This window comes from Streptomyces sp. NPDC048331, from assembly GCF_043201215.1.
Lineage (GTDB): Bacteria > Actinomycetota > Actinomycetes > Streptomycetales > Streptomycetaceae > Streptomyces.
This window is the reverse complement of record NZ_JBICYT010000001.1, coordinates 450,003-561,400: the sequence shown is the minus strand read 5'-3', so window position 1 is coordinate 561,400 and position 111,398 is coordinate 450,003. Positions and strand designations below refer to the sequence as shown.

Below are 111,398 nucleotides of genomic sequence, written 5' to 3'. Positions count from 1 at the left end.
GTTTCGAGAACGGCAGGCAGGCGAAGGCGTACGCCCGTAACCAGTTCGTCGACGCCTGGGCCCGGTACTGCCCCGACCCCGCCCCACCGGTGCCCACCGCCGAGGAGGCCGTGCCCGCACGTCGAGCCCCGGGCAAGCCACCGGCCCCTCCGTCCGGAACGCTGCCCGTCGGTCCGCCTGGCGGGCCTGCCGGCCCCAGGCTCACTCGCTGACACCAGCTCCGTATCAATCCGTCGCATCCGTCCCCGCGCAGGTCAGCGCGGGGACGGAGTTTCTTGCCGATACGGATCAGTCCGTACCTGCGACCGTCTCCGTACCTGTCCTGACCAGCTACGGGACGGATGCAACGGACGTGACGAAGCCCCACCCCACACGACTACCGGAGCATCACCATGCCCGAATCGACCACCGACAACGCCCCCACCCGCCGCCGTAAGGCGTTCTTCCGCCTGCCCCGCCGATCAGCAGCAAGCTGGAGCGAACGAGCCTCTAACGAGGCTTCGTCCGCGCTTGCCCCCGCCCCAGGGGTGGCGGAGGAGAAGGCCGAGCGCCAGGGGGCGCCCGAGCCGGAGGAGGGCATAGCCGAGACCAGCTGTCCGCCCGCACCCGACTCCGTCGACCCGAGCACTCAGCCGCCGACCGATGTCCAACCGCCCGTCGAGCAGCCGTCCTGGCGGGACCTCGATGCCCCCGTCCTGCCCGCGCTGATGAACCGCAAGCGCACGGTGGAGAAGCGCGACCAGGAGAAGACCATCCGCTTCACGAGGACTGCGGTCCGCGTGATCAGCGTCGCCGCCCACCAGCGCGGTCAGAAGTTCGCCGGATTCGTCGGGGACGCCGCCCTGGCCGTCGCCCTGGGCAAGGCAGGACTGGTCGGCAGCCCGGAGGACGATCCTCTCCGCCCGCTGATCGAGGCCGTCGAGGCACACACGGTCGCGCTGAACCGCATCGGAGGCAACCTCAACCAGATCACCGCAGCCATCCACCGAGGAACAGTGCCTGAGCGTGCCGAGGCGGTGCTGGACCGCGTCGAGCAAGCGGTCGAGAGCAGCTACCGACTGATCGACCAGCTCCTGGCGGAAGGCACTGCGCATGGTTCCTGACGTCTCCACCGGCTCCAACACCCGCGGACTGATCGTCTACCTCTTCGGCGCCGGCCGCCGCGACGAACACACCGACCCGCACATCGTCGCCGCCTGGGACATGACCGGCGCCCCCGACCCTGGCCGCGACCCAGAGGCCACCTACACCCAGCTCGCCAAGCGCCTCGACCACCACGTCGACCTGCGCACCCGCGAGCTGGGCGGCAAGAAGCCGCCTCGGCACGTCTGGCACTGCCCGGTCCGTACCGCGCCCGGCGACCGCTACCTCACCGACGCCGAGTGGGCCGAGGTCGCCCGCCGCATCGTTCACGCCACCGGCATCGCCCCCGACGGCGACGAGAAGGCATGCCGGTGGATCGCGGTGCGCCACGCCGACGACCACATCCACATCATGGCCACCACCGTCCGCGCCGACGGACGCCGTCCCCGCACCCACCGCGACGGACAGCGGGCCCAAGCCGAGTGCCGCAAGATCGAAGCCGAGTTCGGTCTGCGCCGCCTGAAGTCCGGCGATCTCACCGCGCCCCGCACTCCCACCAGCGCCGAACGCGCCAAGGCCGAGCGGCAGGGCCAGACGGTCACGGCACGGCAGTGGCTGCGCGAGCAGGCGTACGCGGTCGCCGCCGCCGTACGCACCGAAGCCGACTACTTCACCGTGCTGGAGTCCCTCGGCATCAAGGTCAAAACACGCCTCGGCCCCGAGACCGGTGACGTGGTCGGCTATAGCCTCGCAGCCCCCGGCGACACCAACGCGGCCGGCGATCCCGTCTGGTACGGCGGCTCGAAACTCGCCCCCGACCTCTCCATCAACCGCCTACGCGAACGCCTCCCCGACCAGGAGGTAGCCGACCGCCCGCGGTATGCGGCGGACCCCGCCGACCCATGGCGTCACACCACCACCGCCATACAGGCGGCACGCACCGTCCTCGACTCCGGTGACGATGCCGCCGCCCAGGGCCACCTGGCCGTCTTCGGCGACGCCCTGTACAACATCGCAAGCGCCACGACCGGCCCACACCGGGCGGAACTACGAGCGGCGGCAGTGGCGTTCAACCGCGCCCGCCGCTCCGCCACCCGCGCCGACCACCAGGCCGCCACCGCCCTGCGCAAGGCCGCCAAGGAACTCGCCTACGCCTCCAGCGAGCCGGGCGGGCTCGCCATCGCCCTGCTCTTCGCCACCGTGCACCTGGCCCGCGCCGCCGCCAAGTGGCACGAGCAGCGCGGCCACGAACAACAGGCCGCTGCGGCCGAAGAAGCCCTCCGCCACCTCCAGGCGGGCTACCAGCAGGCCGCCACACCCGTCTTGGCTGACCTGACCCGCCGCGCACCACGAGCCGCAACTGCCCGTCGCTTCGAGCAGGACGTTCGCGCGACTCTCCCCGACCACGCCGACCGGATCCTCGCCGACCCCGCTTGGACCGCCCTGACCACAACCCTCGCCCATGCCGAGACCGCCGGCCACAACGCCCGACGTCTCCTGACCGAGGTGGGCGCCCAACGAGAGCTCGACAGCGCCGAGCACCCCGCCGAGGTCCTCAACTGGCGCATCACTGCTCAGCCGAACCGGCGGGCCCAAGCCGCTCGCAAGCAAAGCCCCATAAGCGGCACATCGGCCAGGTCTGCCACGCCGCATCCTCCGGTCACACCAGTGGCCACGAGACCCGAAGAGCGCAGTCGACACCGCTGACGCCATGGCCCGATGCCCCGCCACGCGTCGTGGCAGGGGCGTCCGGTCGGTGCAACGGCCGACTGCTTGCCAGCCACAAAACTGCTTGCGTTGATGTCCTCGCTGCTCGTGGCAGCGAGGACATCAGTCGTCAGGCGGCGCGGGCTGCGGGTAACTGCGAGACCCACGTCGTGAGCTCGTTCAGGTGCCCTGGCTGCAGCCCGTGGTGTGAGTCGGGCTGAACGAGGAGAGTCGGCATTCCCATGGCGGTCCGCTCTGCCGCCCAGGCGTGGTCGAGGTCGGTGAAGTCGTCGTCGACCCAGGCGACCGCCGACCCGCCGAGCCACGGTTCGACGTGGTCGCGCTTCCAGAGGTAGCCGTTGGGGTGGCTGGTGGTGATCTCGGGGCGGGGGAGATCGAGGTACGGGAACTCCGGCAGTCCGAGGAGCGGCCCGACGATGGTGGTGGCGTCCTTGCGCCAGCTCGTGCACCACACGGGGGCGACGAGAGTGCGGGCAAGGAAGCCGGCGAGCAACGGGCCGTGGGCGGGGTTGAGCCAGATCGGTACCGGGTTGTCGGGGTCGCGGCCCGCGGGCAGGACGGTGTGGCGAACGTGGGTGGGTGGGGTACTGCCGTCGGACGCCGGGAACGGTATGAGGACGCCGTCGATGTCGAGCAGGAGGTAGGGCAGGGGCATCGTTGTCTCCGTCGGTCAGCGTTTCCGGGCGGTGATCAGGAGAGTGGTGGGCCACGGGTCGAGACGCGGGTGCCGCAGCTCGATGGCCGAGGTGATCCGCAGGCCGGTCCGGGAGAGATGGGCGGCCCAGCGGTGGGCGTCGTACTCCCAGCGGGCGATGGGCAGCCGGGTGCGGTCGGGCATGGTGACGTAGTCCTCGCGGGGACGGTCGTCCGTCGAAGGATGTCTTCCGGCCCGTGCCGGGTGGGGTACGGAGAAGGCCAGTACGCCGCCGGGCACGAGGTGGCGGGAGATTGCGGCGAGCAGAAGCTCCGGAGCGACCAGGCCGACGGCGCCGAATACCGAGTAGATCGCGTCGAAGGCCTGGCCGGTGGCCTGGAGGTAGTGCAGTGCATGGCCGGCGGTAAAGGTGGCGCCCTCGATGTGGCCGTAGTGCGAGCGCGCTCGCCGCACCTGGAGGCCCACCAGGTCGATTCCGGTGACGCGGGCCTGGTGGTGCCGGGCAAGGTGAGCCACATTGTGGCCGGGACCGCACCCGAGCTCCAGGAGGCGCTTGCCGCGCAGGTCCCGGCTGAGGATCTCCGCGCCAGGGCCCAGGCCGGGGTGGGTGCTCCACTCCATCCGTGTCGGAGGAGTGAGGGCGTGGGTTGGGGCGTTGGTGAGACGCTGGGCGGCGTGGGCGTACCAGGGGGAGACCTGGGCGAGCACCTAGACCTCCAGGAGTTGGACCACGTCGTTCAGGTGGCGGCGGACGACGGGGATGTAGGCGAAGTCCCTGGTCGGGTCGTTGATCCAGCGGATCGCCTGCTCCATGAACCATTCGACGGCCCACATGCGGTGCCAGCCCAGGGCCCACGCCTCGGCGGTCAGGCCGCCTCGGGCGGCGAGGGTGTCCTCGTGCCCACCGGCGACGACGTACTGCTCCAGGAACACACGCAGCCGGACAGGGCTGGGCGCCTCGGTGGTGCCGTGGTACGAGGCGAGATCGATCAGGCCGGGGCCGGTGAAGGCGCGGGCGAAGTCGAGGAGGTGCCAGCCCTCCTCCCCGATGTGGACGCTCGTGGGGTGGAACTCGGAGTGCACCCAGCCGAACGGTTCGAGCGTCGCCCCCTGGACGCGAGCATCGGCCGCCGCCGAGATCTTCCCCAGAGCGGTCTCGATGTCGTCGCAGTCCGACCACCGCTCGGCCTTCCGAAGCCGCTGGAGGTGATCGAGGGCCCGCCCGGGCAAGGCCGCGAGTCCCGCACCGTCGAGGAAGGGCAGACCGCTGGCCGGGCGGGCGGCGTGGAGCATCACGGCGGCGGTGACGCCGTCGAGGTCGTCGGCGTCCCGTACCGGGGTGCCGAGGTCGTCCATGAGCATGCCGAGCCACTTGTCCTGCATGGCGGTGGCGTGAAGCTCAGGGACCGGCAGCCCGCGTTGGTGGGCGATCCGCAGGGCCTGGGCCTCGCGGTCGAAGGGCTCCTTGGCGTACTTGAAGACGGCTGTGGTGCCGTCGGGGAAGGTGATGCGTTCGACTCCGGACATGCCCCAGACGCGGATCTCCGTGCGTTCGGGGAGGGGCTTGCGGATGAGGGCGCACAGGTCGTCCAGCAGGGCGGCGGTCAGGCTCTGGTCCATGGGGTGTCTCCAGGGGCTGGTGGGCTTCGGGGCGGGGGAACGTGCCTGCCCGCCCCGAAGCCGTACTGGGGGTGGGGGGCTACTCGGCCGCGGTCACGCGGTGGGCGTAGACCTGCTTGATCCAGCCCGCCTTGAACGCGGCGAGGTCGTCACGGAAGTTGGCCATCGAGGCACCGTAGGGTGCGACGACGCCGCCGGACTGGTCCGGCACGGACTGGCAGCCGTGCACGAGCCGGCCGCCGAGAGCGGCGTGGGCCTTGATGGACTCGATCCGGCGGTGCTCGTTGAACCAGCCGCCGTGGTAGACCTCGTCGAGCATCCCGCCCGTCTCGTCGTCCAGGTCGAAGACGACGGAGGTGGCGGCGGGGAAGAACCAGCACGGGCCGACGTTGGAGATGTGCCCGTCCAGCTCGACCTTGTTGAGCGCCATGAGCGTGGCGGCCTCGCGGAGCATCCGCAGGTGGTCGGCGGTGATCTGCGGGAGTCCGAGGCCGGCGAGGTGCTCGTCGCGGAAGAGGTACGCGTACACCTCGTACGCGGTGGCCAGGACGCGGGCGGCGTCGGAGGTGGACTCGCCGTGGTTCTTGATGAAGTCGAGCGCCAGCTGCTCGACCGCGCTCTCGGTCGTCTCGTCCACGTCCAGGAGCTGGGTCTTGACCAGCTCCCAGTCGGCGACGAGCCAGGTGTTGGACTCGAAGCGGAAGAAGTACTCGGCCGGGTCGATGGTGATGCGCCGGCCCTCGACCTGGATGCCGGGCAGGCGGCTCCAGCGCGGATCGAAGGCGTCGGGCAGCTCGACCGTGATGGTCGCGGTGTCGATGGTGGTCACCGTGTCTCCGTCTCTGATCGTCCGGGTCAGGGCATAGGAATGCCCGAGCCCGGTAGGGGCGTACGGAACTTGGGGGCCGCCCGGCCCGAGAGTGGGCGGCTGTCGATAAGTGAACCGCCCGCTACGCAGAGTGGGTACGGTGTGACCGAGCCCAAGCGGTATACGCGGTTTACAGCTCCGGGACGGAGGAACGTGCCAGCGCCGACCCACGCCAACTCGCGCCTGCGCGAGACGATCCACGCAGCCGGATGCACCTACGAAGCCCTCGCCAAGGACGTCCGCCGCATCGCCGCCGAGAACGGCGAACTGCTCCAGACCAACAAGTCCGCCATCTCCCACTGGGCCAACGGCACCCGCGCGCCCTCGGGCCAGGCTGGCCAGTACCTCGCCGAAGCCCTCTCCCGCCGCCTCGGCCGCATCGTCACCCCGACCCAGCTCGGCCTCCACTCCGGCGACGCCGAAGCCACCTCGAACGGCGACCCGGTCGAGGCAGTCACCGACCTCGGCCGTGCCGACGTCGAACGCCGCCGCTTCCTCGCCATCGCCGCCTTCACCACAGCCGGCGTCGCCATGCCGCTGCTCCACGACCACGAAGCCACCTCCCGGATGCTCCGCGCCCGCACCGGCCGCTCCCTCGTCGGAGCCGAGGACATCGACGTCGTACGCCAGATCACCGCGGCCTTCAGCGCCGCCGACGAACGCCTCGGCGGTGGCCACGGCCTGACCACCGTCACCGCCTACCTCGCAGACACCGCCGCCCCGCTGCTCCGCGGACGCTTCCCCTCGGAGCCGTTACGCCAGGCCGCCTTCGGAGCCGTCGCCGAACTCGCCTACCTCGCCGGGTGGAAACACCACGACCTGGGGCACGAAGGCGCGGCCCAGCGCTACTACCAGGTCGGCTACCAGCTCGCCTGCGAAGCCGACCCCCACGGCCACGCCGCCTGGATGATGCGCGCCCTCGCTCACCAGGCCCTGAGTCTCAAGCAGCCTCACCACTGCGTCGACCTCGTTGAAGGCGCCCTGCGACGCGGCCTCGGCCACGTCGACGGCCAGACCGAGGCACTCCTCCACATCACCCACGCCCGCGCCTACGCAGCCACCGACGAGAACCCGTCGGCCGCACGTGCCCTCCTGGCCGCCGAAGACGCCCTCCTACGGGACGACGGCCCCCAGCCCAGCTACTCCCGCGTCAGCGGCCCCGCCGCCGGCACCGTGGCCAGCCACACCGCCCGCACCCTGACCGACCTTGCGGACCACATCGGCACCGAACAGCAGCACCGCGACGCCCTCACCCGCTGGGACCCCGAGAAGTACAAGCGCGTGCACGCCCTCACCTATGCGGACCTCGGCGACAGCCTCGCCGCCCAGGCCCGCGCCGACGAGGCTGTCGCCGCCTGGACCCAGGCCCTGGTCCTCATGGAAGGCATGACCTCCGACCGCACCCGGAAGGCGATCACTTCGATCCGCTCCACGCTCGCGGTCTACCAGCGCCGCCGCGTTCCCGGCGCCGCCGATCTCGCCCGCCGCGCACGCGAAGCCCTCGCCTAACATGCCCAACAACCCGCCTGACGAAGGGAACACCGTGGCCCAGCAGACCGACGACCGCTCCCAAGCCCTTAAGCCGGCGCTCGAATCGATGACGCTGCTCGTCGCGGCCGTCATCGTCCACGACAAGGCCGCCAACCGCGTCGTCCTCCTCCAGCGCAGCGAGAACGCCAAGTTCGCCCAGGGCCTGTGGGACCTCCCCGTCGGCAAGAGCGAACCGGGCGAGCCCATCACGGAGACCGCAGTCCGCGAGCTCTACGAGGAGACGGGCCTCACCGTGAAGCCCGAGTCCCTCAAGGTCGCCCACATCATCCATGGCGCCTGGGGCGTCGAAGCCCCCAACGGCTTTCTCACGGTGGTCTTCGCCGCCCACGACTGGACCGGCGAACCCGAGAACCGCGAACCCCGCAAGCACTCCCAGGTCCGCTGGGTCGACGCCAACGCCATCCCCGACGCCTTCGTGGACACCACATCGAGCGCTCTCCGCCAATATTTGAATGCTGGGTCGGATGTCTCGCTGAACGGGTGGTGAATTGACTGGGGCGTAAGCGGTGCGTCCTTATTTGTTCCCTGGGCGGAAGAGTGAGATAACCCCGGAAGGGAGGGTGTCTCCGGGGTCAGGTTCCGCGGATTGGGGGCTGTCCCAGGTGGGGAACCGTGATGTGACCACCCGGAATAGATCCAAGGGAACTCTGGCTTCGCTAGCCAGAACATCTTCTCCTATCCCAACCTGACCCAGAATTTCCACGGCTCTCGGGAAAAGAGACGGTTGTTCAGTCACCGGCATTACGCCCGGCTCGCGTCGGCGCCATCCTTTTGAGGAGAGGTACAGGACTGCATTCCTGTAGGTCACGTCACTCATTGCACCAAGTTGCCGAGACCTGTAAAGCAGGGCCTGGAGGCTCACATTCCAGTCGGCCTTCAGGGTGCCGAGGGTTCTCCAGTCCGCTTTCAGGGGGAGCAGGTCTCGCATCTCGTCGGCAGGCATCAGAAATTCTGCGGCAAATCGATTGGCCTGGTTTTCCGTGATGCGATCTCCTGGCTCTGAGTCTACGTGCATGACCAAATGCCCGAGCTCGTGCGCGACATCGAAACGCTGACGGAAGTAGTCGTTCTTGGTCGGATTCAGCACAACCGTTGGCCGACTGTCTGTTTCAAAGGAATACGCATCAACCGCAGCCGTCTGACTGGGACTGTAGACAACAAGGACACCGCGATTCTCGGCCATCCTGACTAGGTGGCCGATCGGTCCGGTTGGGATGTCCCAGTGCTTACGGAGGAGTCTCGCAGCTTGCTCGGGGAGATCGGTCTGTTCGTCTTCGACGTCGACGCTCAGGCGCGGGATGTCAGGATTGGGAAACTCGACATGCCTCTCCAGGGCGGAACCTACATCGGTGGCGACGAGCCCGTAAGCGAATGCTTGGTCGCGAACCAGCTGTGATGTGGACCGCAGCGACCTGAAGTGCGGAACTGAAGATCCGGTTTCAGGTCGCTGCGCCCCAGGCAGAAAGAACGAAGGGTCGACGCCGAGGGTCAAACACAACTGGGCCACGGTGGCCGGAGCCGGCCGCTTGGAGTTGCTTTCGTAGGCTGCTACGGCGGTTGGGCTCTTTTCGATTTGAGCTGCCAGCGCATTCTTACGAAGCCCCGCGAGTTGGCGAGCCAGCGTTAGTCGACGCCCGTCGAAAAGTCGCGAGGCGTCGCTTACGCGAACCTCCGCAGGACGACTATGCTCCATGACCATCCGCTCATTCCATGATTACTTTCCGTCGCCCTCCAGTACGTGACGGCGGAGTCGAACGGCCGCGTCAGGTACGGCGTCAAAGCCGCCTGACGGCTTGGGTGCGACCGGCTGCGCACCCCTGCCGTAATCCCCGAAGGGCGGCTTCAGTAGATCATGCTTCCAGTGCCACGCGGCGCCGCCCCCCTTGTTCAAACGAGAGCGCCCCACGAAGAGTTCTCTCACGCCAAGCTCCTTCTGAACTGCGTGCGCGAGAACCAGTGTCGTAAGGCCGTCGGCGCTTTCATCAAGAGCTAGCAGGGTCGCCGCCATGACGTCCTGGAAGAGGTGGGCTTCATCCTCGTCCACGGGAAGCATCGGCTGATCCGCAGGGCCCGGAAGGTGTTGGGCCGCGACGCGCCGCTTGGTGGGACTCTTCTGGGACCACGGGATTGCGTTGCTCTCGCCGAAGGGGAAAGCCGCCTGGAGCCACCTCCAGTCGCGGAAGCGCCAGCCGGGAGAACCATTCAGGTTGGCTCGCCGAACCGCACCCGGAAGAATTCGGGGCATTCGCTCGAACTCTCCCGGAAGGAGGCCTGCTGCGACCGTATCCAGACCTGACAGCGCGTCGGCCGGCGAGCTGACGGCGTACTTGCCGCACGAGAAGACTCGATCCTGGCGGTCACGCAGAAACCCGTGGGCGGTGTATCCCACCCAACCTTGATCGTGCCCGGCGTCCGGGTCGTAGTCGCGCATGGTGCGCGCGTACGCAGACTCCGCTGCCCAGCTCATCGCTGCTAATACGCCAGCCTCTTCAAGGTCTTCCAGCGCATCCTGCTGCTCACTCATGAGGCAACCCTACACGACTCCAGTATCTAGCGCGGAAAAATGAACCGCTGACGCCGTGTTGTGTCGCCAGGTGAATCGATCATATGTTCTAAGTGATGGCCTGGCCAGAGGCGTCGAGACCAGAGTTTGGGGTAAGTCGGCTGTACCGCAGGGCGGTTGCGAGGCGGTGTCGACGCTTTCACCAGAGGGCTGGGGGCGGGGGTCTGCCGTGAGCTAGGAATGTCCTCATGAGTGCTGGTGAGATCGTTGACATTGATGACCCCGGCGGCTGGCCGGAAGACGTGAGGGAGTTCGTCGCTTCGCTTGCGGGCACAGTGCCTGCTCGCGTCCGCGACGGGGGCGACCTTCCTTACGAAGTGGACCTTGCCACGCGGGATGCGGAGCTTCGGACGTTGCTCGCTGGTCGCTGGCTGCGATCGTTCCATGCCACACGGCTGCTGGCGCACGAAGTGGAAGGCGTACGAGCTTCGGGGCTTCGACGTTTGACGGAGGCTCTCGTTGAAGGCCGCCAGGACGAGGCTCTGCGGCATGGTGCGATCACCCCGGAGGAGCATGCCGCGCTCCGCAACTCGAGCGTGTTCAAGTGGGGCAAGCGGGTGGGGCTGAGAACAGGCAAGGTCTGTCTCGTCGCCAACGCCCAGCCGCTGCACGAGATGGCTGGCAACTTCGCCCCGCTGCTGAAGAACTGGGGTGGAGAGGCGCAGTACATGACTAACGCCTGGGAACAGCTTGATTGTGAGCGAGTGAAGAAGTTGGGCACGCCATCGCTAGTTGTCGCCTGGCTTGACGTTGCTGATCCAGGGGTGGCAGTCGGTGTCGGCCATGAGCTGATCTATGCCTTCGTTGCCAGCCACCTTGGCATGGCCAACGTCCGCTCCAGGATTGACTTCGAATCTGACATCCCGAGTGGCTGCATCGAAGGCGTGTGGCAGCCGGGTAGCTGCGGATACGACCAGTTCACGGGACTTCCTCGCAGTTAGGCGGGTGCACGACGCCGTAGCCAGGGGCCGCTGTTCCCGACTACGTGCGGGTCCAGCCGTTGGCGAAGTCGCATTGGAGGTCCGTCCAGCGGCGACGCTCGGCGGGGGTGTAGGCGGGGTGGTCGCGGAGGTGGGCCAGGGCATTGACCCACTGCTCCCAGAGACCCTCAGGCTGGGTGAAGCGGTCCGCATGGTGGGTGCCGAGGCGGGCGTCGAGGCGGAGGAGGGCGCCAAGGGCGGCGGGTTGGTCGTAGCGGAGGTCGGTGCGGGGGAGGTAGTGGTCGAGGTAGGCGGTGAGGATCTCGGCGTCCGCGTGAGTGCCGAAGCGGGCCAGGGCGAAGCAGTAGGCGCTGCCGGAGAAGCAGAACTCGCTGGCCAGGAGCAGGTCGCCGATGCGTTCGCGGAACGTGGCGCGTCGGCCTACGCCGATCAGCCAGGCGGCGGTGAGGCGTGAGCGCCACTCATAGCCGAGGAGGGCTTCCAGCTCGGCATCGGTGATCGTGGCCGAGTCGTCGATGAGGTGATGGGCGAAACGCTCGGCGTGAGCCCACTCGGGCCGCAGGAATCGACCGCTTTTCAGGACGAGGTAGCGTGCGTGGCCTGACTCCTTCCTCGCGGCGTAGCGCTCGATCACGTAGCCGTAGCCGATCTCCTTGGGGTGCTGGGACGGCATCGGTCACCTCTCCGGGTACAGGTCAGTACGGTCGATCCAGGCGGGGGCGACGAAGACGTTGTCGCCGACGGGGGCTTCGGAGGCTTCCAGCAGGGACCAGGTGCGGGATTCTTCGACCAGGTGCTCCCAGGGCGAAGTCCAGTCGAGTTCCCAGTCCAGGCGGGCGCCGGAGACGCTGTACGTGCGGCCGGCATCCACCCGCCAGAACTGGGAGTAGAGGATCACCTGGGCGTGGTCGGTCAGGTCGTTGATGATCTCGGCGAAGTGGGCCGAGGGCCAGCCGGGGGCGTCATCCGCAGTGGTGGTGCGTAGGCGCGCGGTGAGCGGCGGGACGACAGGGGCGCGGGCGCCGAGTTCGGTCAGGGCCCAGCGGATGCCGTCAGGCTCGGTCCAGTCCGGTGGGGTCTGCCGTTCCAGGCAGGCTAGGTAGGCGCGGCGTAGCGGATCTACCGCGCTGTCGATCTCCAGGCTCGCCAGGGCTATGGCCGCCCATTCACGGACCGTCGGGTTGTCGCTGCCCAGCAGGCCGATGAGTGCGGGGCCGCAGCGGGGGTCGGCGACCTCCTCGAAGACCTCGATGGCGGTCAGTTGTCCGAAGCCCCCGAGGGAGGGGAGGGCGTCGAGGATGGCGGGGGTGGCCGCGGATCCGATGTCGATCAGTTCCGCGCGGGCGTCGTAGGACTCGCCGGACTCACCGTCGAGCTGCTGGACGAGTTTCTCGATGTGGGTGGTCATGACGCCACGTGGTCTCGGCGCCAGAAGGTGGGGAGCCACCAGCAGAGCACCGAGCGGTCGTCGGGCCACGGGGTGCGTTCGTCCGCGTCCCAGTCCTCGAAGGAGTCGCGCGTCGGGTCGATGGGGCGCCAGGCGGAGTCGAGCGGCTCGTTCGCGGCCGGCGGGCGGACGTACTGGCGGCCGTGCTGGTCGCAGGCGCCGAAGTCCTGGTAGTTCCGCTGGGCCTCGATCAGGGAGACCTTGTTCGCGCCGCCGTCCATGGTCGGCCAGCGGAACTGGACCCCGTCGTCCTCCCAGAAGCAGACGGGGCAGATCTCGAAGGAGCCGGGCATGGCGTCGAGCACGCGGTGCCCGCAGCAGGGACAGGGGTAGCGGTCGCTCACCTGCGCAGTCTCGTTGCAGGTCCGGCCGGTGCGCCATGGATTTCTCGGCCTCTGCACGCCCGGCCAGTCCGCAGCCAGTCCGCAGGACACTCGTAAATGGCTGTCGGAAGCCAACGCACGCCAACGAGGAAATTGCAGGTCAGAGCCCTGGAGGAGGCTCCGCCGCAGGTCAGGATCTGGCCACAGACATTCCGCTTCAACGTGTGATCGCATCCCTAAAGCGGCCTGACCTGCGAGAACGTGGGTCAGGCCGTTGTGCTGTCCGCAACGGTCCGCAGAACGGTTTGAACCGGGGAGACCTCCTCGACGATCATTCGACTCTAGGCGCAATCTCGCGCAGACGTTGCTGTATTCGTGCGTGAGCTTGATCGTTCACGTCTGCAGTGGGGAGGGCGTCATGAGCGGGCTTGCGCCTGAATTGGAGTTCATCGCGGAGGGCATGATCCGCGGATCCATGGGGCTGATCGAGTCGATGCGTGGGGCTCGGGATACCGCCATCGCGCTGGGCCACGAGCTGGCGCGGCAGCATGGGATGGCCGGAGATGACGATGCGGGCCGCTCGTTCGCGAAGGTCTACGTGCCCGCGGCGTCCACGGCGCTGGACAAGATGGGTTCAGCTCTTACATCTTCGGGGCCACGAGTCGTGGTCTGATGCGCAATGCCCGTGAATTCATGGCCGCGGAGAGCCGGCAGGTGTCGGCGTTCCTGGGCAAGCAGGTCGACCTCGCCGTGGGCATGGGTGACCCGGGTGCCGACTGCACGGAGACCTATCTCGGCCTCGGGCAGGGGCTCCCCGAAGTGGTGGGCGAAACTGCTTGGTACGACCAGTACGCGCCGGCGGGGCGTAGTGACCGGTTCCGGGGCTCACCGGAGAAGATCCGCGACGTCGCCAAGTCCTGGCAGCACGCGGGCTCCCTCCTGCAGCGCTTCCTGGAAGACGCCCAGAACCTATGCATCGACTGCCGGCAAAGCGCACTCCGGGGAGGCGGCAGATGCCTTCCAGTCGTACTTCAAGCACTCTGTCGGTCTTACCTGCCCGCCGGCAAGGGCGCAGCAAGACGAACCCCTGGTGACGAACCTGGTCGCCGCCTGCTCCCAGCTGGCAAAGGCATGCCATCGGTACGCCGATCACGTGGAAGCCGCCAAGGCGAGGATCCGGGAACACAAGAGCGACCTGTTCGAAGTGGACATGCCCTGGGACACTCCCATGTTCGGAGCCAACGGCTAGGAGCAGCAGCAATTTCGCACGTGGATGAACTCGCTCACGCCTGGCGGCTTCGCCGGCGGCGGAGGCCCGAGCGATCCGGACAACGCGTACCAGCTGCGCACTTCCGGGTACCCGGAGCGGAAGGTGCCACTGGCCGGCAAGAACCGTGGACTAATGGTGGACGGCATACGGCCCGTTGACGGGTACCTCGTCGAGGCGAAGCACGTTCGCGATCCCGACTGCAAGAAGAAGAGCTTCCGATCGCTTGACCGCTTGGAAGAGACTTCGACCAAACCGGTCAAGGTGGACTCGCAGGGAAAGATCGCTTGGGATCCCGTCATCGACTCCATGTACGCCGGTGACGAGAAGGAGCTCGTTCGGTACAAGCAAGCCATGGAGAACCCCGCGAACAGCGAGATACGGGGACTGGAGATCGTCACGAACGGCAAGGACAACGCTGCCTACTGGCAGTCCATGATGGCGATGTCGGGTACGCCGGGCTCGACGCGATACGTGCCGTGAGACAGAGGAAGACCGTGCCCACTGAACGGAATATCCGCACCAATTTCGCCTTCTACCCGCCCCAGGGTGACGGCGGAGCATGGCGTGCCACTGCCGAGTCCCTGGAGAGGGCTCTGAGGGAGGCATTCCCCGAGCCCACCGTGGAGTATCGGGTCTCAGGGATCCACAGCGTCCCCGTACTCGACTTCGAGATCGAGCTGGCGCCGGACGTGTGGATCGATGGGACGGCGTCAATGCCGAAGCCCGACTATGCCTACATCACCCTGACCGACGTGACCGCCGGTGAGGCCGCTGTCTTCGCCCGGTGGCTCCGGGACTCCTTCGCTCCCGCACCGCACCTCGTCTGGTTCGCGAGCAGCCTCGCCGTGGCGAACGGCGAGCAGGACCCGTGGCCACTGCCGGCCGAGGGCGGAGACGAAGACATCACTGCGGAGCTCCGCAGGCACCTCGACTCCATCGAGGGCCTGTAGGCCAGTACGCAGCGAGTCCGCAGGAGACCCGTACATGGCCGTCGAGAGCCAACGCATGCCAACGGGGAAATCCCAGGTCAGGGCCCTGCGTGGGACTCCGCCGCAGGTCAGGATCGGGCCGCAGACATTCCGCTTCACCGTGTAATACGTTCGACGAAGGCCGTCCGACCTGCGACGGAGCGGGTTGGGTGGCCTTGCGGTCCACGCAGGGTCCGCAGCGTGCTGGGCGGGTCCGCCGCGTGGGGGGAGCGGTTGCACCGCTGATCGCCGTTGTGGGCCGCCGTTCGCTGTGGTGCCGACGAGCAGAGCCGATGAGACGAGTGGTGTCGGTGCGGCCGGGGCCGCGCCCGGCCATCACGGCCCGGCGCGGCCCTTCGGCCCGATCAAGATGCCGGTAGGAGGTAGCTCAGGATCAGCATTCCGAGGCCGCTGACGCCGAGGAAGGCGCCACCGCCGCTACCTATCGCCGCGAGCTTCGTCGCCCCGAGAGCGAGGAGCACGTTCCCGCAGATCAGGGCGGCAAGGGAGGCGAGCAGCAGAACGACGGCCACGCAGAGAATCTTGACGGTCAAGGAGTCCGTTTCCCTTCCATAGGAAGGGGTGGCCAGTCCGATGCCATCGAGGCAGCCGAGCCCGACCACCCCTGTTGGCATGACAACAGCAGTGATCAACTCGGGTGCGGCCGACTCGCACCCGATTGACGATGGCTGCCTGCTGTCGTTGCTCCGCACGGATGTGTACGGCTGCCTCGGACCCACAGGGAAACGCTTGCCCAACTCTCCGTTTGTCGGCGGAGAACCGATGCGAGAGTAGCACGGCCGCTCTCAAGAAGCGGGGGTAATTTCCGCGTGCGGAGGGGGTGTTGGGCTTCCCGCGTCAGGGGTTCCCCGACGGCGCCGCCAGGGGGCCTACTGAAGTAGGCCTCGGCGAGGGGCGAGTCAGCCGGCCGAACGGATGCCCGCGAGTTGTTCCGCGTGCGCCTTGGCGACCGCGGCCCGGGTTCGCACCTCGGAATCGGGCCACGGTGGGTGTAGATGTTCGGCGTCATGGCCGCATCGGTGTGGCCGAGGCGCTCGGAGGCGGTCTTCACCGACTCGCCGTGCTTGGTCGTCTGCCGGATCTGCTGCTCGACCGAGACGGTCGCGTGCAGCAGGTCCACGTGCCGGAGCTGGAGGCCGAAGAGCTCGCCGGGGCGGAGCCCTGTAGAAGCGCCCAGCGGGAGTTGTCCGAAGCTCCCGAGGGACGGGAGGGCGTCGAGGATGGCGGGGGTGGCGGCGGATCCGATGTGGATCAGTTCCGCGTGGGCGTGTAGGAGTCGCCGTCGAGCTGCTGGACGAGTCTCTCGATGCGACGTCCTCCTGGTTGGTTCACCCTGCGCGAGAGGCGTGGGCAGTGGTACGTTATCAGGTACCACTTGAGGGGAGAGGTCAGACCATGTCCATCACCGCGAGCGAAGCCCGCAAGGCGCTCTTTCCGCTGATCAAGAAGGTCAACGAGAACCACGAGGCCATCGAGATCGTCTCGAAGCACGGCAACGCTGTACTCGTCTCGGCTGAGGACTACGCGGCGCTGCGCGAGGGCTCGTACCTGCTGCGCTCTCCGGCGAACGCCCGCCGGCTGCTCAAGGCGTATGAGAACGCCCTGGCCCACATCGACGTGTCGGAGCGCGAGCTGATCGATCCGGACTCGGCGGACGCGGGTGCGGGTGCCGCGTGAGGCTTGTCTTCGAGGATCAGGGCTGGGAGGACTACACCTCCTGGCTCAAGAACGACCGCAAGATGCTCGCCCGGATCAACAAGCTCATCGAGGACGTCAGGCGTGATCCGTTCTCAGGGATCGGCAAGCCCGAACCATTGAAGTTCCACCTGCCTGGCGCGTGGTCGCGGCGGATCGACGACGAGCACCGCCTCGTCTACTTGGTGACGGACGAGGAGATCGTCATCCTCGCGGCTCGATACCACTACTGACCACTCAGGCGGTGCTGGGTGCTGCTCCCGTGCTGCGATGGTGCTGGGAGAGACCGCTCCGAGATGACGGAAGGGGTCGGATTCCGTGGAGTCCGACCCCTTCCGCGTTCCGCTGCTGACCTTTCGGTCACCCCTCGGGGCCGCGATCCCCCGGACGACCGAAGGGCGCGGGCCGGGGGATCCCCTAGCCTGGGCGGCCTCGGGTGCGAAGGGTGGAGGGCGGACGGGTGGACGTGGGGTCGGACGCGCGGTGGCAGTGGCCGGGGCGGAGTCTGCTCGGGGTGCTGTCCGCTCCCGCGCGGACGGAATTACTCGGGCTCGGGCCGGAGCTGACGCTGGACTCCGGTGGTGTGCTGCTCACCGAGGGCGCCACCGATCGGCATCTGTACGTGATCCTCAGCGGCTTCGCCAAGGTCACCGCGACCGTCGAGAACGGGCAGGAGTCGCTGCTCGCCGTTCGGGTCGGCGGAGACAGCGTGGGCGAGATGGCCGCGCTCGACGGGGCGCCGCGGTCGGCCGGTGTGGTGGCCTGCGGACCGCTACGGGCGCGCGTCATCGGACCCGGGGCCCTGCACGGGCTCATGGTGCGGCGGCCCGAGGTGGCGATGGCGCTGACCCGGATCGTCGCCGACCGGCTGCGCTGGGCCAACCGGCGGCGGCTCGAGTTCCGTGGTTATCCGGTCAAGGTGCGCCTCGCGCGGCTCCTGGTGGAGCTCGCCATGGCCTACGGGCGTCCCGAGGCGGGCGGGGGTCATGTGATCGGCTTCCAACTCACCCAGCCCGAACTCGCCGCGCTCACCGGCGCCGCGGAGACCACCGTGCACAAGGGGTTGCGCGAGCTGCGGGACGAGGGGCTGCTGGGCACCGGCTACCGCACCACCACCGTGCACGACCTCGCCCGGCTCGCCCGGGTCGCCGAACTCGCCGAGCCCGTGGTGCCGCCCGCCCCGCGCCGGCCCCGGGGATCAGCCGAGCAGCGGCCGTAGCAGCAGGCAGAGACCGGCGGTGGCCCCCATCACCGCGGTGCACACCACGGCGGCCGTCACGCAGCGGTACTTGCGCAGGGCCACGTCGGAGAGGAAACGGACCACCGCGGCCAACTGCCGCTCGTCCTCGGCGGTGGCCGCGCCCGCGGTGATGCCGGTGGCCGACGGTGACGGATCCGAGGCGGCGGCGAGCCGGACGAAGCTGTAGCCGTTGGTGCCGGTCGGCCGCCACACGCGCGGCCGGAGCGCCAGCGCGAGCGAGGCCGCGCCGCCGAAGAGGCCGCAGGCGAAGAGGGTCAGCAGTACCCCCGCCAGAACGCCGAGCGGGCCGCCGCGCCGCCAGCCGTCGAACGCCGCCTCGCTCCACGTGCCCGCCGTCCCCACGAGCGCCGCCTGCACGGCGGAGAGGATGCCGGCCTTGGCGTCGGCGTGCTGATGCGTCGTCTGCAGGACGGTCAGCATCGTGCGCGAGGTGGGCCCGGGCCCACCCCCGGCCGGCGTGGGCGCCGCCATGGGCGCGGCGGGCGGGGTGGTCGTCACGGTACCTCCAACAGGGCTCGTCCGAACTTCCATTGAGCCGCGGGCCCGCCGGGCGGACCAGGCACTTCTACGGGATCGGCCGACTTCGCGAGAACCCGTATTTCCACGGGGTGCGGGTGGCCGGATCCGGTGTACGACTGGCAGGGCGACCGGCGCTCCACGGTGGTCAACGGTCCGGGAGCGGCATGCCGCATCGCTTTGCACCTCGTAACTCTGCTGATTCGCGAGTGAGTTGGAGGTGCGGCATGCTGTGCCTCCCGATGGCACGGACGAGGAGGACGGGATGTCCGTAGGTGCGATGGGCGTGTTCGACAGGCGGCTGCTGCTCGCCGTCGACGCGCGTGGTTACGGCAGCGCGGACACCGCGCGACAGCGCGATATCCAGACAGTGTTGCCCCGGCTGCTCGCCGACGCCGCGGAGGCGGCCGGGCTCGACCGGGCCTCGTGGATGCGGCAGGTCGCCGGGGACTCCGAGTTCGCCGTACTCCCGGCCGGTTCCGGCGAGCAGGCGCTGGTCGAGCCGTTCATGCGCCGACTGGACGCCGGGCTACGGGCGTACAACCGCGACCGGGTACCCGCCGCGCGGCTCGCGCTGCGCGCCGCCGTGCACTTCGGTCCGGCCTCCGAGGGCCCCAACGGGTTCGTGGGCCCCGGCCCCGTCGAGGTCTCCCGCATCCTGGAGAGCGACCCCCTGCGCCGGGCCCTCGCCGCGGCCCCGGAGGCCGCGCTCGCCGTCGCGTTGACCGCGCCGATCTTCACGGAACTCGTCGCCCAGGGGTACACCAACTTCCGGCCGGAGGAGTTCCGCGAGGTCGTCGTCGAGAAGAAGGAGTACCGGGGTCGGGCCTGGTTGTGGGTGTCGGGGTACGACGTCCACACACTCGACCTCAGCGATTCCGCTTCCGATTCCGTATCCGGTTCCGCATCTGGTTCCGAAGTCGATTCGATCTCTGAGCACACCCCCGGTGGCAGGTCCGACACCCCCTCTGCTCCAGGATCTGCCTCGAACTCCGGTTCAGATTCCGATTCAGGTTCCGGTTCGGCGTCGGGCGGCGCGGGTGGGGGCGACTCCGTCACCAACAATCTGCACGGAACCGTCTTCAACGGGAACGTCGTCTTCGGCATCTCCAAGTGAGTTGAACGGACGGGGAGACGGGGTGCACACGTGAGATCCACGGATCGGCCCACGGAGGATCACGCAAGTGGTGGGGAAGGGAACGGCGTGTCCGGCGAACCCCGGCAGTCAGGCGAGGAGGCGAACGGCATCGCCGGTCCCCGTCCCGCCCCCGAGCCGCCCACGACCGCGGACCCGACTCCCTCCCCGGACCCGTCGACACCCACGCCCCCGTCACCCTCACGAGTGAATTCCGGAGCGAATTCCGGAGCGAATCCCGGGGCCGAGGCCGGCGCCGATTCCACCGACGGCGACTACCGCGTCTACAACAACTTCTACGGCCCGCAGTACCACGGCCGCGCCCACTTCGGCATCGCCACCGCCGAGCGGCCCGGGCGGGCCCGCGCCACCGGCCTCCTCGACGGCGACGAGATCGACACGCTGCTGCGCTCCTACATCCGCCCCGACTGCTTCGACGACGCGGCCCGTGAACTGACCCGTACCGGCATCGTCGTCCTGACCGGCCCCCAGGGCACGGGCAAGCGCTCCGGCGCGGTCGCCCTGCTCCGGGAGACGGTGGGACCCTCCGCCGACTACGTGGTGCTCTCGCCCGACATCGGCCTCGACCAGCTCGCGGAGCGCACCTTCGACGAGGGCGTGGGCTACGTCGTCCTCGACCGCACCGGAACCGCAGGCACCGCGGGAGGCGCCGGAGGCACAGGGTCCGCCGGGGCCGCCGGGGCCGCCGCGGACGCCGCCGGTCCGTCCTCCGACTTCGACTGGCGCCGCGTACGCGACCAGCTGCGCCGCCACCGCGCCCACCTGGTGATCACCACCGTGCACGGCGTGGTCGGGCGCGCGCCCGAGGCCGTACGCCATCTGCCGTGGCGGCCCCCGGTCCTGGACAAGGTGGTCCGGGCCCGGCTGGTCCAGGCCCGCCTGCCGCGGGAGATCGTCGACCGGGCCGTCTCCGGCATCCCGCCCCGCTGCCCCATCGCCGTCGTCGCCGAGGCGGCGCAGCGGATCGCGGCGGGCGCCGACCCCGACCAGGCGTGGAAGGAGCACAGCGGCAGGGCGCCGCAGGCGGTCCAGGAGTGGTTCGGTGCCGAGGAGGAGCGGAGCCTGCGCGAGATCGCCGAGGTCACCACCCTCGCGTTCGCCCCCGGCATCGGACGGCGCGCCTTCGAGTCGCTGCAGGACCTCCTCGAACGGCTCCTCCAACCCGTCTACTTCACGCCCGAGGCCGATCCCGCCGACGGCGCCGCGGCCCTCGACGCCACGGGGCAGGCCGGCGCCGCCCCCGACGGCCAGGACCCGCGGCAGCGCCGCCGCGCCCGCCCGGTGGACCGGCGCCGCTCGCTCTCCCGCAACGCCCTGATCACCACCGAGATGCAGGTCTACGGAGCGACCACCCGCGAGGTCATGGTCTTCGCCGACGCCGAGCTGCGCCGGTGGGTGCTGCAGGCACTGTGGCGCGATCACCCCACCGAGTACTGGGACGCGGTCCGGCACTGGCTGGACGCGCTCGTCGACGCCGACCCCGACCCGGCCCTCCAGCTCTCCATCGCCTCCGGCCTCACCCTGCTCGGGCACATCGCCTTCGACGAGGTCGTGCAGAGCTACCTCGACCCGTGGGCGCGCGGGGAGAGCGGCGAGACCGGGCAGACCCTCGCGGTGTACGTGCTCTGGTACATGTGCCTGGAGGAGACCCAGGCGGCCGCCGCGCTCACGCTGGCCCGCACCTGGGCCCAGTCCCTCCACCCCACCCTGCGGGGCACCGCGCTGATCGCCTTCAGCGGCCAACTCGGCGTCACCTTCCCCACCGACGCGGTGAAATGGCTCTGGGCGGTGCTGCGCAGCGGCGCCCTGGAGAAGCGGGCCGAACGCGAACACGGTCTGCGGGCCTGGGCGCAGCTGTTCCTGACGCTCGTCGACTGCCAGGAGGACGCCGGCATCGTCCTCGACGCCCTGGCGTTCCGGATCCGGAAGGAACGGCGCACCCGGTCCGCCGCCTACTCGGCGACCGGCCTGCTGGTCCTCGAAACCACCCACTGGGTCTTCACCGCCACCGAGCGGCTCTCGGGCCGCCCCGCCGTCGCGCGCCACCTCGCCGACCGGCCCGAAGACACCGACATCGTCGCCGAGTTGTGGGCGGCGATCCTCTGCTACCGGCCGCTGCGCCGCAACGCCCTGTCCGCCCTCCTCGTCGCGGCCCGTGGCCTGCCCGCCGTGACCTCCGACCCCACCGCTGCGGCCGCGCGACTCGGTCACGCCCTCGCCGCCGCGCTTCCGCAGGTCGAGCACCCCTTGCTGAAAAGCGAGTTGGGCCGACTCGCGGTCTCCCGTCCCACTCGCGCCACGGGTCCCGACTGTGTCGCGACCCTGCTCGGCGCCTTGAACAGTGCGAAGGACACCCACCCACGATGACCACGATCCGCAAGAGCTATCCCTTGGTCGAGGAGCGCGTGCTGGCCCCCGCGCCCCGCACCGGTCGCCGCTTCTGGAACCAGCCGACCCGCTCGTACGACGAGCTGCCCCGCGTCGCCGCCCACGAGGTCCTCGTGTACCGCACCGGCGACCAGTACCTCACCGACCACGGCGTCCGCGGGCCCGGCGACGAGACCGTCCTGAACGCCGGCTCGGTCACCGTCGTCAACTGCGGTACCGCCGTGCCCGTCACCGTCAGCACCGAGGTGCCGTCCGCCGAGACCGACGGCTTCACCCTCCAGGTCGCCTTCCACTGCACCGTCACCGATCCCGTGGCCGTCGTCCGTGAGGGCGTCGTCGATGTGGAGTCGCGGCTGCTCGGCTATCTCCGGTCGCTGCCCGGGCTCACCGACGTCACCCAGGAATGGCCGCTGGAGGACGGAAAGGAGGTGTCCCGACGGCTGACCGCGCGCCTGATCTCCTACCTGGAGATGGAACCGCCGCGGATCACCGGGCTCTCCGTCGGCGACCCCTACCTGACGGTCCTCACCCCGCAGGAGTTCGCCGACCAGCGGCGCCGTGCCGACGAGGAGCGGCGCGAACGCGAGCACGACCGCGTGAAGGAGGCCGTGCGTCGCGAGCGCGAGCAGATGGAGCACGAGCGCGAGAAGGAACGCAAGGCGATGCAGGCCGAGCGCACGTCGCTCGAAATGCGGCACCAGCAGGAGTTGGACGACCTCCGGCGCTCGTACACCCGGCGGACCGACGCCGAGGACCAGCACTACACCCACAACCTCAAGCGCAAGGACTACGAGTTCGAGCGGGTCGAGGCGCTCAAGGACCTGGAGGACTTCGGCACCGACCCGGCCAACACCGACATCCTCGCCCAGCGCCGGGGCGAGATCGGCTACTCCGAGCTGGCCGAACGCCAGCGTGAGAGCGACCGGCTGCGGCGCGAGCGGCAGCGCGAGGACGAGGAGCGCCACTGGGAGAACGCCGAACGGCGGCGCCAGGCCGAGCGGGAGGACCTGCGCTACAGCCTGGAGCGCGAGGACCGGCATCGCGAGGTCGACCGCCAGGACCAGCGCGCCGCGCTCGACGCCGCCCGAGAGGAGCAGCGCGAGCAGCGGGCCGCGGATCGCGACGACCGGCTGCGGCAGCGCGGGGAGCAGCGCGAGGACGCGCTGGCCGACCGGGCCGAGCGGCGGCACCGGGCCGACCGGCGCGACAGCATCAACCAGGAGCTGGGCCGCCAGATGATCAACCGTGGCCTCCTCGACAACGCGCCGATCGACGCCCGTGCCTTCGTGGAGCGCCTCAGCACCGGGCAGAGCCTGCTCGACCAGGACCCGTCCGCCGCCGCGCAGGTGGCCGGCGCCGCCGACACTCCGCAGCTGAAGGAGGGCGACGGCGCCGCGTCCCGGGACCGTGCCGACGGGCGCCGGCGCCGTTCGTACGACGCGGAGGCCCCGTACGGGAAGGACGGGTACGGGCGGGAGTACGACCCGGGCGACGGCCGACGTGACGACCCCTACGGGAACGACCGGTACGGGAACGACCGGTACGCGAACGACCGGTACGGCGAGGGCGGCAGGGCTACCGATCGGGCCGGCCGAGACGCCGGCGCCGACCGGGACCGCGACGGCGCGGGCGACGACGACGGAGCCGGTTCCGCGCGCCGTCCCCTGATCGCCGACGACGACCTCGGTGAAGCGGGGAGGGAGGAGCGTGGCCGCTGACACCCCCGTCCGCCCGCCCGAGGAGGAGTACGAAGCCTGGGCGGCCGACACACGTACCGCCCACCGCTCGTACCGCCCCTGGGGCGGCTGCGGCCCCGCCGTGTTCCTGCGCCGGCTGATCGGCGTCCGCGAGGAGATCCTCGACCGCGAGCGCGCCGAGCGCGCCCGCTACACGTGGTACGGGGCCATCGTCCTCAACACGGCGCTGCTCGCCGGTGCCTCCATGGCCATGGCGATCTCCACGATCCGCGAGGGCACGCCGGGGGCGGTGGCGATCCTCGTCGGCGTGGTGTGGGCGTGGATCGTGCTGGCCCTGGACAGCTGGCTGGTGTCCAGCACCCACGGCTACACCGGCGGTCGGGCGGCACGCATGCTGGTGCCCCGGCTGTTCCTCTCCTTGGTCCTCGGCCTCACCATCGCCGAGCCCCTGACGCTCCAGGTCTTCGACCGGGAGATACGTCAGGAGATGGCGGTCGACCGGGAGCGCGACCTCGCCGACTTCCGGGGCGACCTCACCGCCTGCAATCCTCTCGACGGCCAGGACACGACCGGCCGCGGCGAGTGCGACGACTTCCACCTGACGGTGCCGGGCGCGCCGGCCTCGATCAAGGCGGACATCGCCGACAACACCGCAGCCACCGGCCGACTCGACGAGCAGATCAACGCCTACAACGGCACCCTCGGCCAGAAACTGGCGGACGAGCGCCGCGAGTGCGCCAAGGACCGCTGGATCCGGCGCGGCAACGGCTGGGACACCACCGAGACCTGTGAGCGCGCCCGCGCCGACACCAGCGCGTACAAGGCGACGAGCAAGATCGCCGAGTACGAGGCGAAGCGCGCCGAACTCGTCGCCAAGGGCAACGTCCTGTCCGAGGCGTTGATCGACACCGGCACCGCCTACCGCGTGGACGTCAAGAAGGCGATCGACGCCAAGGTCGCCGAGCGGCAGACGTCGCAGCAGCACGACGGGCTGATGATGCGCGCCGATGCCCTGTCCACGGTGGCCTGGTCCGACGGCTTCGCGCTCTTCATGATGTTCCTGCTGCACGCCGTGCTGCTGCTGGTCGACGCCATGCCGGTGCTCGCCAAGCTGATGAGCGGCCCGTCCGAGTACGACCGCCGGCTGGCCGAGCGGCGCGAGGCCAACAAGCGGACCCACCTGGAGGACCTGGAGGCGCAGCGCCGGGTCGACGCCATCGACCACGAGGTCCGGCGGTACGCGGCCGAGGTGTGGGCCGAGGAGGACAAGGCCCGGCTGGGGTACGACCACTACAAGGCGCGCACCGAGCACGCCCGCATGGTGCGCGAGGAGCTCGACGCCCGCACCGCCCGACTCCTGGGCGAATGACGCACGACGGTGACCGGTCGCCCCGCCCGCCCCGGCGGTCGCGGGGGACCGGTCATCGTCGCGTCGACGGGCCGGTCATGGGGCGAGCGTTGCGTCGGACCGGTGAACGCGCAGGTCAGCGGGGTATCGGCCCGGACGGGGTCCGGCCCGCGCGGCGTCGCCTTCGGGGCTGCGGTGGCAGTATGCGGGGGGACACGAAGAGAGGGGCCGGGGCCGGATGGGGCGCAGGGAGCGGGAGACGGTCGCCCGGGGTGAACGGCTGTACGAGGCCGCGCGGGCTGTGGTCGGTGACCACCGGCAGGCCGTCGACGCGGTGCGGGCGGCTCTGCGGCCGATCCACGACGAAGCGGCGGAGCAGGCACTGGAGGCCATCCCCGTGGCCCGGCTGAAGGAGGTCACCGAGGGCCGGCTGAGGCTCGGGGAGGTCGAGCGCAGCGGGCTGCGCTCGGTCGGGCAGGTGCTCGACGCCGGGTCCTACCGGCTGCGGCAGATCCCCGGTGTCGGGCAGCGGACCGCCGACCAGGTCGTCGCCGCGGCACGCCAGATCTCCGACGCCGTCCGGGAGGCCGTCGCCGTCCACATCGACGTGGACCGGCCGGAGCCCCGTACCACCGCGCTCGTCCTGGCGCTGCACGTACTGGTGGAGGCCGGCCCCGACGCGCAGCGCGCCCTGGACGCGGCCGTGGTGCTCGCGGAGCGCCTCGGTCCGCCGCTCGCCGAGGCCGGACCGGCAGCCGGTCGGCTGCGGATGCTGCTGGCGGGCCGGGCCAAGCGGGACCGGGCCCTCGGGGCCGTCGCCGAGGTCCGCGCCCTGACCGAGGAAGCGGCGCAGGGCGGGGTGCCTCAGCTGCTCGCACAGGCTTCGGTGGACCTGCTGCGCGGCCCGTCGACCGAGGTGGCGGCCTGGGTCGACTTCGAACTGCGGTCCGCCGAGTACTACAGCCTCCTCGCGGAGATCTCCGGCCGCGGCCCCGACGCGGCCGCCGCCGAAGGCTTCCTGCCCGACGAGGTCGCCGAGCGGGTCCGCCGCCAACAGCTCGACGACACCCACCGCAGGGTGTCGTTGCGCGGCTACCAGTCCTTCGGGGCGCGTTTCGCGCTGGCCCAGCGCAAGGTGATCCTCGGGGACGAGATGGGGCTCGGCAAGACCATCCAGGCCATCGCCGCCCTGTCCCACCTCGCCGCCGAAGGCCAGAGCCACTTCGTGGTCGTCTGCCCGGCCGGCGTCCTGATCAACTGGACGCGGGAGATCGAGGCCCGCAGCACGCTGCGCGTGATGTGCCTGCACGGCCCCGACCGGCAGGAGGCGTTCGCCGACTGGAAGGGCCGGGGCGGGGTCGCGGTCACCACCTTCGACGCCCTGCGCGGATTCCCCACGCCCGGCGGCGGCGAGATCGGGATGCTGGTCGTCGACGAGGCGCACTACGTGAAGAACCCGCTGACCCGGCGAGCCCAGGCCGTCACCGAATGGTCCGGACGCTGCGACCGCGTCCTGTTCATGACCGGGACGCCCATGGAGAACCGCGTGTGCGAGTTCCGCAGCCTCGTACAGATCCTCCGACCCGAGCTGGCCGCGGCCGTCGGGGACCGGGACGGCGTGGCCGGCTCCCCGGCCTTCCGGAAGGCCGTCGCCCCGGTCTACCTGCGCCGCAACCAGCAGGACGTGCTGACCGAACTGCCCGCGCTCCAGCACACGGACGAGTGGGAGGAGCTGAGCCCCTCCGACGAGGCCGCCTACCGCGAGGCCGTGCGCTCCGGCAACTTCATGGCGATGCGCCGGGCGGCGTACGCCCACCCCGAGAGGTCGGCGAAGCTGGACCGGCTGCGCGAGATCGTCGAGGACGCCGCCGAGAACGGGCTGAAGGTGGTGGTGTTCTCCGCCTTCCGGGACGTCCTGGCGGTGGTGAAGGACTCACTGGAGGCCGGCCCGGGACCCGGCCCGGGTCCCGGCGGGGGCCGGGTGTTCGGGCCCCTCTCGGGGAGCGTGCCGCCCGCCCGCCGTCAGCAGGTGGTGGACGCGTTCGCCGCCGCGCCCGGACACGCCGTGCTGGTGGCGCAGATCGAGGCGGCCGGCGTGGGGCTCAACATGCAGGCCGCCTCCGTCGTGATCATCTGCGAGCCCCAGGTCAAGCCGACCGTCGAGAACCAGGCGGTGGCACGGGCCCACCGGATGGGGCAGGTGCGTCCGGTCCGGGTGCACCGGCTGCTGGCCACCCGCGGGGTGGACGAGCGGATGGTGCGGATGCTGAAGAACAAGACCCGCCTCTTCGACGCGTACGCGCGGCGCAGCGCCGTCGCCGAGTCCACGCCGGACGCGGTCGACGTGTCGGACGTCGCGATGGCCCGCCGGATCGTCGAGGAGGAGCAGGCCCGCCTGGGAACGGCCTGCGGGCGGTCCTGATGGAGGCGGCGGAGGCGGGCGCGGCGTGCGGTGAGCGCCGGGAGCGGGGGCTCGGGCGGCGGTTCGGGAGGGTGTGGGCGGCGTACGCCGTCAGCGCTTTCGGCAGCTCGCTCGGCTTCGGCGCGTTCCCGTTGATGGCGATCCTCGTCCTGGACTCCGGACCGGCCCAGGTGGCGGCGCTGGCCGCGGCGGGGCGGGTGCTGGGGGCCGTGCTGGCGGTGCCGCTCGGGCCGTGGGTGGAGCCGCGCCGCAAGGGGCCGGTCATGGTGGGGGCGGACCTGACCCGGTTCGCCGCGCTGCTCAGCGTCCCCGTCGCGTTCGCGCTGGGGTGGCTCGGGTTCGCCCAGCTCCTGCTCGTGTCGGTCGTCGTCGCCGCGGCCGACATCGCCTTCAAGGCGGCCGCCGGCGCCTATCTGAAGACGCTCGTGCCGGCGGCGGACCTGCTCGTCGCGAACAGCCGGTTCGAGTCGACGACATGGACCGCGACCATGGTCGGGCCACCGCTCGGCGGGGCCCTGATCGGGATGTTCGGCCCGGTGGTGACCGTCGTCGCCGACGCGGTCAGCTACCTGCTCTCGGCGCTGGGCATCCGGTCCGTGGGCGGGACGGAACCGAGCCCCGAGCGGGCGGCCGGGCCGCCGCGGCTGCGCGCGGGCGACCTGCTCGAAGGGTGGCGCCACATCCTCGCCCACCCGGTGCTGCGCCCGCTGTTCCTCAACGCGATCGCCGTCAACGGCCTGATCATGGCCTCCGAGCCGCTGCTCGCCCTGCTCCTGCTGCGCGGTCTCGGGTTCGCGCCCTGGCAGTACGGTCTGGTCTTCGCGCTGCCCTGTGTCGGCGGCCTCGTCGGCTCACGCCTCGCACCCCGGCTCGTGGACCGGTACGGGCGGCACCGGGTGCTCCGCACCGCCGGAGCGCTGCGCGCGTGCTGGCCGCTCGGGCTGGCGTTCGTCCCGGCCGGCATCCCCGGGATGGCGCTCGTCATCACCGTCCAGTTCGGCCTGGTGGCCTGCTGCGGCCTGTTCAATCCGGTGCTCGCCACCTACCGGCTCACCCATGTCGCCTCCGACCGGCTCGCCCGTACCCAGGCCGCCTGGGCGATCAGCAGCAGCGTCACCATCGCGGCCCTGACCGCCGGGTGGGGCCTGCTGGCCGTCGTCACCGGTCCCCGCACCGCGATCGCGGCCGCCGGAGTCCTGCTCCTGGCCACCCCGCTGCTGCTGCCGCGCACAAGGCAACTGTCTTGTGACGCAAGGCAGTAGATGGCTATCTTGTACCGCATGACAAAGGAGCCGGCCGCGACCGCCGACCAACGGCGCAGCCAGCTCCTGCGCGGAGTGCTCGACCTCTGCCTGCTGTCCCTGATCGCCGAACAGCCCAGGTACGGCTTCGAGTTCGCCCAGGCGCTCGCCGACGGCGGGCTCGACCTCGTCAGCGACGGCAGTGTCTATCCGCTGCTCGCGCGGATGGAGCGGGCGGGGCTCATCTCCTCGTACCGTGCCCCGTCCCCCAGCGGCGGCGCCCCGCGCAAGTACTACCGACTGACCGACGCCGGGCGCGCCGAGCTGGCCGGGGGGCGGGCCGGCTGGCAGTCCTTCGCCGGGCCCGTCGGCCGGATCCTGAACGCCGGTACGTGATCCACGGGGGAACCGCACCATGACGAACGAGCAGATACTCGCGGCCTGCCGCAGCAACTGGGCGTACCGCGGCGTCGCCGAGGCGGACATGCGGGAGATGCTCGACGAGCTCTCCGCGCACCTGGAGGACGCGGAGGCCGCCGGGCGCACCGGGCGGGACGTCGTCGGCCCGGACGTACGGGCCTTCGCCGCGGCCTGGGCGCGCGAGCGCGCGCCCTTCGCCCACCGGGCCCTGCGCACGACGGCCATGGCCTGCTACGTCCTCGGCTGCCTGACGCTCCTCACGTTCCTGTTCCACCGGACCACCGCGATGGACGTGCGGGCCGATCACCTCGCCTTCTGGGTGGCCATCGGCGCGGTCACCATCGCCTGGGAGCTGCGCCGAGGCGCCCTGCGCATGTACCAGCAGTCGCTGATCTCCCTCGTCGTCGGCCTGCCCGTGCTGCTCCTCGTCAAGTGGCTGACCGGCGAGGGGGTGCTGTTCAGGCTCCCGCTGTGGGCCGTACCGATCCTGGTGCTGCCCGCGCTGCCGTACATCCACGCCGACGTGCGGGCCCGCCGGAACGCCCGGCGTGACTCCCCGCGACCTGCGTGAAGACGCCCGGCCGGGCGGCGGCCCGGGGTGATGTTGCTCGCTCCGGGAACTCCGCGGGGGTTTCGTACATCAGAACCAGGGGGTGCCTTGTCGGTGGTCGGGCCGGATCGCCTCCAGGGGATGTACAGCCGTTCTGCCCTCGGGGCAGTCATGACCGTTCGGAGCGAAGTCCGTGCACCAGTACCCGCAGCGCCCGCGGCCCGATGACCAGCCGTCGTACCAGGAGTACCCGCCCGAGGAGCAGTACCAGGGCCCCCAGGACTTCCCCGGCTACCCGGGCCCGCCGCAGCAGCCCCGGTACCGGCCGTCGTACGGGGAGCGGCCCGCCACCGCCCGGATACCTGAGCCGAGGCGCTCCCGGCGCCGCGTAGGGGTCGGCGCGGGCGTCGCCCTCGCGCTCCTGCTCGGCGGCGGTGGGTTCGCCACCTGGAAGCTCGACCTGTTCTCCGGCAACGGCGAGGACGTGAGCTTCGGGAAGAGCACCCCGCCCCCGGCCACGGGCACGGCGGACCCGAGCGCCCCGGCGACCGCCGCCACGCCCTCCGGCGACCCGGATGTGCTCATGCCGGCCGGGCCCAGGTCCGGCTTCAAACAGACCACCAAGCTCGACGACGGCACGATCATCGCCAAGACCCGCCTCGCCGGCGCGAAGTCCGGCTTCGAGGGCGACGTATGGGTGTGGGCGCCCAAGGAGTACGACGACCCGAAGTACGCCAGGAGCGGCTTCCCGGTCCTCATCGCGCTCCCCGGCGGCAACGGCTTCCCGGACAACTACTGGGCCGACCGCAGCCTCGGCCTCCAGAAGGCCGTCAGCGACGGGGTCAAGGCCGGCACCAGCCTGCCGTTCGTCGTGATCATGCCGGTGCTCAACCCGGACGCCAAGTACTACTACGACGGCTCCGACATCCCCGGCCAGGCCAAGATGGGCACGTGGATCGCCGAGGACGTCCCGGACTTCGCCCGGGCCAACTTCCGTACCTACAAGTCCCGTGACGGCTGGGCCTTCATGGGCTCCTCCTCCGGCGCCTTCGTCGGCATGAAGACCGTCCTGCAGTACCCGGACCGGTTCAAGGCCGTGATCGCCAGCGGCGGCGAGATCGTTCCGGACTCCCCGCTGTGGAAGGGCCACCAGGCGGAGATGGACGCGAACAACCCGGAGAAGCTCGCCCAGAAGTTGATCGACACCAAGGGACCCGAGGTCTACATCAACTTCCAGATCGGCACCAAGGAGAGCGGGAAGGAGCGGATGACGAGGTTCCAGCAGCAGTACGGCAAGGGACCGGTCAAGACGACCATCCGCGACATCCAGAACGGTGAGCACAACGGCTGGCACTACGTCCGGGGCATGAAGGAAGGCTCCCTGGAGTGGGTCAGCAAGGTCCTGAAGGGGCCGAAGCCCGAAGCCGGCTGACCGGCCCGGACCCGCGTCCCGACCGACCGCGTGGCGCTCGCCACGTCACCCCCGTCCCAGGCAACCCATCCCGTCGTTCATACCTCTGTAAAGGGTGTAAGGGGGACCGATCGGTCCGACCCGCGCCTCTGACCGGGCGCCGGAGAAGGAACGGGACAACAACCGTGCAGCAAGACCAGCAAGGCGACGGCGGCCCTGTGACCGAGGGCCGCCGCCGCCCCCATCGCCTGCGCATGATCCTCATCAGCGGCGGGCTCGCGCTCACCCTCGCCGGGGCCGGAGCGGCGGCGTATCAATTCGGGCTCTTCTCGGACATAGGGGATCCGGTCGCCTTCGGCAAGACCCATGAGAAGGCCGGCGCCGTCGCGGACGTGCCGCCCGAGGTGCGGATGCCGACCGGGCCGAAGGCCTCGTTCATCCGTACGTCCCGGCTGCCGGACGGCACCCAGATCGGCCGCACCACCCTCACCGGCAAGAAGTCCGGCTTCACGGGTGACGTGTGGGTGTGGGTGCCCAAGGAGTACGACGACCCGCGGTACGCCAAGAGCGGCTTCCCGGTCCTGATCTCCCTGCCCGGCGGCCGCGGCTACCCGACCAACTACTGGGGTACGGGTCCCGGCCTCGGCCTCCAGAAGGCCGTGAGCGACGGGGTCAAGGCCGGCACCAGCCTGCCCTTCATCCTGATCATGCCGGTGCACAACGCCGACACCAAGCACCACTTCGACGCCTCGGACATCCCCGGCCAGCCCAAGATGGGCACCTGGATGGTCGAAGACATCCCGGATTTCACGAAGGCCAATTTCCGCACCTTCACCTCCCGTGACGGCTGGGCCTACATGGGCTCCTCCGCGGGCGGATTCGGCGCCTTCAAGCACGTCCTCAAGTACCCCGACCGGTTCAAGGCGGCCATCGCGAGCGGGGTCGACATCGTCCCCGACTCCCCGCTGTGGCAGGGGAACCAGCAGGCCATGGACGCCGACAACCCGGAGAAGCTCGCCGCGAAGCTGATCGCGGCGGGCGGCCCGGACGTCTACATCAACTTCCAGATCGGCACCGCGGAGAGCGGTCGCGACAAGGCGGAGAAGTTCATGAACGACTTCGGCAAGGGCCCCGTGCACACTTCGCTCCAGGTGATCCAGGATGGTGAGCACAACGGAAAGTCTTACGTGCGCGGTATGAGGGAGGGCTCCCTGGAGTGGATCAGCAAGGTGATGAAGGCGCCGACACCCGATCCCGTCGTGCGATGAGCACGGTGGTGAAGGGGGCGTCGGCGGCGGCCGCGGCGGGGATCGTGGCGGTGTTCGCCCTCGCGTTCCTCGAGGTGCCCGGCGAGCGACCGGTGCTCCCCTTCCCCACCGTCGGAGTACTCATGGCGGGAGGCGAGCACTGGTGCACGGCGAGCGTCGTCGACAGCCCCGAGGGCAACGTCGTCGCCACCGCCGCGCACTGCGTGGCCCCCGCGGGCGAGGACGGGCAGCCGGGCGAGGTGGCCCACGACGGCCTGGCCATCGGAGAGCTCTCCTTCGCCCCGGCCTTCTCCGGCGAGGGCGCCGGCACCCAGCCGCTGGGCGTGTGGAAGGTCAGGTCGATCCACGTGGACGACCGCTGGACGAAATGGGGTGAGGACACCGCCGACTTCGCCTTCCTCACCATCGAGCCGGACGAGGACGGACGCAGCATCCAGGATGTGGTCGGCGGCAGCGCCGAGGCCCCGAAACCCGAGTGGACCTCGGGGTACGAGCGGGACGTCACCGTCGTCGGCTACCCGGAGTCCGAGCACAACCCGGAGAACAAGCCCGTCTCCTGCACCACCCAGACCCGCCACGACGAGGACGACCCCGACATGCTCTACATGAGCTGCGCCGGGTTCTGGACGGGGACCAGCGGCAGCCCCTGGATCGCCGACCGGGGCGGCCCGCACCGGGCGGGGCGGCTGATCGGGGTGCTGAGCGGCGGGGACACGGACGTGGACTCCACGGCCGCGCTCTTCGACGAGCACGCCAAGGCGCTGTACGAACAGGCCGCGCGGGGCTGAGCGCGCCCCGGCGCCGCCACTCCCGAAGCTCCCGCCACTCCCGCTACTTCCTGCGCTCGGTACCGACGATCACGCCCACCGCCACGACGACGATCGCACCGCCGACCACGATCGGCCAGGTCAGCGCCTCGTCGAGGATCAGCGTGCCGAGCGCCACCGCCACCACCGGATTGACGTAGGCGTACGTGGACACCAGCGACAGCGGAGCGGCCTGGAGCAGCCACACGTACGCCGTGAAGCCGACGAGCGAGCCGACGACCGTCAGATAGCCCAGGGCCAGCCAGGAGGCGGTGGAGAACGCGGCCGGGTCCAGGCCGCGGTGCTCTCCGCGCAGCAGACCGACGACCACGGCGGCGACCCCGCCCGCGAACATCTGGTAGGCGCTGCCCGTGAAGGGATTGGCCGGCAGGTCGAGCCGGGGCGCCGAGAACGAGCCCAGCGACCACAGGACCGAGGCCCCCAGGATCAGCAGCACCCCGGACAGCCGCACCGCGCCGCTGAGCCCGGGGCTGGTCAGCACCGCCAGCCCGGCGAGCCCCACCAGCACCCCGGCCAGGGTGCGCGGCGGGGGCCGGTCCCCGGTGCCGGCCCGGAGCAGCACCACCCACATCGGCACCGCCGCCACCAGCAGCGCGGCGAGGCCCGAGGGCACCGAGGTCTCGGCGAGCACCACCAGGCCGTTCCCGCCCAGGATCAGCAGCAGGCCGACCAGGGCCGCCGAGCCGAGCTGCGCGCGGGTGGCCCGCAGCGCGCCCGGACCGTACCGGACGGCGACGACACCGGCCAGCAGCAGGCCCGCGGTGATGAACCGGGCTCCGGCGGAGAGGAAGGGCGGCATGGTCTCGACGACGATCCGGATGCCGAGGTAGGTCGAGCCCCAGACCACGTAGACGAGGGCGAGGGCCGCCCAGACCGCCCCCGAGATCCCGCCGAGGGGGGTGGTGGCCGAACCGGCGGCCCTGCCGTCGACCGGAGTTGAGGTGCTCATGCTCGGATCCTAGGGTCGTCGGCCCCCGCACGCTTCCGGGTTTCTCAGCCCTTGAGGAGGTCGTTCAGCTCGCCGTAGGGCAGGGAGTGCGCGAGCGCCCCGTAGGTGCCCTCCGAGATCAGCTCCTCGGCGGCGCGGCGCACCACGGCGTACGCGGCCTCGGCCACCCAGGAGCCGAGGCTGACGCGGGCGACGCCGAGGGCGCCGAAGGCGGCGACGGTCGGGGCACCCGGGCCGAGCAGGATGTTCAGCGGCGCGTCGATGCCCTTGGCCAGCTCGGCGACGGTGGTCGGGTCGAGGACGCCGGGCACGAAGACACCGGTGGCGCCGGCCCGCAGGTACGCGGCGGCGCGGGCCAGGGTGTCGTCCAGGCGGGTCGCGTCCTCGCCGAAGCCCCGGAGGTAGGTGTCGACGCGGGCGTTGATGTAGAGCGGGACCCCGGCGGCGTCGGCCGCGGCGCGGGCCGCGGCCAGGCGCTCGATCTGCTCGGCCGGGTCGCGGTGGCCGTCCTCGATGTTGATGCCGACCGCGCCGGCGGCGAGGACCCCGGTGACGGTCTCGCCCACGGCGGCCGGGTCGGCGCCGAAGCCGCCCTCGATGTCGGCGGTGACGGGCACGGAGACGGCCTCGACCACGCGGGCGACGAGGTCGAGGGCCCGGTCCCGGGCGAGCGCGTCCCCGTCGGGGGACCCGAGGGACCAGGCGACGCCGGCACTGGTGGTGGCGACGGCGGGGGCACCGGCGGCCTCGACGATGCGGGCGCTTGCCACGTCCCAGGCGTTGGCGAGGGCGAGCGGGGCGGCGGGGGTGTGCAGGGCCGCGAACGCCCCGGCCCGGGCGGCGAGATCAACATGGGTGGTCATGGGGCCAGTTCATCAGACCGGGCGCGTCCGGGCTCGCGGAATTCCGACATGGACGTGCGGAGTGGAGCGGGACGCGGACGCGACGCCGGTTATCCGCCCGCGCCGCAGAGGGGAATCACGGCGGTGCGGCCCTGCAGGGGATCCCCGGGGGCCGACGGGCCCACCGCGGCCCAGCAGGCGGCGGCGGTCGGCTCCACCGACAGTCCGCGGCGGGCCAGGTCCCGCTGGGCCTCGCCCAGCCGGTCGTCGGGGACGGTCAGGACGGTGCCGCCGGACTTGCGGACCGCCGCCAGGACCTGACGGGCGCGCGGCGGAGCCGGGATCGCGATCCCCTCGGCCAGGGTCGGCCGCTGTGCCACCGGATCGGCTTCCTCCGCGCCCGCCGCGAAGGCTCGCGCCAGCGGGGCCACCGCCTCCGCCTGGACCGCGATCAGGGCCGGCGGCCTGACCCCGCGCCGGGCCAGTTCCTCCACGGCCAGGGCGGCCCCGAGCAGCAGGGTGCCGTTGCCCACGGGGACCACCAGGGCCTCCGGGAGCCGGCCGCCCAGCTCCTCCCACACCTCGTACACATACGTCTTGGTCCCGTGCAGGAAGTACGGGTTGAACACGTGGCTCGCGTAGAAGACGCCGGGCTCGTCCGCCGCCGCGCGGGCCGCCTGCGCGGCCGCCTCGCGACCGCCGGGGATCACCCGGACCGCGGCGCCGTGCGCCCGCATCCGGGCGGTCTTCTTCTCCGGCGTGCCCTCGGGCACGAAGACCTCGCAGTCCAGTCCGGCGCGCGCGCAGTACGCGGCCACCGCCGTACCGGCGTTGCCGCTGCTGTCCGCCACCACCCGCCGCGGCGCGAGCCGCCGGGCGAGCTCCACCAGCATGACCGCGCCCCGGTCCTTGAAGGACCGCGTGGGCATCAGGAAGTCGAGTTTGGCGTGGATCCGCTCCGCCAGCGGGATCAACGGGGTGTGCCCCTCGGCCAGCGACACGGAGAACGCCCCGGGCAGCGGCAGCACGGACCCGTACCGCCACAGCGAGTTCGGTCCCGCGGCCGGTTCCAGGGCCGCGGTCGGGTCCGGCGTGAAATCGAGGTCCCATGGGCCGCCGCAGACCGGGCATGCCCACGGGGCGGTCCGGACGTCCGCGCGGGTGCCGTCCTCGGAACAGATGTAGCCGGGGAGTGCGTGCGTCATGTGTGGAACACCTCTGCTCGGTCATGGCCGGTGTACTGCACGGATGTTACGCGCCGATGATCGTCGGAGGGGTCCGTGTCACGTGCCGGGCGCCGGAGCCGCGGGCATCGATCGGGCCGTGTGCGAGGGCGGGGGCGACCGAGCCGCCTGGCGGCCGTGCTGCGTACTATTTCGCGCATTCGTTCGCGCCCTCCGCGGCGCGGCGCCCCACGATGCCGCCCTGCGATGGAGTCCGCCCCCGTGAGCATTCCGCCGAGTCCTCCGCCCGGACCGGGCCACTCCTGGCCCCCGCCGCCCGCGCACCCGGGCTGGGCCCCGCCGCCCGGTTACGGACAGCAGCCGCCGGCGCTCAACGGATTCGCGCTCGCCTCGCTGCTGTCGGGGCTGTTGTGCCTCCCGCCGCTCGGCATCGCCTTCGGCATCGCCGCCCTCGTACAGATCACGAAGCGGGGTGACCGGGGCAAGGTCCTGGCGATCGTGGGCCTGGTGGTGTCCGTGGTGATGACCGGCGCGCTGGCGTTCACCGCCGAGCGGCTCCTGAGCTCCGTCGACGACCGCTTCGACGCGCTGAGCAGGTACGTCGACGTCGAAGGCGAACTCACGGACCTCGACGCCCTGAGGGTGGGCGACTGCTTCAACGTCCCGGGCGGGGACCTGATCGACGAGCGGCCCGTGACGTACCGGATCGACTGCGCGCGGGTGCACCACGGCGAGGTCACCGCCGCCGAGGTGCTGGAGGTGGCGGAGGACCCCGAGTCCCGCGCGGCCGACCGCACGGCCGAGGACACCTGCTGGAAGGCCCAGGACGAGTACGCGATGGACACGTGGGCGCTGCCCGAGTACGCGGAGATGTTCTACTACGCCCCCTCCCGCGAGTCCTGGCGCCAGGGGGACCGGGCACTGGTCTGCGTCATCGGTACGACCGACGAGGAGTGGCGGGGCAGTCTGCGCAAGGACGCCGCGATGCTGAAGCCCGAACAGGCGGCCTTCCTGCGGGCCGCCAACTCCGTCGAGTTCGTCATGAGCCGGCCTCCCGACAGCGACGTGGAGGACGTGCTGCCGGAATACCGCGCGTGGGCGCGCCGGATGGACGAGGTGCTGGGCGCCGAGGCGAAACTCCTCCAGGGGGAGGCCGCCCGGCCGGGGGTGGAGAAGGCCGTGGCGGCGCAGCTGAAGGAGATCGAGGCGGCGCGCGCGCAGTGGCAGCGCGCCTCCCAGGCCGGGACGCCGGAGGACTTCGACAAGCGGTGGGACCGGGCGTTGGCCTCGATGTCCCTGGAGACGGAGCAGGCGCTGCGCGGTGCGTACGGGCTTTCGACGGAGATCCCGCAGTGGCTGGAGGACGGCGAGGGCGACCTGGGGGACCCGGACGGTCGGTCCGAGGACGGGCCCTCGTCCGAGTCGGCGTGACGCTCCCGGAGTGACGCTGGGTAACGGGTTTGGGGACCTGGCTTCATCACTTCGAGTGAAACTCTGGCCTTTGCTTGCAGTTTTCAACCGTCGGTTGCCAGGGTGTAGCTGTCTGTCAACCTGATGGGAGTGGCCAGTGACTTTCGGTGAGCAGCCGGCCTATCTGCGCGTGGCCGGGGATCTGCGACGGAAGATCGTCGACGGTTCTCTGCCCCCGCACGCCCGGCTTCCCTCTCAGGCACGCATCCGCGAGGAGTACGGGGTCTCCGACACCGTCGCCCTGGAGGCGCGCAAGGTCCTCATGGCGGAGGGCTTGGTCGAGGGCCGGTCCGGATCCGGTACGTACGTACGGGAGCAGCCCGTCCCCCGACGGGTCGCCCGCGCCGGCTACCGCACGGGCGGCGCCTCGACACCGTTCCGGCAGGAACAGGCCGACGCCGGGGCGCGCGGCACGTGGGAGTCGAGCAGTGAGCAGGCGGCCGCGCCCGCCGGGATCGCGAAGCGGCTCGGCATCGAACCGGGCGAGCGTGTGATGCGGACGCGGTACGTCTTCCGCGACGCGGGGGAGGCGATGATGCTGTCGACCTCCTGGGAGCCGCTGGCCGTGACCGGCCGGACTCCCGTGATGCTGCCGGAGGAAGGGCCGCTGGGCGGCTCCGGCGTGGTCGACCGGATGGCCGCGATCGACGTCGTCGTGGACAACGTGGTCGAGGAGGTCGGCGCACGGCCCGGTCTGGCCGAGGAGATCCTGCTCCTCGGCGGGGTGCCGGGGCATGTGGTGCTGGTGATCGGCCGCACCTACTACGCCTCCGGCCGGGCCGTGGAGACCGCCGACGTGGTGGTCCCGGCGGACCGCTACCGCCTGGCGTACCACCTCCCGGTGAGGTAGCCGCTCCTTCCCGCGTCATCAACCCCCGGGCGTCGCCCGGGGGTTCACGCGCGCCCGACCGGACGTCCGCGCCCCGGCGTATTTCGGCGCGATGGTGGGCGCCCGCGCACTCCCGGCCCCGGGCGTCCCCGGACGTTCGGTCCGTATGCCGGGACCCCCTTCCGCCCGCGCCGCGGCCGGGATCGCTCCGGACGCCCCGCCGCTTCCTCGGCGCCACCTGCGCGGATGCCCGTCGCCCGACGGCGCGGCGGTCCCGCCCCGGCCGTCGCCGCGCCCCGTTCGAACCGGCGCGCACGGCCCACTCGTACGCATGGCCGGATGCGTACGCCTGTGAGGTACCTCTTCGTGAAAAACCGTATCCGCTCCGTAAAGGTCGGGCGTAAGCTCGGGCATATGCGCAATGCGGTTTCCCGGACACGTACGTCGGCGGAGGGTGAAACGCGATGAACGACAGCGGTGCACTGCTTCCGTGGCTGGTCATACGCGAGGACGACAACGGCAACCGCTACCGGGTGGGCCGGTACGCCACCCGGGCCGAGGCCCAGAAGGTCGCCGACAGCCTCGAGGACCGAGGACACAAGCAGCTCTACTGGGTCGAGCGGATCGGTCGGACCGCCACGATGAACTGAGCGTCGCAGCGCCTCGCGACGCTGACATAGGCTCCGCCCATGACGGTACGAGTGGTCGTGGGCGGAGCCCTTTGTCATGAGGGGCGCCTGCTGGCCGCCCGCCGCAGCGCGCCGCCCGAACTCGCCGGACGCTGGGAGCTGCCGGGCGGGAAGGCCGAACCGGGTGAGTCCGTCCCCGACGCGCTGGTACGTGAACTGCGCGAGGAGCTCGGCGTGGAGGCGGAGCCGCTGGAGCGTATCCCGGGGGAGTGGCCGCTGCGGCCGGGGCTCGTCCTGCACGTGTGGACCGCCCGACTGCTCTCCGGGGTCCCCGCCCCGCTGGAGGACCACGACGAGCTGCGCTGGCTCGGTCCGGAGGAGCTGGAGTCGGTGGACTGGCTGGACCAGGACCGACCCGCGGTCGCCGAGGCCGGACGCCGGCTGCGCCAGGACGCCGGCCGCCAGGACGCCGGCGGGGGCGCGTGACGCTCGCGGTCTAGGCCGTCTGCGCCACAGTGCGCCGGTGGCGGGGGATCGAGTGGTACGACGCCCTGAATATCGGGTATGTCGCTATTAATCCCTATCTCGTCCCCCTTTCGTCCCCGACGAACCGGACTGGGGTCGCTGCTGGCCCGGGAAGTGATCGGCGTGATCGACACAGACGGTGAGTGCGCCGAGTGGGCCTTCCCCGCCGAGCCCGGTGCCGTCCGCACCGCCCGCCACGCCGTCCGCGGCACCTTGCACGACTGGGGCCTGGAAGCCGTCGGTGATGTGACCGTCCTGCTGGTCAGCGAGCTCGTCACCAATTCCCTGCGGTACGCCTCCGGCCCCATCGGAGTCCGCCTGGAACGGCGCAATCCAGCCGCCGACAGCCCCGCGGCCGGCCCCGCGCTGCTCGTGGAGGTTTCCGATCCGCTTCCGGATCCGCCCCGCGAGCGGGTCGCGGAGCACGACGACGAGGGGGGCCGTGGCCTGCACCTGGTCGCCGTCTCCTCGCAGCGCTGGGGGACCCGCCACGGGAAATCGGGCAAGACTGTGTGGTTCGAGTTGGCTCTTCCTGGTGAGTAACAAGGTGAACGGTGGCGTGTGACCTCCGAGGAACGCCTCCCGACGACCATCGGGGGAGAGACTTGGGGGAGATCGCGCGACATGGCTCGAAATCATCGAGACCGTGCTGTGATCGTGAACGCCGTGCCGTCCGGGGCCGTGGTGCTGAATACTTCGGTCATGGCCGGTCCGGTTGCGGTGAGCTGGAGGGGACGGTCGCGTGAGCGAGATACCTGCGCAGGCACATCAGACCGACGTGCCGCGAGAGACATGGCACGACGCCCTGTGGCACAGCAGTCCGCCTGGCTCGATATATGACTACATAAAGGTCGCCTCCTTCTCGATCGGACCCGACGGGTTCATCGACCAGTGGAGCCTGCGCGCCGAGGAACTGTTCGGGCTGAGCGCCTCCCAGGCCGTGGGTCGCGACCCGGTGGACGCCTTCATGCCGCCCGAGCTGCGTCCCGACGCGCACCGCAAGGTCGCCGAGATCCTCGACGGCAAGGAATGGACCGGCCTGATCCCCTTCCGGATCCCGGGCGGGAACGGCGCGCACGGCGTGGCCGAGATCTATGTGATGCCCACCCAGACCGAGACCGCCGAGCGGGCCGCGCTGTGTGTCGTCGTGGACGTACGCGCACTGCGCCGGATCGAATCCGACCTGGCGGCTTCACAAGCGATATTCGGCCAATCTCCCTTCGGCTTCCTGCTGTTCGGCACGGACCTCACGGTGCAGCGGGCCAACCGCCGCTTCGCCACCGTCTTCGGGGGCGCCGCCGAGGAGCACCGCGGCCGGACCGTGCACGACTACCTGCCCGCGCACGAGGCCGACCGGATGGCCGAAGCCCTGCGCCGGGTGCTGGACACCGGGGACTCGGTCACCGACCTGCGGATCACCGGTGCCACGCCCCGCAGCCGGGAGAACCGCCACTGGTCGATCAACCTCTACCGCGTCCACGGCGGCAGCGGCCGCCCCATCGGCGTCGCCGGGATCGGCACCGACGTCACCCGCCGCCACCTCGCCGCCCGCGAGGCCGCCGGGGTCCGACGCAACCTCGCCCTCCTCAACGAGGCCGGGCACCGCATCGGCAACTCCCTCGACCTGGAGACCACCGCCCGCGAACTCCTCGACGTCACCGTCCCCGGCTTCTGCGACCTGGCCGCCGTCGACCTCTACCAGGGGCTGCTGCTCGGCGACGACGACCGGCCCGCCCGGCCGCAGGGTCCGGGCGTGCCCAGCCTGCCCGGCCAGGGCCCGGCCCGGACGCCCTCGGCCCCCCTGCGCCGGGTGGCCTTCGCCTCCGCCGTCTCGGACGCCCCGCTGTCGGGCCCCGGCGCGCTGGTCTCCGTCGGCGACATCCACCGCTACCCGGCCGCCTCGCCGGGCGCGCTGGCCCTGCGTACGGCGCGGACACGGCTGATCGAGGGCGGCGGACCGGAGGACCTCGTCCAGTCCACGCTGGTCGTGCCGATGGTCGCCCACGACACGGTCGTCGGGCTCGCCCAGTTCTCCCGCACCAAGGGCAGCGAACCCTTCGGCGAACGGGACCGGGCGGTGGCCGTGGAACTGGCCGCCCGGGCCGCCGTGTGCATCGACAACGCCCGGCTCTACCGCCGCGAGCACGAGCGGGCGCTGATCCTCCAGCGCAGTCTGCTGCCCCCCGGCGACCCGGAGGCGGCCGGCCTCGACATCGCCTGCCGCTACCTGCCCGGCAACGCGGCCACCGAGGTGGGCGGCGACTGGTTCGACGTCATCGAGCTGCCCGGACACCGCACCGCGCTGGTCGTCGGCGACGTCATGGGCCGCGGCCTGCGGGCCGCCGTCGCCATGGGCGAACTGCGCACCGCGGTACGGACCCTCGCGCTGCTGGACCTCGAACCGGCGGAGGTGCTGACCGCGCTCGACGAGATCGCCCGCGGCCTCGGCGCCCCCGGCGGCTCCCAGCAGGCCTCCCGGGCGGCCCTGCACAGCCGGGACGCGGACCGCTCCGAGGTGTACCTCGCCACCTGCGTCTACGCCGTCTACGACCCGGTGACGCGGCGCTGCACCATCGCCAACGCGGGCCACATGCCGCCCGTGCTGGTCGAACCGCCTGACGAGGCCGGTGTCTCGCGGCCCGCCCTGCTCCTGGAGGTACCCCCCGGGATGCCGCTGGGCGTGGGCGGTGAACCCTTCGAGGAGGTCGAGGTCGACCTGCCGGAGGGCGCGCTGCTGGCCCTCTACACGGACGGGCTCGTGGAATCCCGCGACCATCCCCTGGAGGAGGGGCTGCGCGGACTGCGCGAAGCCCTCGCGGATCCGGTCCGGCCGCTGGAGGACGTCTGCGACCACGTGCTGAACACCCTCGACACCCGGCACGGCGAGGACGACATCGCCCTGCTCATGGCACGGGTGCAGGGCCTGCCGGTGGACGCGGTCGGCGACTGGCAACTGCCGCGCGAGGCCCGCTCGGTGGGCCGGGCCCGCGAACTGGCCCGGGCCAAGCTCCCGGCCTGGGGCCTGGAGGGGCTGCTGGACACGACCGAACTCCTGGTCAGTGAGCTCGTCACCAACGCCCTGCGCTACGGGGAGGGCGAGATCCGGCTGCGGCTGCTGCTGGACCGCACGCTGGTCTGCGAGGTCTGGGACGCGAACCTGGTCCAACCGCGCCGCCGGCGCGCCCGCGACACCGACGAGGGAGGCCGCGGCCTCCAACTGGTCGGCCTGCTGTCGGCGGGCTGGGGCACGCGCCGCACCCACCGCGGCAAGACGGTCTGGTTCGAACTCCCGCTGCCCGGCGCGGCATCGGAGGCCGTGGCCGAACTCTCGGCGGAGCAGCTGCTGAGCATGTACGGATAACGGGTGGCGGCCGTGCGGCGCGCTCGGCAGGGTGCGGGGTGATGAGCGACGAAGACGAGATGTTCTACGCCCCGCACGACTCCCTCGAAGGACTGCTGCAACGCGGCCGGGGCCTGGGCGCCCTGCGGGCGGCGCAGGACCCGGCGGCGGCCGCGCCGTACGTGTACGGCCGGTCTAGGCGGCCTTGCGGGACTTGAGGGCGGCGAGGCGGGCCTCGACCTCCGCGGTCTTGCCGAGGTCGTCCAAGGCCTCGAACTGGGCGTCCAGGGAGGACGCCGCCAGTTCCTGCTTGCCGAGCGCCATCGCCTCCTCCCGCCGCACCTTCTCCTCGAAGCGGGCCAGGTCGCTCGTCGGGTCCATGACGTCGATGTTCTTGACCGCGTCCAGCATCGTGTTCTGCGCCTGGGCCGTCTTCGCCCGGGCCACCAGCTCGTCGCGCTTGCCCTGCAGCTCCGTCAGCTTGTTCCGCATCGCGTCCAGACCCGCCTTGAGCTTGTCGACGACCTCCGTCTGGGCGGCGATCGTCGGCTCCGCCGTCTTCGCCTCCTTCTCCGACCGGATCTGCCGGCCCAGCGCGACCTTCGCGAGGTTGTCGAACTTGTCGGCGTCCGCCGCCGCACCCGACGTCCGCAGCTCGTCCGCCTTCCTGCTCGCCGCCAAGGCCTTGCCGCCCCACTCGGCGGCCGCCTCCACGTCCTCCGTGTGGTCCGCCTCCAGCATCCGCAGGTTGCCGATCGTCGTCGCGACCGCCTGCTCCGCCTCCGAGATGTTGTTCGTGTAGTCCCGGATCAGCTGGTCCAGCATCTTCTGCGGGTCCTCCGCCTGGTCCAGCAGCGCGTTGATGTTGGCCTTGGCGAGCTGGGTGACGCGGCCGAGGATGGTCTGCTTGCTCATGGTGGGTCTCTCCTGGTCAGGGCTGATGTGTGCAGTTCAGAAGCGGCCGCCGCCGCCCATGCGGCCGCGGGTCCCGCCGCCCCCGAAGGAGCCGGGACCTCCGCCGAAGCCTCCGCCGAAGCCCCCGCCCCCGCCGCTCCCGAAGCCGCCGCCGAAGCCCCCGCCGCCCCGCAGGATCTCGCCGAGGATGATCCCGCCCAGGACGGCGCCGCCCTGGCCGCCGCCGGGCCGCCGGCCCGCGTACGGGTCCTGGTACCCGCGTACGTCCTGCTCCGCCAGCCGCTGCGCCTCCCGCGCCAGCGCATCCGCGCGCTGGGCCTCCGCCAGGGCCCCCGTCGGGTCGGCCGCCGTCAGGGACGCGGCCCGCTCCAGGTGCCGGCCCGCCTCCGCCAGCCGGGTCCGGGCCTGGCTGCCCACCGCCCCCCGGGTGGTGGTGATGTAGTCCGTCGCCGCGCCGATCGCGCTGCGCGCCGCGAGCATGGCCTGGTCGAGCAGGGCCACCGCCCGCTGCCGTCCCGACTCCCGCTCCCGCGCCCCGGCCAGCGCCTCGTCGAGGGCCGCGTCGGCCTCCTGGATCCGGCGCAGGGCGTCGATCGGGTCGTACCGGCCGCTCGCCTCCTCCCGCCGTACGTCCGCCAGTACGGCCTCCGCGCGGCCGATCCGCCCGCGCAGGTCCGCCGTCGAGGTGCCCTCCGCGGTGCCGGAGAGCAGCCCGCGGGCGTCCGCGAGGTCGGTGTCCGTCTCGGTCAGCGCGCCCGGCAGTTTCCCGGCCGCCTCCGCCAGCTCCTGCGCCCGCCGCTCCACCGCGTCCACCAGGGTCGCCGCCTGGTCCACCGCACCCTCGGCGGCCCGCACGTGCACGGCCCCCGTGCCCTGCTCGCCCGCGTCGAGGGCCGCGTGGGCCAGGCCCAGGTTGGTCGCCGCGAACAACAGCCGGTCCTTGGCCTGTTCGGCGTTGGAGGCCACGGGTGCGGACGCCGAGTCCGCGTACCGCCCGGCCAGCGCCGTCAGGGTCGCCTCGGCGGTGTTCGCGCGCCCGGTGAGGTCGAGATAGTCCTGTTCCACGTTGGCCAACGCCTGCGGGGCGTTCTTCTCCAGGTCCCGCAGCCGGTCGAAGTCGGCCGACTCGGCGTCCAGCCGCCGGTTCGCCTCGGTGCACCGGGCGACGATCTCGTCCAGCATCCGCCGCCGGGTCGCGTCGTCCTCCGGGTAGGCGTCGTCCAGCTGCTGCCGCAGCCGGAAGGCCTGCGTCAGCTCGTCCTTGGCGTACGCCACGGCCGCGACGAAGGGGCGGGCCGCCTCCTCGCCGAACTGGGCCGTGGCGAAACCGAGTTCCTCGGCGCTGGTGCGGACCGCGTCGTCGGTCTCCACCAGCAGGGCCTTGGCCCGGGAGTCCAGCTCCGGGAGCGGGAGCCGGTCCGGCGCCCCTTCGGGCCAGCCCGGCCCGGTCGTCGTACCGCGCCCGCCACCAGCCGCGTCCTTGCGCTTGCGGCGGCTGTACGTGTAGGCCGCGAGCGCCCCGGCCGCGCCGACGGCGATCACCGGGAGCACGAAGTCCCCGGCCCCGCTCTCGCCGTCCGGCTTGCCGCCGGGATTCGCCGGTCCGGGGGTGATGGTGGGCACGGGGATCGGCTGACCACCGAGGACGGCGTTGTAGCCGTCGGCCGCGCCGATGGCGGCGCCCGCCCAGTCGTTCTGCCGCAGGGCGGGTTCGATGGCGGTCTGCGCGACGGCGGCCAGCTGCTGCTCGGTGAAACCGGAGTCGACGTCGGCCGAATAGGCGTACTGGCGGGCCCCGGTCGCCACGGCCAGCAGGACATCGTTCTGGCCGAGGCCGTTGCGCTGGGCGGTGGCGTCGGCCCAGCTCTGGGGGGAGCGCCCGGAGAAGTCCCGCACGTAGGCGACGAAGAGCTGGATCTTCCGGTCGACGTACAACGTGTCGAGCGCGGCGGCGACGGCCCCCTTCCGGTCGCCGAGAGCTCCCACCAGGTCGGTGATCTGCCCCTGCTGCGACAGGGTGACCGGATCCTCCGCCCACACGGGCGCCACCCCGGCCGCGCCCCAGCCGCCGACCGCGAGCAGCCCGGTCGCCAGGGCGAGTGCGGCCCGTACGGACGTCCTGCGGCGCGGCCTGCTTCTCGGCGGAATCACAATTGGGAGGGTATGGGGGCTTTCGCGGCCCCGCATGCGGAGTCGTCACCCCTCGGGGTGCCGACTCCGCCGGCACGGCCGGCACGGGCGGCCGGATCTAGCGGGAGTCGGCCGATCGGCGTCCGATCTTGTTCCCCAACCAGACCAGCGGGTCATACTTACGGTCCACCGCCCGCTCCTTCAGCGGGATCAGCGCGTTGTCGGTGATCTTGATGCCCTCCGGGCAGACCTCCGTACAACACTTGGTGATGTTGCAGTAGCCGAGCCCGTGCTCCTCCTGCGCGGTGCGTTTGCGGTCCAGGCCCGCCTCCTCCGCCGCGTCCAGCGGGTGCATGTCCAGCTCGGCCACCCGCATCAGGAAGCGCGGACCGGCGAAAGCGCCCTTGTTCTCCTCGTGGTCGCGCACCACATGGCAGGTGTCCTGGCACAGGAAGCACTCGATGCACTTGCGGAACTCCTGCGAGCGCTCCACGTCGATCTGCTGCATCCGGTACTCGCCCGGGGCCACCCCCGGCGGCGGCACGAAGGCCGGCACCTCCCGCGCCTTGGCGTAGTTGAAGGACACGTCCGTCACCAGGTCCCGGACGACCGGGAAAGCGCGCAGCGGGGTGACCGTGATCGTCTCGGACCGCTCGAAGGTCGACATCCGCGTCATGCACATCAGCCGCGGCCGGCCGTTGACCTCCGCACTGCACGAGCCGCACTTGCCCGCCTTGCAGTTCCAGCGCACCGCCAGGTCCGAGGCCTGGGTGGCCTGGAGCCGGTGGACGATGTCCAGGACCACCTCACCGTCGTGCACCTCGACGGTGAAGTCCCTGAGCGATCCGCCCTCCGCGTCGCCCCGCCAGATCCGGAAGCTCGCGTCGTACGTACTCATCCGTACAGCTCCTCTTCGGCGAGGTACTTGGCCAGCTCTTCCTTCTCGAAGAGCGCGAGCAGGTCGGGGCGGATGGGCTCGGTGCGGGTGCGGACCAGGGTGATCCGATCGGCCGCCGGATCCACCGGGGCCGGCTCCACCGGCCTGCACAGCAGGTTCACCGGGCGCCAGCCGCGCTCCATCGACGGGCAGTCCTCGCGGGTGTGCCCGCCCCGGCTCTCGGTACGCTCCAGGGCCGCCCGGGCCACGCACTCGCTGACCAGCAGCATGTTCCGCAGGTCCAGCGCGAGGTGCCAGCCCGGGTTGAACTGCCGGTGCCCCTCGACACCGGCCCGGGAGGCCCGTACGCGCAGGGTCGCGAGCTTCTCCAGGGCCTCGGCCATCTCGCCCTCGCGCCGGATGATCCCGACCAGGTCGTTCATGGTCGTCTGGAGTTCCTGGTGGAGCGTGTACGGGTTCTCCGCGCCCTCGGCGGCGTGGAAGGGGGCCAGTGCCTCCGTCGCCGCCGCGTCGATCTCGGACCGGTCGACGCTCGGGCGTCCGGCGGACGTGGCGTACTCGGCCGCGTGCAGTCCCGCCCGCCGCCCGAAGACCAGCAGGTCGGAGAGGGAGTTGCCGCCGAGCCGGTTCGAGCCGTGCATGCCGCCCGCGACCTCCCCGGCCGCGAACAGCCCCGGCACCCCGACGGTGGCGGCGGAGTCCGAGTCGACCGCGATCCCGCCCATCACGTAGTGGCAGGTCGGGCCCACCTCCATCGGCTCCGCCGTGATGTCCACGTCCGCCAGCTCCTTGAACTGGTGGTACATCGACGGGAGCCGCCGCTTGATCCGCTCGGCCGGCATCCGGGTGGACACGTCGAGGAAGACACCGCCGTGCGGGGAGCCGCGGCCCGCCTTCACCTCGGAGTTGATCGCCCGCGCCACCTCGTCGCGCGGCAGCAGTTCGGGCGGGCGCCGGTTGTGGTCCGGGTCCTCGTACCAGCGGTCGCCCTCCGCCTCCGACTCGGCGTACTTCTCCTTGAAGACGTCGGGGACGTAGTCGAACATGAACCGCTTGCCCTCGGAGTTGCGCAGCACCCCGCCGTCACCGCGCACGGACTCGGTGACGAGGATGCCCTTGACCGACGGGGGCCAGACCATGCCGGTCGGGTGGAACTGCACGAACTCCATGTTGAGCAGGGGCGCGCCCGCGAGCAGGGCCAGCGCGTGGCCGTCGCCCGTGTACTCCCAGGAGTTGGAGGTGGTCTTGAAGGACTTGCCGATCCCACCGGTGGCGAGCACGACCGCCGGGGCCTCCAGCACGAAGAAGCGACCGGTCTCGCGTTCGTAGCAGAAGGTCCCCGAGACCCTCGCTCCGTCCGCCGGACCGCCGCGCTCCTTCAACACCCGGGTGACCGTGCACTCCTGGAAGACCTTGAGCCGGGCCTCGTGGTCCCCGTACTCCTTGAAGTCCTCCTGCTGGAGCTGGACGATCTTCTGCTGGAGCGTACGGATCAGCTCCAGGCCGGTGCGGTCGCCGACGTGCGCGAGGCGCGGGTACTCGTGCCCGCCGAAGTTGCGCTGGGATATCTTCCCGTCGGGCGTGCGGTCGAAGAGCGCGCCCCAGGTCTCCAGCTCCCAGACCCGGTCCGGGGCCTCCTTCGCGTGGAGCTCCGCCATCCGCCACTGGTTGAGGAACTTGCCCCCGCGCATGGTGTCGCGGAAGTGCACCTGCCAGTTGTCGCCCTCGTTGACATTGCCCATGGAGGCGGCGATCCCGCCCTCCGCCATCACCGTATGGGCCTTGCCGAACAGGGACTTGCAGATCACGGCCGTACGGGCGCCGCGCTCGCGGGCCTCGATCGCGGCGCGCAGCCCGGCACCGCCCGCGCCGACCACGACGACGTCCCACTGCTGCCGTTCCACTTGAGCCATGTCAGAAGAACCTCGGATCGGTGAAGGCGCCGCTCGCCAGCAGGTACACGTAGAAGTCGCACAGGGCCACGCTGATCAGGGAGGCCCAGGCCAGCTGCATGTGGCGGGCGTTGAGCCGGCTGACCCAGCCCCAGAGCCGGTAGCGCACCGGGTGCTCGGAGAAGTGCTTGAGCCGGCCGCCCATGATGTGCCGACAGGAGTGGCAGGACAGGGTGTAGGCCCAGATCAGCGCGATGTTGACCAGGAACAGCAGGGTTCCGAGGCCCATGTGGCCCCAGGCGTAGTGCTCGTCGCGGAAGGTCAGCACCGTGTCGTAGGTGAGGATGCCCGCGACCGGGACCGCCGCGTAGAAGAAGTACCGGTGCGCGTTCTGGAGGATCAGCGGGAAGCGGGTCTCGCCGGTGTACCTCGTGTGCGGTTCGGCGACGGCGCAGGCGGGCGGCGAGGCCCAGAAGCCCCGGTAGTAGGCCTTGCGGTAGTAGTAGCAGGTCAGCCGGAAGCCGAGCGGGAAGATCAGGATCAGCAGGGCGGGGGAGAGGCCCCACCAACTGCCGAAGATCTCCCAGTTGGGCCCGCCCTTCATCGGTACGCAGTTCTCCGAGAGACACGGGGAGTAGAAGGGGGAGACGTACGGGGCCGCGTAGTAGTCGGCGTTCGCGAAGGCTCGCCAGGTCGAGTAGACGATGAAGGCGAACAGCCCGGCCGCGGTGCCGGCGGGGGACAGCCACCACCGGTCGGTCCGTAGGTGCCGGGCCGCGATCGCGGCCCGTGAGGCGTCGTGGACGCCGCCGGGCCGCTGCTGGGGTCGTTCCGTGCCTGTGGCCAAAGAAGACTCCGGGTGGAGTGATGAGGGGTGGCCCGGCCGGCCCGGCCGAGGACGGCCGGGCGGGTCGGGGCGTGGGTGGGTACGCGTCCGGGACGAGCGGGCTCAGGGGGCGCGGCGGTCGCGGGCGCCCAGGCCCTCGTCGTCGGAGTCCGTCCACAGGGAGCTGTCGTACGGGGTGTCCGGGACCGTCACCATCCGGGACGGGTCCGGACCGGCCGCCGTCGTCGACGGCTTCCCGCGTGCGGCCTGCTGCTCCAGCCGCTCGACCTTGCGCGTCAGCTCGTCCAGGTTGCGCCGTACGGCAGTCAGATCGTCTTGCAGGGACATGATTTGCCCTCACTTCCGCCTGGTGCGGTGGCAACGCTCATGTGCGCCTGCGAGTGTCGCGCTTCCTGTCCCCCGTGTGAAGGGATGTGCAGCGATTGCGGGCGCGCAGGCGTGAATCGTGCGCCCCTCCCCGCCCCCCATTCTCATCCCTCTCCCGGGGGAACGCCTCTCACCGCGCAAGCGGGATTGGTCCGCACGGGTGGGGTTCGCGGCGTGGCGAGAGGCGGGTGCGAGGGGTGCGGCGGAGCGTCTATTTCAGTGGGTTCCGGCAACCGGTGTGATCAGCTCCATATACCGCCGAACGTGATCATGCTTCCCCCACGCCCCGCCCCGGAGGTACCACCCATGTCCCAGAGAAGGCGCAGGTCCTTGGCGCTCCTGACCTCGGGAGTCCTCGCACTGCCGCTGCTCACGGGCTGCGGCGCGGGTGACGACGAGGGCGGTCAGGCCGCCGCAGGACAGGACATCGCGACGACCACCCGCGACAAGGTCGCGGACGGGGGTGTGCTGCGCTGGGCGGTGGACACCCTCCCGGACACCCTCAACACCTTCCAGGCCGACGCCGACGCCACCACCAACCGGATCGCCGGCGCCGTGCTGCCCCAGCTCTTCGTGCTGGACGCCAAGGGCCGGCCGGTGGTCAACCCGGACTACCTGGAGAAGGCCGAGGTCATCGAGCGGGAGCCGAAGCAGGTCGTCCAGTACAAGCTGAACCAGAAGGCGGTCTGGAGCGACGGGCGCGAGATCGGCGCCGCCGACTTCGTGGCGCAGTGGCGCGCCCTGAACGGCAAGGACTCCGCGTACTGGACGGCGCGCAACGCCGGCTACGACCGCATCGAGAAGATCGAGAAGGGCAAGACGGACCTGGAGGTCAGGGTCACCTTCAACAAGCCGTACGCCGACTGGCGCTCGCTCTTCACCCCGCTCTACCCCAAGCAGGTCACCGGCACCCCGGACGCCTTCAACGAGGGCGCCCGCGGCGCGCTGAAGATCACCGCCGGACCCTTCGGGCTGGGCGCGATCGACAAGAAGACCGGGACCGCCGCCCTGACCCGCAACGCGCGCTGGTGGGGCCGCCCGGCCAAGCTGGACACGCTGGTCCTCACGGCGGTGCCGCGGGCCGAGCGCCCGGCGGCGCTGGCCGCCGGGAAGCTCGATCTGGCGGAGATCGACCGGGCCGGGGCCGACCGCATCGCCCTCGCGCGCCGCGACGCGGCCGGCAAGAACGGCCCGGGCGCGGGCGGCGCCCCGGCCCACGGCCCGGACGCCGCGCTGACCCCGGCGCAGGCCACGCTGTCGTGGGCCACCGCCTTCGGCGTGGACGAGGAGAAGGCCGCGGCGGAGACGGAGAGCCGCCAGAAGCACCTCGACTCGGTCAAGCGGTACGCGCAGGAGCAGACGGCCCTGAAGGCCTTCACCGTCCGCAAGTCCCTGGAGCCGGCCTACACCCAGCTCGCGATGAACGGCGCCTCCGGCCCGCTGGCGGACGAGCGGGTGCGCCGGGCGGTGGCCCGGGCCCTGGACCGCCAGGCGCTGGCCGAGGTCGTACTGAAGCCGCTCGGCCTGCCCGCGAAGCCGGTCGGCAGCCACCTGGCCCTGGCCGGGCAGCGGGCGTACGCCGACAACAGCGACGCGCTCGGCGGCCAGGACACCCAGGCGGCCCAGGCCCTGCTCGCGGACGCGGGCTGGCGCAAGGGCGGCAAGATCACCGAGCCGGCGGGCGCCAAGGCCGGCCCGGAGAGCGAGCACCAGGACGACTCGAAGACCCCGTCGGGCCCGGGCACCGGCAACGACGGGCTCTACATCGTGGGCCAGGACGACGGCGCCAACGGCGACCCGCGGTCGGCGACCGAGGACCGGGCGAAGAGCGACACCGCCCCGGCGGGCGCCCAGGACGGGCCCTCCCCGGTGCTCGCCCCCGCTCCCTTCGGCGCCCAGCAGGAGGCGTCCCTGCTCGCCCAGGCGGCCCAGGTCGCCCGGGCCGCCCGGGCGGAGGCCACCGACGACGCCAAGGGCGTCCCGGCCCGCGAGGAGGTCGACCCCGCCAAGGCCTCCCCGGCCCCGGCGCCCGCCAAGCAGCCCGCCCGCACCTCCGGCACCATGCTCGCCAAGGACGGCAAGGCGCTCTCGCTGCGCTTCGTCCTCCCGGCGGGCCCGGGCTCGGAGTCCCTGCGCACGGTCGGCGAGCGGATCGCCGGGATGCTCCGCAAGGTCGGCGTGAACACCGAGACGATCAAGGTGGCCGACGACAGCTTCTTCAAGGACCACATCGCTTCCGGGCAGTACGACCTGGCCCTGTACTCGTGGCCCGCGACGGCCTACCCGGCCACCGACGCCCGGCCCATCTTCGCCAAGCCGGAGCCGGCCGCCGACGGCTCGCTCCTCGTCGAACAGAACTACACCCGGGTCGGCACCGACCACATCGACCAGCTCTTCGACCAGGCGGTCGGCGAGCTGGACGAGGAGCAGTCCCGCGAGCTGATGCGCAAGGCCGACGCCCGGATCTGGGCCGCGGCCGGCTCCATCCCGCTCTTCCAGCGCCCCGAGCTGGTGGCGGTCAAGCCGGGCCTGGCCAACGCCGGCGCCTTCGGCCTCGGCGCTCCCCGCTACCAGGACATCGGCTGGAAGAAGGCACCCACCGCGAAGGACAAGAAGAAGTAGCGCGGGAGAAGAAGGAGCGCGGGAGAAGAAGTGGTGACAAAGCGGTGCCTGTCTGGTTGACCGCAGGGTCCCAAGCTCAGATGTGACTCAAGTCCCTTGCCCGCCGGATCCACCGGCGGGCAAGGTCGTGCATACCCGTTGACCCGCGTGTATACAGGCCGGAACGGCGGTCGGGGCACCCCACGAAACCCCCGGCCGCACTCATGCGTCCGGCCTCTTGACAGACCCCCCGGCAGGCGGTTCCCGCCATTCGACGTACCATGGGGTAAGGCCGTGGCAGGTTTTCGCCCGGCCGAGGCGCGCGTGCCGGACCGTACGCGACGCCATCCACGATCCCGGGAGAAGCGCCGAAGTGCCCACGCGCCACGACATCCGTAACGTCGCCATCGTCGCCCACGTCGACCATGGCAAGACGACCATCGTCGATGCCATGCTCAAGCAGGCCGGTGCCTTCGCCGCCCACCAGCACCTCGACGACCGCATGATGGACTCGAACGACCTGGAGCGTGAGAAGGGCATCACGATCCTCGCCAAGAACACGGCGGTGAAGTATCACCCCAAGGACGGCGGGGCCCCGATCACGATCAACATCATCGACACCCCCGGCCACGCCGACTTCGGTGGTGAGGTCGAGCGCGGTCTGTCGATGGTGGACGCCGTCGTTCTGCTGGTGGACGCCTCCGAGGGTCCGCTGCCCCAGACCCGCTTCGTCCTGCGCAAGGCCCTGCAGGCGAACATGCCGGTCATCCTCTGCATCAACAAGACCGACCGCCCGGACTCCCGGATCGACGAGGTCGTCAACGACACGTACGACCTCTTCCTGGACCTGGACGCCACCGAGGACCAGATCGAGTTCCCGATCGTCTACGCCTGCGGCCGTGACGGCATCGCCTCGCTGACCAAGCCCGAGGACGGCACCGTCCCCGCGGACAGCGACAGCCTGGAGCCGTTCTTCTCCACCATCCTGGAGCACGTCCCCGCGCCGACGTACGACGACGAGGCCCCCCTCCAGGCCCACGTCACCAACCTGGACGCCGACAACTTCCTCGGCCGCATCGCGCTGCTCCGCGTCGAGCAGGGCGAGCTGCGCAAGGGTCAGACCGTCACCTGGATCAAGCGTGACGGCACCCAGTCGAACGTCCGCATCACCGAGCTGATGATGACCGAGGCGCTCACCCGCAAGCCGGCCGAGGTGGCGGGCCCGGGTGACATCTGCGCGGTCGCCGGTATCCCCGAGATCATGATCGGCGAGACCCTGGCCGACACCGAGAACCCGATCGCGCTCCCGCTGATCTCGGTCGACGAGCCGGCGATCTCCATGACCATCGGTACGAACACCTCCCCGATGGTCGGCCGTGGCGGCAGCGGCAAGGGCGCGGACGCCAAGTCCGCGGTCAAGGACCGCAAGGTCACCGCGCGCCAGGTCAAGGACCGCCTCGACCGCGAGCTGATCGGTAACGTCTCGCTCCGCGTGCTCGACACCGAGCGCCCGGACGCCTGGGAGGTCCAGGGCCGTGGTGAGCTCGCGCTCGCCATCCTGGTCGAGCAGATGCGCCGCGAGGGCTTCGAGCTGACCATCGGCAAGCCGCAGGTGGTCACGCAGGAGATCGACGGCAAGGTGCACGAGCCGGTCGAGCGCATGACGGTCGACGTCCCCGAGGAGCACATGGGCGCGGTCACGCAGCTCATGGGTGTCCGCAAGGGCCGCATGGACAACATGTCGAACCACGGCTCCGGCTGGGTCCGCATGGAGTTCGTCGTTCCGTCGCGCGGTCTCATCGGCTTCCGTACGGAGTTCCTGACGAACACCCGCGGTACCGGTATCGCCCACTCGATCCACGAGGGCCACGAGCCGTGGTTCGGTCAGCTGGTGACCCGTAACAACGGCTCCCTGGTCGCCGACCGCGCCGGCTCCGTGACGCCGTTCGCGATGATCAACCTGCAGGAGCGCGGTGTCCTGTTCACCGAGCCCGGCACCGAGGTGTACGAGGGCATGATCGTCGGCGAGAACTCGCGCGCCGACGACATGGACGTGAACATCACCAAGGAGAAGAAGCTCACCAACATGCGTGCGGCTTCCGCGGACAACACGGAGAACGTGGTGCCGCCGCGCAAGCTCTCCCTGGAGCAGTCCCTGGAGTTCTGCCGCGACGACGAGTGCGTCGAGGTGACCCCGGAGGCCGTCCGTATCCGCAAGGTCGTCCTGGACCAGAAGGAGCGCTCGCGCACCGCGTCGCGCGCCAAGTCCGCCAAGTAACAACAGTCGCAAGGCTGTTCGCCCGGATTTGCTCGGGTGGTGGCAACGGTCGGCGCAGCCGGCCGCAGGGCCCTGGTAATGCGGCAGCCCCTCCCCTCACGGAGTCCGTGACGGGAGGGGCTGTTCGCTTTTGTCAAGCGGATTTTTGCGTTCAGGTGTCCGCATACCGACCGTGACACTCCGGAAGATGAGCTAACCGTCCGTTTCGCACGTGTCTGTCTCCTATCCGTTTGTCCGGATTTCGGGTTTCTGACGCGGATCGATGTTGTGAAAACGAGACCACTTAAGTGTGGTTTACGGCCTGGCAGTCCCTGAGGATGGCTCCATTGAGCTCGGGTCAATGGGTCACGCGATGTGGGGATCGCGCCGACTCACGAGCACACTATGGGCAGGAAAATTGCTCGCCGTCAGGGGTGTCGGCGAGGTTTTTTTGCCCCTCAAGTCGATCAGTGGACTCATGAGGAGGAAACCCATGCGCGGTGCCAAGAGCGCCAAGTGGGTCGTGGGCGCGGTTGTCGTCGCCCTGGCCGCTACCGCCTGTGGCGGCGGTGACGGTGACAGCAAGGACAAGAGCAACGCCAACGGCGGTGTGTTCCGGCTCGGTAGCACGGAGCCGGACACCATCGACCCGGGGCGTGCCCACGAGTCCACCGGCATCCTGCTGTCCAACGCGCTGTTCACCGGCCTGTACGGGAACACGCCGGACGGCATGGCCGAGCCCATGCTCGCCGAGTCGGCGACGTCGGACGAGGGTTGCACGTCCTGGACCTTCAAGATCAAGCCCGACACCAAGTTCTCCAACGGCGAGGTCGTCGACGCCGAGTCGTTCGCCCGTGGTTGGGCCCGTGCCGCGCACAAGGCCGCCGCGTCCGACGTGGCGTACCACTTCGCCGGCATCAAGGGTTACGCCGAGCTGCAGGACGGCTCCGCCAAGACCTTCAGCGGTGTCACCACGCCGGACCCGACCACCATCAAGGTCGACCTGTCCAAGGCGGACTGCGAGTTCGTCCTGAAGACGGCTCACAACGCGTACAGCCCGGTCCCGAAGGTCGCCAAGGTCGGCGAAGAGGACAAGGCGTTCGGCGAGGCCCCCATCGGTAACGGTCCGTTCAAGATGGACGGCACGTGGGAGCACAACAAGGCGATCAACCTCGTCCGCAACGACGCCTACTCGCTGCAGAAGGCGTCCCTGGAGAAGGTCCAGGTCACCCTCCTCAACGACAAGACCGCGCAGCAGCTCGAGTACGACGGCTTCCAGGCCGGCACCTTCGACTACGCGCACATCCCCACGCCGATGCTGAAGACGGCCGAGGCGAAGTACAAGCCGCAGAACAAGTGGTTCGCCAAGGACACCAACGGCATGAACTTCGTTCTGCCGATCGGTGACAACGGCCCGACCAACAACAAGGACGCCCGTCTGGCGATCTCCTACGCGATCGACCGTCAGGCCATCGCCAAGGGTGTCTTCCAGGGCTACCAGACCCCGTCGACGACCATCGTGCCGCCGGCGTTCCCGAAGGCGTACCAGAAGGACCTGTGCGTCTCCTGCGTCAAGCAGGACGTCGCCAAGGCCAAGGAGCACGCCGAGAAGGGCGGCCTGAAGCCGGGTACCGAGATCAAGTTCAGCTTCAACACCGGTGCGGGCCACGAAGAGTGGGTCCAGGCCATCGCGAAGCAGCTCGAGGACGTCCTCGGCGTCAAGGTCAAGCTGGACGGCAAGGACTTCCCGGGCATGCTCAAGGAGCAGCAGAGCCCGGCCGCGACCGGCATCTACCGCTTCGCGTGGGGCGCGGACTACCCGACCCCGGAGAACTTCCTGTTCCCGCTGCTGCACTCGGCGTCGATGAACAAGGACGCCGATGGCAACGTGGCCGGTGACAACCGCGTCCGTTACAACAACCCGGCGTTCGACAAGCTGATCGACACCGCTCGTGCCACCAAGGACGAGGCCGCTCGTACGGCGATGTACAAGGAAGCCGAGAAGATGGCCATGGACGACATGGCCCTCATCCCGACCTTCAACCGTTCCCAGTTCCGCCTGATGGCGACGGACAAGTTCAACGGTCTGGACGACATCAACTTCAACGAGGACCCGATCCTCGAGAAGATCTCGCTCAAGAAGTAATCGGTTCGGACGGTATATCCGTCAGGAGCGAACGTGCTGCGGCCCCCGGGTGACCGGTGGGCCGCGGCCCCGCTCGGCAGGCCGTTTTCACTTCGGCACCCCTCACATCCGCGGGCAATCCCCGCTGGCCGAGAGCCGGCCCGTTCCTTGGGCCGGAGGCCGCTGCTCCCAGAAGCGGCCAGGTAGAGAGGCACAAACATGGGAAGGTACGTCGCCCGTCGCCTCGGGCAGATGGTCATAGTCCTCATCGGCGCGACCATGGTTCTGTTCGCGTGTCTGTTCGTTCTCCCCGGTGACCCCGTGGGCTCGATCGCCGGCAGCGACAAGGCACGCGACCCAGCGGTGGTCGCGGAGCTCAAGGCGCGTTACGGGCTCGACAAGTCGCTGCCCGAGCAGTATGTGAACTACGTGGCCAAGGTCGCGACCGGAGACCTCGGCGAGGACTTCGTCCAGCGCCGCGAGGTCTCGGAAATCCTCGGTCCCAAGCTGCAGAACACCGCGAAGCTGGCCCTGCTGGCCATCGTTCTCGTGACGGTGTTCGGTATGGGCGTCGGCATCATCGCCGCCCTGTACAGATACAGCATCTTGGACATGGCCACGACATTCTTTACGACCATGGCCGTCGGATTCCCGACGTTCGTGATCGGCATGCTGCTCATGAAGTACTTCGCCGTGGAACTCCAGTGGTTCCCGCAGCTCGGCGGCGACAAGCTCGAAGGCATGGTCCTTCCCGCGGTCACCCTCGCGATCACCGACATCGCCTTCGTCGCCCGCCTCACCCGCGGCACGATGCTCGAGGTGCTGCGCGCGGACTACGTGAAGACGGCCGTGGCCAAGGGACTTCCGCGCCGGCGCGTGCTCTTCAAGCACGTGCTCCGCAACTCGTCCATCCCCGTGGTCACCTACCTGGGCATCTCGTTCGGCGCCCTCCTCGGTGGTGCGCTCATCACTGAGGCGATCTTCAACTGGGACGGTGTCGGTCTGGCACTGGTTCAGGCGATTCAGCAGCAGAACAACCCGATCGTGATCGGCGTCGTGACCTACAGCGTCGCCATCTTCGTCGTCCTCAGCCTCATCGTGGACCTGCTGTACGCGGCCCTCGACCCGCGTATTCGCCTCAGCTGACCGCCCCCAAGGAGGATTTCCTCATGTCTGAGCTCGCAACGAGCCCGGCGATCGGGGACGAGAACCCCGTGTCGTCCGCTTCGGCCCCGGCCGAACCCCGACCCAAGCAACTGAGCCAGTGGGGCGAGATCCGTCACCGCTTCGTCCAGAACAAGCTGGCCGTCGTCGGCCTCGTGATCATCACGCTGCTGTTCCTGACGGCGATCTTCGGCGAGATGCTCGCTCCGTTCGACCCCGGTGCGCAGGACCTCGAGAACACCCTCTCGTCGCCCGACGGCACCCACTGGATGGGTACCGACGCCCTGGGCCGCGACATGTTCTCGCGCCTCATAGCCGGTACCCGCGTGGCCATGTTCGTCGGCCTCGCCTCGATCTTCTTCGCGGTACTGATCGGTGTCGCCCTCGGCGCCATCGCCGGTTACTTCGCCGGCTTCGCCGACACGCTGGTCATGCGCGTCGCGGACGTGTTCCTCGCGTTCCCGCTGATGATCGGCGCCGTCGTCATCATCCTGGTCACCGGCCGCGGCATCACGCCGGTGATCATCTCGCTCGCGATCTTCTCGTGGGCCACCGTGTCCAGGCTCCTGCGCAGCTCGATCCTGTCGGTGCGCGAGATGGACTACGTCCATGCGGCCAAGGCACTCGGCGCGAGCGGCTGGCGGATCGTGCGCACGCACATCCTGCCCAACTCGATGACCGCGGTGCTGGTCTACGCGACCTTCAACGTCGGTACCACCATCGTCGGTGTGGCGGCGCTGTCCTTCCTCGGCGCCGGCGTCCCCGTCGACGTCCCCGAGTGGGGCAACATGCTGGCGGCCGGTCAGGGCTTCATCGGTGTCAACGACTACCTGTGGTACTTCCCCAGCCTGTTCGTCGTCATCACCGTGCTCGGCTTCGCCTTCGTCGGCGACGGCCTGCGTGACGCGCTCGACCCGAAGCTCCGGTAGGGCCGCCCGATGCCCCGAGACAACATCAGCAAGCAGGACGAAGGTGGCGGCGTGACCACGTCGGAGATTCTCAGCGTTGCGGAGACGGGCGGCGGATCCGCCGTGCCGCTGCTGGAGGTCGACAACCTCCAGGTCGAGTTCAAGACCCGTGACGGGGTCGCCAAGGCCGTCAACGGCGTGAGCTACAGCGTCAGCGCCGGCGAGACCCTCGCCGTGCTCGGCGAGTCCGGCTCCGGCAAGTCCGTCACCGCTCAGGCCATCATGGGCATCCTCGACAGCCCGCCCGGACGCGTGTCCGGCGGCGAGGTGCGCTTCCACGGCAAGGACATCCTCAAGATGTCCGACGAGGAGCGCCGCAAGCTCCGTGGCGACAAGATGGCGATGATCTTCCAGGACGCGCTGTCCTCCCTGAACCCGGTCTACTCGGTGGGCGACCAGCTCGGCGAGATGTTCCGGGTCCACCGGGGCGCGTCCAAGAAGGACGCGAAGCTCAAGGCCATCGAGCTCATGGACCGCGTGAAGATCCCCGCCGCCAAGGCGCGCGTGGGTGACTACCCGCACCAGTTCTCCGGCGGTATGCGCCAGCGCATCATGATCGCCATGGCGCTGGCCCTGGAGCCGGACCTGATCATCGCCGACGAGCCGACCACGGCTCTCGACGTGACCGTCCAGGCCCAGGTCATGGACCTCCTCGCGGAGCTCCAGCGCGAGATGAACATGGGCCTGATCCTGATCACCCACGACCTCGGCGTCGTCGCCGACGTCGCGGACAAGATCGCGGTCATGTACGCGGGCCGGATCGTCGAGACCGCTCCGGTCCACGAGATCTACAAGCGCCCGTCCCACCCGTACACCCGTGGCCTGCTCGACTCGATCCCGCGCCTGGACCAGAAGGGCCAGGAGCTCTACGCGATCAAGGGCCTGCCGCCCAACCTGCTCCGCATCCCGACGGGTTGCGCCTTCAGCCCCCGTTGCCCCAAGGCGCAGGACATCTGCCGCACCGAGATCCCGGTGCTGCACCCGGTCACCGAGCAGGACGGCACCGAACTGCCCGGCCGCGGCAGCGCGTGCCACTTCTGGAAGGACCAGATCCATGGCTGAGCTCACCAAGAACGCCACCGAGCGCGAGCCGATCCTCCAGGTCCGTAACCTGGTCAAGCACTTCCCGCTGACCCAGGGAATCCTGTTCAAGAAGCAGGTCGGCGCGGTCAAGGCCGTCGACGGGGTCTCCTTCGACCTCTACCAGGGCGAGACCCTCGGTATCGTCGGCGAGTCCGGCTGTGGCAAGTCCACGGTCGCCAAGCTCCTGATGAACCTGGAGCGGGCGACCGCGGGCGAGGTCTTCTACAAGGGCCAGGACATCAGCAAGCTGTCCGGCCGTGCCCTGAAGGCCGTGCGCCGCAACATCCAGATGGTCTTCCAGGACCCCTACACGTCGCTGAACCCGCGCATGACGGTCGGCGACATCATCGGGGAGCCCTACGAGATCCACCCCGAGGTGGCTCCCAAGGGCAACCGCCGGCAGAAGGTCCAGGATCTCCTGGACGTCGTCGGTCTGAACCCGGAGTACATCAACCGGTACCCGCACCAGTTCTCCGGCGGTCAGCGCCAGCGCATCGGCATCGCCCGCGGCCTGGCTCTGCAGCCGGAGATCATCATCTGCGACGAGCCGGTCTCCGCGCTCGACGTGTCGGTGCAGGCCCAGGTCATCAACCTGATGGAGAAGCTGCAGGACGAGTTCAACCTCTCCTACCTCTTCATCGCGCACGACCTCTCGATCGTCCGGCACATCTCGGACCGCGTGGGCGTCATGTACCTGGGCAAGATGGCGGAGATCGGCTCCGACGCCGAGATCTACGAGCACCCGACCCACCCGTACACGCAGGCGCTGCTGTCCGCCGTCCCGGTCCCGGACCCGGACGCGCGCGAGGGCCGCGAGCGGATCATCCTCACCGGTGACGTCCCGTCCCCGGCCAACCCGCCGTCGGGCTGCCGCTTCCGCACCCGTTGCTGGAAGGCCCAGGACAAGTGCTCCACCGAGGAGCCGCTGCTGGCGATCCCGGAGCGCTTCAAGGGCGTGAACACCCTGGCCGCGCACGAGTCCGCGTGCCACTTCGCCGAGGAGAAGGCCATCCTGGCCGTCTGACCGACGCGTTCGTCCGAAACGGCCGGCCCCCGGCGCCCCACGGCGCCGGGGGCCGGCCGCTTTCCGCGTCCGGGGCCGCCCCCGGGACGGGGGCCCGGGGAAACCGGTTGCGTCCCCGGGAACGGGGGACGGAGAGTGACGGCATGACCCTCACCGTACGGCCCGCCGGGCCCGGGGACGCGGCCGACATCTGCGCCCTGCTCAATGCCGTCGACGTGATCGAGATCGGTCGACCGGAGACCGATCTGGGCACCGTCGAGTCCGATCTCAACGCCCCCGACGTGGACCTGGCCACCGATTCCTGGCTCGCGCACCAGGACGGCCGGCTCGTGGCCTACGCCCTGGTCTGGGCGGACTCCGGCCCGGGTCGCGTCGACGGGGACCACTACGTGCTGCCCGGCCACGACGAGGCCGCCGCCCTGCTGCTGGAGCACATGGAGGCCCGGGCCGGGGAGCTGACCGGTGGTCAGGGCGTCCTGCGGATGCAGCTCAACGTGAAGCCCACCCTCGACCTCTCCCTCCTCACCGGGCGTGGCTACCGCACCATCCGCCGCTACCAGGTGATGACCCGCTCCCTGGCCCCGGCCGCCGATCCGGCGCCGATCCCGCCGGCCGGACTCACACTGCGGCACTGCGCCGACGACGAGGCCGACCGCCACCGGGCCCACGCGCTCATCGAGCGGACCTTCGCCGCGCACTTCGGCCATGTGGACCGCCCGTACGAGACCTGGCTCGACCACGTGGACGGCCGCAAGATCGACTGGTCCCTGGTGTGGATCGCGAGCCTGCCCGGCCACGGTGACGCGGCCGTGCTGCTCACCCGGGACGACCGTACGAGCATGGCCTGGGTCAGCCACATCGGCGTGACGGAGGAGGTACGGGGCCGGGGCATCGGCGGTTTCCTGCTCCGCCACTGCTTCGCCGTCCACGCCGAGCGCGGCCGGGACTGCGTAGGCCTCGGCGTGGACACCCACAACGAGACGGGGGCGCTCGGCCTGTACGAGGCGCACGGCATGGGCCTGCACTACGCGGTCGACTCCTGGGAGCTCGTGTTGCACCCCCAGGGGTGACAGGGGCGTGACGCGCGGGTGCAATCGGTCCAACCAGGAGTGTGCGAGGTCCCACATAGGGTGACATAGGCCCCTAAGCGAGTCTCGGGATCCCTAGGAGGCACTCCATGCGCGGAGCCACCCACGCCAAGTGGGCCGCATGTGCGGTGGCCGTCGCCCTCGTGGCGACGGCCTGCGGCGGCGGTAGCGACAGCGGCGGAGGCGGCGAGGCGGGCATCGTCAGCTCCTCGTGGGGTGACCCGCAGAACCCGCTGGAGCCCGCCAACACCAACGAGGTGCAGGGCGGCAAGGTGCTCGACATGCTCTTCCGGGGCCTCAAGCGCTACGACCCGAAGACGGGCGAGGCCCTCGACATGGTCGCCGAGAAGATCGAGACGACGGACAGTCAGAACTTCACCATCACGCTGAAGGACGGCTGGAAGTTCAGCAACGACGAGCCGGTCACCGCCCAGTCCTTCGTCGACGCCTGGAACTACGGCGCGGACGTGCGCAACAAGCAGAACAACTCGCCGTTCTTCTCCGACATCGTCGGGTACGCGGACGTGCACCCCGCCTCCGGCGAGCCCAAGGCCAAGACGATGTCCGGACTGGTCGTCAAGGACGACAAGACCTTCACCGTCGCCCTGAAGAACAAGTTCTCCACCTGGCCCGAGACCCTCGGCTACCAGGCCTTCTCCCCGCTGCCCAAGGCCTTCTTCACCGACCACGCCGGCTGGCTGAACAAGCCGATCGGCAACGGCCCGTACACGGTGGACTCGTACACCAAGGGCACCGGCATGCAGCTGCGCAAGTGGGACACCTACCCGGGCCCGGACAAGGCGCAGAACGGCGGCGTGGACCTGAAGGTCTACACCGACAACAACACCGCCTACACCGACCTGATCTCCGGCAACCTCGACCTCGTCGACGACATCCCGGCGCAGCAGCTCAAGAACGTCAAGAACGACCTCGGCGACCGGTACATCAACCAGCCGGCCCTCATCATCCAGACCCTGACCTTCCCGCTGTACGACCCGCAGTGGAACAAGGAGGGGATGGAGAACGTCCGGATCGGCATCTCCCGGGCCATCAACCGCGACGAGATCACCAAGCAGATCTTCCGCGAGACCCGCACCCCGGCCAAGGACTGGACCTCCCCGGCCCTCGGCGAGAAGGGCGGCTTCTCCTCCACGGTCTGCGGCGACGCCTGCGTCTACGACCCGGCCGCGGCCAAGAAGCTCATCACGGACGCCGGCGGGCTCCCCGGCGGCAAGGTCACGCTGACCTCCAACGTGGACACCGGCTCGCACCGCGACTGGATGGACGCCGTCTGCAACAGCATCAACAACGCGCTGGGCGAGGGCCCGGTCTGCACGGTCAACCCGATCGGCACCTTCGCGGACTTCCGTAACCAGCAGAGCAGCTTCAAGCTGACCGGCCCCTTCCGCTCCGGCTGGCAGGCCGACTACCCCCTGATCCAGAACTTCCTCCAGCCCCTCTACTACACCGGGGCCTCCTCCAACTACGGGAAGTTCAGCAACGCGGACTTCGACAAGCTCGTCGACGAGGCCAACCAGGAGAGCGACCCGGCCAAGGCCGTCGCGAAGTTCCAGGACTCCGAGAAGATCCTCGCCGCGCAGATGCCGGCCATCCCGCTCTGGTACCAGAACGGCAGCGCCGGCTACGCCGAGCGGCTCTCGGACGTGGCGCTCAACCAGTTCAGCGTCCCCGTGTACGACCAGATCAAGGTCAGCTGACCCACGCAACGGATCGATCCTGGAGCAGTCCATGGGACGTTATGTGATCCGGCGGCTGCTCCAGATGATCCCGGTGTTCATCGGCAGCACGTTCCTGATCTTCTTCATGGTATACGCGCTCGGTGACCCGGTCGCCGCCCTCTTCGGCGACAAGGCGCCCGACCCGGCCACCGCCGCGCGCATCCGCAAGGACCTCTACCTCGACCGCCCCCTGTGGGAGCAGTACGTCCACTACATGGGCCAGATCTTCCAGGGCGACTTCGGCACGGCCTTCAACGGCCAGCCGGTCACCGAGCTGATGGCCTCGGCCTTCCCCGTCACCCTGCGCCTGACCCTGGTCGCGATCTTCTTCGAGATCGTCATCGGCATCACCCTCGGCGTGATCAGCGGCCTGCGCCGCGGCAAGTCCGTCGACACCACCGTGCTGGTCCTCACCCTCGTCGTCATCTCCGTGCCGACGTTCGTGACGGGCTATCTGCTCCAGTACCTCTTCGGCGTCAAATGGGGCTGGGTGCGGCCCACCGTCTCCCCGGACGCTCCCCTGAACGAGCTGATCCTGCCCGGCATCGTGCTCGCGCTGGTCTCCCTCGCCTACGTCACCCGACTCTCACGCACCTCCATCGCCGAGAACGTCAAGGCCGACTACGTGCGCACCGCCGTCGCCAAGGGCCTGCCGCGCCGCCGGGTCGTCACCCGGCACCTGCTGCGCAACTCGCTCATCCCCGTCATCACCTTCATCGGCACCGACATCGGCGCGCTGATGGGAGGCGCCATCGTCACCGAGCGGATCTTCAACATCCACGGTGTCGGATACCAGCTCTACCAGGGCATCCTGCGCAACAACTCACCGACGGTGGTCGGCTTCGTGACCATCCTCGTCATCGTCTTCCTGCTGGCGAACCTGCTCGTCGACCTGCTCTACGCGGTCCTGGACCCGAGGATCCGGTATGCCTGACCCCGAGCGTCCCGAAGGGCCCGGCGGCTACGATCCCGTCGGGCCCCGCCCGCGCGAGGCGGTCTCCCCGACCGGCCTGGGCGGACCCATGGATCTGGCCCTGGAGCAGGCCGAGAGCGTCGAGGGCATCGAGAAGACCGGCCCCCGGGGCGGGACCGGCCCCGGCCGGAAGCCCCGCTCCCTGTGGTCCGACGCCTGGCACCAGCTGCGCCGCAACCCCGTCTTCATCATCTCCTCGCTGATGATCCTCTTCCTCGTGATCATCTCGATCTGGCCACAGCTCATCGCGAGCGGCGACCCGCTCCAGTGCGACCTGTCCAAGTCGCAGCAGGGCTCCTCCCCGGGCCACCCCTTCGGCTACGACACCCAGGGCTGCGACGTGTACACCCGTACCGTCTACGGGGCCCGCGCCTCCATCACCGTGGGCGTCTGCGCCACTCTCGGCGCGGCCCTGCTCGGCTCGCTGCTCGGCGGGCTCGCCGGGTTCTTCGGCGGCTGGGGCGACGCCCTGCTCTCCCGCGTCGCCGACATCTTCTTCGGCATTCCCGTCGTCCTCGGCGGCCTGGTCTTCCTGTCGGTGGTCACCAGCACCACCGTCTGGCCGGTGGTCGGCTTCATCGTGCTCCTCGGCTGGCCGCAGATCGCCCGCATCGGCCGCGGCTCCGTCATCACGGCCAAACAGAACGACTACGTCCAGGCCGCCCGCGCCCTCGGCGCCGGCAACGGCCGGATGATGCTCCGGCACGTGGCGCCCAACGCCGTGGCGCCCGTCATCGTCGTCGCCACCATCGCGCTGGGCACCTACATCGCCCTGGAGGCCACCCTGTCCTTCCTCGGCGTCGGCCTGCGCCCGCCCACCGTCTCCTGGGGCATCGACATCTCCAACGCGGCCTCGCAGATCCGCAACGCCCCGCACATGCTGCTCTGGCCGGCCGGCGCGCTGAGCCTGACCGTGCTCGCCTTCATCATGCTCGGCGACGCGGTGCGCGACGCCCTCGACCCCAAGCTGCGCTGAGGAGCCCCGCACATGCTGCTCGAAGTCCGCGACCTGCACGTGGAATTCAAGACGCGCGACGGAGTCGCCCGGGCCGTCAACGGCGTCAACTACTCGGTGGCCGAGGGTGAGACGCTGGCCGTGCTCGGCGAGTCGGGCTCCGGCAAGTCGGTCACCGCCCAGGCCGTGATGGGCATCCTCGACATGCCGCCGGGCCGGATCGCCGGCGGTGAGATCCTCTTCAAGGGCAGAGACCTCCTCACGATGAAGGAGGAGGAGCGCCGCAAGATCCGCGGCGCCGAGATGGCCATGATCTTCCAGGACGCGCTCTCCTCCCTGAACCCGGTCCTGAGCGTGGGCGCGCAGCTCGGCGAGATGTACGAGGTGCACCGCGGGATGTCCCGCAAGGACGCCAAGGGCAAGGCCGTCGAGTTGATGGACCGGGTGAAGATCCCGGCGGCGAAGGAGCGGGTGGGGGACTACCCGCACCAGTTCTCGGGTGGCATGCGCCAGCGCATCATGATCGCGATGGCGCTGGCCCTGGAGCCCTCGCTGATCATCGCGGACGAGCCCACCACCGCCCTGGACGTCACCGTCCAAGCCCAGGTGATGGACCTGCTGGCCGAGCTCCAGCGCGAGCTGAACATGGGCCTGATCCTGATCACCCACGACCTGGGCGTGGTCGCCGACGTCGCCGACAAGATCGCGGTCATGTACGCGGGCCGGATCGTCGAGGCGGCCCCCGTCCACGAGATCTACAAGGCGCCCGCGCACCCGTACACGCGCGGCCTGCTGGACTCGATCCCGCGTCTGGACCAGAAGGGCCAGGAGCTCTACGCGATCAAGGGGCTGCCGCCCAACCTGGTGGCCATCCCGCCCGGCTGCGCCTTCAACCCGCGCTGCCCGATGGCGCAGGCGGTGTGCCGCACCGACGTCCCGCCGCTCTACCGGGTGACCGAGTCCCCGGTGGAGCGGACCAGCGCCTGCCACTTCTGGAAGGAGTGCCTCCATGGCTGAGTCCCTGCTGGAAGTGAAGGACCTGGTCAAGCACTACCCGCTGACCCGGGGCATCGTCTTCCGCAAGCAGGTCGGCGCGGTCAAGGCCGTCGACGGGGTCTCCTTCGACCTGCGCGCCGGTGAGACGCTCGGCATCGTCGGCGAGTCCGGCTGCGGGAAGTCCACCGTGGCCAAGATGCTGGTCAACCTGGAGCGGCCGACGGCGGGCGTGATCTCGTACAAGGGCGAGGACATCACCAAACTCTCGGGGCGTGCCCTGAAGGCCGTGCGCCGCAACATCCAGATGGTCTTCCAGGACCCGTACACCTCGCTGAACCCGCGCATGACGGTCGGCGACATCATCGGGGAGCCCTACGAGATCCACCCCGAGGTGGCTCCCAAGGGCTCGCGCCGGCAGAAGGTCCAGGAGCTGCTCGACGTCGTCGGTCTGAATCCGGAGTACATCAACCGGTACCCGCACCAGTTCTCCGGCGGCCAGCGCCAGCGCATCGGCATCGCCCGCGGCCTCGCCCTGCGGCCGGAGATCATCGTCGCCGACGAGCCCGTCTCGGCGCTGGACGTCTCCGTCCAGGCCCAGGTGATCAACCTGCTGGACCGGCTGCAGAGCGACTTCGACCTGTCGTACGTCTTCATCGCGCACGACCTCTCGATCGTGCGGCACATCTCCGACCGGGTCGGCGTCATGTACCTGGGCCGGATCGTCGAGATCGGCACCGACAGCCAGATCTACGACCACCCGACCCACCCGTACACCCAGGCACTGCTCTCGGCCGTCCCGGTACCGGATCCGGAGGCCCGCGCGCACCGCGAGCGGATCATCCTCACCGGTGACGTGCCCTCCCCGGCCAACCCGCCCTCCGGCTGCCCCTTCCGCACCCGCTGCTGGAAGGCCGAGCCCCGCTGCACGGTGGAGGTCCCGCTGCTCGCGGTCCCGCGGGTCTTCCCCTCGGGTCCCGCGGCGCATCCGTCGGCCTGCCACTTCGCGGCGGAGAAGCAGGTGGTCCCGCCGGCGGACCAGCCGCCCCCGCCACCCCCACCACCGGCGGATCCACCGGTGAAGGAGTAGCCGCATACCGATCATTTCCGGCCACCGCTGCGTGACGGATGGGGAGGCGGTTCACGCCCCGGCAACTCCGTTCACGTAGGGGCAACTTGACCGTTTCTGCCCCGAGATCTGGGGCATGCAACCTGGATGCCGTGCGGCCGTGCGGGTGCCGACAGTCGGCCGGGGAGGCGTACGGCCTCGCCGGCCGACCTCCGTGTGCCCCCACTCGTGCGCGCCATGCGCCCCTCGTGCTGCCGGATTTCGATCGATGCGCTGGTACGGATAGTTATGATCCGTAGCGCACGGTGGGTATGACTCCCGCTGAGCACGAATACGCGTACCGATGTCCGCTCGACGTGGAGGTGAAACGCCGTGGCACTCTCGATCTCCGCCGTGGTGCTGCTGGCGATCATCGTCTTCCTGCTGGTCCGAAGGGCGGGCCTGAAGGCGGGACATGCGGTGGTCTGCGTACTGCTCGGCTTCTACCTGGCGAGTTCCACCATCGCCCCGACGCTCAGCCAGCTCACCTCGAACGTGGCGAGCATGATCAGTGGCCTCAAGTTCTAGGCCCCGCCTCGTAGGCTAGGCCCATGAACGGTCTTCCCGCCCGTCGTCTGCTCCTCGTGCACGCGCACCCCGACGACGAGTCGATCAACAACGGCGTCACCATGGCCAAGTACGCGGCCGAGGGCGCCCACGTCGCGTTGGTGACCTGCACCCTGGGCGAGGAGGGTGAGGTCATCCCGCCCGGGCTCGCCCATCTGGCGGCCGACCGCGACGACGCCCTCGGCGCCCACCGCGTCGGCGAGCTCGCCTCGGCCATGGCCGAACTGGGCGTCCACGACCACCGCTTCCTCGGCGGCCCCGGCCGCTTCCGGGACTCCGGGATGATGGGCGCCCCGCAGAACCAGCGCCCCCACGCCTTCTGGTCCGCCGACGTGGACGAGGCCGCCGCGTACCTCGTGGAGGTGATCCGGGAGCTGCGTCCGCAGGTGCTCGTCACCTACGACCCGAACGGCGGATACGGACACCCCGACCACATCCAGGCCCACCGGGTCGCCATGCGCGCCGCCGAACTGGCCGCGGAGACCGCGTACCGGCGCGACCTCGGCGCGCCCCACACGGTCGAGAAGATCTACTGGAACCGCGTCCCGCGCTCGGTGGTCGACGAGGGCTTCGCCCGGCTGCGCGCCGCTGGGGGCGGGGTGCCCTTCCCCGCGGTGGGCTCACCCGAGGACGTGCCGGGGGTCGTCGCCGACGAGCGGATCACCGCCGAGATCGAGGCCAAGGACACCTTCGTGGCGGCGAAGGCGGCCGCCATGCGGGCCCACGCCACCCAGATCGCCGTGGACGGGGCCTACTTCGCCCTCTCCAACGACCTGGCGCAGCCGCTGTTCACCCGCGAGTACTACGAACTCGTCGAGGGTCGGCCGGGCGCCCCGGCGGGCGAGCGCGAACACGACCTCTTCGCGGGGGTGGAGGCGTGAGCGGCACGGCGACGGTCGGGCGGATCGCCGGCTGCCTGGGCATGCTCGTCGCGGGCGCGCTGACCGGAGCGGCCGGCTGGCTGGTGGTCGACCTCTGGTTCCCCGGAGGTCTGCTGCTCGCCCTGCTCGCCGTCCTCGGACTGTTCCTCGGAGGCCGGATCGCCCTCGGGACCGGCTACGGGGTGGGCGGCGCCGCGGCCGGCTGGTTCCTCTCCTACGTGATGCTCAGCATTCCGCGCCCCGAGGGGGACTTCCTTCTCGGTTCGTCCGGAATAGGCGTGTACGTCTACCTTTTGGGTGGAACCGTTCTCGCTGTGATGTGCGCCACGATGCGCGGTCCGCTGGATCGACCGGTTTCGGCCGCCCGGTCTGCCAAGTGACGTGGTGTCGGACCTCGTAGGGAGGTATGCCGAGGGGCGTTCTCGACTGCTCGCCGGGCGCTTCAGAGGGGTTTGACCGGCGCTATCAGGAACCCCTGATTCCCGCCAGTCAGTTGCGTGCGGGCGGCGGACAGTATGGTGGACGGGCCGCCGAGCTGCCCGCGCACGGAATGACGGGCGGCGGAGCCAACCGGGAGAACCTGCCTTGAGTCGTGAAACCGACAGTTCGTCCTCCGGGCCCAAGGGGCACGGTGGAGCCGCCTACCCCTCGGGGACACCGCCGTACGGAACCGGCCAGTACCCGTCCACGGACGCTGCGGCGACCGCTCCGGAGGAGAACTCTGTGACCTCGAAGCCGTCCACGCCCGATGCCGACGGGCCCAAGACCGAGACCACCCTGACGACCCGGATCCGGATCAACATCCCGGGTTCCCGGCCGATCCCGCCGGTGGTCGTGCGCAAGGCGATGGGCACCAACTCCGGCTCGGCCGGTGCCGACGAGCAGACCGGCCCGGAGCCCACGCCCGAGCAGGCCCCGCCGCCGCTCGCGCAGCGACGCGGACCGCAGCCGACCCGTATCGAGGCCGCGCCGGAGCCGGACCGCGCCCAGCCGCCGGCGCCCGCCCCGGCGGCCGAACCCGAGGAGGCGACCAGTAACTGGTTCGCCCCCCGCAAGCCGGCCGCCCAGGCCCCGGCGCCCGCACCGGCCCCCGCCGCCCAGATGCCGCCGGGCGCGGCCGCCCCGGGGCCCCCGCAGCGGCCGCTGCCCACCCGGACGCCGTCCCCGACGCCGACCCCGGCCCCCACGCCGCCGGCCATGCCGGGCGCGGGCTTCGCCCCGCCGCAGCGCACCCAGGGCCCGCCCGTGCCCGGACCGGACGCCGCCTTCGCGCCGCCGCGCACCCCGCCGCCGCCCGTCGCGGACTACGGCCAGGGCTACCCGCCCGCCCCCGCGGCCCCGATGCCCGGCGGCCCGGGCGTCGGGACCACCCAGGGCTTCCCCGCGTACGGCAACGACCGCAGCGACGCCGGCCCCGTCACCGAGGCGTTCCCGGCCTACGGCGGCGGCCCCGCCGGACCCACCGGCGGCCCCGGCTTCGGCACCGGCCCCGTCGGCGCCCCGGCCGGCGCGGCCGCCTTCGACGAGGCCCCGCAGTGGCCCGGCCCCGACCTGGACGGACCGCTGCCCACGCCGGTACCGGCCCCCGCCCCGGCCGCGCCCCGCCCCGCGGCCACCCAGCCGAAGGCCACCGACAAGCCCGCCAAGAAGGGCCGCTCCAAGCTGGTCCTGCTCGGCGGTGGCGTCATCGCCCTCATCGGCGTGGCCTACGGCGCCGGGCTGCTCCTGAACCACTCCGACGTCCCCAAGGGCACCACCGTCCTCGGCGTCGACATCAGCGGCAGCCGCGACGAGGCCGTCTCCAAGCTCCAGACGGCCTTCGGCACCCGCGCCGCCGCCCCGATCCAGCTCACCGTCGGCGGCAAGCCGGTCGAGCTGAAGCCCGAGAAGGCCGGCCTCACCCTCGACGCCCAGACCACCGTCCGCAACGCGGCCGGCAGCGACTACAACCCGATCACGGTCATCGGCTCGCTCCTCGGCAACGAGCGCGTCGCCGACCCGGTGATGCCGACCGACGAGGAGAAGCTCCAGGTCGCGCTCCAGGAGCTCGCGGGCACCTCCGGCACGGCCACCGAGGGCACCATCAAGTTCGACACGGGCAAGGCCGTCGCCGTCCCCGGTACCCCCGGCACCACCCTCGACGTGGACGCCTCCGTCCAACTGGTGGCCAAGGCCTTCAAGGACCAGGTCGCCACCGGCAAGGCGGCCGTGGCCGAACTGCCGACCACCACCAAGGCACCCGCCATCGGCCAGGCCGAACTGGACCGGGCCATGAAGGAGTTCGCCGAACCCGCGATGTCCGCGAACGCCACCGTCAAGGTGGGCGCCAAGTCCATCGCCTTCGGCGCCAGGTCCCTGCCCAAGATCCTCAGCATGCAGCCCGTCGACGGCCGCCTGGTCGAGAAGTTCGACCTGGAGGCCCTCAAGGCGACCTACGGGAACACCTTCGACGGGATCCTGATCACCCGCGGCAACGGCGAGAAGACACCCGTCACCCCGCAGGACATCGCCGGCCCCCTCGGCAAGGCCCTGCGCGGCAAGACCACGGCCGAACGCACCGCCGTCGTCGACACCAACCCGAACTAGACCGTCCTTCCCGATCAAGCGCACGCGGCACGGCAGAAACGGTGCCCCCGCCCGAACCCCGGGCGGGGGCACCGTCATGTCCGCCGCATGACATCTGTCATGCGGCACGCACGACGCCCGACACTGCCGCGCGGGACCCCGTACGGGCGAATCTCTACCCATGACGACGACGACCGCGACACGCACCGCGAAACCCACCACCGACGGCGTGGTCAGCTTCGAGAACGTGACCAAGAGCTACGGCCCGGTCCGGGCGGTCGACGGTCTCTCCCTCGCGCTCCACCCGGGCGAGACCGTCGCGCTCCTCGGCCCCAACGGCGCCGGCAAATCCACCACCCTCGACCTCCTCCTCGGCCTGCGCCCCGCCGACTCCGGCTCCGTCCGGCTCTTCGGCACCACCCCGCGCGAGGCCGTCGCCGCCGGCCGGGTCGGCGCGATGCTGCAGAGCGGCGGCCTGATGGAGGAGGTGACCGTACGGGAGATCGTCGCCCTCGGCTGCGCCCTGCACCCGCGGCCGTACCCGGTCGACCAGGTGCTCTCCCGGGCCGGCGTCGACAAGATCGCCGACCGCCGGGTCGACCGGCTCTCGGGCGGCCAGGAGCAGCGCGTGCGCTTCGCGCTCGCCACCGCCGGCCACAACGACCTGATCGTCCTCGACGAGCCGACCACCGGCATGGACGTCACCGCCCGCCAGGCCTTCTGGGCCACCATGCGCGAACAGGCCGACCAGGGCCGCACCGTCCTCTTCGCCACCCACTACCTGGAAGAGGCCGACGCGATCGCCGACCGGGTCCTGGTGATCGGCAAGGGCCGACTGCTCGCGGACGGCACCGCCGCCGAGATCAAGGCCAAGGCCGGGGCCCGGAAGATCTCCTTCGACCTGGCGGACGCCCCCGACACCGACATCGAGCGACTGCGCGCGCTGCCCCACCTGACGGCCTTCGGCCACCACGGCGACACCGTACGCATCCAGTCCCGCGACGCCGACGCCACCGTCCACGCCGTGTACGCGCTCGGGCTGTACCCCCGCAATCTGGAGGTCGCGGGCCTCGGCCTGGAACAGGCCTTCATCGCCCTCACCGAGGCCGAGGAGGCCACCCCGTGAACGCCCTCGTCAAGCTGGAGATCGTCCGCGCCCTGCGGAACAAGAAGTACCTCTTCTTCACGATCCTGTACCCGGCCGCGCTGTTCCTGATGCTCGGCGGAACCCTCGACGGCACCACCAAGGTCATGGGCACCGAACTGACCATGCCCGCCTTCTACATGGTCGCCATGGCCTCCTTCGGCGCCCTGACCGCCGTCCTGGTGGGCAACAGCGAACGCATCGCCAAGGAACGCGAGAAGGGCTGGGTCCGCCAGCTCCGCCTGACCGCCCTCCCCGGCCGCGGCTACGTCCTCGCCAAGACCGCGGGCGCCGGAGTGCTCTCGCTCCCCGCCATCCTGGTCGTCTTCGCGGTGGCGGCCGCCGTGAAGGGCGTACGGTTCGACGCCTGGCAGTGGCTCGCCCTCACCGGTTCGATCTGGGCCGGCAGCCTGGTCTTCGCGGCCCTCGGCGTCGCCCTCGGCTACCTGGCCACCGGGGACAACGTCCGCCCCATCACGATGCTCGTCTACTTCGCGCTGTCGATCCTCGGCGGCCTGTGGATGCCCACCGCGAACTTCCCGCAGTGGCTCCAGAACATCTGCGAGTGGCTCCCCACGCACGCCTACGCGGGTCTGGGCCAGGCCATCGAGCTCGGCGGCGCGCCCCGGGCCGGGGACGTCGCCCTCCTCGCGGTGTACTTCGTACTCTTCACCGGTGCGGCCGCCTGGCTGTACCGCAAGGACTCACTGAAGGCATGAAGCCCGTGGCGTTGACCAAGGAAGGCGACAGCCGGGACCAGGACTTCCTGGAGATCGCCAAGCAGCCGGAGAACCGCCGCCAGAAGATGGTCAAGGCGCTCTGGATCAGCATCTGGCTGTTCTACCTGAGCGCCCCCGTCACCGATCTGGTCAGCGGGGGACACGGCCTCGGGGCCCGGCTGCTCGGCGGCCTGGGCCTGGCGGTCTTCGTCGCCTGGTACCTGGTGCTGGTCTTCCGCACCGCGCGCCAGATGCCGGTCCGTCTGGTGCTGTTCTCCCTGGCGGTGCTCACCGCCGAGGCCGTGGTCCTGTCGCTGACCCTGGGCCGCGAATGGCTCGTCCTCTTCGTCTACGTGGCCATCTCCTCCGGGGCCGCGCTGCCCGCCCGGTACGCCCGCTGGACCGTCCTCGGCACCACGGCCCTGCTGGCGGTCACCGCGAACGCCGTGCCGGGCGGCACCGCCTACCTGGCGGGGCTGCTGATCCCGGCCCTCATGGGCGGCTTCGCGATGGTCGGCGTCGGGGCGATGATCCGCACCACCATAGAACTGCGCGCGGCCCGGGCCACGGTGGCGCAACTCGCGGCGAACGAGGAACGGCTGCGGATGGCCCGGGACCTGCACGACCTCCTGGGGCACTCGCTGTCGCTGATCACGCTCAAGAGCGAGCTGGCGGGCCGGATGCTGCCCGGGCAGCCGGAGGCGGCCGCCCAGCAGGTCGCCGACATCGAGCAGGTCAGCCGACAGGCGCTGGTCGACGTACGGGAAGCGGTGAGCGGCTACCGGCGACCCACCCTCCCCGGCGAACTCGCGGGCGCCCGTACGGCGCTGGCGGCGGCCGGCGTACTGGCGGACCTCCCGGAGCCACCGGCCGCGGAGCTCCCGGAAGCCGCCGAATCCGCCCTGGCCTGGTCGCTGCGTGAAGCGGTGACGAACGTGGTGCGGCACAGCGGGGCCAAGCGGTGCCGGGTCACGCTGGAGACGCGCCAGACGCTGGACGGGCCGGTGCTGGAACTGACCGTCATGGACGACGGCGCGGGCGGGGACGGGGGCACCCCCGGCAACGGCCTGACCGGGCTGACGGAACGTCTGGAGGCCCTCGGCGGCAGCCTGTCGGCGGGCCGCACCGGTCCGAGGGGCTTCGCCCTCACCGCCCGCGTCCCCCTGGCCCCCGCATAGGATCGAGACCATGACCTCACGCCCCATCCGCATCCTGCTGGCGGAGGACCAGTCGATGGTCCGCGAGGCCCTCGCCGCGCTGCTCGGCCTGGAACCGGACATCGAGGTACTGGTCCAGGTGGCCCGCGGCGACGAGGTACTGGCGGCGGCCCGCGCGCATGACGTGAACGTGGCCCTGCTGGACATCGAGATGCCGGGCATGACGGGCATCGAGGCGGCGGCCGCCCTGCACGCCGCACTCCCCGCCCTACGGATCGTCGTCCTGACCACCTTCGGCCGCCCCGGCTACCTCCGCGGCGCGATGGAGGCGGGAGCCTCCGCCTTCCTCGTGAAGGACGCCCCGGCCGCGCAGCTGGCGGCGGCCGTACGCAAGGTCCTCCAGGGAGAGCGCGTCATCGACCCCACCCTGGCCGCGGCCGCCCTCGCGGAGGGCGCGAACCCGCTGACGGACCGCGAACGGGAGGTCCTGCGGGAGGCGGAGAACGGTGCGACCAACGCGGAACTCGCGGCGCGGCTGCACCTGTCCCAGGGCACGGTCCGCAACTACCTCTCGACGGCGATCCAGAAACTGGCGGCACGCAACCGAGCCGAAGCCGTCCGCACGGCCCGCGAAAAGGGCTGGCTCTAGCCCGCCCCGGCCGATCCGGCCTCGCCGGCGGGGCTGAGAGGGCGGAGCCGAGGGCGGAGGGGGAGGGTCAGTTCAGGAGGGCTCGGGCCGAGAGGGCTTCCGCCCGGATGCGGGCCGCCGCGTCGGCGTCCACCGCGGACACCACCCCGGCGTACGCGTCGAGCTCGGCCGCCCCCTCCTGGAAGGAGCCCCGCTCCACCAGCAGCCGCGCCCGCTCGTACCGCAGCGCCGCCGGATGCGACGGCAGCAGCAGCGACAGCTCCACCGCCCACAGTGCCACCCCCGACTGCTCCGGGCGGGCCGCCGCCCAGGCCCGGATGTTGGCCAGGATCCGCCGCACGATGTCCAGCGTCCGCGCCGGCTCACGCGGCCCCGACGCCAGCTCCGCCGGCCCGGTGCCCAAGGACGCGCCGCCCGCGAACGGGTCCACCACCACGCCCTCCTCCGGGTCCCCGAAGCCCACCACGAAATGCCCCGGCAGCCCCAGCCCGTACACCGGCGCCCCGGCCCGCCGGGCGACCTCCAACCACACCACCGACAACAGGATCGGCAGCCCGCGCCGCCGTCTCAGTACCTCGTGCAGCAGCGAGGACGACAGCCGGTCGTAGTCCGCCGGGGTGCCGTGGAACCCGAGCCGTCCGCCCAGCAGTTCCGTCACCGCGTTCGCCCACGCACGCCCGCCGTGCAGCCCGTACGGCAGCATCCCGGCCAGTCGGTCCAGTTCGATCTGCGCCCAGTCCATCGCCCGCTCGTCCAGCTCCGGGTCGCCCTCGGTGGCCAGCAGCAGGCACAGCAGCGCCAGGTCGGGCCGCTCCGCCCGGGCCTCGGCCGCGAACTGCTCCCGCCAGGCCGCCGCACTCACGAGGCCGCCCGGTAGTGGTGGTACGTGTGGTGCCGCGCGAAGCCCAGCCGGTCGTACAGGGCCAGCGCCCCCGGATTGTCCGTCTCGACCTGCAGCCACGCCGCCGACGCGCCCTCCTCCAGCGCCCGCCGGGCCAGTGCGGCCATCACCGCCGTCGCCAGGCCCTCCCGCCGGTGCGCGGGATCCACGGTCACCGCCGCGAAGCCTGCCCATCGCCCGTCCACCACGCAGCGCCCGATCGCCAGGCCCCCGGGCAGCGTCGCGAACCACACCGACGGCCCTTCCACCAGCATCCGCCGGGCCAGGTCCGGGTCGCTCACCCTCCCGTAGCGCCCGAGCCACTCCTCGTCCGGGACCCGGGTCAGGCGCACGGCCTCGGCCGCGGGTGCGTCCACGTCGCCCACCGGGGCCAGCGCCCCGATCCGGACCTCGGCCGACACCTCCGGCGCCCAGCCGCGCCGCTCCAGCTCCGCGCCGAGCATCTCCTGGGTGCCGGCGGCCCCCGTCGCGACCTGTACGTAGGCCGGCAGCGACCGCTCCGCGTACCAGGAGGTCACTCGCGCGAGTGCATCGTCCAGCGATATCCCGGGGTCGCCGAGCGGCAGCACGGAATTGGCCCGCCGGGTGAATCCGGCGGCCGCCCGCAGCGTCCAGTCGCCCAGCTGCTCGCTCTCCAGCGGCTGCCAGGCCCGCGCGGCGACCCGCGACAGCTCCTCGAAGGAGGCGGCGGGTCCGCGTCGGCGAGCCGGTGCCGGAGGCACGATCTTGCCCGCGACCAGCGAGGATTCCGAGATGCGGACGGATTGTCCATCCTTCTTTGTGATCAGCAGCACACCCTGGTCCCAGGATGTGAGAACCCCGACCGTGTCCGTGAACTCGGGTGATCCGCTCAGTCCATCCTCCACCCGTCGTACAGAGACTCGTTTACCCACGTCAGCCGGGGTAATACGGACCTCCAGCAGTCCACCGGCAGTGATTTCCACAGCTCTGTCCGCCCCTCCTGTTCGGATCGTGCCCGGGAACGGAGATACTAGGTGCGGGCATCGACGACGCCGCGCTCCCGCGCGATATGGAAAGCCCTACCGAGGAGGAACGAGAGCGTGACCTACGTCATCGCGGAGCCTTGTGTCGACGTCAAGGACAAGGCATGCATCGAAGAGTGCCCCGTCGACTGCATCTACGAGGGCCAGCGGTCCTTGTACATCCACCCGGACGAGTGCGTCGACTGTGGCGCGTGTGAGCCGGTCTGCCCGGTCGAGGCCATCTTCTACGAGGACGACACCCCGGAGGAGTGGAAGGACTACTACAAGGCGAACGTCGAGTTCTTCGACGAGCTCGGTTCGCCCGGTGGTGCCTCCAAGCTGGGCCTGATCGAGCGCGACCACCCCTTCGTCGCGGCGCTGCCCGCCGGTATCAACGGCGAGCACTGACCTTCCCGGGCAGACGCGCCCCCCGGTCCCGTACGGCCTCGTCGCCGCACGGGACCGAGGCGTTTACGGACCCGCTACCAGCCAGTACTCAGAGAGAGCAGAGACCATCGTGGCCGCAGTATCCGACCGTCTTCCCGCCTTCCCCTGGGACAAGCTGGAGCCGTACAAGAAGACGGCGGCGGCCCACGCGGACGGCATCGTCGACCTGTCCGTCGGCACGCCCGTGGACCCGGTCCCGCAGCTGATCCGGCGCGCGCTGATCGACGCCGCCGACTCCCCGGGATACCCGACCGTGTGGGGCACCGTCGCCCTGCGCGACGCGATCACCGGCTGGGTGCGCGGCCGCCTCGGCGCGAGCGCCGCCGAACACCGCAACGTCCTGCCGGTCGTCGGCTCCAAGGAACTGGTGGCCTGGCTGCCGACCCAGCTGGGCCTGGGCGCCGGGGACAAGGTCGCCTACCCCCGGCTCGCCTACCCCACGTACGAGGTCGGCGCGCGGCTGTGCGGTGCCGAGCCCGTCGTGTACGACGACCCGACCGAGCTCGACCCGGCCGGCGTGAAGCTGCTGTGGCTCAACTCCCCGTCCAACCCCACCGGCAAGGTCCTCGCCAAGGAGGAGCTCGTCCGGATCGTGGCCTGGGCGCGCGAACACGGGATCCTGCTCTTCAGCGACGAGTGCTACCTGGAGCTGGGCTGGGAGGCCGAGCCCGTCTCCGTCCTCCACGACGACGTCTGCGGCGGCTCGTACGAAGGCATCGTCGCCGTCCACTCCCTCTCCAAGCGCTCGAACCTGGCGGGCTACCGGGCGGCCTTCGTCGCCGGGGACGCGGACGTGCTCGGCGAGCTGCTGGAGATCCGCAAGCACGGCGGCATGATGACCCCGGCCCCGGTCCAGGCGGCCACGGTCGCGGCCCTGGGCGACGTCGTCCACGTCGAGGAGCAGCGCGAGCGCTACGCGGCCCGCCGCGCCGCGCTCCGGGCGGCCCTGGAGTCGCACGGCTTCCGGGTCGAGCACAGCGAGGCGAGCCTCTACCTGTGGGTGACCCGGGACGAGCCCTGCTGGGACACCGTCGCCCACCTCGCGGACCTGGGCATCCTGGTCGCGCCCGGCGACTTCTACGGCGAGGCGGGAGCCCGCTTCGTCCGCGTCGCCTTCACCGCCACCGACGAGCGCGTCGAGGCGGCGGTCAAGCGCCTCGGCTGACGAGCGCGGCGGACATGCCCGAGGGGGCCGGGAGTACGTACTCCCGGCCCCCTCGGTGTTCCTGCGGTGTCAGCCGCCCAGCGGCAGTCCACCGGGAAGGCCACCGGGCAGTCCGCCCGGCAGGACGCCGGACGTCGGCAGCGAGGACGTCGGCAGGGAGGAAACCGGCAGTTCCTGCGTCGTGGGGAGTCCGCCGAGCAGTCCCTGCGCGGTACCGGCCACGTCGGCGGCGGGCGCGGGCAGGTCCTTGGTGGCGCTGCCGGCGGTGCCGACGACGTCCGTGGCCGCGTCCGTCGTCGTCGCGGCGTCGGGGGCGGTGAGCGCGCCCAGCTGCGGCACGGACTCCAGACCGGCGGCGCTGGCCGCACCGGCCGCACCGACCACGGGCGCTGCCCCGGCTGCGAGGAGCAGCGCGGCACGGGCGATCCGACGGGTCAGGGGGAGAGACATGTTGCTCCTAAGCGGTAGCGGCTGAGTACGCCATGACTAACCGCTCCCGGGGCGGGTGGAGTTGCGGTGCCGGTAGGTAAAGGATCGGTAACGCATCGTTTAATCGGCTTCCGCGACAAGCGCATCGGAGGGCCGCCGACCAGGGCTTCCGTCCTGATCCGGGATCCGTGGCCCGCTACATCGATCCCCCCGCAGGAGTGATCACTCGTACGTCAGCCCGGGCGCCCCCGGCGCGTGCCCCGGCCCGCCGAGGATCAGCGGGCCATGAAGATCCGTACCTCGCCCGGCCCCGCGTAGTGCGCGGCGTCCTTGCCCCCCGCGCCGCCCTTGTCCTGCCACCGGCCCCGGTCCTTGCCCCCGACCCAGCCGTGCCGGCCGTAGGACACCCGGGAGATGCCCATCGTCTTCGCGTGGGCCACCGCCCAGTGGGCCATCGCCCGGCTGTGGCGCGTCGCCTCCTCGCCACCGTTCTTCTTCTCCACCAGCCTGACCTCCGCCTCCGGGGCACCCGACCCGCCGCCGGAGTTCCGGCCGGCCTCCCCGGCCTGGCCGGCCTGCCCGGCCTGCCCGGCCTGCGAGGACATGGTGTGCGTCCCGTCCTTGCCGAAGATCCGGATCAGGTCGGCCTGTACCCGCGCCGGGTCGCCCGGCCCGGCGGGCGCGGGACCGCCGCAGTTGAGCGTGCCGCCCCCGGCGAACGCCGCCGTCAGCACGGTCGCGTCGGGCTCGTGCTTCGCGTACGCCTGAGGGAACCCGCTGCGCTGCACCTTCTGCGCGGCCACCGTCAGCGGCAGCCGCGAGTACCCCGGTACGTCGACGAGGTGGTCGTAGAAGATCGCGGCCGAGTACACCGGGTCCGTGATCTGCGCCGGCGTGCCCCAGCCCATCGACGGCCGCTGCTGGAAGAGGCCCAGGGAGTCGCGGTCACCGTGGTCGAGGTTGCGCAGCGCGGACTCCTGCATGGCGGTCGCCAGCGCGATGGTCACCGCCCGGTCCGGCAGGCCCTTGGCGACGCCGACGGCGGCTATCGTCGCCGCGTTCGCCGCCTGCTCCGGGGACATCTCGTACGTCGCGGACGTTTCCTCCGCCCCGATCGGATCCGCTCCGGCCACGCAGAACGGCGCGCCGCCGCCACCGTTCGAATCGCGCTGCACGGCGAAGTACCCGATCACCGCGAGGAGAACGAGCAGGCCGACGACCGCCCGGAGCAGCCGGCGGCGACGAGGACGGGGATCACGGGTCTCGGACACGCGGCCCACCGTACTTGAGGCATATGACGCGTCCACCGGCCGGACGTGGAAGGCTTCGGCGCAGCCCGGGGCATTAGGGTCAGGTCCATGTCCGAATCCGAGCTGGACCTCACCCTGGACGCCGCCGAGCTGACCGCCCGGCTCGTCGACATTCCGTCCGTGAGCGGCGACGAGAAGGTACTCGCCGACCTCGTGGAACACGCGTTGCGCGGCCTGCCGCACCTCACCGTGGACCGCTACGGCAACAACGTCGTCGCCCGCACGCACCTCGGCCGCGCCGAGCGCGTCGTACTCGCCGGTCACCTCGACACCGTGCCGATCGCCGACAACGTCCCCTCCCGACTCGACGAGAACGACGTGCTGTGGGGCTGCGGCACCACCGACATGAAGTCCGGTGTCGCGGTGCAGCTGCGCATCGCCGCGACCGTGCCCGAGCCGAACCGGGACCTCACCTTCGTCTTCTACGACCAGGAGGAGGTCGCCGCCGACCTCAACGGCCTCGGCAAGGTGGCGGACGCCCACCCCGACTGGCTGACGGGCGATTTCGCGGTCCTGCTGGAACCCTCGAACGCCGAGGTCGAGGGCGGCTGCCAGGGCACCCTGCGCGTCCTGCTCCGCACCACCGGCGAGCGCGCCCACTCCGCGCGCAGCTGGATGGGTTCCAACGCCATCCACGCGGCGGGCCCGATCCTCGCCCGCCTCGCGGCCTATGAGCCCCGCAGGCCGGTCATCGACGGCCTGGAGTACCACGAGGGCCTCAACGCGGTCCGCGTCGAGGGCGGCGTCGCCAACAACGTCATCCCCGACGCGTGCACGGTGACCGTCAACTTCCGCTACGCCCCGGACCGCACCGAGGCCGAGGCGCTGGACCACGTACGGGAGGTGTTCGCGGACTGCGACATCGCCGAGTTCGTGGTCGACGACTCCTCGCCCGGCGCCCTCCCCGGCCTCTCCCACCCGGCCGCCCGGGCCTTCATGGAGGCGGTCGGCGGTCGCGCCATGCCCAAGTTCGGCTGGACGGACGTCTCCCGCTTCAGCGCCCTCGGGGTCCCCGCGGTCAACTACGGCCCGGGCGACGCCCTGCTGGCGCACAAGGTCGACGAACGCGTCGAGACGAAGGCGATCCTGCACTGCGAGGAACGACTCCGCGCCTGGCTGACCTCCTGAATTCCGCTTCTCGTCACCTTTGTGCGCCTACCCTGATCCAACGATCAGCAGGAGGGAGCACAGCATGGGCAACCACGGCAGTCCCGAGGGTTCCGCTCGTCGTCGGCCCGAGGAGCAGCAGCTCGGGCCGGTGCTGAGGAGGCGGAGCCAGGTGCAGGCGGGCAGCACGACGGACCAGCGGCTGCTGGATTCGGCGGGGCCCTCCGAGTGGGTGCACACCGATCCCTGGCGGGTCCTGCGCATCCAGTCGGAGTTCATCGAGGGCTTCGGCACGCTGGCCGAGCTGCCGCCCGCGATCAGCGTGTTCGGGTCGGCCCGCACGCCGGAGGGCTCGCCCGAGTACGAGGCCGGCGTGCGGATCGGCAGCGCGCTGGTCGACGCCGGCTTCGCGGTGATCACCGGCGGCGGTCCGGGGGCCATGGAGGCGGCCAACAAGGGCGCCCGCGAGGCGAACGGCGTCTCGGTCGGCCTCGGCATCGAGCTCCCCTTCGAGCAGGGGCTCAACCAGCACGTCGATCTCGGCCTGAACTTCCGGTACTTCTTCGTCCGCAAGACGATGTTCGTGAAGTACAGCCAGGGCTTCGTCGTCCTGCCGGGCGGCCTGGGCACGCTGGACGAGCTGTTCGAGGCGCTGACCCTGGTCCAGACCCAGAAGATCACCCGCTTCCCGATCGTGCTCTTCGGCACGGAGTACTGGAGCGGCCTGATCGACTGGCTGCGGAACACCGTGATCGCCCAGGGCAAGGCCTCGGAGAAGGACCTCTACCTGTTCCACGTCACCGACGACGTGGACGAGGCGATCGCCCTGGTGACGAAGGAAGTCGGCAAGTAGGACGAGCCCGCGCGAGCCCTTGGCGGACGACCGCCGGGGCCCGCGCGGCCTCCCTCGGGCCAGGCCGCGGCGGGCGACGGCCGGGGGCGGTGGCCCTGGAGGGAGCGGACCATGACGCCTTCTCGACGCCGTTCTCGCGCGGTTCGGCGCCGGGGCGCCTCTCCGGCTTCGGACGGCTGCGCCGGCCTCCGGCCGTCGGGGGTCAGGCCAGGCCGCGGCGGGCGACGGCCGGGGGACGGTGGCCCTGGATGGAGCGGACCATGTCCAGGATCTGCCTGGTCTCCGCGACCTCGTGGACGCGGTAGACCTGCGCGCCGAGCCAGGCCGAGACGGCCGTCGTGGCCAGAGTGCCCAACAGGCGTTCCTTGACCGGCTTGTCGAGGGTCTCGCCGACGAAGTCCTTGTTGGACAGGGAGACCAGCACCGGCCAGCCCGTCGCCGTCATCTCGCCCAGCCGGCGCGTGGCCTCCAGCGAGTGCCGGGTGTTCTTCCCGAAGTCGTGTCCGGGGTCGATCATGATCGCGTCCCGGCGGACGCCGATCGCGGCGGCGCGTTCGGCGAGGCCGAGCGTCACGCGCAGGACGTCCTCCATGATGTCGTCGTACGCGATCCGGTGCGGTCGGGTGCGCGGTTCCACCCCGCCCGCATGGGTGCAGACCAGGCCCGCGCCGTAGCGCGCGGCGACCTCCGCCAGCTTGGGGTCCACCCCGCCCCAGGCGTCGTTGAGGACGTCGGCCCCGGCCTCGCACACGGCCTCGCCGACCTCGTGCCGCCAGGTGTCCACGCTGATCACCACGTCCGGGTGGCGGCGCCGGACCTCGGCCACGAAGTCGACCGTGCGCCGCGCCTCCTCGGCCGCGTCCACGTGCTCGCCCGGGCCCGCCTTGACCCCGCCGATGTCGATGATCGCGGCGCCCTCGGCGATCGCGTGCTCGACCCGGTCCAGCGCCGGCTCGTCGCGGAACGTCGCGCCCTGGTCGTAGAAGGAGTCCGGCGTCCGGTTCACGATGGCCATGATCACCGGCTCGTGGGTGTCGAACTCGCGCCTGCCCAGTCGCAGCATCCTGCTCTTTCCTCCTTCGGCGGCCCTTGCGCCTCGCCAGCGACCTTAACCTGGTGGCCGGAGTCTCTCAGGGGAGTTGATCGTGTTCTTCTTCTTGATGATCGCGCTGGTCGTGGTCGTGGCAGCGGTCACCCTGGCGGTGATCGGCGGCGGCTCGGAGGCCGTCCTGCCGGAAGCGGAGCCGGACCGGGTCGCGGACGGGCTGCCGGAGACCCGGCCCGTCGTACGGGCCGACATCGACGCGCTGCGACTGCCCGTCGCCCCGCGCGGGTACCGGATGGCCGAGGTGGACGACGTACTGGAGCGGCTCGCGGCCGAGCTGGCCGAGCGGGACGCGCGGATCGCGCAGCTGACGGCCGCGGCGGCGCCCGCCGCCGCCCCGGCGGACGCGCCCGGGCACGTCGACCTGAGCAAGGGCGGTGAGCGGTGAGCGGCTCGGTGGCGGGCGCGGACGGGCTGCTGCGCTGCCCGTGGGGGCTGTCCACGCCGGACTACGTCGCCTACCACGACACCGAGTGGGGCCGTCCGGTGCACGGGGACGACGCCCTCTACGAGCGGCTGTGCCTGGAGGCGTTCCAGTCGGGGCTGTCCTGGATCACGATCCTGCGGCGCCGCGAAGGCTTCCGTAAGGCCTTCGCCGACTTCTCGATCGCGGCGGTCGCGGAGTTCGAGGGCCGGGACGCGGAGCGGTTGCTGGCCGACGAGGGGATCATCCGCAACCGGGCCAAGATCGACGCGACCCTGGCCAACGCGAAGGTCCTCGCCGGGTGGGAGCCGGGCGAGCTGGACACCCTGATCTGGTCCCACGCCCCGGAGGAGCCGGGGCCGGCCCCGCTGACGGTCACCGAGGTCCCGGCGGTCACGCCGGAGTCCACGGCCCTCGCCAAGGCCCTGAAGAAAGCCGGCATCCGCTTCGTCGGCCCCACCACGGCCTACGCCCTGATGCAGGCCTGCGGGCTGGTCAACGACCACCTGGTCGACTGCGTCTCCCGCGACCCGGCCTGAGACGGGGCCGGGCCGGGTCACGGGACCCGGTCAGCGACCCAGGTACTTCGGCGGCTGCTTCGCGAGGAAGGCCTGGACGGCGATGGAGTGGTCCTCGGAGGCCCCCGCACGCGTCTGGAGGGTGTCCTCGTGGGTCAGGGCCTCGGAGAGCGTGTGGGAGGCCCCGTAGGCCAGGGACTCCTTCAGGGCGGCGTACGCGACCGTCGGGCCGGCGGCCAGCGTGCGGGCCACGGCCTCGGCCTCGGCGTGCAGGGAGTCCGCGGGCACGAGGCGGTTGACGATGCCGAGCTCGTACGCCTCCTGGGCCTTGATCGAACGCGGGAACAGCAGCAGGTCCGAGGCGCGGGAGGCACCGATCAGGCGGGGGAGGGTCCACGAGACCCCGGAGTCGGCGGTCAGCGCGACGCCGGCGAACGAGGTGTTGAAGGAGGCGGTGTCGGCGACGACCCGGAAGTCCGCCGCCAGCGCGAACCCGAAGCCCGCTCCGGCCGCGACACCGTTCACCCCGGCCACCACGGGCTTGGGCATCTCGGTGAGCGCCCGCACGATGGGGTTGTAGTGGTCGGCCACCGTCGTCATGGTCAGCGAGGAGCCGGTCTCGCGGTCCGAGGCCAGGTTCCCGATGTGCTCCTTGAGGTCCTGGCCCACGCAGAAGGCCCGGTTCCCGGCCGCGGTGAGCAGCACGGCCCGTACGGCGGTGTCGGCGGCCGCGGCCTGGACCGCGTCGCGCAGGGCGACCTTGGCCTCGGTGTTCATCGCGTTCATCGCGTCCGGCCGGTTGATCGTGATGGTGGCGAGTCCGTCGGTCACTTCGTAGAGCACGCTGTCGGCCATGGCAGGGGGTCCCCCTTCGTCGCGGGCTTGGCTACCGGTCGGTACTGTCCGGTACAAAGGTCAGCATGGCGGACCGGACGGGGCGGGCACATGTGATGTGCGTCAAAGAAAGCTGATGCCGCTTCCCTGCTGCGGCGGCGAAGTATCGCAGGCGGATCCCCGAAATGAGTGGTTTTGGCCGAGCGCGTTGCCCAAGCGTTCCCGGGTGATGTTGGTCATCGGGTCCTGACATGCGGGATAATGGCTGGGAAGCAATGTGTTCGATGCCGGGTATTAGGCGCCTGAATGGGGCCGTCGGCTGACGATGAGCTGGTTTCAGGAAGGGGAACGAGCATGGCGGCCATGAAGCCGCGGACGGGCGACGGCCCGCTCGAGGTCACCAAGGAGGGGCGGGGCATCGTCATGCGCGTACCGCTCGAGGGCGGCGGTCGGCTTGTCGTCGAGCTGACCCCTGATGAGGCGGACGCCCTGGGTGACGCCCTGAAGAAGGTCGTCGGCTGACCCCACGGGGACACTGACAGCACTTCCACCTTCTGCGTTTCTGCATTCTCTGCACTGCCCCGACCGCGATCCGCGGCCGGGGCAGTGTTGTGTCGTCCTCCCCGGACCCGAGCAGTGCGGAGCGTGCCGTGACCTTCAGCCCGCCCGCCCGCGCGGCCCCCTTCGCGCACCGCGCGCCCCGCCGGAAGGCGGCCAGGGTCCTCTCCGACGTACCGGCGCCGCCCACCTCGTGGTCGCGCCGCTCCTGCTCGTCGGACGGCACGGCACCACCTCGTGGGCCGGCCTCGGACGGGGCCTGCTCGCCGCCCTGTTCTGCGGCGTGGTCCCGATCGGGATCATCCTCCTGGGGGTCCGCCGGGGCGCGCTGACCGACCGGCACATCCGGGTGCGGCGCCGGCGGGTCGTCCCGATGGCCCTGAGCCTGGCCTCCGTCGTCGCCGGGGTCGCTCTCCTGCACGTCCTGGGCGCCCCCCGCCCGGTGTTCGCCCTCGTCGTCGCGATGCTGGTCGGCCTCGTGTCCTCGCTGCTGGTCACGGTCGGCCGGCAGATGTCGATCCACAGGTCCGTGGCCGGCGGCACCGTGATGATCCCGCTGCTCGTCCTCGGGGCCCCGGCGCTCCTCGCGGCGCCGGTCGCCGCGGCCGTCGGCCGGTCCCGGCCGGCGCTGGAGGCGCACACCCCGGCCCAGCTCCTCGCCGGCACCGCCCTGGGCGGCACGGCGGCCCTCACCTTCGCGCTCCTGACCTGACCCGCGGCTCCTGCACGGCCCGGCAGGATCCGGATCACACCGCCTAGCGGCGCACGGCGCAGAGCAGACCGTCGCCCACCGGGAGCAGCGCGGCCTCCAGCGCGGGGCTCTCGCGGACGCTGCGCAGCAACTCGCGGACGCGCAGCACCTCCACCGGCTGGGCGGCGGAGTCGACCGTGCGGCCGTCGGAGAAGACCCCCTCGAAGCACACCAGTCCACCGGGGCGCAGCAGCCGCAACGATTCGGCGAGGTAGTCGAGGGACTCGGAGGGGTCCCCGTCGCAGAAGACGAGGTCGTATCCGCCGTCGGCGAGTCGCGGGAGCACGTCGAGGGCGCGGCCGGGGATGAAGCGGGCGCGGTTGCCCGCGAAGCCGGCGGCGCGGAAGGCCTGGCGGGCGAAAGCCTGCCGGTCCGCCTCGGGATCCACCGTGGTCAGGACCCCGTCGGGGCGCATTCCGTGCAGCAGGTGGATGCCGGAAACACCGGTTCCGGTGCCGATCTCGGCGACCGCCTTGGCGTCCGCGGTGGCGGCCAGCAGGCGCAGCGCGGCCCCGGTGCCGGGGGAGACGGACCTCAGGCCCGCTTCCCTGGACCGGTCGCGGGCCCATCGCAGAGCGTCGTCCTCGGCGACAAACGCGTCGGCGAACGCCCAGCTCGTCTGCCGGTTGCCGGTAATGACCCTCTCCTGTCCCCATAGTTGGCGCAACGGTGACTGTATCCGTTGACGTCGGGAACCCGCAGATGGGACCGGGCGTTGTGAAGGGTGGAGGCGGGATAAGAGGGGACGGTGCCGGGCAGATCGGCGGCCAGGACCGTTCCAAGGCTTAAGTCTCGCGTAAAGATACTGCAAAAACGCTTATCCGGAGCTGACAGAGGGGGTGGCTATGGTAGGGACTCCACTGGACACCACCAGAGCCGACAGGGGAGGTGCGGCTGCGCCTGTGGATCGTGGGGGCGTTCTGAGACGCCTCTTCTGGTCGGCGGGTGAGCCGAAATCCGTGACCTACATTGCTGACCGCTTCCACACCGCCGACGCCGCGACCACCGCGACCTTTGCCGCCGATGCGGGCTCCCAGGCGTGGACCCCTCCTTCATGGGAGGAGATCGTCAGCACGCACAGCGCGCGGGTCTACCGCCTTGCCTACCGCCTGACGGGTAACCAGCACGACGCCGAGGACCTGACGCAGGAGGTCTTCGTCCGCGTCTTCCGCTCGCTTTCCACGTACACGCCGGGCACCTTCGAGGGCTGGCTGCACCGCATCACCACCAACCTGTTCCTGGACATGGTCCGCCGTAAGCAGCGGATCCGCTTCGACGCCCTCGGCGACGACGCCGCCGACCGGCTGCCGAGTCGTGAGCCGTCCCCGCAGCAGGTCCTGCACGACACCCACTTCGACGCGGATGTGCAGCAGGCGCTGGACACCCTCGCCCCCGAGTTCCGCGCGGCCGTGGTGCTGTGCGACATCGAGGGCCTGTCGTACGAGGAGATCGCCGCGACGCTCGGCGTGAAGCTCGGCACCGTACGCAGTCGTATCCACCGCGGCCGTTCGCACCTGCGCAAGGCGCTCAAGCACCGGTCCCCGCAGGCCCGTGCCGAGCAGCGCGCGCTGGCCGGAGTGGCGATGGGCGCCCCGGGCGCCGGGGGAGAGGGCGGAGCCGAGTGAGCGAGGTCAGTCCGTCACCTGCCGAACAACACCTGGGCGACCGGCTCGCCGCCCTCGTGGACGGGGAGCTGAAACACGACGCGCGCGACCGGGTCCTGGCCCACCTGGCGACCTGTGCCAGGTGCAAGGCCGAGGCCGATGCGCAGCGCCGTCTGAAGACCATGTTCGTGGAGAGCGCGCCGCCGCCGCTGTCCGCGGGGCTGCTGGCGCGGTTGCAGGGGCTGCCGGGCGGCGGCCTCGACGATCCGTCGGGTCCTGTGGGTCCTGAGGGTCCCGGCCGTCCGGCCGACGCCAGGGGCGCCGCGGGGGCCGATCCCTTCGACGCGTTCACGTACGGCCTGCCGATCGCCGCCCGGCCGCGACCGCAGGACGGCTTCCGCATCCACGAGGTGGGCCGCCCGCGCCGCCGGTTCGCCTTCGTCGCCGCCGGGGCCGTCTCGCTGGCCGCGCTGGCGCTGGGTGGTGCCCTGCCACTGGAGGTGGACCCGAACCTGCGGGGTGATTCCCCGGCCCCGGCGTCCAGGCCCGGGCCCGCCCTGCCCGTGGCCGATCAAGGGGCCCGTGACCGCCTGCCCACACCGGAGGCCGTCCCGACCCTCCTGTCGGCGGTGGCGACCCCGCTGCCACCGCTCCAGCCCTCCGCGCAACCACCGGCCCGTCCGGTCTCCCTGCTGCGCTGACGCGGGACCTGATTGAATCTTCGGCACATGCGCATAGGTACGCGGGGAGCGCCCATGGCCGACAGGCAGCAGACCGACCCGGCTCCACAGTGGTGGAGCCGGCCCGAGGGCACGGCCGAGGGCGGCCGCCGCGAAGGGGTTCCCGCCCCACGGCCCGAGACCGGGGTCGAGGGCCACGTCGAGGATCACGTCGAGGACGCGGCCCCCGAGGCGTCCTCCCCGGACGCGCCCACCCCGGTGCCCGCGGTGCGGTACGACCCCTGGGGCGCCGAGCCGTTGCAGGTCGTGGACCGGGGCGGGCCCCCGCGCGGGATCCGGCTGTGGCAGGTGGTGGCCCTCAGCCTCGGTACGGCCCTGCTCGCCGGCTGCGTCGGCGGCTACCTCGGCGTCCTCGCCGAGCGGCGGAGCAACACCCGGCTGGAGCTGCCCCAGGCCGCCGCCGTCGACCGGGGCCGGGCCCCGGACAGCGTGGCCGGGATCGCGGCCACCGCGCTGCCGGGCGTGGTGACCCTGCACGTGCGGGGCACGAAGGGCAGCGGTACGGGGACCGGCTTCGTGCTGGACCAGCAGGGGCACATCCTGACCAACAGCCATGTGGTCGCCGACTCCCAGGAGATAACGGTCACCTTCAGCACCGGCGAGAGCGTCACCGCCTCGCTGGTCGGCCGCGACTCCGGCTACGACCTGGCCGTGGTCAAGGTCGACGGGGTGCGCGGGCTCCAGCCGCTCAGCCTGGGCAACTCCGAGAACGTGAAGGTCGGCGACCCGGTGGTGGCCATCGGCGCTCCCTTCGACCTGTCGAACACCGTCACCGCAGGGATCATCAGCGCCACCGGCCGGCCCGTCACCGCGGGCGGCGACAAGGGTGACGGCAGCGACATCAGCTACGTCGACGCCCTGCAGACCGACGCCCCCATCAACCCGGGGAACTCCGGCGGACCGCTCCTCGACGCGAAGGCCCACGTGGTCGGCATCAACAGCGCGATCCGCGGGGCCGACAAGGACGATTCCGCCCGGCAGGGCGGCTCCATCGGGCTCGGCTTCGCCATCCCCGTCAACCAGGGCAAGCGCGTCGCCGAGGAACTCATCCGCACCGGCCGTGCCACGCACCCGGTCATCGGGGTCACCCTGGACATGGACTACGCGGGTGACGGCGCCCGGGTCGGGGACAAGGGCGAGGACGGCAAGCCCTCCGTCGTCGCCGGTGGGCCGGGCGCGCTCGCCGGGATCCGGGCCGGGGACGTGATCACCAAGGTGGACGGCCAACGGGTCCGCGGCGGCGACGAGCTGATCATCAAGATCCGGGCCCATCGCCCGGGGGACCCGCTGACCCTCACCGTGCTCCGCCAGGGCCGCGAAAGCACCCTGAGAGTGGTCCTCGGGTCGGCGAACGGATCATGAGCGCGGGATGACTGCGGGGTGAAACCGCCGCGGAGCCGGTCCGGAGGTATGGGCCCGTGGACAACGCCGGGTAACGTGTGTCAGGGCCCGAAGTGATAGAGAGCCGAGGAGCGGCAAGGTGTTCAACGACATAGGCGCACTCGAACTTGTCACGATCGTGGTGCTCGGCATCCTCGTCTTCGGACCGGACAAACTGCCCAAGGTCATTCAGGACGTCACGGGCTTCATCCGCAAGGTCCGGGCGTTCTCGGACAACGCGAAGCACGACATCCGCTCCGAACTCGGCCCGGAGTTCAAGGATTTCGAGTTCGAGGACCTGAACCCGAAGACCTTCATCCGCAAGCAGCTGACCGAGAACGAGGACCTCAAGGAGATCCGCACCAGCTTCGATCTCCGCAAGGAGCTCAACGACGTCTCCGACGCCGTGAAGAGCTCGGAGGCCGGTGCCGCCCCGACCTCCTCGGCCGCCGCCGCCACGCCCGCCGTGACCGGCCCGGACCTGCTGAAGAAGCCCGCCGCCCCCGCCCCGGAGGAGCGCTCGCGCTTCGACGCCGACGCCACCTGAGGCGCGGCCTGCCCGGCGATCCACGGTCGGATGGCTATCCTCCATCTGTCCGGATCGCAGGACGCCCGAGGGAGGGGGTCCCCCCAGCACAGCGAGGGGGAGGGCCGTTCCGGACCCCACGGAACGAGAGGCCGCCCAGATGGAGACGACGAGCAGCAGCCGGGTAGGGGCACAGACCGCGGAGGCTCCCGCCCCCGGCGCAGCACCCGCCCAGGAGCCGGATACCGGCCCCGACAGCCATACGCAGCCACAGGAGGCCGCCGCACCCGTGCCGGCGGCCCGCCGGACGGCTGAGGGGTTCCTGGCCGCGGACTTCCCCTGGTACGGGCTGGACGGGGCCTTCACGGGCCCCCGCTGGCTCATGCAGGTCGCGGTCACCGCCGACGGCACCGTGGAGCACGGATCCACCGGCCACGGCGACGAGCCCTCGGCCCGGGGCGAGATCGCCACCGGCGAGAAGGAACGGTTCGCGGTGGTCATCACCGTGGCGAGCAACCCGCTGCGCCGCAGCGGTGACGGCACCGGCGTCCTGGAGGCCACCTCGGTCGCCTCGGCGGCCTGGCTGGCCGGCTCCGGGCTGCTGGCGTACACCTGGCCCGGACAGATGGACCACTCGCTGCGCGACGACTGGCTGGACCAGCAGACCGAGGCCGCGTGGGAGCTGGCGGACGATCTGGACGGCGAGGACTGGTCCACGCTGTCGCTGCCGGTGGACGGCGAGCCGACGCCCTTCCACTACCGCGAGTCGGAGTTCGGGTGGGTCCTGGCCGGCTCCACCGGCAGCGGGGTCCACCTGGGCGCGTACGGCCGCGGGATGAGCGCCTACGGGCTCGGCTTCTCCGCCATCGCGGACCTGGGCTCGTACCAGTAGCAGGCGACGGAAGACGGTCCACGGGTGCCGGGGACCGGTACGGGGAAGGGCGCCGCTCGGCGAGCGGCGCCCTTCCCCGTGGTCGGTACGGTCAGAACTTGTTGCGCGGGGTGATGCCCAGGGACATGCCCGACAGGCCGCGCGCCCGGCCGCCCAGCTTGCCCGCGATCGCGCGCAGGGCCGCACCGGCCGGGGAGTCCGGGTCGGACAGCACGACGGGCTTGCCCTCGTCGCCGCCCTCGCGCAGCCGCACGTCGATCGGGATCGAGCCCAGCACCGGCACCGTCGCGCCGACCGTCTTGGTCAGGCCGTCGGCGACCTTCTGGCCACCGCCCGAACCGAAGACGTCGACCATCTCGTCGCAGTGCGGGCACGGCAGGCCCGACATGTTCTCGACGACGCCGACGATCTTCTGGTGGGTCTGCACCGCGATGGAGCCGGCCCGCTCCGCGACCTCGGCCGCGGCCTGCTGCGGGGTGGTGACGACGAGGATCTCCGCGTTCGGCACCAGCTGGGCCACGGAGATCGCGATGTCACCCGTACCCGGCGGCAGGTCCAGCAGCAGCACGTCCAGGTCGCCCCAGAACACGTCCGCCAGGAACTGCTGGAGGGCCCGGTGCAGCATGGGCCCGCGCCACACGACCGGGGCGTTGCCCGGGGTGAACATGCCGATGGAGATGACCTTCACACCGTGCGCCGACGGCGGCATGATCATGTTCTCGACCTGGGTGGGACGGCCGTCCACGCCCAGCATGCGCGGCACGCTGTGGCCGTAGATGTCCGCGTCGACCACGCCGACCTTCAGGCCGTCCGCCGCCATCGCCGCGGCCAGGTTCACCGTGACGGAGGACTTGCCGACACCGCCCTTGCCGGACGCGACCGCGTACACACGGGTCAGCGAGCCCGGCTTGGCGAAGGGCACCTCGCGCTCGGCGGTGCCGCCGCGCAGCGTGGCCGCCAGGTCCTTGCGCTGCTCGTCGCTCATCACGTCGAGGGTGACGGCGACGGAGGTGACGCCCGCGACCTTCTCGACGGCCTCGGTGACGTTCTTGGTGATGGTCTCGCGCATGGGACAGCCCGACACCGTGAGGTAGACCGTGACGGCGACCTCGCCGCCCGCGCCGATCTCCACCGATTTGACCATGCCGAGCTCGGTGATCGGCCGGTGGATCTCGGGGTCGTTCACCGTCGCCAGCGCGTCCAGGATCGCGTCCTGCTCAGGCACGGCGGCGGAGCTTGTGTCGGTAGCCATGCCCCGATGGTACGGCTCGGTAGCAGGCCGCAGGAAAGCCCGTCAGCGGTCGCCTTCGTCACGTTCGGCGGGGAATAGACGGCGCTCGTCCATCTCCTTGATCAGGTCCTGGAACTCGGACCTGATCCAGTCACGGGTGGCGACCTCGCCCAGACCCATCCGCAGGGCCGCGATTTCCCGGGTCAGGTACTCCGTGTCGGCGATGGAGCGCTCGTTCTGCTTGCGGTCCTGCTCGTGCGTGACCCGGTCGCGGTCGTCCTGACGGTTCTGCGCGAGCAGGATCAGCGGGGCCGCGTAGGAGGCCTGGAGCGACAGCATCAGCGTCAGGAAGATGAACGGGTACGGGTCGAACCGCAGGTCGTCCGGCGCGAAGATGTTCCACAGCACCCAGACGATGATGACCAGGGTCATCCAGACGATGAACCGCCCGGTGCCCAGGAAGCGCGCCACCCGCTCCGAGAGCCGGCCGAAGGCCTCCGGGTCGTACTCGGGCAGCAGCGAGCGGCGCGGCGCACGCGGCAGGTCCAGGCGCACCCGCGAGCGCGTCAGCGCGCTCGACCCGGTGCTCGACGACTTCGCCGAGCGCTCGCCGGAACGTTCCGTCGCCTCCGACGCGAGCCCGTGCTCGCGCGCCTGCGTACGGGCCTGCTCGCGCCGCTCCCGGATCTGCTCACGGCGCCGCTCGCGCGCCTGCTCGCCCCGCCCCCGGTCGAAGCGCCCTCGCTCAGCGGCCACCGACGGCCTCCTCGGAATGGAAGTCCGTCTCCCGCCAGTCGTCCGGCAGCAGGTGGTCCAGCACGTCGTCCACGGTCACCGCGCCCAGCAGCGAGCCGCTCTCGTCGACCACCGGCACCGCCACCATGTTGTAGGCGGCCAGGTGCGTGGTGACCGCGGGCAGCGAGGCGTTCGGCCGCAGCGGCGGCAGGTCCGTGTCCACGATCGAGCTGACCAGGGTGAACGGGGGATCGCGCAGCAGCCGCTGGAAGTGCACCGTGCCCAGGTACTTGCCCGTCGGCGTCTCGTCCGGCGGCCGGCACACGTACACCTGCGCCGCCAGCGCCGGCGACAGGTCCGCCTGCCGTACGCGGGCCAGCGCGTCGGCGACCGTCGCGTCGGGCCGCAGCACGATCGGCTCCGTGGTCATCAGACCGCCGGCGGTGTTCTCCTCGTAGGACAGCAGGCGGCGCACGTCGGCCGCGTCGTCCGGCTGCATCAGCGTCAGCAGCCGCTCCTTGTCGTCCTCCGGCAGCTCCGACAGCAGGTCGGCCGCGTCGTCCGGGTCCATCGCCTCCAGGACGTCGGCGGCGCGCTCCTCCTTCAGCTTGCCGAGGATCTCCACCTGCTCGTCCTCGGGCAGCTCCTCCAGCACGTCCGCGAGCCGGTCGTCGTCGAGGGCGTTGGCCACCTCGGCCCGCCGCTTGGGCGTCAGGTGGTGCAGGACGTTCGCCACGTCGGCCGGGCGCATCTGCTCGAAGGTGGCGACCAGGTTCTCGGCGCCCTGCCCGTGCTCCTCCAGCGAGAAGCCCGTCACAGCCGACCACTCCACCGTCAGGGCCTCGCCCCGCCGGCGCAGCGCCCCCGACTTGCCCTTGCGCACGAAGATCCGGTCGATCTCCCAGTCCCGGCGGGCCGGCAGCTGCTGGATGGCCACGTCCAGGACGGTGACCTCCTCGCCGCTCGACACCAGCGTCACCCGCCGGTCGAGCAACTCCCCGAGGACCAGGCGTTCGGTCGGACGCTGCTCGAACCGCCGCATGTTGATCACACCGGTGGTGATGACCTGCCCGGACTCCACCCCGGTGACCCGGGTCATCGGCAGGAAGATCCGCCGCCGGCTGACGACCTCGACCACCAGGCCCAGCAGCCGCGGCGGGCGGCCACCGACGCGGAGCATCGCGACGAGGTCGCGGACCCGGCCGACCTGGTCGCCGTTGGGATCGAAGACGGGCACACCCGACAGATGCGAGACGAAGATCCGCGGGGCGCCTGCAGCCATCCGAGCGCCTCCTAGTGCGTCGATCAAGAGTCGTGCCGCCCCTCAGGCTAGCCCGTGCCGGGGGAAAGCGTCCTGGTGGGGCCGTCCGCCCGGGGGCCCGTGCACACCGGGGAGCGGTCGCGGGGCGCGATGTACGGGCGGGTACGCTGCCTGCTGCTCGCAGATGTCCGACGAGAGGCACCCGCCCGTGACCGCCTACTTCCCTGCCGCGCGGCTGCGCCGGGCCGCGTTCATCGGTGTGCTGTGCGCGGGCCTCGCCGTCACCGGTACGGGCTGCGGCGAGGACCCCGACGAGGGCACCAACGGCGTCGGCAAGCTCTCCGCGGACAAGATCGAGGAGAAGGCGAAGACGGCCGCGACCGAGGCCGACTCGGTGCACCTGTCCGGCACCCTGGTGAGCGGCGGCAAGTCCTTCACCCTCGACATGCGGCTCAAGTCGGACGGGGGCTCCGGCGAGGTGAAGTCCAACGACGACACCTTCCGGCTGCTGCGCGTGGGGGAGCAGCTGTACCTGAAGGCGAGCGCGGCGTTCTGGGGCCAGTCCGACTCGGCCGGCAAGCTCGGCGACAAGTTCGTGAAGGTGCCGGAGGGCGACCCCTCGTACAAGCAGTTCCGCGGCTTCACCGACATGGACGTGCTGCTGGACGGGCTGCTCGGACTGGAGGGCAAGCTCGCCAAGGGCTCCTACACCAAGGTCGGGCACACCCGCGCGGTCCAGGTCACGGCGGACGCCGGCAAGGGCGGCAAGCTCTCGGTCTCCCTGGAGGGCACCCCGTACCCGCTGCTGATGGAGCGGGCGGGCGGCGCCGGCCGGGTGGAACTCGCCGAGTGGGGCAAGACGTTCCCGCTGGAGGCGCCCGCGCAGGACCAGACGGTGGACTACGGCTCCCAGCTGCCGACCACCAAGGACCAGAGCGGAGCACCCGCCCCGTCCTCCTCCAAGGGCACCGGCCAAGGCGCGAACCCCACCAAGCCGTGACGACCTAGCGGCGCCGCTTCAGCAGCAGCTTCGGCAGGCCCGCCGGGACGGGGCGGCGGGTCGTCGCCGAGGACGGCAGCGGGACGGCGACCAGCGAGCCGTCAGGGAGCTGCGACCGGACCGATTCCGGCTCCAGGCGCAGCAGCCGGCACTCGCGCGCCCACCGCTCGGTCATCTCCTCGGAGTCGGGCGCGTTCAGCCGCTTGCCCTTGAGCTCGGCGACCGCCGCAGCCCACTCCTCGCCGCGCGGCGGGAGTTCCCGTACCGTCGCCGTCCAGGCCACCAGCCGGCCGCCCTTGTCCTTGCTCCGCACGGTCACCTCGGCGCGCGCGCCGTCCGCCAGCCCCGGGAACGGCTGCTCGCCGGGCCCGTCGCCCAGCACATGGGCCGCGCCGTCCACCCAGGCGTGCCACAGGGCGCGGTCGGCCCCGTCGCCGCGCACCCAGATCAGGCCGGACTTCTTGGTGGCCTCCTCGACGAGGGCCAGGTCGAGCGTGCTGAGAGTCATGCCGACAGGGTAGGGGGTCGATCCCCGCGGACGGACGGGTGTCCGGGGCGGCTCGCGGTCACAGCCAGCCGTGCCGGCGCAGCGCGCGATGGATGGTGAAGCAGGAGGCGACGATCGCGGCCATCACCATCGGATATCCGTAGCGCCAGTGGAGCTCCGGCATGTGGTCGAAGTTCATCCCGTACACCCCGCAGATCATCGTGGGCACGGCGATGATCGCCGCCCAGGAGGTGATCTTGCGCATGTCCTCGTTCTGGGCGACCGTCGCCTGTGCCAGATTGGCCTGGAGGATGGAGTTCAGCAGCTCGTCGAAGCCGACCACCTGCTCGTGCACCCGCGCCAGGTGGTCGGCGACGTCGCGGAAGTACTTCTGGATGTCCGGGTCCACCAGCCGCATCGGCCGCTCGCTCAGCAGCTCCATCGGTCGCAGCAGCGGCGCGACCGCCCGCTTGAACTCCAACACCTCGCGCTTGAGCTGGTAGATGCGGCCCGCGTCGCCGCCGCGCGCACTGCCCTTGGTCGGGGCCGCGAAGACCTCGCTCTCCACCTCGTCGATGTCGTCCTGCACCGCCGCCGCGACCGCGATGTAGCCGTCGACGACGTGGTCGGCGAGGGAGTGCAGGACCGCCGAGGGGCCCTTCGCGAGGAGCTCCGGGTCGTCCTGGAGGCGGTGGCGCAGGCCCTTGAGGGAGCCCTGTCCGCCGTGCCGGACGGTGATGACGAAGTCGGGGCCGGTGAAACACATCACCTCGCCGGTCTCCACCACCTCGCTGGTGGCGGTCAGTTCGGCGTGGTCGACGTAGTGGATCGTCTTGAAGACGGTGAAGAGGGTGTCGTCGTAGCGCTCCAGCTTCGGCCGCTGGTGCGCGTGCACCGCGTCCTCCACGGCCAGCGGGTGCAGGCCGAAGGTCGCGGCGATCCCCGCGAACTCGGCCTCCGTCGGCTCGTGCAGGCCGATCCACGCGAACCCGCCGTCCTCGCGGACCCGGCGGATCGCCTCACGGGGCGTCAGACACGCCGGACCCAGCACCCGCCGCCCGCCGCGGTACACGGCGCAGTCGACCACCGCGCTGCTCGCCGACGGGTCGCGGGTGGTGTCGTAGCCGGGCTGTACGGGGGTGGCCCTGCGCAGGGACGGACGGACGGCCGCACGCAGGTAGGGCAGCATCGACATGGCAGGCTCCTTCTCGCGCACGGCTGCGGACCGTACGGGTGGGAGACCCTCCACCGCGGGCGGGCAGGCCCAGGCAGGGGGAGGGAACAGGACGGGAGGACAACGTTCTGCCGTCGCTCTTCTACTGACCGGCGGATCAGGGGATCGAGCAGATCAAAGGGGGCGGGAAACGCCCGTCACAGAAGTGGAAGAGCGATTGGTACTGCACGATCGACTTCGGTCCACCGCAGCCCCACCTCCTCCGGCCGGTCCCCCGTGAGGGACGTCCTGTTGCCGGGGCGCTGAAACACCGCTTCTGCGTGCGGCCCCGAACAGCTGTCAACACTATCAGCCGACGGATGGTCAAGACCCGCCCTTTACCCGCCTGATACGAGTTCTATGCTCGCTTCATGGCAGAAATTCTGGCCCTCGTGGAGGCCCGACTGCGCACGGCGTTCGGTGAACCCGACGCACGCGCCGCCGTCACCTTCCTGGGCACCGACCGCATCGAGGTACTCCGTTTCGCCGAGGGCGACCTCGTGCGGTACGCGACCCTCGGGATGTCCGCGCACCCGATGACCGATCCGACCGCCGTGGTCGCCGACCCCGTACGGGGCCCGCGCGCCGAGCTCGTGCTGACCGTGCGGGCCGGACTGGCGGCCACCGACAAACTCCTGCGGCCGCTCGCGGTGCTGGCCGCGTCCCCCCAGGTCGAGGGCCTGATCGTGGCCCCCGGGGCCTCGCTGGACGTGGGCGAACCGCTCTGGGACGGGGCTCCCTTCAGCTCCGTGCTCGTGGCGGAACCGGGCGGTCTGGTCGAGGATCTGGAGCTCGACGAGCCCATGGATCCGGTCCACTTCCTCCCCCTGTTGCCGATGACGGCGAACGAGGCGGCCTGGAAGCGCGTGCACGGAGCGGCCGCCCTCCAGGAACGCTGGCTCGCGCGCGGAACGGACCTGCGGGACCCTTTGCGTAGCGCCGTCGCACTCGACTGAGGGCCCGGACGGGTGAGCGTGCCTTGACGGGGGGCCGGGCGGGGAGGAGCGTGGCTTCTTATGAGGGGTGAACCAAGTTGCCCGAAGTGCGGTGGCCGGGTCAGGGCGCCCGGACTCTTCTCCGACTCCTGGCAGTGCGCGGTGCACGGCGCCGTCCACCCCCTGCAACCCGTCATCCCGCCGAGCGTCGAAGGCTTGAGCGTGGTGGTGCACCGGGCGCGGGTACCGGTGTGGATGCCGTGGCCGCTGCCGGTGGGGTGGTTGTTCACCGGGGTCGCGTCCGCGGGTGACGACCGCAGCGGTGGTCGGGCGACGGCGGTGGCCTGTTCGGGTCCCGGCCCGCTCGGCGGAATCGGCGAGCTGCTGCTGATCGCGGAGGAGCTGGGCGTGGGCCTCGGCGCGCGCTACGCGGGCATCGACGGTGTCGACCCCGGCTCGTCCATCGACGTATCGGCGCCGCCCCACGCCAAGGTGGTGTCGGCGGGCCGGCCGACACCGCTGTGGCACGTCAAGGGCAGCCCGGACGACCGGGCCGTCTTCGCCGGCGAGGCGCGCGGCCTGTGGCTCTGGGCCATCGTCTGGCCGGAACAGTCCGGCCTGTTGATGTACGACGAGCTCGTCCTCACCGACCTGCGCGACGCGGGGTCCGAGGTCGAGCTCGTTCCGTGCGGGGCCCTGAGTCCGCGCATCCTGGGCCCTGCCTGAGGGGGTCCGCGGCCCGGTTATCCTGGAGTGTCCCCCGTACGTTCGAACCATGGAGCCAGGCTGTGCGCATCGACCTGCACGCCCACTCCACGGCCTCCGACGGTACGGACACACCCGCCGAGCTGGTGCGCAACGCCGCCGGCGCGGGGCTGGACGTGGTCGCGTTGACCGACCACGACACCGTGCGCGGATACGGCGAGGCCCTGGCGGCCCTTCCCGCCGGCCTGACGCTGGTGACCGGGGCCGAACTCTCCTGCCGGCTCGACGGGGTCGGCGTGCACATGCTCGCCTACCTCTTCGACCCCGAGGAGCCCGAGCTGGCCCGGGAGCGCGAACTCGTCCGCGACGACCGCACCCCGCGCGCGCAGGCCATGATCGGCAAGCTGCGGGACCTCGGCGTCGACGTCACCTGGGAGCAGGTGGCCAGGATCGCCGGTGACGGCTCGGTCGGGCGGCCGCACATCGCCACCGCCCTCGTCGAGCTGGGCGTCGTACCCACCGTCTCGGACGCCTTCACGCCCGACTGGCTCGCCGACGGCGGCCGCGCGTACGCCGAGAAGCACGAACTCGACCCGTTCGAGGCAGTGCGCCTGGTGAAGGCGGCCGGCGGGGTCACCGTCCTCGCGCACCCCGCCGCCGTCAAGCGCGGCCGGTGCGTCTCCGAGTCCGCGATAGCCGACATGGCGGCCGCGGGCCTGGACGGCATCGAGGTGGACCACATGGACCACGACACCGACACCCGCGCCCGGATGCGCGGCCTGGCGTCGGACCTCGGCCTGCTGACCACGGGGTCCAGCGACTACCACGGCAGCCGCAAGACCTGTCGCCTCGGGGAGTACACGACCGACCCCGAGATCTACGGCGAGATCACGCGCCGCGCGACGGGGGCCTTCCCGGTGCCGGGCGCCGGCGGACGCGAGCGCTGACCGGCCGGATCCGGCCCGCTCCACCCGTCCCACCTTTCTTCTTCGCGACACCCCTCTCTTCTGCAAGGCATCACTGTGTTTGATTTCGCCGTCTTCGGATCCCTTTTTCTCACCCTTTTTGTGATTATGGACCCCCCGGGGATCACGCCGATCTTCCTCGCGCTGACCTCCGGCCGTCCCGTCAAGGTGCAGCGCCGGATGGCCTGGCAGGCCGTCTGCGTGGCCTTCGGTGTCATCGCGGTCTTCGGTATCTGCGGCCAGCAGATCCTGGACTACCTGCACGTCTCCGTCCCGGCGCTGATGATCGCCGGTGGTCTGCTGCTCCTGCTCATCGCGCTGGACCTGCTCACCGGCAAGAACGACGAGCCGAAGCAGACCAAGGACGTGAACGTGGCGCTGGTCCCGCTCGGCATGCCGCTGCTGGCCGGCCCCGGCGCGATCGTGTCCGTGATCCTGGCCGTCCAGAAGGCCGACGGCGCCGCCGGGCAGGTCTCGGTCTGGGCCGCGATCATCGCCATGCACGTCGTGCTGTGGATCACCATGCGCTACTCGCTGGTGATCATCCGGGTCATCAAGGACGGCGGCGTCGTCCTCGTCACCCGGCTCGCGGGCATGATGCTCTCGGCGATCGCCGTCCAGCAGATCATCAACGGCGTGCTCCAGGTCGTCCAGGGCTCCTGACGCCCCGCCGCTCATGCGAACGCCCCCGCACCGGGATCGGTGCGGGGGCGTGAACGTCTTGCGTGCGGTGCGTCAGCAGGACGCACTCTCGGCCGGTCGGATCAGGATGCGCTGGCCGACGGCTGCGGCCTGCTGCACGATCCGGTTGACGGAGGCCGCGTCGACGACGGTGCTGTCCACGGCGGACCCGTCGACGTCGTCCAGGCGCAGAATCTCGAAGCGCATGGGGCTTCTCCCTTCGTCAGTGTCTCTCTTGCACTGGTTCAACGAAGTGTAGGCCGCAATCATTCCCTACGCTAACGAAATTTTTTCATTGGCTAACTATGAGCCGGCGCAGGAGGTCCAGAACGCGGCCAGCTCGCGCGCCGTCGTGGCCGGGTCCTCGGCGTTCGGCGAGTGATCCGTCCCCGGCACGATCACCCGCCGTGCCCCCAGGCGCCGGGCCGTCTCGTCCAGCAGCGGCACCGGCCAGGCCTGGTCCACGGCCCCGGACAGGACCAGCTTCGGCAGGTCGACGCGGCTCAGCTCCGCCACCCGGTCCGGCTCGGAGATCAATGTCCGACCGGTGACGATCAGCTGCTCGGGGACGGTGGCCAGCCACCGCTCGCGCAGGAAGTGCGCGAGCTCCGGGGAGTCCGCGGCCGCGTCCACGGGATCGTGGGCCCGCATCGCCGCCCAGATCCCGGGCATGTCGTCGCCCATCGCCTCCAGCGCGGCCACCAGCAGCTTCGTCCGGGCCTGCTGCTCCTCGGAGATCGCGGCCGGCCCGCTGCTCATCAGGGTGAGCGAGGCGAAGGGCGCGGGGTCGCGCAGCACGGCGGCGCGCGAGATCAGCCCGCCGAGCGAATGTCCGACCAGGTGCACGCGGTCCTCGCCCAGTGCGCGGACCTGTGCGAGGACGTCCCGCGCCAGCTCCTCCAAGGCGTACGGGGCCTCCTCGCGCGGGCCCGGGGTCTCGTGCTGGCCGCGACCGTCCACGGCGACCACCCGGTACCCGGCGGCCGCCAGCGGCTCCAGGAGGCCGATGAAGTCCTCCTTGCTGCCCGTGAAGCCGGGGACCAGCAGGGCGGTGCCGCGTACGGGCTCACCGGCCTCGTGCACGGCGAAACCGCCGCGCTCGGTGGTGAGGAGGTACGCGCGGGCGGCGGAGGGCAGGGTGAGGCGCGGCGGCTTGCTCATGGCCCGAGGTTACCGGCCCGTACGGTCGCCGGCACGGCCCGGGAGGACCCTGCCGGCACGACCCGGACGGAGCGATGGCCCCGGCCCCCTCGAAAGGGGATCGGGGCCATCGGCGGGGTGCGGGGTGCCGCTGAGGCTTACGCCTCCGGAGCGGCCGCGACCTTGCGGGTACGGGTCCGCTTCGGCTTGACCGGGGCCTCCTCGGCCACAGCGCCGGTCTCGGTGGCGACCGGAGCGGCCGCGACCTTGCGCGTACGGGTGCGCTTCGGCTTGGCCGGAGCCTCCTCGGCGGGAACCTCGGCGACCGGGGTCACCGCGGCCGCCGGGGCGGCCGCGGCCTTGCGGGTGCGCCGCGCCTTCACGGGCTCGACCGGCGGAGCCATCTGGAAGTCCGGCTCCGGAGTCGTCACCACGACCTTGCGCGGGCGCCGTGCCCGGCCGGGCGCGGGCTCCACGAGCGGGGCCATCTGGAAGTCCGGCTCCGGGGCGCTCTCCACGACCTTGCGGGTGCGGGTGCGCTTCGGCTTCGCCGGGGCCTCCTCGGCGACCGGGGTCACCGCGGCCACGGGGGCCTCGGCCACCGCGGCCGGTGCGGCCTGAGCGGTCTCGGCCTGGACCGGCACCGCGCCCACACGGGTACGGCGGCGGCGCGGCCTGCGCGGCTCGTCGGCGGCCGGAGCCGTCGGCGCGTCCGCCACCGGGGCCACCGCGGCCGGAGCCTCGGCGCCCTCGGCGAGCTCCGCCCCGCCACGGGTGCGGCGGCGCTGGCGCGGCGTACGGGTACGGGCCGGACGCTCCTCGGTCACCACGGCGGCGGCCGCCGGACCGGAGCGGCCGCCACGGCCACCGCGGCCGCCGGTCTCGCCCAGGTCCTCCAGCTGCTCGGCCTTCAGGCCGGCTCGCGTGCGCTCGGCGCGCGGCAGGATGCCCTTGGTGCCGGCGGGGATGTTCAGCTGCTCGAACAGGTGCGGCGACGTGGAGTACGTCTCGACCGGGTCGTGGAAGTCCAGCTCCAGCGCCTTGTTGATCAGCTGCCAGCGCGGGATGTCGTCCCAGTCGACCAGGGTGACGGCGGTGCCCTTGTTGCCCGCGCGGCCGGTGCGGCCCACCCGGTGCAGGAAGGTCTTCTCGTCCTCCGGCGTCTGGTAGTTGATGACGTGGGTCACACCCTCGACATCGATACCGCGCGCGGCGACGTCGGTGCACACCAGCACGTCGACCTTGCCGTTGCGGAACGCGCGCAGCGCCTGCTCGCGCGCGCCCTGGCCCAGGTCGCCGTGGACGGCGCCGGACGCGAAGCCGCGCTTCTCCAGCTGCTCGGCGATGTCGGCCGCCGTGCGCTTGGTACGGCAGAAGATCATGGCGAGGCCACGGCCCTCGGCCTGCAGGATGCGGGAGACGAGCTCCGGCTTGTCCATGTTGTGCGCACGGAAGACGTGCTGCGTGATGTTGGCGACGGTCGCGCCCTCACCGTCCTCGGAGACGGCGCGGATGTGGGTCGGCTGCGTCATGTAGCGACGGGCCAGGCCGATGACCGCACCCGGCATGGTCGCCGAGAACAGCATCGTCTGACGCTTCGCGGGCAGGTACGCCATGATCTTCTCGACGTCGGGCAGGAAGCCCAGGTCGAGCATCTCGTCGGCCTCGTCCAGGACGAGGGCCTTGACGCGCGAGAGGTCGAGCTTCTTCTGCCCGGCCAGGTCGAGCAGGCGGCCCGGGGTGCCGACGATCACGTCGACGCCCTTCTTGAGCGCCTCGACCTGGGGCTCGTACGCGCGACCGCCGTATATGGCGAGGACGCGGACGTTGCGGACCTTGCCCGCGGTCAGGAGGTCGTTGGTGACCTGGGTGCACAGCTCGCGGGTCGGAACCACCACGAGGGCCTGCGGGGCGTCGGTCAGCTGCGCGGGGGTGGCGCGGCCGGCCTCGACGTCGGCGGGGACGACGACCCGCTCCAGCAGGGGAAGGCCGAAACCGAGCGTCTTGCCGGTACCGGTCTTGGCCTGGCCGATGACGTCCGTGCCGGAAAGGGCGACGGGAAGGGTCATCTCCTGGATCGGGAAGGGGGACACGATGCCGACGGCCTCAAGGGCCTCGGCCGTCTCGGGGAAGATCCCGAGGTCTCGGAACGTAGTCAGGGTGCTGCCTCTTCTGTGAGACGCGGCGCGAGGCGGCGAGGGGGGTCGTACCGTGCCGTGCTTGCAGTACTGCTACGTACGAAGCTGCGCGGGACCACTAGCCTTCGCTCAAGCGCATCTGCCGCTGAGGGGGCCCCTCGTGGGAGGCGGTACGCATGAACGTACGCACCGCACCGAGGGCGGTCGGTTGGAGCCGATCGGGCCACCGACCGGGCATCCTCATTCGGATGGCCCGCCGAGTATTCGGCAGGCGCATTACCACTGTACCCCGGAATCGCGCAGGTGTGTCGGGTGAATTCACCGGGTAGGTGCGTTTAGCTGGACAGGCAAGGAACCGGCGTGGTGACTTGGAGTGCCATTCGGCGGGCTATTGTGCGGAGCATGTCGACCGTAGAAAACGCCTCGCCCGCCGACGACAGCGCCCCCGCCGACGCCGTCGGTATCGCCTCCCAGGACTGGGCCGCCGCCTCTGCCTCGCCGCAGTACCGGGCCGCCGTCGTGGACCTGCTCGGCGCGCTCGCCTACGGAGAGCTCGCGGCCTTCGAGCGCCTCGCGGAGGATGCGAAGCTCGCGCCCACCCTGGACGACAAGGCCGAGCTCGCCGCGATGGCCTCCGCCGAATTCCACCACTTCGAGCGGCTGCGGGACCGGCTCGCGGCGATCGAGGTCGAGCCCACCGCCGCCATGGAGCCCTTCGCCAAGGGCGTCGACGACTTCCACCGCCAGACCGCGCCCTCGGACTGGCTGGAGGGCCTGGTCAAGGCCTACGTGGGCGACTCCATCGCCAGTGACTTCTACCGCGAGGTCGCCTCCCACCTGGACACCGACACCCGCGCCCTCGTGCTCGGCGTGCTCGACGACACCGGCCACGGCAACTTCGCCGTCGAGAAGGTCCGCGCGGCGATCGAGGCGGACCCGCGCTGCGGCGGCCGGCTCGCGCTCTGGGCCCGCCGACTGATGGGCGAGGCCCTCTCGCAGGCGCAGCGCGTGGTCGCCGAGCGCGACGCGCTCTCGACCATGCTGGTCGGCGGCGTCGACGGGATGGCGGCCGGCTTCGACCTGGCGGCCGTCGGCGAGATGTTCACCCGCATCACCAAGGCGCACACCAAGCGCATGGCGGCCCTCGGCCTCGCCGCCTGAACCCACGGCGCCCGCGAGGCCCCGTACCGCTGGTACCGCTCGTACCGCTCCACACGTCGGCCCCGGCGCGCACATGGCGCGCCGGGGCCGACGTACGTGGTTCAGGGGTCAGCGGTCGGTGTGGTCAGCCCCGCGACGGGAGTGAAAACGGAGTCCTGTGGGACCGCCTGCGGGGCCCTGCGGCCGGACGGAGCAACAGGGACAGGACCACGGCCGACACCAGCACCGCACCGATCAGCGTCGCGGTCAGGGTGTTGTGCCCGGGTCCCAGCGCGAAGTGGGTCAGATACGCCCCGAACAGCGCCCCCAGCACCCCGCTGACCAGCACCACTTTGAGGGAAGGCAACCGGCGCGTGAGCACCCGGGCGGCTGTCGCGGACAAGGCGAGGCCCAGGAGCGCGGAGCCGAGCACTTCCAGCAGCAGCATGAGGTCTCTCCCATACGTCAGGGCAAACCGGGTCACTGCGGTCCTACCCGAAGCGGAAGAAACAGAAACGGCCCGGTGGGATCAACCACCGGGCCGTTTCCAACAGTTCTCAGAGCGCGCCGAAACCGACCTTGCGCGCGCTCGGCTCGCCCAGGTCGACATACGACAGGCGGTCCGACGGCACGAGGACCTTGCGGCCCTTGTTGTCGGTGAGGCTCAGCAGCGGCGACTGACCGGAGAGCGCGGCGGCGACGACGGCCTCCAGCTCCTCGGCGCTCAGGTCGCTCTCCAGCACGATCTCCCGGGGTGCGTGCTGCACGCCGATCTTGACCTCCACGGCTTTGTCCCTCCGACGATCCGGTTCGCGCGATCAGCCGCGCCGTACGCGGTCCACATTAGCCCGGTGAGGGGACGCGGACCGCGCAGAGCGGACACGCTCGCAGCGAACACCGGTCGACGAGGACCGCCGCCGACGTGGCGGACGCCGTCGGCGACGGGTCCCTCAGGACTCGGTGCCGTGCAGCGGGAAACCGGCGATACCGCGCCAGGCGAGCGAGGTCAGCAGGCCCACCGCCGTCTCGCGGGCGACCGGGCTCTCGCTGGAGAGCCAGTAGCGGGCCACGACCTGAGAGACCCCACCCAGGCCCACGGCCAGCAGCATCGACTCGTCCTTGGACAGGCCGGTGTCCTCGGCGATGACGTCCGAGATGGCCTCGGCGCACTGGAGCGAGACGCGGTCGACGCGCTCGCGCACCGCCGGTTCGTTCGTCAGGTCGGACTCGAAGACCAGTCGGAAGGCGCCGCCCTCCTCCTCCACGTACGCGAAGTAGGCGTCCATCGTGGCCGCCACGCGGAGCTTGTTGTCCGTCGTCGACGCGAGCGCCGTGCGCACGGCCAGCAGCAGGGCCTCGCAGTGCTGGTCCAGCAGGGCCAGGTACAGGTCGAGCTTGCCCGGGAAGTGCTGGTAGAGCACCGGCTTGCTCACGCCGGCCCGCTCGGCGATGTCGTCCATGGCCGCCGCGTGATATCCCTGCGCGACGAAAACCTCCTGGGCCGCGCCCAGGAGCTGGTTGCGCCGGGCTCGGCGCGGCAGTCGCGTGCCCCGCGGACGCGCTGCCTCGGTCTGCTCGATGGCTGTCACGCCGCCTCCCACTTTCTCTAAGAACACAGTGCGCTCTGCGCCGCGCCGCCATCGTACTTTTCGGTAACCGAATCTGGTGGGTTCCATCCGACTTTTCTCGCGGTACGGACGGCCCGGAGGCGCTGGTCAGCGGTTTGATCAGCGGGTTGATCAGCGGTTTGGTCGATGCCCGATCGGCCGCGGGTCAGCGGTAGTCGTCCTCGTCCAGCGGCACCACCCGCGCCTGCTCGACGGCATCGCCGTCCGAGACCCCGTTCACCGAGCGCGCGCCGATCGGGTCGTCCTGGTCCGGCCGGAGATCGGCCAGCTGCTCCGCCACATCCGCCTCGGGCGCCTCAGGATCGAGGGACTCCGGAAACTGCTCCCGGAAGGTGTCCGGCTCCGCAGGGTCGACAGTCATGCCGCTCCCCTCGCTTCCTTGTGCTCACTTACGAGCCTAGGAGGAAGCAGGAGGCACCGCTATGCGGATCCGCTTGAATTTGTGACCGTGAACACAAGAAGTGGAACGTGATCGTCTCGTAACATTGCCCGCATGTCTTCGACCGAGCTGCCGGGCGTACGGTCCACCGCCGAGCTGTCCTCCCAGGTGGGAGCCGTTCGAGTGGCCGAAGGGGAGCAGCTGCGCACCACCGTGCTGCCCGGCCTGGAACTGGCCGTCCGGGTCCGGCCGCCCCTGCGCACCGGGCTGCCACCCGCCCTGTTCGTGCACGGACTCGGCGGTTCCTCCCAGAACTGGTCGGATCTGATGGCGCGACTGGCCGACACCGTCGACGGCGAGGCCGTCGACCTGCCGGGCTTCGGCTGGTCCCCACCACCCGCCGACCGGGACTACTCCGTCACCGCCTTCGCCCGCGCCGTCATCCGGCATCTCGACGCCGCCGGGCGCGGCCCGGTCCACCTGTTCGGCAACTCCCTCGGCGGCGCCGTCTCCACCCGCGTCGCGGCCGTCCGGCCCGACCTCGTACGCACCCTGACGCTGATCTCGCCCGCCCTGCCCGAGCTGCGCGTGCAGAGGTCGGCCGTGCCGACCGCGCTGCTCGCCGTGCCCGGGGTGGCCGCGCTCTTCAACCGACTGACCCAGGGGATGGGCGCCGAACAGCGCACCAGGGGGGTGACGGCGCTTTGTTACGGAGACCCCTCCCGGGTGACACCGGAGGGATTTCGCAACGCCGTGGAGGAGATGGAGCGGCGGATGGCCCTGCCGTACTTCTGGGAGGCGATGACGCGCTCCTCGCGCGGCATCGTCGACGCCTACACCCTCGGTGGCCAGCACGGACTGTGGCGGCAGGCGCAGCGGGTTCTCGCACCCTCCCTGCTGGTCTACGGTGGCCGGGACCAATTGGTCTCGTACCGTATGGCGCACAAGGCGGCCGCGGCCTTCCGCGGTTCGCGGCTGCTGTGCCTGCCCGAGGCCGGACACGTGGCGATGATGGAGTACCCCGAGGCGGTGGCCGCCGCTTTCCGGGAGCTGCTGAGCGACACCGGGACGGGCGAGAGTGACCGATATACCGAAGACGGCAGAGGCTGAGGACCGTGGGACGACATAGTCGCAAGGGCCCTGCCCCAGCTCCGGCTCCGGCCGCCGCCCCGGCACCCGACCGGCCGCAGCCGGAGCCCGCGCCCCTTCCCTACGAGGATCCGTTCGCCGGGTACCGGCCCGAACCGACCGTCACCCACCAGGGATACGTGCCCCAGGACCGGTACCACGCCGACGCGCGGACCGGCGGTCACCCCCAGCAGTACGAGTCCGACGACGTCTGGGGGGCCCGCCCCGACTCCGTGTACGGGGACTGGCACGGAGTACGGCGCCCGCACGGCGCCACCGCCGGCGCGCCGGCGCCCACGTCGTACCGTGACTCCGACACCCCGGCCTTCGGTACCCCCGCGGTGGGCTTCCCGCAGGTCACCCTGGCGCCGCCGGCCGACCTCGACCTCGACCCCGTCACCTCCACCGGCGCGCAGCGCCGGGTGCCCGGGCCGCGCAAGCCGGTCGATCCGGTGGCCCCGGTCGTGCCCGAGGAAGCCGACGACGAGACCGAGGAGCCGTCCGGCTCCGGCCGCGGCCGGAAGGTCCGTACGTACACCGGCATGGCCGCCGTCGCCGTCACCACCGTCCTCGCCGTCGTCGTCGCCGGCCAGGTGACCTCGGACGGGGACGGCGAGAAGTCCGGCGCGCAGGCCGCCGGCAACAGCCGCGCCGACGCCGGCGCCTCCCGCTCGGACGACCGCTCGACGCCGCCGCAGGCGGTGGCGCCGGCCGCGCCGTCCGCCGCGCCCGTGGTGGAGCTGACGTACGAACAGAAGATGGCCCAGCAGCTGCCGCTCGACGCGAAACTCACCGGCCCCGGCACCTTCGACACCGTGCCCGGGGTGGCCAAGGCCCCCGGCAAGGGCAAGGTCGTGCGCTACCGGGTCGACGTCGAGCAGGGACTCGGCCTCGACCCGCAGCTCTTCGCCGAGGCCGTGCACCGCACGCTCAACGACGACCGCAGCTGGGGTCACGGCGGTACGAAGACCTTCGAGCGGGTGCCGGGCGAGGAGGCCGACTTCGTGATCACCCTCGCCAGCCCCGGTACCACCGGGGTCTGGTGCGCCAAGTCCGAACTCGACACCATCGTCGGCAACGTCTCCTGCGACTCGGCCAGGACCGAGCGGGTGATGATCAACGCCTTCCGGTGGGCCCAGGGCTCCGAGACCTACGGCCCGGACCAGATGTTCACCTACCGCCAGATGCTCATCAACCACGAGGTCGGCCACCGGCTCGGGCACGACCACGTCAACTGCCGCACCCCGGGCGCGCTCGCCCCGGTCATGCAGCAGCAGACCAAGTCCCTCAACATCGACGGCATCCAGTGCAAGCCCAACCCCTGGGTCTTCCCGGAGAGTTGACCGCCGTCGTCGACTTCCCTGTCGGGCGGGGCGGGCGGGCACGTACGGGCCGTGGACGGGGTCTCCTTCACCCTGGAGGCGGGCCGGGCCCTCGGCGTCGTCGGCGAATCCGGCAGCGGCAGGTCCACCGTCGCCGCGGCCCTGCCGGGACCGCACCGCGGTACGGGCGCCCGCCTCGGCGGCACCGTCCGCGTCGCCGGCACGGACGGCCCCACGGCGTCGGCGGCCGCACTGCGCCGACCCCCTGCGCGCGGCCGGGGAGCGGGACGAGGCGACCGTCCGGGCCCGGGTGGAGCAACTGCTGCCGCGCGTCGGTCCGGAGGCCGAGCACCACGACCGCTACCCGCACGAGTCCAGCGGCGGCCGGCGCCGGCGGGTGGGGCTCGCGCGGGCGCTCGCGCCCCGGCCCCGGCCCCGGCTGATCGTCTGCGACGAGCCGGTCTCCGCCCTCGACGTGACCACCCAGGCGCAGGTCACCGCCCTGCCGACGGAACTCCAGCGGGAGTTGGGCATCGCGTCGGTCTTCATCGCGCACGACCTGGCGGTGGTCCGGCAGGTCGGCGACCGGGTGGCCGTCATGCGGGCCGGGGAGATCGTCGAGGAGGGCCCGGTCGACGAGGTCCACGACCGCCCGACCCACCCGTACACGCGGGCGTTGCCGGCCGCCGTGCCGGCCCTGGACCCGGCGATGGCGGCCGGTCGCCGCAGGACGCGGCAGGAGGTCTTCGCGTAGCCCGGCGCCGGCGGCCCCGGCCCGTTCCGAGGCTGTACTTCTAGCGTGCTCGAACGCGAACCGTACGGGAAAGTTACGACTCTTCACCCCTTCCGGTGGCGCGACGGACAACCGTCCGTCGCGCCTTCGGCCTATCCGCGTGTGGTGTCACCCCGCGGGGGGGCGGGCCCCCACCCGCCCCCCCCCACACGCCGTCCGGGGGGGGCCCCGAGCGG

The 111,398-nt window shown here is 71.1% G+C and carries 114 protein-coding genes and 1 pseudogene (1 of these 115 only partly in view); 76 read left to right on the top strand and 39 right to left on the bottom strand.

Going from position 1 to position 111,398, the window contains the following annotated elements; all coding sequences use genetic code 11:
• The 3 genes from ACGFYY_RS02610 to ACGFYY_RS02600 form a co-directional block, all read left to right on the top strand.
• A protein-coding gene (locus ACGFYY_RS02610) for a DUF3631 domain-containing protein (RefSeq protein WP_393706674.1) crosses the window boundary here: on the top strand, nucleotides 1-212 show its 3' portion. 1,048 nt of this gene lie to the left of the window's left edge; the window shows 212 of its 1,260 coding nt (coding positions 1,049-1,260); its start codon lies off the left edge, out of view; the stop codon is at nucleotides 210-212.
• A gap of 315 nt (nucleotides 213-527) precedes the next feature.
• A complete protein-coding gene (locus ACGFYY_RS02605) occupies nucleotides 528-1,103 on the top strand; it encodes a hypothetical protein (RefSeq protein WP_393706836.1) in 576 nt (191 codons plus the stop codon).
• Nucleotides 1,093-2,790: a relaxase/mobilization nuclease domain-containing protein gene (locus ACGFYY_RS02600; RefSeq protein ID WP_393706673.1), complete on the top strand. Its 1,698-nt coding sequence runs from the start codon at nucleotides 1,093-1,095 to the stop codon at nucleotides 2,788-2,790. Before ACGFYY_RS02605 ends, ACGFYY_RS02600 begins: the two co-directional genes overlap by 11 nt.
• Before the next feature lie 130 nt (nucleotides 2,791-2,920).
• Here the strand turns inward: ACGFYY_RS02600 and ACGFYY_RS02595 are convergent, their stop codons facing one another.
• The 4 genes from ACGFYY_RS02595 to ACGFYY_RS02580 form a co-directional block, all read right to left on the bottom strand.
• Nucleotides 2,921-3,466 (bottom strand): HAD domain-containing protein, encoded by a 546-nt coding sequence (locus ACGFYY_RS02595; RefSeq protein ID WP_393706672.1) that lies wholly within the window; start codon nucleotides 3,464-3,466, stop codon nucleotides 2,921-2,923.
• Between the two features lie 15 nt (nucleotides 3,467-3,481).
• Nucleotides 3,482-4,174, bottom strand: a complete 693-nt coding sequence (locus tag ACGFYY_RS02590) for a class I SAM-dependent methyltransferase (RefSeq protein WP_393706671.1) — start codon at nucleotides 4,172-4,174, stop codon at nucleotides 3,482-3,484.
• On the bottom strand, nucleotides 4,175-5,086 hold the full coding sequence (locus ACGFYY_RS02585) for an aminoglycoside phosphotransferase family protein (RefSeq protein ID WP_393706670.1): 912 nt from the start codon (nucleotides 5,084-5,086) through the stop codon (nucleotides 4,175-4,177).
• A 79-nt stretch (nucleotides 5,087-5,165) separates the two neighbouring features.
• Nucleotides 5,166-5,915 carry a hypothetical protein gene (locus tag ACGFYY_RS02580; protein ID WP_393706669.1) on the bottom strand — a complete coding sequence of 250 codons (750 nt, stop codon included), beginning with the start codon at nucleotides 5,913-5,915 and terminating at the stop codon, nucleotides 5,166-5,168.
• A 192-nt stretch (nucleotides 5,916-6,107) separates the two neighbouring features.
• Here ACGFYY_RS02580 and ACGFYY_RS02575 point away from each other — a divergent pair, with 192 nt between their 5' ends.
• Nucleotides 6,108-7,463, top strand: coding sequence for a tetratricopeptide repeat protein (locus tag ACGFYY_RS02575; RefSeq protein WP_393706668.1), 1,356 nt, complete (start codon nucleotides 6,108-6,110; stop codon nucleotides 7,461-7,463).
• A 1-nt stretch (nucleotide 7,464) separates the two neighbouring features.
• On the top strand, nucleotides 7,465-7,992 hold the full coding sequence (locus ACGFYY_RS02570; protein ID WP_393706667.1) for an NUDIX domain-containing protein: 528 nt from the start codon (nucleotides 7,465-7,467) through the stop codon (nucleotides 7,990-7,992).
• Nucleotides 7,993-8,019: 27 nt separating this feature from the next.
• Here the strand turns inward: ACGFYY_RS02570 and ACGFYY_RS02565 are convergent, their stop codons facing one another.
• Together ACGFYY_RS02565 and ACGFYY_RS02560 are read right to left on the bottom strand one after the other, a co-directional pair.
• A complete protein-coding gene (locus ACGFYY_RS02565) occupies nucleotides 8,020-9,204 on the bottom strand; it encodes a helix-turn-helix domain-containing protein (RefSeq protein ID WP_393706666.1) in 1,185 nt (394 codons plus the stop codon).
• Between the two features lie 15 nt (nucleotides 9,205-9,219).
• Nucleotides 9,220-10,029 carry a hypothetical protein gene (locus ACGFYY_RS02560; RefSeq protein ID WP_393706665.1) on the bottom strand — a complete coding sequence of 270 codons (810 nt, stop codon included), beginning with the start codon at nucleotides 10,027-10,029 and terminating at the stop codon, nucleotides 9,220-9,222.
• Nucleotides 10,030-10,256: 227 nt separating this feature from the next.
• Between ACGFYY_RS02560 and ACGFYY_RS02555 the strand changes: the two genes are divergently transcribed.
• Complete coding sequence (locus ACGFYY_RS02555; RefSeq protein ID WP_393706664.1) at nucleotides 10,257-11,009, top strand: hypothetical protein; 753 nt, start codon at nucleotides 10,257-10,259, stop codon at nucleotides 11,007-11,009.
• A gap of 40 nt (nucleotides 11,010-11,049) precedes the next feature.
• Here ACGFYY_RS02555 and ACGFYY_RS02550 read toward each other — a convergent pair whose 3' ends face one another.
• Genes ACGFYY_RS02550 through ACGFYY_RS02540 form a run of 3 tightly spaced genes read right to left on the bottom strand, consistent with a single transcriptional unit; the run spans nucleotide 11,050 to nucleotide 12,800 of the window.
• Nucleotides 11,050-11,682, bottom strand: a complete 633-nt coding sequence (locus tag ACGFYY_RS02550) for a DUF6000 family protein (protein WP_393706663.1) — start codon at nucleotides 11,680-11,682, stop codon at nucleotides 11,050-11,052.
• Between the two features lie 3 nt (nucleotides 11,683-11,685).
• Entirely contained in the window at nucleotides 11,686-12,417 is a 732-nt protein-coding gene (locus tag ACGFYY_RS02545; RefSeq protein WP_393706662.1) for a HEAT repeat domain-containing protein, read from the bottom strand.
• Nucleotides 12,414-12,800: a CPCC family cysteine-rich protein gene (locus ACGFYY_RS02540; protein ID WP_393706661.1), complete on the bottom strand. Its 387-nt coding sequence runs from the start codon at nucleotides 12,798-12,800 to the stop codon at nucleotides 12,414-12,416. The genes ACGFYY_RS02545 and ACGFYY_RS02540 overlap by 4 nt, the downstream gene beginning before the upstream one ends.
• A gap of 397 nt (nucleotides 12,801-13,197) precedes the next feature.
• Between ACGFYY_RS02540 and ACGFYY_RS02535 the strand changes: the two genes are divergently transcribed.
• The 4 genes from ACGFYY_RS02535 (at nucleotide 13,198) to ACGFYY_RS02520 (ending at nucleotide 14,999) form a co-directional block, all read left to right on the top strand.
• Entirely contained in the window at nucleotides 13,198-13,452 is a 255-nt protein-coding gene (locus ACGFYY_RS02535) for a hypothetical protein (protein WP_393706660.1), read from the top strand.
• Between the two features lie 417 nt (nucleotides 13,453-13,869).
• A complete protein-coding gene (locus ACGFYY_RS02530; RefSeq protein WP_393706659.1) occupies nucleotides 13,870-14,028 on the top strand; it encodes a hypothetical protein in 159 nt (52 codons plus the stop codon).
• Nucleotides 14,029-14,052: 24 nt separating this feature from the next.
• Nucleotides 14,053-14,529: a restriction endonuclease fold toxin-2 domain-containing protein gene (locus tag ACGFYY_RS02525; RefSeq protein ID WP_393706658.1), complete on the top strand. Its 477-nt coding sequence runs from the start codon at nucleotides 14,053-14,055 to the stop codon at nucleotides 14,527-14,529.
• Nucleotides 14,530-14,543: 14 nt separating this feature from the next.
• Nucleotides 14,544-14,999, top strand: a complete 456-nt coding sequence (locus ACGFYY_RS02520) for a hypothetical protein (protein WP_393706657.1) — start codon at nucleotides 14,544-14,546, stop codon at nucleotides 14,997-14,999.
• Nucleotides 15,000-15,382: 383 nt separating this feature from the next.
• Here ACGFYY_RS02520 and ACGFYY_RS02515 read toward each other — a convergent pair whose 3' ends face one another.
• On the bottom strand, nucleotides 15,383-15,571 hold the full coding sequence (locus ACGFYY_RS02515) for a hypothetical protein (protein ID WP_365265324.1): 189 nt from the start codon (nucleotides 15,569-15,571) through the stop codon (nucleotides 15,383-15,385).
• Nucleotides 15,572-16,059: 488 nt separating this feature from the next.
• Between ACGFYY_RS02515 and ACGFYY_RS02510 the strand changes: the two genes are divergently transcribed.
• From ACGFYY_RS02510 to ACGFYY_RS02495, 4 genes are all read left to right on the top strand, one after another.
• Nucleotides 16,060-16,311, top strand: a complete 252-nt coding sequence (locus tag ACGFYY_RS02510; RefSeq protein WP_393706656.1) for a hypothetical protein — start codon at nucleotides 16,060-16,062, stop codon at nucleotides 16,309-16,311.
• A 122-nt stretch (nucleotides 16,312-16,433) separates the two neighbouring features.
• Complete coding sequence (locus tag ACGFYY_RS02505) at nucleotides 16,434-16,715, top strand: type II toxin-antitoxin system Phd/YefM family antitoxin (protein ID WP_393706655.1); 282 nt, start codon at nucleotides 16,434-16,436, stop codon at nucleotides 16,713-16,715.
• Nucleotides 16,712-16,966: a Txe/YoeB family addiction module toxin gene (locus tag ACGFYY_RS02500; protein ID WP_393706654.1), complete on the top strand. Its 255-nt coding sequence runs from the start codon at nucleotides 16,712-16,714 to the stop codon at nucleotides 16,964-16,966. The genes ACGFYY_RS02505 and ACGFYY_RS02500 overlap by 4 nt, the downstream gene beginning before the upstream one ends.
• A 227-nt stretch (nucleotides 16,967-17,193) precedes the next feature.
• A complete protein-coding gene (locus tag ACGFYY_RS02495; RefSeq protein ID WP_365265328.1) occupies nucleotides 17,194-17,952 on the top strand; it encodes a Crp/Fnr family transcriptional regulator in 759 nt (252 codons plus the stop codon).
• Here the strand turns inward: ACGFYY_RS02495 and ACGFYY_RS02490 are convergent.
• Nucleotides 17,932-18,492, bottom strand: a complete 561-nt coding sequence (locus ACGFYY_RS02490; protein WP_365265330.1) for a Pycsar system effector family protein — start codon at nucleotides 18,490-18,492, stop codon at nucleotides 17,932-17,934. The two genes, ACGFYY_RS02495 and ACGFYY_RS02490, sit on opposite strands and share 21 nt — an antisense overlap.
• A gap of 283 nt (nucleotides 18,493-18,775) precedes the next feature.
• Between ACGFYY_RS02490 and ACGFYY_RS02485 the strand changes: the two genes are divergently transcribed.
• The 11 genes from ACGFYY_RS02485 to ACGFYY_RS02435 all read left to right on the top strand — a co-directional run bounded on the left by ACGFYY_RS02485 (nucleotide 18,776) and on the right by ACGFYY_RS02435 (nucleotide 33,199).
• Complete coding sequence (locus ACGFYY_RS02485) at nucleotides 18,776-19,627, top strand: hypothetical protein (protein ID WP_393706653.1); 852 nt, start codon at nucleotides 18,776-18,778, stop codon at nucleotides 19,625-19,627.
• Nucleotides 19,628-19,852: 225 nt separating this feature from the next.
• Nucleotides 19,853-22,033: a hypothetical protein gene (locus ACGFYY_RS02480; RefSeq protein WP_393706652.1), complete on the top strand. Its 2,181-nt coding sequence runs from the start codon at nucleotides 19,853-19,855 to the stop codon at nucleotides 22,031-22,033.
• A complete protein-coding gene (locus ACGFYY_RS02475) occupies nucleotides 22,030-23,772 on the top strand; it encodes a hypothetical protein (RefSeq protein WP_393706651.1) in 1,743 nt (580 codons plus the stop codon). Before ACGFYY_RS02480 ends, ACGFYY_RS02475 begins: the two co-directional genes overlap by 4 nt.
• Nucleotides 23,762-25,120: a DUF4407 domain-containing protein gene (locus tag ACGFYY_RS02470; RefSeq protein ID WP_393706650.1), complete on the top strand. Its 1,359-nt coding sequence runs from the start codon at nucleotides 23,762-23,764 to the stop codon at nucleotides 25,118-25,120. Before ACGFYY_RS02475 ends, ACGFYY_RS02470 begins: the two co-directional genes overlap by 11 nt.
• Nucleotides 25,121-25,337: 217 nt before the next feature.
• Nucleotides 25,338-27,521, top strand: a complete 2,184-nt coding sequence (locus ACGFYY_RS02465; RefSeq protein WP_393706648.1) for a DEAD/DEAH box helicase — start codon at nucleotides 25,338-25,340, stop codon at nucleotides 27,519-27,521.
• A complete protein-coding gene (locus ACGFYY_RS02460) occupies nucleotides 27,521-28,783 on the top strand; it encodes an MFS transporter (RefSeq protein WP_393706647.1) in 1,263 nt (420 codons plus the stop codon). Before ACGFYY_RS02465 ends, ACGFYY_RS02460 begins: the two co-directional genes overlap by 1 nt.
• An 18-nt stretch (nucleotides 28,784-28,801) precedes the next feature.
• Complete coding sequence (locus ACGFYY_RS02455; protein WP_393706646.1) at nucleotides 28,802-29,158, top strand: PadR family transcriptional regulator; 357 nt, start codon at nucleotides 28,802-28,804, stop codon at nucleotides 29,156-29,158.
• 19 nt (nucleotides 29,159-29,177) lie between these two features.
• Nucleotides 29,178-29,753, top strand: a complete 576-nt coding sequence (locus ACGFYY_RS02450) for a hypothetical protein (protein ID WP_393706644.1) — start codon at nucleotides 29,178-29,180, stop codon at nucleotides 29,751-29,753.
• A 172-nt stretch (nucleotides 29,754-29,925) separates the two neighbouring features.
• A complete protein-coding gene (locus tag ACGFYY_RS02445; RefSeq protein WP_393706643.1) occupies nucleotides 29,926-31,164 on the top strand; it encodes an alpha/beta hydrolase in 1,239 nt (412 codons plus the stop codon).
• Between the two features lie 164 nt (nucleotides 31,165-31,328).
• Nucleotides 31,329-32,411, top strand: coding sequence for an alpha/beta hydrolase-fold protein (locus ACGFYY_RS02440; RefSeq protein WP_365265348.1), 1,083 nt, complete (start codon nucleotides 31,329-31,331; stop codon nucleotides 32,409-32,411).
• Nucleotides 32,408-33,199 carry a trypsin-like serine peptidase gene (locus tag ACGFYY_RS02435; protein ID WP_393706642.1) on the top strand — a complete coding sequence of 264 codons (792 nt, stop codon included), beginning with the start codon at nucleotides 32,408-32,410 and terminating at the stop codon, nucleotides 33,197-33,199. Before ACGFYY_RS02440 ends, ACGFYY_RS02435 begins: the two co-directional genes overlap by 4 nt.
• 43 nt (nucleotides 33,200-33,242) lie before the next feature.
• Here the strand turns inward: ACGFYY_RS02435 and ACGFYY_RS02430 are convergent, their stop codons facing one another.
• The 3 genes from ACGFYY_RS02430 to ACGFYY_RS02420 form a co-directional block, all read right to left on the bottom strand.
• Nucleotides 33,243-34,187 (bottom strand): EamA family transporter, encoded by a 945-nt coding sequence (locus ACGFYY_RS02430; RefSeq protein WP_365265352.1) that lies wholly within the window; start codon nucleotides 34,185-34,187, stop codon nucleotides 33,243-33,245.
• A 44-nt stretch (nucleotides 34,188-34,231) separates the two neighbouring features.
• The gene (locus ACGFYY_RS02425; RefSeq protein WP_393706641.1) at nucleotides 34,232-35,050 is read right to left on the bottom strand and encodes an isocitrate lyase/phosphoenolpyruvate mutase family protein; all 819 of its coding nucleotides are present in this window, start codon (nucleotides 35,048-35,050) and stop codon (nucleotides 34,232-34,234) included.
• A gap of 89 nt (nucleotides 35,051-35,139) precedes the next feature.
• Entirely contained in the window at nucleotides 35,140-36,234 is a 1,095-nt protein-coding gene (locus ACGFYY_RS02420; RefSeq protein WP_365265356.1) for a threonine synthase, read from the bottom strand.
• Nucleotides 36,235-36,474: 240 nt separating this feature from the next.
• Between ACGFYY_RS02420 and ACGFYY_RS02415 the strand changes: the two genes are divergently transcribed.
• The 7 genes from ACGFYY_RS02415 to ACGFYY_RS02385 all read left to right on the top strand — a co-directional run bounded on the left by ACGFYY_RS02415 (nucleotide 36,475) and on the right by ACGFYY_RS02385 (nucleotide 43,224).
• Nucleotides 36,475-37,644 (top strand): DUF4190 domain-containing protein, encoded by a 1,170-nt coding sequence (locus ACGFYY_RS02415; RefSeq protein ID WP_393706640.1) that lies wholly within the window; start codon nucleotides 36,475-36,477, stop codon nucleotides 37,642-37,644.
• Between the two features lie 136 nt (nucleotides 37,645-37,780).
• Nucleotides 37,781-38,533 carry a GntR family transcriptional regulator gene (locus ACGFYY_RS02410; protein WP_365265360.1) on the top strand — a complete coding sequence of 251 codons (753 nt, stop codon included), beginning with the start codon at nucleotides 37,781-37,783 and terminating at the stop codon, nucleotides 38,531-38,533.
• Nucleotides 38,534-38,976: 443 nt separating this feature from the next.
• Complete coding sequence (locus ACGFYY_RS02405) at nucleotides 38,977-39,162, top strand: SPOR domain-containing protein (protein ID WP_030764821.1); 186 nt, start codon at nucleotides 38,977-38,979, stop codon at nucleotides 39,160-39,162.
• A gap of 39 nt (nucleotides 39,163-39,201) precedes the next feature.
• On the top strand, nucleotides 39,202-39,627 hold the full coding sequence (locus ACGFYY_RS02400; RefSeq protein WP_393706639.1) for a (deoxy)nucleoside triphosphate pyrophosphohydrolase: 426 nt from the start codon (nucleotides 39,202-39,204) through the stop codon (nucleotides 39,625-39,627).
• A 153-nt stretch (nucleotides 39,628-39,780) separates the two neighbouring features.
• Complete coding sequence (locus ACGFYY_RS02395; protein ID WP_365265364.1) at nucleotides 39,781-40,209, top strand: ATP-binding protein; 429 nt, start codon at nucleotides 39,781-39,783, stop codon at nucleotides 40,207-40,209.
• 199 nt (nucleotides 40,210-40,408) lie between these two features.
• On the top strand, nucleotides 40,409-43,027 hold the full coding sequence (locus tag ACGFYY_RS02390; RefSeq protein WP_393706638.1) for a SpoIIE family protein phosphatase: 2,619 nt from the start codon (nucleotides 40,409-40,411) through the stop codon (nucleotides 43,025-43,027).
• Nucleotides 43,028-43,068: 41 nt separating this feature from the next.
• Complete coding sequence (locus ACGFYY_RS02385) at nucleotides 43,069-43,224, top strand: hypothetical protein (RefSeq protein ID WP_393706637.1); 156 nt, start codon at nucleotides 43,069-43,071, stop codon at nucleotides 43,222-43,224.
• Here ACGFYY_RS02385 and ACGFYY_RS02380 read toward each other — a convergent pair.
• The 6 genes from ACGFYY_RS02380 to ACGFYY_RS02355 all read right to left on the bottom strand — a co-directional run bounded on the left by ACGFYY_RS02380 (nucleotide 43,202) and on the right by ACGFYY_RS02355 (nucleotide 50,015).
• Nucleotides 43,202-43,921, bottom strand: coding sequence for a PspA/IM30 family protein (locus tag ACGFYY_RS02380; RefSeq protein ID WP_393706636.1), 720 nt, complete (start codon nucleotides 43,919-43,921; stop codon nucleotides 43,202-43,204). The genes ACGFYY_RS02385 and ACGFYY_RS02380 overlap by 23 nt on opposite strands.
• Before the next feature lie 36 nt (nucleotides 43,922-43,957).
• Complete coding sequence (locus ACGFYY_RS02375; RefSeq protein ID WP_393706635.1) at nucleotides 43,958-46,108, bottom strand: TPM domain-containing protein; 2,151 nt, start codon at nucleotides 46,106-46,108, stop codon at nucleotides 43,958-43,960.
• 61 nt (nucleotides 46,109-46,169) lie between these two features.
• Entirely contained in the window at nucleotides 46,170-46,949 is a 780-nt protein-coding gene (locus ACGFYY_RS02370; RefSeq protein ID WP_365265370.1) for a succinate dehydrogenase/fumarate reductase iron-sulfur subunit, read from the bottom strand.
• Nucleotides 46,946-48,862 (bottom strand): fumarate reductase/succinate dehydrogenase flavoprotein subunit, encoded by a 1,917-nt coding sequence (locus tag ACGFYY_RS02365; RefSeq protein WP_393706634.1) that lies wholly within the window; start codon nucleotides 48,860-48,862, stop codon nucleotides 46,946-46,948. Before ACGFYY_RS02365 ends, ACGFYY_RS02370 begins: the two co-directional genes overlap by 4 nt.
• 1 nt (nucleotide 48,863) lies before the next feature.
• A complete protein-coding gene (locus ACGFYY_RS02360) occupies nucleotides 48,864-49,688 on the bottom strand; it encodes a hypothetical protein (protein WP_393706633.1) in 825 nt (274 codons plus the stop codon).
• Between the two features lie 102 nt (nucleotides 49,689-49,790).
• Nucleotides 49,791-50,015: a hypothetical protein gene (locus ACGFYY_RS02355; protein WP_393706632.1), complete on the bottom strand. Its 225-nt coding sequence runs from the start codon at nucleotides 50,013-50,015 to the stop codon at nucleotides 49,791-49,793.
• 345 nt (nucleotides 50,016-50,360) lie between these two features.
• Between ACGFYY_RS02355 and ACGFYY_RS02350 the strand changes: the two genes are divergently transcribed.
• The 21 genes from ACGFYY_RS02350 (at nucleotide 50,361) to ACGFYY_RS02250 (ending at nucleotide 75,814) form a co-directional block, all read left to right on the top strand.
• A complete protein-coding gene (locus ACGFYY_RS02350; protein WP_393706631.1) occupies nucleotides 50,361-52,676 on the top strand; it encodes an ABC transporter family substrate-binding protein in 2,316 nt (771 codons plus the stop codon).
• A gap of 352 nt (nucleotides 52,677-53,028) precedes the next feature.
• Complete coding sequence (gene typA / locus ACGFYY_RS02345; RefSeq protein ID WP_393706630.1) at nucleotides 53,029-54,933, top strand: translational GTPase TypA; 1,905 nt, start codon at nucleotides 53,029-53,031, stop codon at nucleotides 54,931-54,933.
• Nucleotides 54,934-55,405: 472 nt separating this feature from the next.
• Entirely contained in the window at nucleotides 55,406-57,058 is a 1,653-nt protein-coding gene (locus tag ACGFYY_RS02340) for an ABC transporter substrate-binding protein (RefSeq protein WP_393706629.1), read from the top strand.
• 198 nt (nucleotides 57,059-57,256) lie between these two features.
• Nucleotides 57,257-58,183, top strand: a complete 927-nt coding sequence (locus ACGFYY_RS02335; protein WP_365265384.1) for an ABC transporter permease — start codon at nucleotides 57,257-57,259, stop codon at nucleotides 58,181-58,183.
• Nucleotides 58,184-58,206: 23 nt separating this feature from the next.
• Nucleotides 58,207-59,130 carry an ABC transporter permease gene (locus ACGFYY_RS02330; RefSeq protein ID WP_393706628.1) on the top strand — a complete coding sequence of 308 codons (924 nt, stop codon included), beginning with the start codon at nucleotides 58,207-58,209 and terminating at the stop codon, nucleotides 59,128-59,130.
• A gap of 9 nt (nucleotides 59,131-59,139) precedes the next feature.
• On the top strand, nucleotides 59,140-60,231 hold the full coding sequence (locus ACGFYY_RS02325) for an ABC transporter ATP-binding protein (protein WP_078851001.1): 1,092 nt from the start codon (nucleotides 59,140-59,142) through the stop codon (nucleotides 60,229-60,231).
• Nucleotides 60,224-61,276, top strand: coding sequence for a dipeptide ABC transporter ATP-binding protein (locus tag ACGFYY_RS02320; protein WP_365265390.1), 1,053 nt, complete (start codon nucleotides 60,224-60,226; stop codon nucleotides 61,274-61,276). Before ACGFYY_RS02325 ends, ACGFYY_RS02320 begins: the two co-directional genes overlap by 8 nt.
• A gap of 143 nt (nucleotides 61,277-61,419) precedes the next feature.
• Nucleotides 61,420-62,346 (top strand): GNAT family N-acetyltransferase, encoded by a 927-nt coding sequence (locus tag ACGFYY_RS02315; RefSeq protein ID WP_393706627.1) that lies wholly within the window; start codon nucleotides 61,420-61,422, stop codon nucleotides 62,344-62,346.
• Between the two features lie 107 nt (nucleotides 62,347-62,453).
• Complete coding sequence (locus tag ACGFYY_RS02310) at nucleotides 62,454-64,082, top strand: ABC transporter substrate-binding protein (RefSeq protein WP_365265394.1); 1,629 nt, start codon at nucleotides 62,454-62,456, stop codon at nucleotides 64,080-64,082.
• Nucleotides 64,083-64,113: 31 nt separating this feature from the next.
• Entirely contained in the window at nucleotides 64,114-65,037 is a 924-nt protein-coding gene (locus ACGFYY_RS02305; protein WP_365265396.1) for an ABC transporter permease, read from the top strand.
• Entirely contained in the window at nucleotides 65,030-66,052 is a 1,023-nt protein-coding gene (locus ACGFYY_RS02300; protein ID WP_393706626.1) for an ABC transporter permease, read from the top strand. The genes ACGFYY_RS02305 and ACGFYY_RS02300 overlap by 8 nt, the downstream gene beginning before the upstream one ends.
• A gap of 12 nt (nucleotides 66,053-66,064) precedes the next feature.
• Entirely contained in the window at nucleotides 66,065-67,048 is a 984-nt protein-coding gene (locus ACGFYY_RS02295; protein ID WP_393706625.1) for an ABC transporter ATP-binding protein, read from the top strand.
• Nucleotides 67,041-68,114, top strand: coding sequence for an ABC transporter ATP-binding protein (locus ACGFYY_RS02290; protein ID WP_393706624.1), 1,074 nt, complete (start codon nucleotides 67,041-67,043; stop codon nucleotides 68,112-68,114). The genes ACGFYY_RS02295 and ACGFYY_RS02290 overlap by 8 nt, the downstream gene beginning before the upstream one ends.
• A 351-nt stretch (nucleotides 68,115-68,465) precedes the next feature.
• The gene (locus ACGFYY_RS02285; RefSeq protein ID WP_030012369.1) at nucleotides 68,466-68,660 is read left to right on the top strand and encodes a hypothetical protein; all 195 of its coding nucleotides are present in this window, start codon (nucleotides 68,466-68,468) and stop codon (nucleotides 68,658-68,660) included.
• A gap of 23 nt (nucleotides 68,661-68,683) precedes the next feature.
• Nucleotides 68,684-69,580: an N-acetyl-1-D-myo-inositol-2-amino-2-deoxy-alpha-D-glucopyranoside deacetylase gene (mshB, locus tag ACGFYY_RS02280; protein ID WP_393706623.1), complete on the top strand. Its 897-nt coding sequence runs from the start codon at nucleotides 68,684-68,686 to the stop codon at nucleotides 69,578-69,580.
• On the top strand, nucleotides 69,577-69,960 hold the full coding sequence (locus tag ACGFYY_RS02275) for a DUF6113 family protein (RefSeq protein ID WP_393706622.1): 384 nt from the start codon (nucleotides 69,577-69,579) through the stop codon (nucleotides 69,958-69,960). The genes mshB and ACGFYY_RS02275 overlap by 4 nt, the downstream gene beginning before the upstream one ends.
• Nucleotides 69,961-70,303: 343 nt before the next feature.
• Entirely contained in the window at nucleotides 70,304-72,166 is a 1,863-nt protein-coding gene (locus ACGFYY_RS02270) for a peptidoglycan binding domain-containing protein (RefSeq protein ID WP_393706621.1), read from the top strand.
• Between the two features lie 160 nt (nucleotides 72,167-72,326).
• On the top strand, nucleotides 72,327-73,271 hold the full coding sequence (locus tag ACGFYY_RS02265; RefSeq protein WP_393706619.1) for an ABC transporter ATP-binding protein: 945 nt from the start codon (nucleotides 72,327-72,329) through the stop codon (nucleotides 73,269-73,271).
• A complete protein-coding gene (locus ACGFYY_RS02260) occupies nucleotides 73,268-74,008 on the top strand; it encodes an ABC transporter permease (RefSeq protein WP_365265410.1) in 741 nt (246 codons plus the stop codon). The genes ACGFYY_RS02265 and ACGFYY_RS02260 overlap by 4 nt, the downstream gene beginning before the upstream one ends.
• A complete protein-coding gene (locus ACGFYY_RS02255; RefSeq protein WP_393706618.1) occupies nucleotides 74,005-75,186 on the top strand; it encodes a sensor histidine kinase in 1,182 nt (393 codons plus the stop codon). The genes ACGFYY_RS02260 and ACGFYY_RS02255 overlap by 4 nt, the downstream gene beginning before the upstream one ends.
• A gap of 10 nt (nucleotides 75,187-75,196) precedes the next feature.
• Nucleotides 75,197-75,814, top strand: a complete 618-nt coding sequence (locus ACGFYY_RS02250; RefSeq protein WP_365265414.1) for a response regulator transcription factor — start codon at nucleotides 75,197-75,199, stop codon at nucleotides 75,812-75,814.
• A gap of 67 nt (nucleotides 75,815-75,881) precedes the next feature.
• Here ACGFYY_RS02250 and ACGFYY_RS02245 read toward each other — a convergent pair whose 3' ends face one another.
• On the bottom strand, nucleotides 75,882-76,676 hold the full coding sequence (locus ACGFYY_RS02245) for a tetratricopeptide repeat protein (RefSeq protein ID WP_393706617.1): 795 nt from the start codon (nucleotides 76,674-76,676) through the stop codon (nucleotides 75,882-75,884).
• Entirely contained in the window at nucleotides 76,673-77,659 is a 987-nt protein-coding gene (locus tag ACGFYY_RS02240; RefSeq protein ID WP_393706616.1) for a GNAT family N-acetyltransferase, read from the bottom strand. Before ACGFYY_RS02240 ends, ACGFYY_RS02245 begins: the two co-directional genes overlap by 4 nt.
• A gap of 117 nt (nucleotides 77,660-77,776) precedes the next feature.
• Between ACGFYY_RS02240 and fdxA the strand changes: the two genes are divergently transcribed.
• Nucleotides 77,777-78,106: a ferredoxin gene (gene fdxA, locus ACGFYY_RS02235; protein ID WP_030011906.1), complete on the top strand. Its 330-nt coding sequence runs from the start codon at nucleotides 77,777-77,779 to the stop codon at nucleotides 78,104-78,106.
• A gap of 109 nt (nucleotides 78,107-78,215) precedes the next feature.
• Nucleotides 78,216-79,310, top strand: a complete 1,095-nt coding sequence (gene dapC / locus ACGFYY_RS02230; protein WP_393706615.1) for a succinyldiaminopimelate transaminase — start codon at nucleotides 78,216-78,218, stop codon at nucleotides 79,308-79,310.
• Nucleotides 79,311-79,379: 69 nt separating this feature from the next.
• Here the strand turns inward: dapC and ACGFYY_RS02225 are convergent, their stop codons facing one another.
• On the bottom strand, nucleotides 79,380-79,760 hold the full coding sequence (locus ACGFYY_RS02225; RefSeq protein WP_365265422.1) for an ATP-binding protein: 381 nt from the start codon (nucleotides 79,758-79,760) through the stop codon (nucleotides 79,380-79,382).
• 254 nt (nucleotides 79,761-80,014) lie between these two features.
• Complete coding sequence (locus tag ACGFYY_RS02220) at nucleotides 80,015-81,010, bottom strand: hypothetical protein (protein ID WP_393706614.1); 996 nt, start codon at nucleotides 81,008-81,010, stop codon at nucleotides 80,015-80,017.
• An 87-nt stretch (nucleotides 81,011-81,097) separates the two neighbouring features.
• On the opposite strand from ACGFYY_RS02220, the gene dapE reads away from it, so the two are divergent.
• Both dapE and ACGFYY_RS02210 read left to right on the top strand, forming a co-directional pair.
• Nucleotides 81,098-82,177 carry a succinyl-diaminopimelate desuccinylase gene (dapE, locus tag ACGFYY_RS02215; RefSeq protein WP_365265426.1) on the top strand — a complete coding sequence of 360 codons (1,080 nt, stop codon included), beginning with the start codon at nucleotides 81,098-81,100 and terminating at the stop codon, nucleotides 82,175-82,177.
• Between the two features lie 64 nt (nucleotides 82,178-82,241).
• The gene (locus tag ACGFYY_RS02210) at nucleotides 82,242-83,009 is read left to right on the top strand and encodes a TIGR00730 family Rossman fold protein (protein ID WP_393706613.1); all 768 of its coding nucleotides are present in this window, start codon (nucleotides 82,242-82,244) and stop codon (nucleotides 83,007-83,009) included.
• Between the two features lie 202 nt (nucleotides 83,010-83,211).
• On the opposite strand, the gene folP is transcribed toward ACGFYY_RS02210, so the two are convergent.
• On the bottom strand, nucleotides 83,212-84,072 hold the full coding sequence (gene folP / locus ACGFYY_RS02205; protein ID WP_393706612.1) for a dihydropteroate synthase: 861 nt from the start codon (nucleotides 84,070-84,072) through the stop codon (nucleotides 83,212-83,214).
• Between the two features lie 76 nt (nucleotides 84,073-84,148).
• On the opposite strand from folP, the gene ACGFYY_RS02200 reads away from it, so the two are divergent.
• Both ACGFYY_RS02200 and ACGFYY_RS02195 read left to right on the top strand, forming a co-directional pair.
• Nucleotides 84,149-84,502 (top strand): DivIVA domain-containing protein, encoded by a 354-nt coding sequence (locus ACGFYY_RS02200; protein ID WP_365265430.1) that lies wholly within the window; start codon nucleotides 84,149-84,151, stop codon nucleotides 84,500-84,502.
• Nucleotides 84,499-85,077: a DNA-3-methyladenine glycosylase I gene (locus ACGFYY_RS02195; protein WP_393706611.1), complete on the top strand. Its 579-nt coding sequence runs from the start codon at nucleotides 84,499-84,501 to the stop codon at nucleotides 85,075-85,077. Before ACGFYY_RS02200 ends, ACGFYY_RS02195 begins: the two co-directional genes overlap by 4 nt.
• Nucleotides 85,078-85,107: 30 nt before the next feature.
• Here the strand turns inward: ACGFYY_RS02195 and ACGFYY_RS02190 are convergent, their stop codons facing one another.
• Complete coding sequence (locus ACGFYY_RS02190; RefSeq protein ID WP_109781242.1) at nucleotides 85,108-85,911, bottom strand: enoyl-CoA hydratase/isomerase family protein; 804 nt, start codon at nucleotides 85,909-85,911, stop codon at nucleotides 85,108-85,110.
• A 333-nt stretch (nucleotides 85,912-86,244) separates the two neighbouring features.
• On the opposite strand from ACGFYY_RS02190, the gene ACGFYY_RS02185 reads away from it, so the two are divergent.
• Both ACGFYY_RS02185 and ACGFYY_RS02180 read left to right on the top strand, forming a co-directional pair.
• Complete coding sequence (locus ACGFYY_RS02185) at nucleotides 86,245-86,412, top strand: DUF3117 domain-containing protein (protein WP_003966491.1); 168 nt, start codon at nucleotides 86,245-86,247, stop codon at nucleotides 86,410-86,412.
• Nucleotides 86,413-86,641: 229 nt separating this feature from the next.
• On the top strand, nucleotides 86,642-87,160 hold the full coding sequence (locus ACGFYY_RS02180) for a hypothetical protein (RefSeq protein ID WP_393706610.1): 519 nt from the start codon (nucleotides 86,642-86,644) through the stop codon (nucleotides 87,158-87,160).
• A 43-nt stretch (nucleotides 87,161-87,203) separates the two neighbouring features.
• Here ACGFYY_RS02180 and ACGFYY_RS02175 read toward each other — a convergent pair whose 3' ends face one another.
• Nucleotides 87,204-87,866, bottom strand: coding sequence for an O-methyltransferase (locus ACGFYY_RS02175; RefSeq protein ID WP_030385883.1), 663 nt, complete (start codon nucleotides 87,864-87,866; stop codon nucleotides 87,204-87,206).
• Nucleotides 87,867-88,044: 178 nt separating this feature from the next.
• Here ACGFYY_RS02175 and sigE point away from each other — a divergent pair, with 178 nt between their 5' ends.
• The 5 genes from sigE (at nucleotide 88,045) to ACGFYY_RS02150 (ending at nucleotide 92,341) form a co-directional block, all read left to right on the top strand.
• Nucleotides 88,045-88,824 (top strand): RNA polymerase sigma factor SigE, encoded by a 780-nt coding sequence (gene sigE, locus ACGFYY_RS02170; RefSeq protein ID WP_199810289.1) that lies wholly within the window; start codon nucleotides 88,045-88,047, stop codon nucleotides 88,822-88,824.
• Entirely contained in the window at nucleotides 88,821-89,504 is a 684-nt protein-coding gene (locus ACGFYY_RS02165; RefSeq protein ID WP_393706609.1) for an anti-sigma factor family protein, read from the top strand. The genes sigE and ACGFYY_RS02165 overlap by 4 nt, the downstream gene beginning before the upstream one ends.
• A gap of 54 nt (nucleotides 89,505-89,558) precedes the next feature.
• A complete protein-coding gene (locus tag ACGFYY_RS02160) occupies nucleotides 89,559-90,905 on the top strand; it encodes a trypsin-like peptidase domain-containing protein (protein ID WP_393706608.1) in 1,347 nt (448 codons plus the stop codon).
• Nucleotides 90,906-91,023: 118 nt separating this feature from the next.
• Nucleotides 91,024-91,470: a sec-independent translocase gene (locus ACGFYY_RS02155; protein ID WP_393706607.1), complete on the top strand. Its 447-nt coding sequence runs from the start codon at nucleotides 91,024-91,026 to the stop codon at nucleotides 91,468-91,470.
• 139 nt (nucleotides 91,471-91,609) lie between these two features.
• Nucleotides 91,610-92,341: a hypothetical protein gene (locus ACGFYY_RS02150; protein ID WP_393706606.1), complete on the top strand. Its 732-nt coding sequence runs from the start codon at nucleotides 91,610-91,612 to the stop codon at nucleotides 92,339-92,341.
• A gap of 91 nt (nucleotides 92,342-92,432) precedes the next feature.
• On the opposite strand, the gene ACGFYY_RS02145 is transcribed toward ACGFYY_RS02150, so the two are convergent.
• From ACGFYY_RS02145 to ACGFYY_RS02135, 3 genes are all read right to left on the bottom strand, one after another.
• On the bottom strand, nucleotides 92,433-93,593 hold the full coding sequence (locus ACGFYY_RS02145) for an Mrp/NBP35 family ATP-binding protein (RefSeq protein WP_051763096.1): 1,161 nt from the start codon (nucleotides 93,591-93,593) through the stop codon (nucleotides 92,433-92,435).
• A gap of 42 nt (nucleotides 93,594-93,635) precedes the next feature.
• Nucleotides 93,636-94,142, bottom strand: a complete 507-nt coding sequence (locus tag ACGFYY_RS02140; RefSeq protein WP_229875009.1) for a DUF1003 domain-containing protein — start codon at nucleotides 94,140-94,142, stop codon at nucleotides 93,636-93,638.
• A 175-nt stretch (nucleotides 94,143-94,317) separates the two neighbouring features.
• Nucleotides 94,318-95,589 carry a magnesium transporter MgtE N-terminal domain-containing protein gene (locus ACGFYY_RS02135; protein WP_365265444.1) on the bottom strand — a complete coding sequence of 424 codons (1,272 nt, stop codon included), beginning with the start codon at nucleotides 95,587-95,589 and terminating at the stop codon, nucleotides 94,318-94,320.
• 163 nt (nucleotides 95,590-95,752) lie between these two features.
• Here ACGFYY_RS02135 and ACGFYY_RS02130 point away from each other — a divergent pair, with 163 nt between their 5' ends.
• The gene (locus ACGFYY_RS02130; protein ID WP_393706605.1) at nucleotides 95,753-96,568 is read left to right on the top strand and encodes a hypothetical protein; all 816 of its coding nucleotides are present in this window, start codon (nucleotides 95,753-95,755) and stop codon (nucleotides 96,566-96,568) included.
• Nucleotides 96,569-96,572: 4 nt separating this feature from the next.
• Here the strand turns inward: ACGFYY_RS02130 and ACGFYY_RS02125 are convergent, their stop codons facing one another.
• Nucleotides 96,573-97,076 (bottom strand): hypothetical protein, encoded by a 504-nt coding sequence (locus ACGFYY_RS02125; protein WP_365265448.1) that lies wholly within the window; start codon nucleotides 97,074-97,076, stop codon nucleotides 96,573-96,575.
• Between the two features lie 58 nt (nucleotides 97,077-97,134).
• Nucleotides 97,135-98,250 (bottom strand): magnesium and cobalt transport protein CorA, encoded by a 1,116-nt coding sequence (locus ACGFYY_RS02120; protein WP_393706604.1) that lies wholly within the window; start codon nucleotides 98,248-98,250, stop codon nucleotides 97,135-97,137.
• 389 nt (nucleotides 98,251-98,639) lie between these two features.
• Here ACGFYY_RS02120 and ACGFYY_RS02115 point away from each other — a divergent pair, with 389 nt between their 5' ends.
• The 4 genes from ACGFYY_RS02115 (at nucleotide 98,640) to ACGFYY_RS02100 (ending at nucleotide 101,536) form a co-directional block, all read left to right on the top strand.
• Nucleotides 98,640-99,224 carry a suppressor of fused domain protein gene (locus ACGFYY_RS02115; RefSeq protein WP_030711795.1) on the top strand — a complete coding sequence of 195 codons (585 nt, stop codon included), beginning with the start codon at nucleotides 98,640-98,642 and terminating at the stop codon, nucleotides 99,222-99,224.
• A 60-nt stretch (nucleotides 99,225-99,284) separates the two neighbouring features.
• Entirely contained in the window at nucleotides 99,285-99,929 is a 645-nt protein-coding gene (locus tag ACGFYY_RS02110; RefSeq protein WP_365265452.1) for a DUF6758 family protein, read from the top strand.
• A gap of 62 nt (nucleotides 99,930-99,991) precedes the next feature.
• Nucleotides 99,992-100,855: a PHP domain-containing protein gene (locus tag ACGFYY_RS02105; protein WP_393706603.1), complete on the top strand. Its 864-nt coding sequence runs from the start codon at nucleotides 99,992-99,994 to the stop codon at nucleotides 100,853-100,855.
• A 75-nt stretch (nucleotides 100,856-100,930) separates the two neighbouring features.
• Complete coding sequence (locus tag ACGFYY_RS02100; protein WP_365265456.1) at nucleotides 100,931-101,536, top strand: MarC family protein; 606 nt, start codon at nucleotides 100,931-100,933, stop codon at nucleotides 101,534-101,536.
• 72 nt (nucleotides 101,537-101,608) lie between these two features.
• Here ACGFYY_RS02100 and ACGFYY_RS02095 read toward each other — a convergent pair whose 3' ends face one another.
• The 3 genes from ACGFYY_RS02095 to ACGFYY_RS02085 all read right to left on the bottom strand — a co-directional run bounded on the left by ACGFYY_RS02095 (nucleotide 101,609) and on the right by ACGFYY_RS02085 (nucleotide 104,763).
• A complete protein-coding gene (locus ACGFYY_RS02095; RefSeq protein WP_167745535.1) occupies nucleotides 101,609-101,761 on the bottom strand; it encodes a hypothetical protein in 153 nt (50 codons plus the stop codon).
• 96 nt (nucleotides 101,762-101,857) lie between these two features.
• Nucleotides 101,858-102,715, bottom strand: coding sequence for an alpha/beta hydrolase (locus tag ACGFYY_RS02090; protein ID WP_365265458.1), 858 nt, complete (start codon nucleotides 102,713-102,715; stop codon nucleotides 101,858-101,860).
• Nucleotides 102,716-102,852: 137 nt separating this feature from the next.
• A complete protein-coding gene (locus ACGFYY_RS02085) occupies nucleotides 102,853-104,763 on the bottom strand; it encodes a DEAD/DEAH box helicase (protein ID WP_393706602.1) in 1,911 nt (636 codons plus the stop codon).
• Nucleotides 104,764-105,234: 471 nt separating this feature from the next.
• Here ACGFYY_RS02085 and ACGFYY_RS02080 point away from each other — a divergent pair, with 471 nt between their 5' ends.
• Complete coding sequence (locus ACGFYY_RS02080; protein ID WP_030711776.1) at nucleotides 105,235-105,993, top strand: ferritin-like fold-containing protein; 759 nt, start codon at nucleotides 105,235-105,237, stop codon at nucleotides 105,991-105,993.
• Between the two features lie 124 nt (nucleotides 105,994-106,117).
• Here the strand turns inward: ACGFYY_RS02080 and ACGFYY_RS02075 are convergent, their stop codons facing one another.
• The 4 genes from ACGFYY_RS02075 to ACGFYY_RS02060 all read right to left on the bottom strand — a co-directional run bounded on the left by ACGFYY_RS02075 (nucleotide 106,118) and on the right by ACGFYY_RS02060 (nucleotide 107,961).
• Nucleotides 106,118-106,420: a hypothetical protein gene (locus ACGFYY_RS02075; protein ID WP_365272534.1), complete on the bottom strand. Its 303-nt coding sequence runs from the start codon at nucleotides 106,418-106,420 to the stop codon at nucleotides 106,118-106,120.
• A 109-nt stretch (nucleotides 106,421-106,529) separates the two neighbouring features.
• Nucleotides 106,530-106,757 (bottom strand): DUF3107 domain-containing protein, encoded by a 228-nt coding sequence (locus tag ACGFYY_RS02070; RefSeq protein ID WP_030764655.1) that lies wholly within the window; start codon nucleotides 106,755-106,757, stop codon nucleotides 106,530-106,532.
• A gap of 165 nt (nucleotides 106,758-106,922) precedes the next feature.
• Nucleotides 106,923-107,561, bottom strand: a complete 639-nt coding sequence (locus ACGFYY_RS02065; protein WP_030011335.1) for a TetR/AcrR family transcriptional regulator — start codon at nucleotides 107,559-107,561, stop codon at nucleotides 106,923-106,925.
• A gap of 184 nt (nucleotides 107,562-107,745) precedes the next feature.
• Nucleotides 107,746-107,961, bottom strand: coding sequence for a hypothetical protein (locus ACGFYY_RS02060; RefSeq protein ID WP_393706601.1), 216 nt, complete (start codon nucleotides 107,959-107,961; stop codon nucleotides 107,746-107,748).
• A gap of 132 nt (nucleotides 107,962-108,093) precedes the next feature.
• On the opposite strand from ACGFYY_RS02060, the gene ACGFYY_RS02055 reads away from it, so the two are divergent.
• From ACGFYY_RS02055 to ACGFYY_RS02040, 4 genes and pseudogenes are all read left to right on the top strand, one after another.
• A complete protein-coding gene (locus tag ACGFYY_RS02055; RefSeq protein ID WP_393706600.1) occupies nucleotides 108,094-109,089 on the top strand; it encodes an alpha/beta fold hydrolase in 996 nt (331 codons plus the stop codon).
• 5 nt (nucleotides 109,090-109,094) lie between these two features.
• A complete protein-coding gene (locus ACGFYY_RS02050) occupies nucleotides 109,095-110,450 on the top strand; it encodes a DUF3152 domain-containing protein (RefSeq protein WP_393706599.1) in 1,356 nt (451 codons plus the stop codon).
• A gap of 51 nt (nucleotides 110,451-110,501) precedes the next feature.
• Nucleotides 110,502-110,561: pseudogene (locus tag ACGFYY_RS02045) on the top strand (hypothetical protein); the annotation flags it as partial.
• A gap of 178 nt (nucleotides 110,562-110,739) precedes the next feature.
• Entirely contained in the window at nucleotides 110,740-111,183 is a 444-nt protein-coding gene (locus ACGFYY_RS02040; protein ID WP_393706598.1) for a hypothetical protein, read from the top strand.
• The last annotated feature ends 215 nt before the right edge of the window (nucleotides 111,184-111,398 follow it).

Bases quoted from the DNA above. Each gene is read 5' to 3' on its own strand.
- ACGFYY_RS02350 (WP_393706631.1), top strand. From the start codon at position 50,361: ATGTCCCAGAGAAGGCGCAGGTCCTTGGCGCTCCTGACCTCGGGAGTC.
- folP (WP_393706612.1), bottom strand. From the start codon at position 84,072: ATGCTGCGACTGGGCAGGCGCGAGTTCGACACCCACGAGCCGGTGATC.
- ACGFYY_RS02130 (WP_393706605.1), top strand. From the start codon at position 95,753: ATGTCCGACGAGAGGCACCCGCCCGTGACCGCCTACTTCCCTGCCGCG.
- ACGFYY_RS02475 (WP_393706651.1), top strand. From the start codon at position 22,030: ATGACCACGATCCGCAAGAGCTATCCCTTGGTCGAGGAGCGCGTGCTG.
- ACGFYY_RS02295 (WP_393706625.1), top strand. From the start codon at position 66,065: ATGCTGCTCGAAGTCCGCGACCTGCACGTGGAATTCAAGACGCGCGAC.
- ACGFYY_RS02075 (WP_365272534.1), bottom strand. From the start codon at position 106,420: ATGCTGCTGCTGGAAGTGCTCGGCTCCGCGCTCCTGGGCCTCGCCTTG.
- ACGFYY_RS02380 (WP_393706636.1), bottom strand. From the start codon at position 43,921: ATGAGCAAGCAGACCATCCTCGGCCGCGTCACCCAGCTCGCCAAGGCC.
- ACGFYY_RS02420 (WP_365265356.1), bottom strand. From the start codon at position 36,234: ATGACGCACGCACTCCCCGGCTACATCTGTTCCGAGGACGGCACCCGC.
- ACGFYY_RS02055 (WP_393706600.1), top strand. From the start codon at position 108,094: ATGTCTTCGACCGAGCTGCCGGGCGTACGGTCCACCGCCGAGCTGTCC.
- ACGFYY_RS02310 (WP_365265394.1), top strand. From the start codon at position 62,454: ATGCGCGGAGCCACCCACGCCAAGTGGGCCGCATGTGCGGTGGCCGTC.
- ACGFYY_RS02335 (WP_365265384.1), top strand. From the start codon at position 57,257: ATGGGAAGGTACGTCGCCCGTCGCCTCGGGCAGATGGTCATAGTCCTC.
- ACGFYY_RS02160 (WP_393706608.1), top strand. From the start codon at position 89,559: ATGGCCGACAGGCAGCAGACCGACCCGGCTCCACAGTGGTGGAGCCGG.
- ACGFYY_RS02330 (WP_393706628.1), top strand. From the start codon at position 58,207: ATGTCTGAGCTCGCAACGAGCCCGGCGATCGGGGACGAGAACCCCGTG.
- ACGFYY_RS02365 (WP_393706634.1), bottom strand. From the start codon at position 48,862: ATGGCTCAAGTGGAACGGCAGCAGTGGGACGTCGTCGTGGTCGGCGCG.
- ACGFYY_RS02545 (WP_393706662.1), bottom strand. From the start codon at position 12,417: ATGACCACCCACATCGAGAAACTCGTCCAGCAGCTCGACGGTGAGTCC.
- ACGFYY_RS02315 (WP_393706627.1), top strand. From the start codon at position 61,420: ATGACCCTCACCGTACGGCCCGCCGGGCCCGGGGACGCGGCCGACATC.
- ACGFYY_RS02135 (WP_365265444.1), bottom strand. From the start codon at position 95,589: ATGGCTGCAGGCGCCCCGCGGATCTTCGTCTCGCATCTGTCGGGTGTG.
- ACGFYY_RS02370 (WP_365265370.1), bottom strand. From the start codon at position 46,949: ATGAGTACGTACGACGCGAGCTTCCGGATCTGGCGGGGCGACGCGGAG.
- ACGFYY_RS02465 (WP_393706648.1), top strand. From the start codon at position 25,338: ATGGGGCGCAGGGAGCGGGAGACGGTCGCCCGGGGTGAACGGCTGTAC.
- ACGFYY_RS02265 (WP_393706619.1), top strand. From the start codon at position 72,327: ATGACGACGACGACCGCGACACGCACCGCGAAACCCACCACCGACGGC.
- ACGFYY_RS02460 (WP_393706647.1), top strand. From the start codon at position 27,521: ATGGAGGCGGCGGAGGCGGGCGCGGCGTGCGGTGAGCGCCGGGAGCGG.
- ACGFYY_RS02550 (WP_393706663.1), bottom strand. From the start codon at position 11,682: ATGCCGTCCCAGCACCCCAAGGAGATCGGCTACGGCTACGTGATCGAG.
- ACGFYY_RS02355 (WP_393706632.1), bottom strand. From the start codon at position 50,015: ATGTCCCTGCAAGACGATCTGACTGCCGTACGGCGCAACCTGGACGAG.
- ACGFYY_RS02210 (WP_393706613.1), top strand. From the start codon at position 82,242: ATGGGCAACCACGGCAGTCCCGAGGGTTCCGCTCGTCGTCGGCCCGAG.
- ACGFYY_RS02090 (WP_365265458.1), bottom strand. From the start codon at position 102,715: ATGAGCAAGCCGCCGCGCCTCACCCTGCCCTCCGCCGCCCGCGCGTAC.
- ACGFYY_RS02595 (WP_393706672.1), bottom strand. From the start codon at position 3,466: ATGCCCCTGCCCTACCTCCTGCTCGACATCGACGGCGTCCTCATACCG.
- ACGFYY_RS02125 (WP_365265448.1), bottom strand. From the start codon at position 97,076: ATGACTCTCAGCACGCTCGACCTGGCCCTCGTCGAGGAGGCCACCAAG.
- ACGFYY_RS02250 (WP_365265414.1), top strand. From the start codon at position 75,197: ATGACCTCACGCCCCATCCGCATCCTGCTGGCGGAGGACCAGTCGATG.
- ACGFYY_RS02405 (WP_030764821.1), top strand. From the start codon at position 38,977: ATGAACGACAGCGGTGCACTGCTTCCGTGGCTGGTCATACGCGAGGAC.
- ACGFYY_RS02080 (WP_030711776.1), top strand. From the start codon at position 105,235: ATGTCGACCGTAGAAAACGCCTCGCCCGCCGACGACAGCGCCCCCGCC.
- ACGFYY_RS02290 (WP_393706624.1), top strand. From the start codon at position 67,041: ATGGCTGAGTCCCTGCTGGAAGTGAAGGACCTGGTCAAGCACTACCCG.
- ACGFYY_RS02585 (WP_393706670.1), bottom strand. From the start codon at position 5,086: ATGGACCAGAGCCTGACCGCCGCCCTGCTGGACGACCTGTGCGCCCTC.
- ACGFYY_RS02425 (WP_393706641.1), bottom strand. From the start codon at position 35,050: ATGACCACCCATGTTGATCTCGCCGCCCGGGCCGGGGCGTTCGCGGCC.
- dapE (WP_365265426.1), top strand. From the start codon at position 81,098: ATGTCCGAATCCGAGCTGGACCTCACCCTGGACGCCGCCGAGCTGACC.
- ACGFYY_RS02340 (WP_393706629.1), top strand. From the start codon at position 55,406: ATGCGCGGTGCCAAGAGCGCCAAGTGGGTCGTGGGCGCGGTTGTCGTC.
- ACGFYY_RS02535 (WP_393706660.1), top strand. From the start codon at position 13,198: ATGAGCGGGCTTGCGCCTGAATTGGAGTTCATCGCGGAGGGCATGATC.
- ACGFYY_RS02305 (WP_365265396.1), top strand. From the start codon at position 64,114: ATGGGACGTTATGTGATCCGGCGGCTGCTCCAGATGATCCCGGTGTTC.
- ACGFYY_RS02570 (WP_393706667.1), top strand. From the start codon at position 7,465: ATGCCCAACAACCCGCCTGACGAAGGGAACACCGTGGCCCAGCAGACC.
- ACGFYY_RS02255 (WP_393706618.1), top strand. From the start codon at position 74,005: ATGAAGCCCGTGGCGTTGACCAAGGAAGGCGACAGCCGGGACCAGGAC.
- ACGFYY_RS02190 (WP_109781242.1), bottom strand. From the start codon at position 85,911: ATGGCCGACAGCGTGCTCTACGAAGTGACCGACGGACTCGCCACCATC.
- sigE (WP_199810289.1), top strand. From the start codon at position 88,045: ATGGTAGGGACTCCACTGGACACCACCAGAGCCGACAGGGGAGGTGCG.
- ACGFYY_RS02185 (WP_003966491.1), top strand. From the start codon at position 86,245: ATGGCGGCCATGAAGCCGCGGACGGGCGACGGCCCGCTCGAGGTCACC.
- ACGFYY_RS02600 (WP_393706673.1), top strand. From the start codon at position 1,093: ATGGTTCCTGACGTCTCCACCGGCTCCAACACCCGCGGACTGATCGTC.
- ACGFYY_RS02565 (WP_393706666.1), bottom strand. From the start codon at position 9,204: ATGGTCATGGAGCATAGTCGTCCTGCGGAGGTTCGCGTAAGCGACGCC.
- ACGFYY_RS02320 (WP_365265390.1), top strand. From the start codon at position 60,224: ATGGCTGAGCTCACCAAGAACGCCACCGAGCGCGAGCCGATCCTCCAG.
- ACGFYY_RS02375 (WP_393706635.1), bottom strand. From the start codon at position 46,108: ATGCGGGGCCGCGAAAGCCCCCATACCCTCCCAATTGTGATTCCGCCG.
- ACGFYY_RS02115 (WP_030711795.1), top strand. From the start codon at position 98,640: ATGGCAGAAATTCTGGCCCTCGTGGAGGCCCGACTGCGCACGGCGTTC.
- ACGFYY_RS02120 (WP_393706604.1), bottom strand. From the start codon at position 98,250: ATGTCGATGCTGCCCTACCTGCGTGCGGCCGTCCGTCCGTCCCTGCGC.
- ACGFYY_RS02555 (WP_393706664.1), top strand. From the start codon at position 10,257: ATGAGTGCTGGTGAGATCGTTGACATTGATGACCCCGGCGGCTGGCCG.
- ACGFYY_RS02150 (WP_393706606.1), top strand. From the start codon at position 91,610: ATGGAGACGACGAGCAGCAGCCGGGTAGGGGCACAGACCGCGGAGGCT.
- ACGFYY_RS02085 (WP_393706602.1), bottom strand. From the start codon at position 104,763: ATGACCCTTCCCGTCGCCCTTTCCGGCACGGACGTCATCGGCCAGGCC.
- ACGFYY_RS02110 (WP_365265452.1), top strand. From the start codon at position 99,285: ATGAGGGGTGAACCAAGTTGCCCGAAGTGCGGTGGCCGGGTCAGGGCG.
- ACGFYY_RS02325 (WP_078851001.1), top strand. From the start codon at position 59,140: ATGCCCCGAGACAACATCAGCAAGCAGGACGAAGGTGGCGGCGTGACC.
- ACGFYY_RS02560 (WP_393706665.1), bottom strand. From the start codon at position 10,029: ATGAGTGAGCAGCAGGATGCGCTGGAAGACCTTGAAGAGGCTGGCGTA.
- ACGFYY_RS02095 (WP_167745535.1), bottom strand. From the start codon at position 101,761: ATGCGCTTCGAGATTCTGCGCCTGGACGACGTCGACGGGTCCGCCGTG.
- ACGFYY_RS02525 (WP_393706658.1), top strand. From the start codon at position 14,053: ATGAACTCGCTCACGCCTGGCGGCTTCGCCGGCGGCGGAGGCCCGAGC.
- mshB (WP_393706623.1), top strand. From the start codon at position 68,684: ATGAACGGTCTTCCCGCCCGTCGTCTGCTCCTCGTGCACGCGCACCCC.
- ACGFYY_RS02060 (WP_393706601.1), bottom strand. From the start codon at position 107,961: ATGACTGTCGACCCTGCGGAGCCGGACACCTTCCGGGAGCAGTTTCCG.
- ACGFYY_RS02455 (WP_393706646.1), top strand. From the start codon at position 28,802: ATGACAAAGGAGCCGGCCGCGACCGCCGACCAACGGCGCAGCCAGCTC.
- ACGFYY_RS02145 (WP_051763096.1), bottom strand. From the start codon at position 93,593: ATGGCTACCGACACAAGCTCCGCCGCCGTGCCTGAGCAGGACGCGATC.
- ACGFYY_RS02505 (WP_393706655.1), top strand. From the start codon at position 16,434: ATGTCCATCACCGCGAGCGAAGCCCGCAAGGCGCTCTTTCCGCTGATC.
- ACGFYY_RS02385 (WP_393706637.1), top strand. From the start codon at position 43,069: ATGAGCGACGAAGACGAGATGTTCTACGCCCCGCACGACTCCCTCGAA.
- ACGFYY_RS02450 (WP_393706644.1), top strand. From the start codon at position 29,178: ATGACGAACGAGCAGATACTCGCGGCCTGCCGCAGCAACTGGGCGTAC.
- ACGFYY_RS02225 (WP_365265422.1), bottom strand. From the start codon at position 79,760: ATGTCTCTCCCCCTGACCCGTCGGATCGCCCGTGCCGCGCTGCTCCTC.
- ACGFYY_RS02300 (WP_393706626.1), top strand. From the start codon at position 65,030: ATGCCTGACCCCGAGCGTCCCGAAGGGCCCGGCGGCTACGATCCCGTC.
- ACGFYY_RS02400 (WP_393706639.1), top strand. From the start codon at position 39,202: ATGACGGTACGAGTGGTCGTGGGCGGAGCCCTTTGTCATGAGGGGCGC.
- ACGFYY_RS02430 (WP_365265352.1), bottom strand. From the start codon at position 34,187: ATGAGCACCTCAACTCCGGTCGACGGCAGGGCCGCCGGTTCGGCCACC.
- ACGFYY_RS02485 (WP_393706653.1), top strand. From the start codon at position 18,776: ATGTCCGTAGGTGCGATGGGCGTGTTCGACAGGCGGCTGCTGCTCGCC.
- ACGFYY_RS02435 (WP_393706642.1), top strand. From the start codon at position 32,408: ATGAGCACGGTGGTGAAGGGGGCGTCGGCGGCGGCCGCGGCGGGGATC.